Annotated in this window: 83 protein-coding genes and 1 tRNA gene (2 of these 84 cut by a window edge); 40 read left to right on the top strand and 44 right to left on the bottom strand. The window is 42.5% G+C overall.

The window, feature by feature from the left end; genetic code table 11:
* The 7 genes from aroC to CLV32_RS04430 form a co-directional block, all read right to left on the bottom strand.
* Nucleotides 1–313 carry the 5' end (the start) of a chorismate synthase gene (aroC, locus tag CLV32_RS04460; protein WP_133552790.1) on the bottom strand. The gene continues 776 nt to the left of window position 1, outside the view, so the window shows 313 of its 1,089 coding nt (coding positions 1–313); it begins with the start codon at nucleotides 311–313; its stop codon lies beyond the left edge, outside the window.
* Between the two features lie 12 nt (nucleotides 314–325).
* A complete protein-coding gene (aroA, locus tag CLV32_RS04455) occupies nucleotides 326–1,579 on the bottom strand; it encodes a 3-phosphoshikimate 1-carboxyvinyltransferase (protein ID WP_133552788.1) in 1,254 nt (417 codons plus the stop codon).
* Nucleotides 1,579–2,730, bottom strand: coding sequence for a chorismate mutase (locus CLV32_RS04450; protein WP_133552786.1), 1,152 nt, complete (start codon nucleotides 2,728–2,730; stop codon nucleotides 1,579–1,581). Before CLV32_RS04450 ends, aroA begins: the two co-directional genes overlap by 1 nt.
* Before the next feature lie 34 nt (nucleotides 2,731–2,764).
* Nucleotides 2,765–3,598 (bottom strand): prephenate dehydratase, encoded by an 834-nt coding sequence (locus CLV32_RS04445; RefSeq protein WP_133552784.1) that lies wholly within the window; start codon nucleotides 3,596–3,598, stop codon nucleotides 2,765–2,767.
* Nucleotides 3,599–3,808: 210 nt separating this feature from the next.
* Nucleotides 3,809–4,705 carry a sterol desaturase family protein gene (locus CLV32_RS04440; protein ID WP_133552782.1) on the bottom strand — a complete coding sequence of 299 codons (897 nt, stop codon included), beginning with the start codon at nucleotides 4,703–4,705 and terminating at the stop codon, nucleotides 3,809–3,811.
* Nucleotides 4,695–5,762 carry a 3-dehydroquinate synthase gene (aroB, locus tag CLV32_RS04435; protein WP_133552780.1) on the bottom strand — a complete coding sequence of 356 codons (1,068 nt, stop codon included), beginning with the start codon at nucleotides 5,760–5,762 and terminating at the stop codon, nucleotides 4,695–4,697. Before aroB ends, CLV32_RS04440 begins: the two co-directional genes overlap by 11 nt.
* Complete coding sequence (locus CLV32_RS04430; protein ID WP_133552778.1) at nucleotides 5,762–5,968, bottom strand: RNA-binding S4 domain-containing protein; 207 nt, start codon at nucleotides 5,966–5,968, stop codon at nucleotides 5,762–5,764. Before CLV32_RS04430 ends, aroB begins: the two co-directional genes overlap by 1 nt.
* 111 nt (nucleotides 5,969–6,079) lie before the next feature.
* On the opposite strand from CLV32_RS04430, the gene CLV32_RS04425 reads away from it, so the two are divergent.
* Nucleotides 6,080–7,249, top strand: a complete 1,170-nt coding sequence (locus tag CLV32_RS04425; protein ID WP_243732232.1) for a proline dehydrogenase family protein — start codon at nucleotides 6,080–6,082, stop codon at nucleotides 7,247–7,249.
* A 26-nt stretch (nucleotides 7,250–7,275) separates the two neighbouring features.
* On the opposite strand, the gene CLV32_RS04420 is transcribed toward CLV32_RS04425, so the two are convergent.
* From CLV32_RS04420 to CLV32_RS04405, 4 genes are read right to left on the bottom strand one after another with little or no spacing between them, the layout of a single operon-like run.
* Nucleotides 7,276–9,639 (bottom strand): hypothetical protein, encoded by a 2,364-nt coding sequence (locus CLV32_RS04420; RefSeq protein ID WP_133552774.1) that lies wholly within the window; start codon nucleotides 9,637–9,639, stop codon nucleotides 7,276–7,278.
* A gap of 57 nt (nucleotides 9,640–9,696) precedes the next feature.
* Nucleotides 9,697–11,238, bottom strand: coding sequence for a M61 family metallopeptidase (locus tag CLV32_RS04415; RefSeq protein ID WP_133552772.1), 1,542 nt, complete (start codon nucleotides 11,236–11,238; stop codon nucleotides 9,697–9,699).
* Nucleotides 11,239–11,251: 13 nt separating this feature from the next.
* Nucleotides 11,252–11,566 carry a DUF962 domain-containing protein gene (locus CLV32_RS04410; RefSeq protein WP_133552770.1) on the bottom strand — a complete coding sequence of 105 codons (315 nt, stop codon included), beginning with the start codon at nucleotides 11,564–11,566 and terminating at the stop codon, nucleotides 11,252–11,254.
* A complete protein-coding gene (locus tag CLV32_RS04405; protein ID WP_133552768.1) occupies nucleotides 11,563–12,198 on the bottom strand; it encodes an HAD family hydrolase in 636 nt (211 codons plus the stop codon). Before CLV32_RS04405 ends, CLV32_RS04410 begins: the two co-directional genes overlap by 4 nt.
* 69 nt (nucleotides 12,199–12,267) lie before the next feature.
* On the opposite strand from CLV32_RS04405, the gene CLV32_RS04400 reads away from it, so the two are divergent.
* From CLV32_RS04400 to CLV32_RS04335, 14 genes are all read left to right on the top strand, one after another.
* Nucleotides 12,268–12,341 (top strand) — tRNA-Ile (locus CLV32_RS04400).
* Between the two features lie 415 nt (nucleotides 12,342–12,756).
* Nucleotides 12,757–13,224, top strand: a complete 468-nt coding sequence (locus CLV32_RS04395; protein ID WP_133552766.1) for a DinB family protein — start codon at nucleotides 12,757–12,759, stop codon at nucleotides 13,222–13,224.
* Between the two features lie 88 nt (nucleotides 13,225–13,312).
* On the top strand, nucleotides 13,313–13,825 hold the full coding sequence (locus tag CLV32_RS04390) for a MepB family protein (protein WP_133552764.1): 513 nt from the start codon (nucleotides 13,313–13,315) through the stop codon (nucleotides 13,823–13,825).
* A 75-nt stretch (nucleotides 13,826–13,900) separates the two neighbouring features.
* Nucleotides 13,901–14,488 (top strand): Crp/Fnr family transcriptional regulator, encoded by a 588-nt coding sequence (locus CLV32_RS04385; protein ID WP_133552762.1) that lies wholly within the window; start codon nucleotides 13,901–13,903, stop codon nucleotides 14,486–14,488.
* A 256-nt stretch (nucleotides 14,489–14,744) separates the two neighbouring features.
* Nucleotides 14,745–15,503, top strand: a complete 759-nt coding sequence (locus CLV32_RS04380) for an SDR family NAD(P)-dependent oxidoreductase (protein ID WP_133552760.1) — start codon at nucleotides 14,745–14,747, stop codon at nucleotides 15,501–15,503.
* A gap of 442 nt (nucleotides 15,504–15,945) precedes the next feature.
* Nucleotides 15,946–19,122: a SusC/RagA family TonB-linked outer membrane protein gene (locus tag CLV32_RS04375; RefSeq protein ID WP_243732231.1), complete on the top strand. Its 3,177-nt coding sequence runs from the start codon at nucleotides 15,946–15,948 to the stop codon at nucleotides 19,120–19,122.
* Nucleotides 19,123–19,133: 11 nt separating this feature from the next.
* Complete coding sequence (locus CLV32_RS04370; RefSeq protein ID WP_133552758.1) at nucleotides 19,134–21,023, top strand: RagB/SusD family nutrient uptake outer membrane protein; 1,890 nt, start codon at nucleotides 19,134–19,136, stop codon at nucleotides 21,021–21,023.
* Nucleotides 21,024–21,059: 36 nt separating this feature from the next.
* Nucleotides 21,060–24,101, top strand: coding sequence for a SusC/RagA family TonB-linked outer membrane protein (locus CLV32_RS04365; RefSeq protein WP_208110949.1), 3,042 nt, complete (start codon nucleotides 21,060–21,062; stop codon nucleotides 24,099–24,101).
* Between the two features lie 21 nt (nucleotides 24,102–24,122).
* Complete coding sequence (locus CLV32_RS04360; RefSeq protein WP_133552756.1) at nucleotides 24,123–25,883, top strand: RagB/SusD family nutrient uptake outer membrane protein; 1,761 nt, start codon at nucleotides 24,123–24,125, stop codon at nucleotides 25,881–25,883.
* Between the two features lie 52 nt (nucleotides 25,884–25,935).
* On the top strand, nucleotides 25,936–26,907 hold the full coding sequence (locus tag CLV32_RS04355) for a DUF5627 domain-containing protein (protein WP_133552754.1): 972 nt from the start codon (nucleotides 25,936–25,938) through the stop codon (nucleotides 26,905–26,907).
* Between the two features lie 27 nt (nucleotides 26,908–26,934).
* Nucleotides 26,935–28,620 (top strand): endo-1,4-beta-xylanase, encoded by a 1,686-nt coding sequence (locus CLV32_RS04350; RefSeq protein WP_133552752.1) that lies wholly within the window; start codon nucleotides 26,935–26,937, stop codon nucleotides 28,618–28,620.
* Nucleotides 28,621–28,948: 328 nt separating this feature from the next.
* The gene (locus CLV32_RS04345; protein WP_166641878.1) at nucleotides 28,949–33,097 is read left to right on the top strand and encodes a hybrid sensor histidine kinase/response regulator transcription factor; all 4,149 of its coding nucleotides are present in this window, start codon (nucleotides 28,949–28,951) and stop codon (nucleotides 33,095–33,097) included.
* A gap of 169 nt (nucleotides 33,098–33,266) precedes the next feature.
* Nucleotides 33,267–34,919: a glycoside hydrolase family 43 protein gene (locus tag CLV32_RS04340; protein WP_133552748.1), complete on the top strand. Its 1,653-nt coding sequence runs from the start codon at nucleotides 33,267–33,269 to the stop codon at nucleotides 34,917–34,919.
* A 40-nt stretch (nucleotides 34,920–34,959) separates the two neighbouring features.
* Nucleotides 34,960–36,642 (top strand): sodium:solute symporter family transporter, encoded by a 1,683-nt coding sequence (locus CLV32_RS04335; RefSeq protein WP_133552746.1) that lies wholly within the window; start codon nucleotides 34,960–34,962, stop codon nucleotides 36,640–36,642.
* Nucleotides 36,643–36,706: 64 nt separating this feature from the next.
* On the opposite strand, the gene CLV32_RS04330 is transcribed toward CLV32_RS04335, so the two are convergent.
* From CLV32_RS04330 to CLV32_RS04315, 4 genes are read right to left on the bottom strand one after another with little or no spacing between them, the layout of a single operon-like run.
* Complete coding sequence (locus tag CLV32_RS04330) at nucleotides 36,707–38,638, bottom strand: glycoside hydrolase family 97 protein (protein ID WP_133552743.1); 1,932 nt, start codon at nucleotides 38,636–38,638, stop codon at nucleotides 36,707–36,709.
* A 35-nt stretch (nucleotides 38,639–38,673) separates the two neighbouring features.
* Nucleotides 38,674–41,079: a glycoside hydrolase family 127 protein gene (locus tag CLV32_RS04325; protein ID WP_133553529.1), complete on the bottom strand. Its 2,406-nt coding sequence runs from the start codon at nucleotides 41,077–41,079 to the stop codon at nucleotides 38,674–38,676.
* 34 nt (nucleotides 41,080–41,113) lie between these two features.
* Nucleotides 41,114–42,475 carry a glycoside hydrolase family 43 protein gene (locus CLV32_RS04320; protein ID WP_133552741.1) on the bottom strand — a complete coding sequence of 454 codons (1,362 nt, stop codon included), beginning with the start codon at nucleotides 42,473–42,475 and terminating at the stop codon, nucleotides 41,114–41,116.
* A gap of 27 nt (nucleotides 42,476–42,502) precedes the next feature.
* Nucleotides 42,503–43,870 (bottom strand): glycoside hydrolase family 43 protein, encoded by a 1,368-nt coding sequence (locus tag CLV32_RS04315; protein ID WP_133552739.1) that lies wholly within the window; start codon nucleotides 43,868–43,870, stop codon nucleotides 42,503–42,505.
* A gap of 240 nt (nucleotides 43,871–44,110) precedes the next feature.
* Between CLV32_RS04315 and CLV32_RS04310 the strand changes: the two genes are divergently transcribed.
* A complete protein-coding gene (locus CLV32_RS04310; RefSeq protein WP_133552737.1) occupies nucleotides 44,111–45,667 on the top strand; it encodes a glycoside hydrolase family 43 protein in 1,557 nt (518 codons plus the stop codon).
* Between the two features lie 13 nt (nucleotides 45,668–45,680).
* Nucleotides 45,681–46,523, top strand: coding sequence for an alpha/beta hydrolase (locus tag CLV32_RS04305; RefSeq protein ID WP_133552735.1), 843 nt, complete (start codon nucleotides 45,681–45,683; stop codon nucleotides 46,521–46,523).
* A gap of 9 nt (nucleotides 46,524–46,532) precedes the next feature.
* Here the strand turns inward: CLV32_RS04305 and CLV32_RS04300 are convergent, their stop codons facing one another.
* From CLV32_RS04300 to CLV32_RS04250, 11 genes are all read right to left on the bottom strand, one after another.
* Nucleotides 46,533–47,486 (bottom strand): glycoside hydrolase family 43 protein, encoded by a 954-nt coding sequence (locus tag CLV32_RS04300; protein ID WP_133552733.1) that lies wholly within the window; start codon nucleotides 47,484–47,486, stop codon nucleotides 46,533–46,535.
* A gap of 16 nt (nucleotides 47,487–47,502) precedes the next feature.
* A complete protein-coding gene (locus CLV32_RS04295; RefSeq protein WP_133552731.1) occupies nucleotides 47,503–48,354 on the bottom strand; it encodes a sialate O-acetylesterase in 852 nt (283 codons plus the stop codon).
* Nucleotides 48,355–48,390: 36 nt separating this feature from the next.
* The gene (locus CLV32_RS04290; protein ID WP_133552729.1) at nucleotides 48,391–49,482 is read right to left on the bottom strand and encodes an endo-1,4-beta-xylanase; all 1,092 of its coding nucleotides are present in this window, start codon (nucleotides 49,480–49,482) and stop codon (nucleotides 48,391–48,393) included.
* Nucleotides 49,483–49,599: 117 nt separating this feature from the next.
* Entirely contained in the window at nucleotides 49,600–51,561 is a 1,962-nt protein-coding gene (locus tag CLV32_RS04285) for a family 43 glycosylhydrolase (RefSeq protein ID WP_208110948.1), read from the bottom strand.
* A 43-nt stretch (nucleotides 51,562–51,604) separates the two neighbouring features.
* Entirely contained in the window at nucleotides 51,605–52,945 is a 1,341-nt protein-coding gene (locus CLV32_RS04280; RefSeq protein ID WP_133552725.1) for a family 43 glycosylhydrolase, read from the bottom strand.
* 15 nt (nucleotides 52,946–52,960) lie between these two features.
* Entirely contained in the window at nucleotides 52,961–54,100 is a 1,140-nt protein-coding gene (locus tag CLV32_RS04275) for an alpha/beta hydrolase-fold protein (RefSeq protein ID WP_133552723.1), read from the bottom strand.
* Nucleotides 54,101–54,333: 233 nt separating this feature from the next.
* Nucleotides 54,334–55,650, bottom strand: coding sequence for a gluconate:H+ symporter (locus CLV32_RS04270; protein ID WP_133552721.1), 1,317 nt, complete (start codon nucleotides 55,648–55,650; stop codon nucleotides 54,334–54,336).
* 5 nt (nucleotides 55,651–55,655) lie between these two features.
* Nucleotides 55,656–57,371 carry an IlvD/Edd family dehydratase gene (locus CLV32_RS04265; protein ID WP_133552719.1) on the bottom strand — a complete coding sequence of 572 codons (1,716 nt, stop codon included), beginning with the start codon at nucleotides 57,369–57,371 and terminating at the stop codon, nucleotides 55,656–55,658.
* Between the two features lie 23 nt (nucleotides 57,372–57,394).
* Entirely contained in the window at nucleotides 57,395–58,975 is a 1,581-nt protein-coding gene (locus CLV32_RS04260; protein WP_133552717.1) for an aldehyde dehydrogenase (NADP(+)), read from the bottom strand.
* On the bottom strand, nucleotides 58,972–59,814 hold the full coding sequence (locus tag CLV32_RS04255) for a fumarylacetoacetate hydrolase family protein (protein ID WP_208110947.1): 843 nt from the start codon (nucleotides 59,812–59,814) through the stop codon (nucleotides 58,972–58,974). Before CLV32_RS04255 ends, CLV32_RS04260 begins: the two co-directional genes overlap by 4 nt.
* Before the next feature lie 149 nt (nucleotides 59,815–59,963).
* Nucleotides 59,964–60,854 (bottom strand): AraC family transcriptional regulator, encoded by an 891-nt coding sequence (locus tag CLV32_RS04250; protein ID WP_133552715.1) that lies wholly within the window; start codon nucleotides 60,852–60,854, stop codon nucleotides 59,964–59,966.
* 451 nt (nucleotides 60,855–61,305) lie between these two features.
* On the opposite strand from CLV32_RS04250, the gene CLV32_RS04245 reads away from it, so the two are divergent.
* The 4 genes from CLV32_RS04245 (at nucleotide 61,306) to CLV32_RS04230 (ending at nucleotide 67,484) form a co-directional block, all read left to right on the top strand.
* Nucleotides 61,306–64,434: a SusC/RagA family TonB-linked outer membrane protein gene (locus tag CLV32_RS04245; protein ID WP_133552712.1), complete on the top strand. Its 3,129-nt coding sequence runs from the start codon at nucleotides 61,306–61,308 to the stop codon at nucleotides 64,432–64,434.
* Nucleotides 64,435–64,445: 11 nt separating this feature from the next.
* Nucleotides 64,446–65,996 (top strand): SusD/RagB family nutrient-binding outer membrane lipoprotein, encoded by a 1,551-nt coding sequence (locus CLV32_RS04240; protein ID WP_133552710.1) that lies wholly within the window; start codon nucleotides 64,446–64,448, stop codon nucleotides 65,994–65,996.
* A gap of 123 nt (nucleotides 65,997–66,119) precedes the next feature.
* Complete coding sequence (locus CLV32_RS04235; protein ID WP_133553525.1) at nucleotides 66,120–66,791, top strand: HAD family hydrolase; 672 nt, start codon at nucleotides 66,120–66,122, stop codon at nucleotides 66,789–66,791.
* A complete protein-coding gene (locus tag CLV32_RS04230) occupies nucleotides 66,792–67,484 on the top strand; it encodes an NUDIX hydrolase (protein ID WP_133552708.1) in 693 nt (230 codons plus the stop codon).
* A gap of 99 nt (nucleotides 67,485–67,583) precedes the next feature.
* Here CLV32_RS04230 and CLV32_RS04225 read toward each other — a convergent pair whose 3' ends face one another.
* From CLV32_RS04225 to CLV32_RS04210, 4 genes are all read right to left on the bottom strand, one after another.
* Nucleotides 67,584–68,735 (bottom strand): aldose epimerase family protein, encoded by a 1,152-nt coding sequence (locus CLV32_RS04225; RefSeq protein WP_133552706.1) that lies wholly within the window; start codon nucleotides 68,733–68,735, stop codon nucleotides 67,584–67,586.
* A gap of 63 nt (nucleotides 68,736–68,798) precedes the next feature.
* The gene (gene araA, locus CLV32_RS04220) at nucleotides 68,799–70,289 is read right to left on the bottom strand and encodes an L-arabinose isomerase (protein WP_133552704.1); all 1,491 of its coding nucleotides are present in this window, start codon (nucleotides 70,287–70,289) and stop codon (nucleotides 68,799–68,801) included.
* 36 nt (nucleotides 70,290–70,325) lie between these two features.
* On the bottom strand, nucleotides 70,326–71,027 hold the full coding sequence (locus tag CLV32_RS04215) for an L-ribulose-5-phosphate 4-epimerase (RefSeq protein ID WP_133552702.1): 702 nt from the start codon (nucleotides 71,025–71,027) through the stop codon (nucleotides 70,326–70,328).
* Nucleotides 71,024–72,724: a ribulokinase gene (locus CLV32_RS04210; protein WP_133552700.1), complete on the bottom strand. Its 1,701-nt coding sequence runs from the start codon at nucleotides 72,722–72,724 to the stop codon at nucleotides 71,024–71,026. Before CLV32_RS04210 ends, CLV32_RS04215 begins: the two co-directional genes overlap by 4 nt.
* Before the next feature lie 325 nt (nucleotides 72,725–73,049).
* Between CLV32_RS04210 and CLV32_RS04205 the strand changes: the two genes are divergently transcribed.
* Complete coding sequence (locus CLV32_RS04205; RefSeq protein WP_133552698.1) at nucleotides 73,050–75,536, top strand: glycoside hydrolase family 95 protein; 2,487 nt, start codon at nucleotides 73,050–73,052, stop codon at nucleotides 75,534–75,536.
* Between the two features lie 22 nt (nucleotides 75,537–75,558).
* Here CLV32_RS04205 and CLV32_RS04200 read toward each other — a convergent pair whose 3' ends face one another.
* Nucleotides 75,559–78,360 carry a substrate-binding domain-containing protein gene (locus tag CLV32_RS04200; protein WP_243732229.1) on the bottom strand — a complete coding sequence of 934 codons (2,802 nt, stop codon included), beginning with the start codon at nucleotides 78,358–78,360 and terminating at the stop codon, nucleotides 75,559–75,561.
* A 296-nt stretch (nucleotides 78,361–78,656) separates the two neighbouring features.
* Between CLV32_RS04200 and CLV32_RS04195 the strand changes: the two genes are divergently transcribed.
* Genes CLV32_RS04195 through CLV32_RS04175 form a run of 5 tightly spaced genes read left to right on the top strand, consistent with a single transcriptional unit; the run spans nucleotide 78,657 to nucleotide 87,290 of the window.
* Entirely contained in the window at nucleotides 78,657–79,988 is a 1,332-nt protein-coding gene (locus tag CLV32_RS04195; RefSeq protein ID WP_133552695.1) for a sugar porter family MFS transporter, read from the top strand.
* Nucleotides 79,989–80,017: 29 nt separating this feature from the next.
* Nucleotides 80,018–80,908 (top strand): carbohydrate kinase family protein, encoded by an 891-nt coding sequence (locus tag CLV32_RS04190; protein WP_133552693.1) that lies wholly within the window; start codon nucleotides 80,018–80,020, stop codon nucleotides 80,906–80,908.
* A 28-nt stretch (nucleotides 80,909–80,936) separates the two neighbouring features.
* Nucleotides 80,937–84,017 carry a SusC/RagA family TonB-linked outer membrane protein gene (locus tag CLV32_RS04185; RefSeq protein WP_133552691.1) on the top strand — a complete coding sequence of 1,027 codons (3,081 nt, stop codon included), beginning with the start codon at nucleotides 80,937–80,939 and terminating at the stop codon, nucleotides 84,015–84,017.
* Between the two features lie 11 nt (nucleotides 84,018–84,028).
* The gene (locus CLV32_RS04180) at nucleotides 84,029–85,747 is read left to right on the top strand and encodes a RagB/SusD family nutrient uptake outer membrane protein (protein ID WP_133552689.1); all 1,719 of its coding nucleotides are present in this window, start codon (nucleotides 84,029–84,031) and stop codon (nucleotides 85,745–85,747) included.
* A 28-nt stretch (nucleotides 85,748–85,775) separates the two neighbouring features.
* Complete coding sequence (locus CLV32_RS04175; protein ID WP_133552687.1) at nucleotides 85,776–87,290, top strand: glycoside hydrolase family 32 protein; 1,515 nt, start codon at nucleotides 85,776–85,778, stop codon at nucleotides 87,288–87,290.
* Nucleotides 87,291–87,364: 74 nt separating this feature from the next.
* On the opposite strand, the gene CLV32_RS04170 is transcribed toward CLV32_RS04175, so the two are convergent.
* Nucleotides 87,365–88,108 carry an SDR family oxidoreductase gene (locus tag CLV32_RS04170; RefSeq protein ID WP_133552685.1) on the bottom strand — a complete coding sequence of 248 codons (744 nt, stop codon included), beginning with the start codon at nucleotides 88,106–88,108 and terminating at the stop codon, nucleotides 87,365–87,367.
* 104 nt (nucleotides 88,109–88,212) lie between these two features.
* Here CLV32_RS04170 and CLV32_RS04165 point away from each other — a divergent pair, with 104 nt between their 5' ends.
* A complete protein-coding gene (locus CLV32_RS04165) occupies nucleotides 88,213–88,563 on the top strand; it encodes a winged helix-turn-helix transcriptional regulator (RefSeq protein ID WP_133552683.1) in 351 nt (116 codons plus the stop codon).
* A 26-nt stretch (nucleotides 88,564–88,589) separates the two neighbouring features.
* Here the strand turns inward: CLV32_RS04165 and CLV32_RS04160 are convergent, their stop codons facing one another.
* The 5 genes from CLV32_RS04160 to CLV32_RS04140 all read right to left on the bottom strand — a co-directional run bounded on the left by CLV32_RS04160 (nucleotide 88,590) and on the right by CLV32_RS04140 (nucleotide 92,581).
* Complete coding sequence (locus CLV32_RS04160; RefSeq protein WP_133552681.1) at nucleotides 88,590–89,072, bottom strand: DUF6265 family protein; 483 nt, start codon at nucleotides 89,070–89,072, stop codon at nucleotides 88,590–88,592.
* A gap of 64 nt (nucleotides 89,073–89,136) precedes the next feature.
* Nucleotides 89,137–89,952 (bottom strand): helix-turn-helix domain-containing protein, encoded by an 816-nt coding sequence (locus tag CLV32_RS04155; RefSeq protein ID WP_133552679.1) that lies wholly within the window; start codon nucleotides 89,950–89,952, stop codon nucleotides 89,137–89,139.
* 30 nt (nucleotides 89,953–89,982) lie between these two features.
* On the bottom strand, nucleotides 89,983–90,432 hold the full coding sequence (locus CLV32_RS04150) for a VOC family protein (RefSeq protein WP_133552677.1): 450 nt from the start codon (nucleotides 90,430–90,432) through the stop codon (nucleotides 89,983–89,985).
* Between the two features lie 115 nt (nucleotides 90,433–90,547).
* Nucleotides 90,548–91,633: a sensor histidine kinase gene (locus tag CLV32_RS04145; RefSeq protein ID WP_133552675.1), complete on the bottom strand. Its 1,086-nt coding sequence runs from the start codon at nucleotides 91,631–91,633 to the stop codon at nucleotides 90,548–90,550.
* Nucleotides 91,634–91,840: 207 nt separating this feature from the next.
* Nucleotides 91,841–92,581, bottom strand: a complete 741-nt coding sequence (locus tag CLV32_RS04140) for a LytR/AlgR family response regulator transcription factor (RefSeq protein ID WP_133552673.1) — start codon at nucleotides 92,579–92,581, stop codon at nucleotides 91,841–91,843.
* A 387-nt stretch (nucleotides 92,582–92,968) separates the two neighbouring features.
* Here CLV32_RS04140 and CLV32_RS04135 point away from each other — a divergent pair, with 387 nt between their 5' ends.
* The 3 genes from CLV32_RS04135 to CLV32_RS04125 all read left to right on the top strand — a co-directional run bounded on the left by CLV32_RS04135 (nucleotide 92,969) and on the right by CLV32_RS04125 (nucleotide 96,769).
* Entirely contained in the window at nucleotides 92,969–93,244 is a 276-nt protein-coding gene (locus CLV32_RS04135) for a hypothetical protein (protein ID WP_133552671.1), read from the top strand.
* Nucleotides 93,245–93,327: 83 nt separating this feature from the next.
* The gene (locus CLV32_RS04130) at nucleotides 93,328–94,128 is read left to right on the top strand and encodes a GLPGLI family protein (RefSeq protein WP_133552669.1); all 801 of its coding nucleotides are present in this window, start codon (nucleotides 93,328–93,330) and stop codon (nucleotides 94,126–94,128) included.
* A complete protein-coding gene (locus CLV32_RS04125) occupies nucleotides 94,070–96,769 on the top strand; it encodes a peptidase associated/transthyretin-like domain-containing protein (RefSeq protein ID WP_166641877.1) in 2,700 nt (899 codons plus the stop codon). The genes CLV32_RS04130 and CLV32_RS04125 overlap by 59 nt, the downstream gene beginning before the upstream one ends.
* 19 nt (nucleotides 96,770–96,788) lie before the next feature.
* On the opposite strand, the gene CLV32_RS04120 is transcribed toward CLV32_RS04125, so the two are convergent.
* The gene (locus tag CLV32_RS04120) at nucleotides 96,789–98,024 is read right to left on the bottom strand and encodes a PQQ-dependent sugar dehydrogenase (protein ID WP_133552665.1); all 1,236 of its coding nucleotides are present in this window, start codon (nucleotides 98,022–98,024) and stop codon (nucleotides 96,789–96,791) included.
* A gap of 113 nt (nucleotides 98,025–98,137) precedes the next feature.
* Nucleotides 98,138–98,740, bottom strand: a complete 603-nt coding sequence (locus tag CLV32_RS04115; RefSeq protein WP_133552663.1) for an FMN-dependent NADH-azoreductase — start codon at nucleotides 98,738–98,740, stop codon at nucleotides 98,138–98,140.
* Between the two features lie 125 nt (nucleotides 98,741–98,865).
* Between CLV32_RS04115 and CLV32_RS04110 the strand changes: the two genes are divergently transcribed.
* On the top strand, nucleotides 98,866–99,267 hold the full coding sequence (locus tag CLV32_RS04110; RefSeq protein WP_133552661.1) for a winged helix-turn-helix transcriptional regulator: 402 nt from the start codon (nucleotides 98,866–98,868) through the stop codon (nucleotides 99,265–99,267).
* 446 nt (nucleotides 99,268–99,713) lie between these two features.
* Nucleotides 99,714–100,286 (top strand): hypothetical protein, encoded by a 573-nt coding sequence (locus CLV32_RS04105; RefSeq protein WP_133552659.1) that lies wholly within the window; start codon nucleotides 99,714–99,716, stop codon nucleotides 100,284–100,286.
* A gap of 96 nt (nucleotides 100,287–100,382) precedes the next feature.
* Here the strand turns inward: CLV32_RS04105 and CLV32_RS04100 are convergent, their stop codons facing one another.
* From CLV32_RS04100 to CLV32_RS04080, 5 genes are all read right to left on the bottom strand, one after another.
* Nucleotides 100,383–100,976 (bottom strand): porin family protein, encoded by a 594-nt coding sequence (locus tag CLV32_RS04100; protein WP_133552657.1) that lies wholly within the window; start codon nucleotides 100,974–100,976, stop codon nucleotides 100,383–100,385.
* 128 nt (nucleotides 100,977–101,104) lie between these two features.
* A complete protein-coding gene (locus tag CLV32_RS04095) occupies nucleotides 101,105–101,869 on the bottom strand; it encodes a LytR/AlgR family response regulator transcription factor (RefSeq protein WP_133552655.1) in 765 nt (254 codons plus the stop codon).
* Complete coding sequence (locus tag CLV32_RS04090; RefSeq protein WP_133552653.1) at nucleotides 101,850–102,887, bottom strand: sensor histidine kinase; 1,038 nt, start codon at nucleotides 102,885–102,887, stop codon at nucleotides 101,850–101,852. The genes CLV32_RS04095 and CLV32_RS04090 overlap by 20 nt, the downstream gene beginning before the upstream one ends.
* 126 nt (nucleotides 102,888–103,013) lie before the next feature.
* Entirely contained in the window at nucleotides 103,014–103,694 is a 681-nt protein-coding gene (locus CLV32_RS04085; protein WP_133552651.1) for a DUF4397 domain-containing protein, read from the bottom strand.
* A gap of 53 nt (nucleotides 103,695–103,747) precedes the next feature.
* Entirely contained in the window at nucleotides 103,748–104,194 is a 447-nt protein-coding gene (locus tag CLV32_RS04080) for a DUF2141 domain-containing protein (RefSeq protein WP_166641876.1), read from the bottom strand.
* Between the two features lie 174 nt (nucleotides 104,195–104,368).
* Here CLV32_RS04080 and CLV32_RS04075 point away from each other — a divergent pair, with 174 nt between their 5' ends.
* The 7 genes from CLV32_RS04075 to CLV32_RS04045 form a co-directional block, all read left to right on the top strand.
* Nucleotides 104,369–104,923 carry a cysteine hydrolase family protein gene (locus CLV32_RS04075; protein WP_133552647.1) on the top strand — a complete coding sequence of 185 codons (555 nt, stop codon included), beginning with the start codon at nucleotides 104,369–104,371 and terminating at the stop codon, nucleotides 104,921–104,923.
* A gap of 158 nt (nucleotides 104,924–105,081) precedes the next feature.
* Nucleotides 105,082–105,660 carry an RNA polymerase sigma factor gene (locus tag CLV32_RS04070; RefSeq protein WP_133552645.1) on the top strand — a complete coding sequence of 193 codons (579 nt, stop codon included), beginning with the start codon at nucleotides 105,082–105,084 and terminating at the stop codon, nucleotides 105,658–105,660.
* Nucleotides 105,661–105,794: 134 nt separating this feature from the next.
* A complete protein-coding gene (locus CLV32_RS04065) occupies nucleotides 105,795–106,982 on the top strand; it encodes a FecR family protein (protein WP_133552643.1) in 1,188 nt (395 codons plus the stop codon).
* A gap of 146 nt (nucleotides 106,983–107,128) precedes the next feature.
* Nucleotides 107,129–110,731: a SusC/RagA family TonB-linked outer membrane protein gene (locus CLV32_RS04060; protein WP_133552640.1), complete on the top strand. Its 3,603-nt coding sequence runs from the start codon at nucleotides 107,129–107,131 to the stop codon at nucleotides 110,729–110,731.
* A 5-nt stretch (nucleotides 110,732–110,736) separates the two neighbouring features.
* Complete coding sequence (locus tag CLV32_RS04055; protein ID WP_133552638.1) at nucleotides 110,737–112,113, top strand: RagB/SusD family nutrient uptake outer membrane protein; 1,377 nt, start codon at nucleotides 110,737–110,739, stop codon at nucleotides 112,111–112,113.
* A gap of 18 nt (nucleotides 112,114–112,131) precedes the next feature.
* Nucleotides 112,132–114,120 carry a TlpA family protein disulfide reductase gene (locus CLV32_RS04050; RefSeq protein WP_133552636.1) on the top strand — a complete coding sequence of 663 codons (1,989 nt, stop codon included), beginning with the start codon at nucleotides 112,132–112,134 and terminating at the stop codon, nucleotides 114,118–114,120.
* Between the two features lies 1 nt (nucleotide 114,121).
* A protein-coding gene (locus CLV32_RS04045; protein WP_166641875.1) for a S41 family peptidase crosses the window boundary here: on the top strand, nucleotides 114,122–115,343 show its 5' portion. 398 nt of this gene lie beyond the right edge of the window; only the first 1,222 of its 1,620 coding nucleotides appear in the window; it begins with the start codon at nucleotides 114,122–114,124; its stop codon lies beyond the right edge, outside the window.

Genomic DNA, 115,343 nt, shown 5'->3' with positions numbered 1-115,343 from the left:
AAGGGCGGTAAACATTTTTATTGTGCTCATAGTCCTTTGATCGATGGTCTTCGTTTGGAATCAACAGCGCAATCGGGGTGCCTGTACTTTGGCCCTCAAAAATTCCTGAAAGAATTTGTACGGTGTCGCTTTCCTTACGCTGAGTGGTAATCCTGGACTGCCCCGGTCTCCGCATATCCAGTTCTGCCTGAATAAAAGCCAGGTCAATCGGCAGGCCCGCCGGACAGCCATCTATGATCACACCTATAGCCACACCATGTGATTCCCCAAAAGTCGAGATTCTGAATAACTGACCAAATGAATTTCCTGCCATATCTATCGTTAATTAGCTTTTTATAATAAACCCTGCTTTTTCCAGGTCGCTCCAGAAATCAGGGTACGACTTTTCTACCACATCCATATCTTCCATCTCTATTTCCTTAATCAGGATACTTAATGGTGCAAACGCCATCGCCATCCTGTGGTCATCGTATGTTTTAAACACTACCTTTTCAGGGAAGTGGAGGTTATCACAAACCAATGTATAAATAAGGTTGTCTTCAACTAGTTCTACGCCAATCTTCGCCAGTTCGTTTTGTAATGCCTTAACGCGGTTGGTTTCCTTGATTTTTAGGGTTTCCAATCCTGTAAACTTTAGATGAAGTCCCTTGGCAGCAGCACAAACAATAATAGTCTGTGCCAGATCCGGGCAGTCCTGCAAATCCAGAATGTCGTCAATATCCGATGATGGCAACACTTTTTTAAGGCTGATGCCTTCAGCTGTTCTGCTGGTGCTTACGCCCAGTATTGTCATGATTGACTGGATGCGGCTGTCTCCCTGCAGACTCGCATGTTTGAGGTGAGGCAATGCAATGGTTGCATCATCAAGCAGTGCTACGATGCTATACCAGTAGGAAGCGGCCGACCAGTCGGGTTCTACAACAAGCGTAGAAGATTTATGATCTTGCTTATTAATCTGAATGATGTTATCGTTCCAGCTATGTGTTATACCTGTTTCTTCCAACATCTTTAACGTCATTTCTACATAAGGTCTCGAAGTAAGGTACCCCTCAATCGTTAGCGTTAACCCGAGTTCCAATACAGGAGCAATGATAAGTAAAGCGGATAAATATTGGCTGCTCACATCGCCTTTAATACTAATGCTGGCAGTTTTTTGAGTAAACCCACCATTAATTTCCAAGGGCGGATACCCTTCCTCTTCAGTGTAATTAATGGATGCCCCTAAAGTAGTGAGTGCTTCAACCAACAGTTTAATCGGTCTTTCCTTCATTCTTTTTGAACCGGTAAGCAAGAAACGACCCGGTGTGGTAGATAAAAAAGCAGTCAGGAAGCGCATTGCCGTTCCAGCATGACCAACGTCAACGGTTTGCACCGAGGTCGTATTTTTATCCAGCTTTTGCAGAATGCCATTCAGCGTAACGGTATCCGCGGCATCGGAGAGGTTTTTTACCTCAACAAGTCCATTGCTTAACGCAGCAATCACCAGGGCTCTGTTGCTTTCGCTTTTAGAGCCCGTCAGGTAAATTGTTGCGTTTACAGGTGATTTTCCAGAGAAACTGACGAATGCATTTTTTTTCATTATCCAGGAAGTGTTTCTACAGTAACTGGTGCACTTGCTTCAGCAACATTAGCTGCAGCTTTGCCTTCATTCATGATTAGGGTTTGTTTTCTGATAGATTCTCCATGAACAAGTTCAAGGAATTTCTCTGTAAATACAGGGTCTAACTTTAAAACTTTACCCATTGCACCGCGCTTCTGCATAATTTCGTCCCAACGGTTAACCTGTAGAATAGTAACCTGGTTATCTCTTTTGTAAATACCAATCTGTTCTACAATCGCCATGCGCTCACCAAGTTTCTGGATCATGAGGTCATCGATTTTATCAATTTGCTTACGCAGATCGGCTAATTTATCTACAAACTCTTCATTTTTAGATTCTGCTTTACGTAGGCTTAAGCGGTCTACCAACTCTTCCAATGCCGCAGGGCTAACCTGTTGCTTGGCATCTGTCCATGCTACAGAAGGATCAATATGTGATTCGATCATCAGCCCCTGAAGATCAAGATCTAATGCTTTTTGTGAAATATAAGGAATCAGTTCGCGGTTACCGCAGATATGACTTGGATCATTGATGATTGGCAATTCAGGGCATAAAGTTTTCAGCTGGATTGCCAGTTCCCACATTGGTTCATTGCGGAAAGCACTTTTCTCGTACGAAGAGAAGCCACGGTGAATAGCACCTAATTTAGTAATACCAGCATTGTTAATACGCTCTAATGCACCAACCCATAATGAAAGATCCGGGTTCACAGGGTTTTTAACCAACACAGGAATATCAACACCTTTTAAAGCGTCGGCAATTTCCTGAACAGTAAACGGATTCGCTGTTGAGCGGGCACCAATCCAAAGGATATCAACACCTGCAGCAAGTGCTTCTTCCACATGCTTTGCTGTAGCTACTTCAACTGCCGTAGGCAAACCAGTTTGTTCTTTTGCTTTTTTTAACCATTCCAGACCAATGCTACCAATACCTTCAAACTCGCCCGGACGGGTACGTGGTTTCCAGATCCCAGCTCTCAATACCGATACTTTTCCGGTAGCTGCCAGCAGGTGTGCTGTTGATAATAGTTGTTCTTCAGTTTCTGCGCTGCAGGGACCAGAGATAATAAGGGGCTCATTCTTGATGTTGATCCAGCTGTTTAATGGTTGGATGTTTAAACTTAATTTCATTTTTGTTGGGTTTGGGAGTAAATATTGTTGTGAATTATACTTTGTCGTTTTTGGCGTATTCGCCCATTATATTGAAGTTTACTGTGTATTTCAGTACTTTACGGATGGCGGTGTCATAGTTCTCTATGCTGCCCCATTCTATATCCACATAAAAATTATATTCGTTTCTTTTACCTAATACGGGCATAGACTGGATTTTTGTCAGATTGATGCCTAATTCAGAGAATATGTTGAGCACTTTCGATAAGGCACCAACATGGTTACCCACCTGAAAACAGATTGAGGCTTTGTTAATTGTTGTTTCTTCTTCATTTCTCTCACCTTTTAAGATCAGAAAACGGGTGTAGTTCTTTTTGTTTGATTCAATCCTGCGCTCAATAATATTGAGGTTGTAAAGTTCTGCTGCAAGCGTGTTGGCAATAGCAACGGTGTCTGTTAGCAGTTCTTCCCTGATCTTTTTAGCGCAAGCTGCAGTGTCGTTGCTTTCTATTACCTGAATATGAGGAAACTGATCAAAGAAATCGATACACTGACGGATTGCAATAGGGTGGGAGGTTACATATTTTACATCTTCAAACTTAACGCCTGGTAAAGCCATCAGGTGTAATTGAATTGGCAGGTATACCTCACCAACGATGTTGAAATTATACTCGCGCAGCAAGGTGTAGTTTGGTAACAAGCTGCCGGCGATAGAATTTTCTATGGCCATTACCACATAGTCTGCTTCTTTACGCTCCAGGCATTCGCAGGTAATTTTGAATGAGTTACACTCAACAGTTTGGATGTCCTTACCAAAATACTTAAAAGCAGCCTCCTCGTGAAACGATGCTTTTGTGCCCTGTATTGCAACTCTTGGTCCTTTTTTCATGTTAATTTTTGCTTTAAACAAAAAAAGTCCCGGCTTTAGGCCGGGACTTTTGTATACTGTGTTTTTATCTTCTAAGTATGCATATTAGTCCCGGCTCTTACTAAAATAGTAAAAGTAACCAAACCAATATGTAGTAACGTTTTTCATTTCTTTTTTCGTTGCTCCAAATGTAATAACAAAATTTAATTTGTCAAGAGTTATTTGAAAATATTATTTGCGGCCCTCAGCCTCCTTTAAATCCTGCTGCATCAGCTTTGCGATTTTGGTGCTGCCATCATAACTCCATCCCGGAGGATAAAAAACATATTTTATTTTGTCAGCTATGGTAGGTGCCTTCTTAATGTCGTTAGACATCGCTATAAATTCATGAAATACAATGTTGACTGCATCTGTTTTTTCTGGCTGTGTAGTCAATCCATATTTCACTTCATCTTCGGGTAATTCTGCCTGGAACGTACCAAACCATCTGTCCCATAAAATAAGTACCATACCCATGTTTTTATCCAGGTAACGTACATTACTGGCATGATGTACCCGGTGATGCGAAGGGGTCACAAAGATATATTCTATCACAGGATGTAATTTTCCAATTGTCTGTGTATGCACCAGGTTGCCGTAAATTTGCGTAATCAGATAAGCGAAAAGGATATCTATGGCGTTAAAACCCATAAATGCCAGGGGCAAATAAAAGAATACCCGGTATAAAGGTTCAAAAACTGTAGAACGGAATCCCGTGGTCAGATTGAAATGCGCAGAAGAGTGGTGGGTTACGTGCATGGCCCAGAAAAGGCGTACATAATGACCTGTCGTATGCAATAGCCAGTATAGGAAGTCCTGGCCAAGGATTAGCACAGTCCAATAAATCCAAACATTATGGATTTCAAAAAGGCGAAATTGATAGCAGTAATTCAGCAGAAAGAACGTAGCTGTTTTCATACCCAGATTGATAATTACCGCCACCGTCATCAGATAGAGGTTAGTCCAGGTATCACGTTTGGTGTATAACTTCCTGTCGTGCATATAGCTGAAGTACATCTCCACAAAAGAGATGACAATCACCATAGAAAATAAAGAGGTTACTGTTATCCCTCTGGAATCATATATCATAGACTGAATTGTAATAATTTAAACTTTCAATTACGTCCTGGTCAGAAACCTTGCAATTGTATTCGCATTGCCCAATGCTCTCTAAAAGGGAGAACAGAATCTGACCGTGTTCATTTTTCTTATCGCTCTTCAGCAACTCCTGGATGCCTTTAAAATCTTTGGATTTAATTGTGTATTGAGGATAAGTAACCTTAATAAAAGCAGTTAGATCTTCCAGTTCGGCGCGTGTAAGGTTGCTGTTTTTGTGCGATAGCCAGCCTTCGCAAATCATCCCGATGGCTATGGCTTCACCGTGCGTGAGTGGTTTTTTATCCTTGCTCAAAGAGTTACTCTCCACAGCATGACCGATAGTATGACCAAAATTCAGGATTTTACGCAAGCCCTTTTCTAAAGGGTCTTCGGTAACGACCTTGTTTTTTATTGCTACCGACTGGTATACCAACTCTGGCGAAATATTTTTATAATCGCTGGTTTTAAGCGCTTCGTAATAGTCTTTATCGATGATCAGGCCATGTTTGATCATCTCGGCAAACCCAGAAAGCAACTCGCGTTCAGGAACAGTTTTCAGAAATGCTGATTCAATAAATACAGCCTGTGGCAGGCTGAAAGTACCGATCATGTTTTTTATGTTGTCGATATCAATACCTGTTTTGCCGCCTACAGAAGCATCAACCTGAGCCAGTAGGGTAGTAGGTATATTGATGAAATCGATACCACGTTTGTAGGTCGAGGCCACAAATCCGCCCATGTCTGTAATAACACCACCGCCAAGGTTAATCATTAGCGCTTTGCGATCAGCCTCAAAATCCAATAATGTTTTCCAAATGCCAATGCAGAAATCAATATTCTTATTTTCTTCGCCGGGATCAGTCTCAATCACATCAAATGTGCTGAAATCGTCCAGCATCGCCTGAAAAACAGGTAGACAATGTGCTGAAGTGTTGATGTCTGCGAAGACAAAGATCTTGCTGTACTTCGCATCTTCCAGAAAAGTCTTAAGCGGCTGCAGCTCTGTTTCGAAGTGAATCGTATGTCCGGAATTAACTAATTCTGCCATTAGATTACGGTTATTTTATTACCCATAAAATCAATAACATCCCCAACGCGTACTTTTAAACGCTTGCGATAATCGACTGCACCATTATATTTAACAAGGCCGTCTTCCACAACCGTTTGAGCTTCGCCACCACTTTGTACAAGGCCTGTAGCCTTTAACAGTGATATCATGGGAATAAATTCGCCTTCTAACTTAAATTCTATCATCGTCCAGCAAAATTACAATTTATTACAACCTGTTTTATCTTTGCTAGCCGGGGAATTCATATTTTTGCATCCGTTTGACTAACTAACTTATTCCTGATGGAAATTTCCCCCATGAAAAAACTCAATTTCGAGGATACCGAAATTGCTTTTCGCAATAAATCGAATGGAGAACTCAATAGTGCCTACTTGTTGTTTAAAGTAATCAGCAGTAACTTCCTAACCAAAGTAGGGCCTCCGATCACCAATTTTTTTATGAATATTGGCCTGCCGATCAAGGGAGCTATTAAAGCGACGATCTTCAAGCAGTTCTGTGGTGGCGAAACGATCGCAGAATGCGAACATACTATAGAGCAGTTGTCTACGGCCAAGGTGGGTACTATCCTCGACTATTCTGTAGAAGGCGAAGATGATGAGGAGGTATTCGATTTCACCTGTGCGGAGATTATCAGAACCATCGAACGCGCTACCGGGGATCCAAGGGTGCCTATCACCGTTTTTAAAGTTACGGGCATTGGGCGTTTCGGATTATTGGAGAAACTTGATGCCGGTAAGGTGTTGACTGCCGAAGAAGAAAAGGAATTTTCGCGTGTCAAAACGCGCTGCACCAGAATCTGTAAAACAGCTTTTGAGAAAAATGTGCCCATTATGATTGATGCGGAGGAAACCTGGATTCAGAAAACTATTGATGATCTGGCTGCAGAAATGATGAGCTTATTCAATAAAAAGAAGGTATTAATTTATAATACTTATCAGATGTACCGCCATGACAAGCTCGCAGACCTCAAAGCAGATCACCTTATTTCTAAAGAGCGTGGATATTTGCTTGGTGTAAAAATGGTTCGTGGTGCCTATATGGAAAAGGAACGTAAACGCGCTGCAGAGATGGGCTATCCATCTCCAATCCAACCTGATAAAGCGGCGTCGGATCGCGACTATGATGCCTCGTTAAAATACTGCGTCGAAAATATCAAGGAAATTGGTTTTGTTTGTGGTACACATAATGAAGAGAGTTGCAGGTTGTTGACCGAATTGATGAATCAACATGGTATTGTTGCTTCAGACAGGCACGTGTATTTTGCACAGTTGCTGGGAATGAGTGATAACCTGAGTTTCAATCTTTCAAATGCAGATTATAATGTAGCCAAATATGTCCCTTATGGACCAGTTAAAGCTGTTATGCCGTACCTGTTCAGAAGAGCTCAGGAAAATACATCTATCGCCGGACAAACGAGCAGGGAGCTTAATCTGATCGTCAAGGAAAAACAAAGAAGAAAATTATAATATGACGGAGCTATTCGGCTCCCTTTTTATTTGTTTTTTACCTCAAAATCATACTGCCCGTAAAGCACATCATTGTTACTAAGCCCTTGTACTACCACCCTGAACTTACCGGTGATATCACTGGTGAAAAAGGTGATTTCCTGCGGTTGAAGCTTTACTACCCTGGCATGGTCCCAGTAGATGGTAGATACGAAAGCAGACTCCTGCGGATCTGCAAAGTCATTCACATAATATGCTTTCTGAGTGTAAATAGGGTCAAGGTTGGTTATTTTTACTTTTTTGGTTACAATGGTGCAACCGTTATAGATACTAAAAGACTGTGTTTGTGGATTTCGATATTGTTTACCTGTTACGGGTTGTGTATTGCCTGAAGAACCAAAATGATTCGGACAATTTAGAATATTAGATGTACAAACGTAATCGCCACAGGCATTTGTTCCGCGTGCCCGCTCCTGGAAATTGATGCTCTGGTCATTCGATTTTTTAATAACCACCTCCTGCAGTCTATTTACCTTTTCTTTGCTGTTAATTGCCAGCACACTGTTGTTCTGCACGGCTGTCGGTATCAATCGTTGTTCTACATTATACAATTTAGCATACCGCCCGTTGTTAGCTACATATGGATCTTTGATTTCTATTTGATAATCGGGGTCGGCGGCATTTCCCGCAAGTAAACTGAACTTTTTTCCAAATTCCGTTAATAGTGCATCTGTCGTTAAAGTTACCTCGCCGTCACTGTTTGTAGACAGAATTCCAACTCCCTTATCATTGAAGTAGCTAATTGATACTGGTTTTTTAAGCTTTTTACCGGCGCGCTTGATTACAATTTTAAAATTCAGGGAGTCATCTTCTTTGACATCACTTTTGTTCTTTTCAAGCCAGAGATATTTTCGCCATCCGCGTGTTAACAATATATCTTCCATGTATTGACGGTCTTCAATACCCCGGCCATTCACCGCCAACGGCAAATTGGTAAGCTCACTGTTCAAATAAGTATAGCTTTCTATATCATTGGCCATCTTTGACGAAATCCTGTTGTCCTGTACACAAGCAATGGAAACCAGTCCTACAGTGTCAGCGCCAACCAGGTTTAGCTTAAGCGTCACTTTTTGTCGCGTTGCATAACTCTGTTTGTCTGTACGGATCTCCAGGTTTTTTACTGGATCATATTTTGCAAAAAACATCCTTTCTGCTAGTGGGCGACCGAGACTATCCGAAAATGTAATTGTATGCAGGCCTTTGGGAACCCCATCCAGGGGGAATTTGATTAATTTACGTCCTTCATTTATCCTGATCTCCGTGGCCGGATAACTTTGGTTGGCATCGCCTATGTGAAGTCTTATTTGTTGCGGCATGCTGCTGCGAATAATAACCTGCAGGGTGTCTTTGACGGCCGCCTTAGCAATAGAAATGCCTAAGCCATTTTTAAGGATGGGTGGTAGCTGATAAATACTATCGGCAAACCCAGAGTGCATTAGTTTTACACTGTAGGTGCTATTTTTATTCGGTGTTAGGATAAACTTACCAATTCCGTAAGCATTTGTTTCAATGGTATCGATCACTTTGTGATCCTGGAATAGTTGTGCCTTAACTGTGACTGTGGCCGACTGCTGATCTTTAACTTCCCAGGCAATTCTGCCAGAGATCTGATCAACCAAATGACCACCTTCGGGATAAAAATTTACTTTGGCTTTTTTGATGGAAACAGGAAGAGGGATATTAACAAAACTGCTGTCTTTGCCGAAGCTGAGTTTAGCATATAAATTTGGGTCAGTTATGTCAGGTTGCTCCCGCACAGTAAATAATAATTCTCCAGAAACATTTGTCTTGGTTTTTTTCAATAGCTTACCGTACTTATAGGCAACATCAACGGGGCCAGGTAAAAACCGCGCATCTTTAGTGGTTACAGCAAGCAGAAGTTCATGTATGTTGGCCGACTTTTCCTGGTTCATAAATTTAATGCTGGCATTAAAAGGCGGGTCAAGATTTGTTTTGATTAGAATAGGTTGTATAAAAACTACATCAGGTATCCCTGCCTTCACCAAATTTGTCGTAGCCAAAAAATGGTAATTTCCGGCAATGAGCGAGTCCGGTAAAAGCATACATCCCATAGTGAGGCCGTTTTCCATCAAATACTTATCTTGCTTAATGACAACACTGTCAACATCCCTGATTAATGCTAGAGACAACACCTCGTGCCGAACAGCTCGATCTGCAGAAGCGCCTGTCAGATAACCGGTAAACCAGACGAGTTCCGTATTGGTATACGTGGTTTTGTCAAAATGTACAAATATCTTCTCCCTGGTAGTTTCTATTTGTGCAACAGTCTGTAGGGCAAATAGAAGCAGAAAGATAAATCCGATTGAAATACGCCGGGCATGTAGGCTCATCCTCTAAAGTTAAGAGAAACCTACACTTTTGCCAAAGTATAACGAGATAATAGCAAGCTATTTGGACGCCCCAAAAATAGAGACGTAAATTTTCTGTTGTAATGGAGTTGGTTTTAATACCCGCTTAATTTCGAATTTAGTAGACTTAACATCTATATCCAATCCAGCGTAGGCAAAATATTTAATGTAGTTGGGGGCAGTCGTAGTAGTCGCATAGCTGAAAAATTCGTTGAGATCAGTGCCGGCCACCTGTTCACATACTGTTCTGAATTCCTGTGAGGTGAAACCACGTCTCAACTTTTTGTAATATTGTTTGTATAAGGTGCGCATCACATCATCAAGGCTCTTTTTATTATTTGTTTCCTGTCTGATTTTCATATCTAACATCAGACCGAGAATTGGGCCTTTGTCATAGTAGGAAATCGTTTTGTCTGCATCTTCTTTCTTAACACTCGGTCCGTAAGTCCAGGTTTGGAAACTAGACTGGGTTACCGACTGATACAGGTGGCCTGGTTTGTTCTCGTACGCCATTAAATTGTCGCGCAGATGATCAATAAGTTCCTCTGGTGTGCTTAATCCTGCACGGTGTACCATCAGATATTCGTAATACACAGAAAAGCCTTCCGATACCCATAATAGCTCGGTAGGGTTTTCCTTGTCGTAGTCAAAGGGCCCGAGTTCAATAGGGCGGATCCGTTTTACATTATAATGGTGAAAATATTCGTGTGCAAGAAAATTATATACTTTCAATCTACCCCTAGAAGTTTCCAGCCCACTGCCTTTAAAAGTTACTGCAGTAGAATTGAGGTGTTCTATACCACCACCACCAGCACCTATTGAAAGGAAAGTATAATGTTTGTAAGGAATATCTCCAATTACAGCGATGCCGCTTTCGATGATTTTTTTAAGGTCGCCCATAAAACGGATCCGATCAAAGTTGCCCATATCATAACCTATAAAATTATGTGGAATTCCTTTGATTTTGAAGCCCGGTAGGGTTTCCAACTTACCCATCAAAATCGGGCTGTCATAGAGGATATCGAAATCAGGAGCAGTATACGTTGTCGTATCACTTTTGAGATAGTCCATGCCCGAGGCTAGTTTTGTCCAACCGGTATAGGGATTGATAGTTACAGTTACCGGTTGTTTGATTGTAGAACCATGCAAGAATATCCCCGCAGGCGATAGAAACATGTGATCCTGATCAATAAAATTTCCACCTACAAAATTGCGATCGGTTTTAACATCATAGTCTAAAGTTACGCCCGAATTCGAACTGTGATCAACAGTCCAGGCATTAGCATTTTGTTTCCACTCCAACATTTTTCCATTTCCATCCGTTGCCTTAAAATTAGATACGTTTTTCGCAAAATCCATGAGTTGGTAATAACCAGGAGTCCATACCGGCAACTTAAATAAAATGCTTTTTTCTGTTTCTCCACTCAATCTCAACTGCACGTGTACACCCTTTTTCTCTGGTTGTGGGGTAACAGTATACTGCCATTGCTGTTTAGGAGTTTGTCCTTGAGATGGGGAAACCGCAAAAAGAAGTAGGGCTAGAAATAATCCGAAGGTTTTGTGATTGTTGAGGTGGTTCATATGCTAGATAACGTTAAACTCTGAAGGGTTGTTTGCCGGAAAGTAGATCCCAGAATAATATAAAATCACTTGCAAGGCTAAACAAGGGATATTGGAAAGTAGCGGGTTTATTTTTCTCAAAAAAGAAATGCCCTACCCAGGCAAAGCCATAGCCCAAAAAAGGAACGGCGATGAGTATGCCAAATTCATGGAAAAGCATTGCCCCGATCAAACAAAGGACTACAAGTCCCGTGCCTATGAAGTGTAAGATTCTGCTGGTAAGGTTTCTATGTTCCGAGAGGTAGAAAGGGTAAAACTCGCTTAGCGTTTTGTATTTTTTATTACTCATAAAATACCATTCTTAATAAGAAATGCTTCCAGGTCTCTGGGATGCTGATCCATTAAAAGCGTATGTAAACCGGCCTTCTGTGCCCCGGCGATATGCTGCGGACTGTCGTCGATAAAAAGAGTTTCGTTGGGATCGAGATTATTCTCTTTAATCACCTGGTCAAAAATCTCGACATTAGGTTTGCGCAAATACATCTGCTGGGAATAATACGTTTTCTCGAAAAGTGAACTGTTATCATCCATACCAAATTCGTTTTTAAGGTAGTTCACAATATAGTCGTAATGAATTACATTATTATTGCTCAGCAGAAAGGTACGGTATTTAGCTTTTACTTTTAACAGCGTGTCATGTATTGTGGGCGGAACACCAATTAATAAACTATTCCAGGCCGCATCAATCTGCTCATCCGTTACCTCATCATTTCCCGTAGCCTTACGAATTCCTTTTCTAAACTCATCTGGTGTGATAGCAGCAGTTTCAAAATCATCAAATAAAGCATTATGATTTTTGTGTGCGAAAAAATCTTCTATGTTGGTGATACCTAGGTCTAAAAGCGCTTTTTGAGCCTTCTTAAAGTCGATCTCGAAGATCACGTTGCCGTAATCGAAAATGATATTTTTTAATAATTGCATAGAAACTGTTTTCAAAATTCAATGTAAATATGTAACATTGCACTCGCAAAATCAACATAGATTTTACAGGGGCCATTAGCTCAGTTGGTTAGAGTAGAAGACTCATAATCTTTTGGTCGATGGTTCGAGCCCATCATGGCCCACAAGCCTCTCAGGTACTCTGAGGGGCTTTTTTAATGTTTAAACCCGTTTTACGTCGTTTACTGGCTTTTTTTGCTTTCGAATTCTATCCCTCTTTCGTGTCAAGCTGGCCACGTTACCCATGCTGTGTCTTATACTGGTTTTACTTGACGTATTTAGCGTGGTATTTTTTTATTTTACTATTTTTACTTGTCATAGGTTTTTTAATTTTCTAATATCACTTGACCCTGTTCTACACTCTCCTGGGATTATTTTACAGTAAAAAAGCAAATTACTGATTAGCGTTTACGACAAGGTTGTCCTATCGGACCAACGGTAAACCTATGTTAATAGAAGACAATTTGATCTTTACCGGGAAAAACTTACTTTAGAGAATATGGAGGCTTCTTCAGCTATCAAGAACTTAGACCAACTTAAATGATTAATGAACGTTTCGAATGTGAAATCTTAAGAGCTAGCAGGACTAGGCTATTGCAATTATTGGAAACGAGTAATTATGAGATATTATTTAAAATTCCAGAGGGTTTTAACAACAATATAATTTGGCAAGTCGGGCATTGTATTACTTCTCAACAGAGGCATATGTATATGCGTAGCGGATTACCCATGTATATATCTGACGAATTCATGGAGTCCTTTAAAATCGGGTCGTTCCCGAGTTGTTGGAAAATTACTCCAGACGTTAATGAGGTAAAACATTTATTGATTCATACAGTTAACCAACTTGAATCAGATCTGGAATCAGGAATATTTGTCAACTATGAGCCCTTTGCGTTACCCATAGGATTTCAAGTGAAAAATCATATTGAGGCACTACAAGCCGCGAACTATCACGAAGCTGAGCACAGCGGGAGGATTTTTACGTACTTGAGACTGCTACTCTAAGAATTAAGTATATCAGTGAAATTTATAATAGGTGGGACATACCAGTCTTGCAGTAAAAATAAAAAAACGCTAACATTAGTAAAATATCTTGACAACAGCAAACATACTCCCAAACCAACTGAAAATTGCTAAAGAACTACTATATGATAATTGTGGCTTGGACTTTACAAACCTGAAATTAAATACTGAAAGTTTAGAATACGAAGCTTGTTCATTTGAACTCAATAACAAGAAAATTCAATACCGGTTGTCTAAAATTACGCCAAGAAAAACTGGCCAATTTGTGACAATATGGAGGAGAAATAAAGATGGAATAACTGAATCTTTTGATATGTCGGATGAGCTGGATTTTATAATTATCGCAGTGAAACGAGAAAATGACTTTGGGCAATTTATTTTTCCAAAACGTATTTTGGCAGAAAAGGGTATTATTACCAGAGATAATAAAGAGGGAAAACGTGGAATTAGAATTTACCCACCATGGGACAATGTAACAAATAAACAAGCGGAAAAAACTCAAATCTGGCAAACAAAATACTTTTTTATAATTGATGATGGAAACGCAACTAACTTTGATTCCATAAGAAAGTTGCTTAGTTAAGTCGTAACAGAGTATTGTATTTGTTTTTCTTTGTCAGGCAGCTTGAGTAGATTGCGAATAATTATATAATGAACTATGTCCAATTTTCAAGCCTTCTTCGATTACATCCAGGAAATATCGGGCAAACTTCTTTCTGAAGATGATAAGCATTTGTTGATGGCGCACTTCAGGCCTAAAAAACTACGAAAACGTCAATACTTTTTGCAGGAAGGCGATGTATGCAAATATATAGGTTTTGTTATTAAAGGATCTGCCAGAACCTTTACAGTAGATGAAAAAGGGAACGAACACATACTGAAATTATCTTTGGAAAATTGGTGGCTTGCAGATTTTGAAAGTTTCTACTTATTAACACCAAGCCGTTTTAATATTGAGGCGCTGGAGGATTTGGAGTTACTACAAGCAACAAATGCTCAAATTGAAGAGTTTCTCAAAAATATACCTGCGTTCTCCAAGATGGCAAGCGTAATTAGTCAGAATTACACCATTGCAAACCAAAAAAGAATGCAGGCCGCTATGAATTATACTGCTGAAGAGCGTTATGAGGATTTAATTAACAATTATCCACACTTTTTAAAGCGATTTCCGCAAAACATGATAGCTTCTTACCTGGGCTTATCCCGCGAAACTTTGAGCAGGATCAGGAAAAACTCGTTCAAATAGAATGACCCGGAAATCTCTGCCAATGCGGTTATAACCCTTCTTTGTTTTCAGTTTTATAGTTGCTGATTCCTATTTAAGATTCTTTTATACAGATAGTTGTTTGATGTTTGTGATTTAGGTCACAGTCATCAATTACCGTAAATCACAATCACTTTGTGACCCATGTCAACAAGCAGTTGCGTGCAACGCTGCATCTTTGATTATGCTCCAGAATAAAAAATACATCTGGAGAATTGAATATATAAGCTTAGGAATCATGAGTAAATTAGAAAACAAAGTAGCAGTAGTTACCGGTGCATCAAAAGGAATAGGTGCATCTATTGCAAAACACTTTGCAGCGGCAGGTGCAAGAGTAGTTGTGAATTATGCATCGAGTAAAGAAGGCGCGGATAGGGTGGTCAAGGAAATAACCGACAATGGAGGGCTGGCCATCGCTGTACAGGCCGATGTATCAAACGAAGCCGATGTGGTCAGACTATTTGAAGAAACCAATACCGCTTTTGGCCAATTGGATATCCTGGTAAATAACGCCGTGCATCAGGGATACTTGCCCATTGATGAGATATCAGTGGCGGCTTTTCATCAGCATTTTAATGTGAATGTTTTGGGATCTATATTGACTATCCAGGCATCGTTAAAAGCATTTGGCGATAAGGGAGGCAATATTATCAATATTAGCTCGGGTGCGAGTAAATACCCGCTTCCGGGAGCTTCGCTATACTCTGCAACTAAAGCAGCGCTAGACGCCATGACAATTGCACTATCGAAAGAATTGGGCGCGAAGAACGTTCGTATCAATTCTATTTTGCCAGGTGCCACGAATACGGAAGGTGCAGCTAGCGCAGGCGTAACGCCCGGAAGTGAATATGAAAAAATGTTTGTCGCAAAAACACCATTGGGTCGCAGAGGTCAACCTGAAGACATTGCGAAAGCTGTCGTCTTTCTAGCTTCCGATGATGCATCCTGGATTACAGGTGAACAAATAGGCGTTTCGGGTGGTATGTATGGTTTTTAAAGTAAATCAAGTTCATTTATGATGAGCCGTTCTTCTAAAAGAGGAACGGCTTTTTTTGTATAGGTGGTTGTTATTGAGCAGGCATCTTATTTTATTTTCAGTAGAAAACGTCATTTAAACATGCTTGAATAGCTTATTTTCCACATTAAACAAAGAATGTATCAATTTGCACAATCGTGCTATTATCAGAGTTGGCGCTATGCTAGCTTCGGTAAACCAAATGTATAAACACAATATCTTTTCTTGACAGAACATAGATAGCATTTAACTACAACCAAAAATATAAACCAAATCGTATGACAAAAAACTACTATCTCAACCTGGGACAAATTCGTCCTTATCTTATCCCGACAGGATTAAAATTTCTTTTTACACGAGACGATCTCAGGATGTCCCGTACAACTGATCAACGTTTATTTTCTCTCTAAATGATTTAAAAATAATGGAAAAAAACACCAAAGGGAGTAACACCACAAATCCCAAACTTCGGGGATGGAGGCAGCTGTTACTCGTATTGCATGTACTAATAATGGGCTTCGTACTGCTGATTGATACCGCTTATGCACAACAGCGCAGAATCATTTCAGGAACGGTAATGGACGATCAGCAGAAGCCAATCAGCGGAGCTAACATCACAGTAAAAGGTACCAATATTAAGACCCAGACGGGTTCCAGGGGAGAATTCTCAATGGATGTCCCCGCTGATAAGCAGATATTGACAGTAGCCTATGTGGGTATGAAAGCACAGGAAGTTAACATCTCCGGTAAAACTTCAGTTAGAGTTACAATGAGAGATAATACCGACGAATTGGAGGAAGTTGTCATCGTCGGCTATGGCGTTCAAAAGAAACAAAGTGTTGTAGGTGCAATCAGTCAAACCACCAGTGAAACACTCGAAAGAACAGGCGGAGTATCCAGTCTCGGTGCTGCCCTGACAGGAAACCTACCCGGGGTGATCACAACAGCCAGTACAGGGATGCCCGGAGAAGAAGATCCCCAGATCCTCATCCGCGGCCGTAGTACCTGGAACAATGCAAGCCCACTGATTCTGGTGGATGGGGTGGAGCGATCCATGAATAACATTGATATCAGCTCTGTGGCCTCAGTGTCAGTTTTAAAAGATGCTTCGGCCACAGCGGTTTTTGGGGTTAAAGGTGCTAATGGCGTAATACTAATCACCACCAAAAGAGGTCGCGAAGGCAAAGCAGAAATTAGAGCTTCTGCCAATAGTGCACTGAAATCTGCATCTAAACTGCCTGGTAAATTGGATTCCTACGATATGTTTCAGGTGCGTAACCGTACCATAGAATATGAACTTGGCTTGGCGCCAGGAGCGTGGAGTTCCTATTTACCGGAAGATATCATGCTCAAATATCGATCGCCGGCCAATCTGGAAGAGGCTGAGCGCTATCCAAACGTAGACTGGGTAAATACTTTATTTCGAGATTATGCCATGTCTTATAATGCAAACCTCAATGTGAGCGGTGGAACATCATTTGTGAAATACTTTTCTTCAGTAGATTACCTCGATGAAGCCGACCTTTTTAGACGGTTTGAGAATAACCGTGGTTATAGTGGAGGTTACAGCTTCAAAAGATTAAATGTCCGTAGTAATCTGGATTTTCAGCTCACACCTTCTACGGTATTCAGAGCCAACATCGCAGGTTCCAGAGGGCTTTCAGACAGACCTTGGATTGATGTTAACCCCTATAATACATGGACCGCCGCATATTCTGCAGCGCCAAATCTTTACTTGCCGAAGTATGCTGACGGAAGTTGGGGGTTTTATAAACCCAATGAACAGCAAAGTCTCAATTCAGCGAGAATTGTGGCAACCAGCGGACTTCAGCAAACTACGACTTCCCGTATTACGACCGACTTTACCTTAGATCAGAATTTAAATTTCCTTCTTAACGGACTGAATTTTAAGGGTACATTGTCTGTTGACAATACATTTATTGAAGCCGGACGGGGAATTAATGATGGGAACAACGGGACATTAAGCAAATACATAGACCCAGAAACAGGAATTGTAAGCTATTCGCAAACAAAAGATGCCGCCACAGAGCTTGAGTGGAGAGAAAGTGTAAGGTGGGCAACTGCCGCAGGGATCGTAAACAATGGCGCTACCTTTCGGAGAATGTTTTCCCAATTTCAGCTGAATTACGCCAAGACAATTGCAGACAAGCATAATTTTACTGGAATGGCACTCTGGAGCCGCGATAAAAGTGCTACCGGTAGTATCATTCCTTCTTATCGTGAAGATTGGGTGTTCCGTACCACCTATAATTATGCTGGAAAGTATAGCCTGGAATATAACGGAGCATACAACGGCTCCGAAAAGTTCGGCCCTGAATATCGATTCGATTTCTTCTCATCTGGAGGAGTAGGCTGGATGATCTCGGAAGAAAAGTTTATGAAGCGGTTTAAATTTATCAATTCTCTAAAACTCCGTGGGTCATACGGCGAAATTGGTGATGATGGTGGATCACCCAGATTCGCATTTCTAACCAACTGGGCTTTCGGTGGCACCACGCCATTGGGTATCACTGGAGAAGCTGCAGAGCAAAGTCCTTACAACTGGTATCGTGAAGCTAGTGTGGGTAACCCGAATGTACGTTGGGAAAAAGTGGTGAAAAAGAACATAGCTGTCGACTTTGGAATCTTCGATAACATGCTTACAGGAAGCGTTGATGTTTTCCAGGACGACAGAAGTGATATCTTAACAGGATCAGCCAGGGCGGTGCCAAGTTATTACGGTGCACAGCCACCAACGTTCAACGTTGGGCGAGTGAAATCCAAAGGCTATGAAGTTGATCTTCGTTTCAATAAACGGCTGAATAAAAATCTGACCTTATGGACAAATATTAATTTTACGCATGCTAAGAACAAAGTTATTGATGCAGACGTGGCCGAGCTACTTCCACTGTACTCAAAACCGATCGATAAGCAGATTGGCCAGGCCTATTCTTATGTAAGTAAGGGATATTACAATACCTGGGATGAACTCTACGCAAGCACGATGCACAATGCGAATGATAACCAAAAACTTCCTGGTAACTATCATATCATCGATTATAATGGTGACGGTATTATCGATGCAAACGATAACATTCCTTTTGGCTACTCTGGGGCACCTCAAAACACATATAACGCAACAGTTGGATTTGACTGGAAAGGCTTCAGCGTTTTTGCACAGTTCTATGCGGTAAATAATGTAACGCGTCAGGTTGTGCTTGGATCTTTCTCAGGGAAGAATACTGTTGCTTATGATGAAGGCACATACTGGTCGCAAAATAATACGAATCCTGATGGACCGATGCCGCGTTGGGAATCTACACCGGCAGATTATTTCAGGGCCGATCGTTTCATGTTTGACGGCTCTTACATCCGTTTAAAAAATGCAGAAATCGCTTATACATTTCGTGATGGCTGGATTAAAAAGGCTGGGGCTGCAAGTCTGAGGATTTTTATAAACGGGAATAACCTGCATGTCTGGACTAAAATGCCCGACGATAGAGAGGCCAATTATCAAGGTTCTGGGGGTCAGGGCTGGGCCTCCCAGGGCGCCTACCCAACTGTTAAACGCTATAATCTAGGTGCAAACTTCACCTTCTAATTAAGACCGTTATGAAAAAATATATCAAACACATATTCCTGATCGGAATTATTTGGACTGGCACTGGACTTCTGTCCTGCAAAAAGTATCTGGATAGGGATCCAGAAGCAATAGTGTCTGCTGAATCAGCATTTAAAGACTTTCGGAGCTTTCAGGGATTTACTGAAGAACTCTATAATTGTATCCCTGATTTTACAAACAGATATTGGACTAACAGCTTCAATTGGGGCGAAGACGAGATCCAGTCCACAGTCCAAAACTTTCATTTTGTTGTGAAAGTAGACAATGGCGATTTCTGGGGATGGCAAAGGGAATTTGACGGATGGGGAGCTGGATTTTTAGACAATGCTTCGGCAAGTACGAACAATGACAGATTCACGAAAGGCTTATACCCTTTAGCCTGGTACGGCATTCGCAAAGCCAATCTTGGCCTTGCCAACATGGACTTGCTCGTAAATGCAACTCCTGAAGAACGCAATATAATTAAAGGTCAGCTCTTGTTCTTTAGAGGATGGTTTCATTTTATGCTGATTCAGTATTTTGGTGGTCTCCCGTATATTGATAAGGTTTTGCCTTCGGATGAAGAATTTAAGCTGCCTAGATTAAAATATCAACAGGCGGCAGCAAAAGCTGCGCAGGATTTACGCGAAGCGGCAGATCTGTTACCAATAAACTGGGACAATACATCTGCTGGTATACAGACCCTGGGTAAAAACCAACTTCGTATCAATAAGATTATGGCACTAGGATATCTTGGCAAAAACTACCTCTGGGCAGCAAGTCCCTTGATGAATTTTGAGTCTACCGGTAGTCTGACCTACAATGTTGAGCTAAGCAAAAAAGCTGCGTCAGCATTCGCTGAGCTTTTGCGTTATACTGAAAGCGGCGCAGCACCTCATAAATTACTGCCTTTCTCGCAATACAGCACTAACTTCTATACTACCGGCCAGAACTTCCTGATTCCCGGAGGTACCGAAGCCATATTTACAGGTCCTTACTGGGGAGCACATGGGTCTACCTATGGAACGGCAAAGCAGTATACACCAGCAATTGTTGGAGCAGATGCACTTGTTTTTGCACCTACAGCAAACTATGTCAATTACTATGGAATGAAAAATGGTTTGCCAATAGCCAGCTCATCTACGGCAGATCCAACAGGGTCAGGTTACGATCCTCAATCGCCCTGGCGTGATCGTGATCCTAGATTTTATAATGATATCGTTTATGATGGTGTAAAGGTAGTGCAGGGAACGCTAGCTGCTAATATGGAAGCACACCGTTATGCAAATCTATTTACAAATGGTAGTTACAGAGATGACCGATCGGGAAGCCGCACCGGATACATGCTGTTTAAGTTTGTTCCGAGAACGGCCAATAACTTTGACCAGGGATGGAACTATGGCCAGAACTTAAATATTAAGGTGCCATATATGCGCCTGGCAGATATTTATCTGATGTATGCCGAATCTGTTGCAGCCGGGTACGAATCGCCTACCGCTACGGCCGAAGGTTTTGGGAAAACTGCCGTTGATGCCATCAACGTAATCAGAGACCGCGCCGGTGTGGGACATGTTGCCCCACAGTTTACTTCATCAACGGTTGAGTTCATGAAAGAGGTTAGACGCGAACGCGCCGTTGAGTTGGCCTTTGAAGGACACCGTTTTAATGATTTACGTCGCTGGCACTTGCTTGCAGAGCTTCCTTACACACTCAAAACAGCAGCAGAATTTGATCGCGCTGCACCGTTAAATCCGTCAGCGGATACAAAATTGAACAAGGTTGCAAATTATCGCGAGCGTACCATCCTTCAGCGTCCATTTACGGAGAAACATTATTGGCTGCCCTTGAAGCGTGCAGATGTAAATATGTACAAGGAGTTTTCGCAGAATCCTGGATGGTAATTAGATCATGGTCATAAATCATAATTAAATATAAGAATGATGAAATTTTTAAGAAAAGGAATGGCACTGTGCATCTTGTTTACACTTTTTGTTAGTGTGCTCAGGGCTCAGGAAGCTGTTAAAATACCGATAAAGGCAGTGGTGCGTGCAGCCAATGGCAGCCCCATTAAGGGCGCAACAATAACGACAGAGTTGGGGGAGGTGCTTACAAGCTCAAATCAGTTGGGAGAAGCTCTAGTACAAATCCCATTAAATACTGTAGTTAAGGTGAATGCGCCAGGTTACAAAACCGTTAGTGTAACGCTAACTAACGCATTAAACCAGGTAACATTAACTCAGCAAGATCGATTAGTTGATGCAGGTTTCAAACAGGTGGAAGAGCAGCAGCTCCCTGCCGGTGTTTCCACTGTTAATCTTGCGCAGATTTTTGAGAAAAACTACACGACTTATGGGCTGGAGGGAATGGAAGCCTTCGCTCCAGGGTTTAATGGCAATAACCTCTGGGGAATGAACACTTCTTTAATTCTAATCGATGGCGTGCCAAGGGATGTTGTTAGCATTACCCCTAACGAAATTGAGCAGATCACATTCCTGAAAAGTGCATCTGCAGTTGCACTCTATGGTAGCCGCGGTGCCAAGGGCGTGATTCTAATATCAACCAAAAGAGGGAGCCTGGGAAAGCAGAAAATTGATTTCAGAAGCAATTTTGGTTTGAACGTTCCTAAAGGATATCCGAAATACCTGGGCTCTTCAGAATATATGACGCTATACAATGAAGCGTTGTCAAATGATGGCCTTGCAGCAGCTTACACACCAGAAATGATCTACAACCATTCTGGTGTAAACCCTTATCGCTATCCAAGTGTAGACTACTACTCGTCAGACTACCTTAAAAGTAGCTATGCCCGCTACAATGCAGTTGCCGAAATTTCTGGAGGTAATGAGCGTGCCCGCTATTACACCAATCTTGGATTCGTTTCTACAGGATCACTCCTGAATTTTGGAGAAGCAAAGAAAAATAATACTACAGATCGATTTAACGTCCGTGGAAATGTTGATATGCAGCTTACCAAAGTCATCAAAGCAAAGGTGGATGCAAGCGCAGTTTTTTCAAGTGGCGGAGGCGTAAACACAGATTACTGGGCTAGTGCAGCTACTTTGCGTCCGCAGTTATTTACACCATTGATTCCAATCAATTTAATTGAAGCGAATGATGAGGTTAGTAAAGCAATGATTAGAAACGCGACCATAATTGACGGGCAATACATATTGGGAGGAACTCAGATAGACCAAACAAATCCTTTTGCAGCAGTCTACGCTGGTGGTAACAACAGTTTCGTTCAGCGGGAATTCCAATTTACTACAGGTGTTGAAGCCGATTTAAAAGGAATAACCCCCGGCTTAACTTTTAGTACAAGTTTGGGGGTAGATTACCTCAACAGGTACAACCAAGGGTACCGTAATGGTTATGCTACCTACCAGCCCAACTGGACAACATATTCTGGTAGTACCCTTATCGGGGGATTGACCAGATGGGGAGAAGATACCAAAACAGGTGTTCAAAATATCGCAGATAGCTGGTACAGACAAACGATTTCATTTTCCGGACAATTCAACTACCGTACAACTGTTAACGATCAGCACAACATTTCTGCGGTATTGATGGCAGCCGCCTATCGCCAGTCGCTGTCTGGGGTTTATCAGCCAACAACAAATTCTAATCTCGGGCTACAGTTAAATTATGATTTTAGCCGGAAATATTTTGCCGAACTTACCGGTGCAGTTGTGCGGTCGCCTAAAATGCCGTCAAATAACAGAATTGCTTTCTCCCCGGCAGCAACAATAGGTTGGAGAATGACGGAGGAGTCTTTCCTGAAAAATACATCATTTCTGAACGACTTAACCCTTACTGCATCAGCAGGAATATTGCATACAGATCTTGACTTTGATGAGTACTTTGCTTACGAAAGTATTTACACAGCCACAGGAGGAAACTGGTTTGGCTGGAATGATGGAGCAGGTACACAGTCCACAGATTCTCGCAGAGGAAACAACCCGAATCTCAATTTTGCTAAAAGAGAAGAAATCAGCCTCGGCATAAAGGGTGCGATGTTTAAAAACCAACTGGGCTTTGGCGGTAATGTCTTCAGAAATAGAATCACCGGAATCATCGGGCAAATTAATGTGCTCTATCCGAACTATTTTACTACTGGATTCCCCAGCTCTTCCTTTGTGCCCTACAGCAATTACAATAGCGACCAAAGAACAGGCGTAGATTTTTATCTGAATTTTAACAAACGCATTGGTGCTGTTGACTGGACTTTGGGTGCTTCCGGGACTTATTATACAACTAAAGCAATTAAACGTGCTGATGCCCTAACTTACGAAAATAGTTATCAATACCGTGCAGGTAAACCACTTGATGCCATTTGGGGCTTAAAGAGCAATGGATTCTATGCGGATGCAAATGAAGTGGCGGCAGCCAATGGAGTTAACGGACCGAAACCAGCATTTGGATCAACATTGGCACCTGGCGATATCAAATATATTGATCAGAATGGCGATAAAATCATAGATGATAAAGATCAGGTATACCTCGGTCGCGGTGGTTGGTTTGGTGCGCCATTCACAACTGGATTGAACCTTACTGCTAAATGGAAAAACCTTACGTTTTTTGTATTGGGTACGGGTCGTTTTGGTGCTAGCGCCATGAAAAGTGATAATTATTTCTGGGTAAATGGCAGTGACAAATACTCTGAAGTGGTACGTGATCGCTGGACACCACAAACTAAAAACACAGCAACTTTTCCAAGGCTTACTACTTTGAATGGTGATAATAATTTTCGGTCATCGGATTTCTGGTTGTACAGCACGGATAGATTCGATCTTTCCAAAGTACAGGTCTCTTACTCACTTTCTGAAAAAGTGCTGAAAAGTAAACTATTTAAAGAATTAGGCTTCTATGTGGCAGGCTTTAACCTGCTTACAGTAGCTAAGGAAAGAGAGATACTTGAGTTAAATTTCGGTAGCGCCCCGCAAACCAGACTGTACAATCTGGGTGTAAAAGCGGTGTTTTAATTGATGATAATACTAGACAACATGAACAGAATAATAATGCAATTTTTACTGGCAGCTGTACTGCTTTCAGGTTGCAAAAAGTTTACCGACCCGGCTCCCCAGAATAATGGAGACTTTGAGAATATCTATAACGAGCCCTCGCTGGCACAAGGTATTTTACTCAATGGATATACCCGCCTGCCAACTAATGGATGGTCCTTTAGTGATGTAGCCACAGATGATGCCGTGAGTAACGACATCAATAACAATTTCAGGAGAATCGCAACTGGACAATGGTCTTCCGCAGTAAACCCACTGGATCAGTGGACTAACTCCCGCGCAGGAATCCAATACCTCAATATATTCCTTGCAGAAAGTGACAAGGTGATCTGGGATACGAAGGATCCAATGTTAAATACGATGTTTAACGACAGGCATAAAGGTGAGGCTTACGGCCTCCGTGCTTATCTGATGTTCTACATGCTTCAGGCACATGCCGGTAAGATAGGTAACGTGCTGTATGGTTTCCCATTAGTATTGGAACCTGAAAGTCCATCTTCTAATTTCAACCAGCCCAGAGCTACATTTGATGCATGTATCAAACAAATTTACAGCGACCTTGATAAGGCCGAACAGCTCTTGCCCTTAGATTATGTGGATATTTCGGGTACTTCCCAGATTCCAGCAAAATATAATGGAATTAAAGTAGAAACGTTCAACAGGGTTTTTGGTAAGTTCTTTAATGGTCGCGTAACAGGGCGTATTGCCAAGGCCATCCGCGCCAAAACTGCATTCATGGCTGCAAGTCCGGCTTATGCAGGGGGAAGTGCAACAACATGGACAGATGCAGCGAATTATACGGGTCAGGTTTTAGCACTCAATGGATGGTTAACCAACCTGGACCCAAATGGCGTAACCTGGTACGACAACAGAGCGGAAATCGACGGATTAGCTTCAGGTGCAACACCTAGAGAAGTGCTTTGGCGTACAAATATAGGCTCCAATAGTGATTTGGAAGCCGCCAATTATCCGCCAACATTGTCAGGACAGGGCCGCTTAAATCCTACACAAAACCTGGTTAACGCATTTCCTATGGCAAATGGTTATCCGATCAGTAATACCACTCAGAGTGGATACAATCCTGCTAACCCATATACCGGACGTGACCCTCGATTGGCCAAATATATCGTCTATAATGGAAACACAATAGGACCAACAAACAAGGTGATCAATACTACGGTGGATCTGACAACTAATGATGATGGTCTGAATAGGAGAGAGGTCTCTACTAGAACAGGTTTTTACATGAAGAAACTTTTAAGACAGGATGTAAGTCGCACACCTTCAGTAAACAATCAGAAGCACTACAGACCGCATATCCGGTATACAGAATTATTTTTGAATTATGCTGAAGCAGCCAACGAAGCTTTTGGACCAATGTCTAATGGTGGAAATGCAAGGTCTGCATATGAGATTATCAAGGCCCTCCGTGCCCGCGCAGGTGTTGGAAGTACTAATGGAGACGCTTATCTGGAGTCTATAAAAGGCGATCAGGATGCGATGAGAACGCTCATAAGAAATGAACGACGAATAGAGCTCGCCTTTGAAGGCTTTCGCTTCTGGGACTTGCGCAGGTGGAATGCAAATATGAACGAACCTGTACAAGGTGTCAGCATTTCGCAGGGAAGATATCAGGATATCGCTGTAGAAACGCGCAACTATCAGGACTACATGCGTTATGGTCCTGTCCCTTATAGTGAAATTCTAAAATATGGTGCTTTACAACAAAATACGGGCTGGTAAGTACTCTAATATACAAACACCCATAAAACCGATGACTCATAGATATACCAACATGAAAATTAAACTTAATATACTTCTAGGGCTGCTATTGGCACTAAGCTCCTGTAAGAATGATAAATGGTACTTTCCGGATAATGACGTACAAACCGTGTATTTCGCCTATCAGAGTCCGATAAGGACGATAACCCTGGGTGAGGATATTTTTGATACTTCCCTGGATAATCAACATAAACTTCAGATCATGGCTACCACTGCCGGTGTATATGATAACGGAAAAGACATCACTGTTGGTGTTACTGTCGATAATTCATTAACACAAGGCCTGAGCTTTTCGTCTCCCTACAGCGGAACTGTAAAACCTATGCCTGCAAACTACTACAAGCTTGCATCCAATCAAATTGTGATACCTAAAGGTAGCCTGATTGGTGGAGTAGAGGTTCAGCTAACTGATGCCTTTTTTGCAGATCCATTATCTGTGAATACTACTTATGTCATTCCGGTAACCATGAATAGTGTCAATCAGGGAAAGACCATATTGGAAGGTAAAAAATATACGCTCTATGCAGTGAGATATATCAACCAATGGCAGGGCTTTTATCTGAGACGTGGAAAGGACGTATTCGTAGGTAAAAATGGTAATTCGGCATTGAACCAGACAGTTGTGCGCCATATGCAATACGTTGAGAAAGATGAAGTCAATAAACTGAATACACGGTCCTTGACTCAGACCGAGTTTCCTGTAACTTTTAAAGGCGCAAATGGGACAAATATCAACCGGACGTTATTATTGACCTTCGATGCGAATGGAAATTGTACCATCGCAGCTGCTGATGCAACGTTTACTGCTTCAGGAACTGGTAAATTTGTTAAGCGGGGTGAAAAGAATAGCTGGGGGAATACTGATCGTGATGCACTCTATCTCAACTATCAGGTTGACCTGAGTGATAGGACGGTTTCTGCACTGGATACCCTCGTTATGCGCGATCGCGGAGTTAAGGCGGAGACATTTACGCCGGTCAAATAAAGGACAGAAATCTAAAAATCGAGAAATATGAAACCACTATATAAATTAGCGATTGGCATCATTACAACCATGGCAGTTGCTTCCTGCCAAAAATATGAGTCGCTCGAATACACAGTTAACAAACCGGCAAGTTTTGGCTCACAGGAGTTAATTGACGGTTACCAACCTCTAAAAACTTATATCGATAGAACAGCAAACCCAAAGTTTAAACTCGGCGCAGGTATCGGCCTGCAACCTTATCTGTCTAAAGGTGTGTTGTATAGACTTGCCAACAGTAATTTTGATGAGATCACCCTGGGCTACGAAATGAAACATGGAGCGGTGGTGCAGGCGGATGGCAGCTTAGCGCTAACAAATGTTAAAAGTTTACTTGAAGCTGCTTCGAAGGCTGGAATGTCCGTATTTGGGCACACCTTGATCTGGCATTCAAATCAAAACGCGAATTACCTTAAAGGGTTGATTGCACCCATTGTTACTCCCTCAACGGGAGGCCCAACCTGGGATCTGGTTACTGGTGCTGATTTTGAGTCGGCAACCGCTACTAATTACCAAACAAATACGAATGCAGTAACGTCTTTTACACAGGCAGGCGAAGGTTTTAACAATACGGGAAGGGCACTCAAGATTAACAATGCGGCTGTTCGTACCAACGATTATGATGCACAGCTATTTCTGTCATTTCCAGCGGTAGTGTTAGGGGAGAAATATGAACTCAAAATGAATGTACGATCTGACGCTGCGGCTTCTTATTCTACACAGGCGCACGTTACGCCAGGGGCCTACAAACATTATGAATTTTTCGGTACAATTTCTTCAACACCCACCTGGACAACGTACACCAAAGAAGTTACTATTACAGCAGAGATGGCTACAAGTGGCACTATTGCATTCAATCTTGGTAAAACTGCGACAAACTACTACTTCGATAACATCACCTTAAAGAAATATAATCCCAATGGCGGAACTACCATTGTAGAGAAAACAGCCGAACAGAAGAAAACGCTTTTGACAAATGCGCTTGATAAGTGGATCAACGGGATCGTCACAACATCAAAAGATTACGTTAAAGCCTGGGACGTGGTTAATGAACCAATGGACGATGCTAAACCTTATGAACTTAAAACTGCTGCAGGACGGACAAACATTCCTGCGGATGAGTTTTACTGGCAGGATTACCTGGGTAAAGATTATGCGTTAAAAGCATTTCAGTTGGCCAGACAGTACGGCAACGCTACTGATCTTCACTTTATCAACGATTATAATCTGGAGTCCAACATCGACAAGTGTAAAGGACTTATCGCATATGTCAAATATCTTGAGGAGCGCGGGGCGAAGATAGATGGTATCGGTACGCAGATGCATATCGTTGCTACGTCAGATAAATCAAAAATTGATGAAATGCTGGTCTTACTGGCTGCAACAGGTAAGCAGATTAAAATATCGGAATTGGATATGGGCTTTGCAGGGAATATTAAGACGGCACAGGCTACTGCTCAGCAATATGCCTTACAGGCCGACATGTACAAGTATGTGATCAAAAAATACTTTGAGTTGATTCCTGCTGCACAACGTTACGGAATCACAATTTGGTCGCCTCAGGATAGCCCTGAAGGCTCAAGCTGGAGAGCAGGAGAACCTATCGGTTTATGGTCGGAATCACTGATCCGTAAGCCGGCTTATGTTGGCGTAGCAGACGGTTTGAAAAACAAGTAAAATTTGGTTGAATATGCATGTTTAGGAGCTGCCGTTTACGGTGGCTCCTTTTTTACTATGGGATTGTTACAAAGCTGAACATTTCTGTTATCTTTTTACTGAAATCTGTTAGCACTGATTAGCAAACTTTTACAACTTTGAGGAGTGTATTGTTGGGTTGTAACTTATGCCAATGGCCATTCGTTAGTATACCCAATTCATGCAGTAAATATAGTCGATTGTCTATATTTACACCTAACCAAATATAAAAACTGTAATGCCTCAATCGAACGTGTTTCGGATGCTTAATCCGTTAGTTCTTTTCAGGCTGCGCAAAACGGGTGTCGCTATGATAGAAAAAATCTCAAGCCTTTGTACAAGACTATTTTTTGTAGTGTTGATATCAACATTAACATTTCAACTGGCAAAAGGGCAGAACGATCTTAACTTCATTAACCTCAATACCAAAAACGGCATGTCTTCCAATGCTGTAAATACGATTCTGCAAGATCACAATGGACTGGTCTGGTTTGGTACAAGTGACGGACTTAATAAGTTCGATGGCACCAACTTTACAGTCTACACCAATAAAAGCAACGACAGTACTAGTATTTCTTCCAATAAGATTTCCGCACTGCTGGAAGATCGCAACGGGCGACTTTGGGTAGGTACAAACGGCGGAGGATTGTTATATTATGATCCCAAACAAAATACGTTTATTTCATTTGTAGGGAACGGGATTCCAAACCGTAATGTTGACTTTAATGTTTTAACGCTTTATCAGGATAAGAAAGGAAATATCTGGGTAGGTACTTTTGGTGGCTACCGGATCATCAATACAAAAACATACGAGGTGAGAAATGAGGGAATCAACGCCTTAATGGGCAATGGATCCAGCGTAGTTTCTTTTATTGAAGATAACAATAAAATGTGGATTGGTACAAGTATGGGGCTATTGTTACTAGATCTCAATACCCACGTTACTGAAAAGTTTACACATCACACAGGTGATCCATCAAGTCTAAGCAACAATTACATTGGATCAAGCATCAGAGATGAAAAAGGTCGGATATTCTTCGGTACCAACAATGGCTTGAATATGTTACTCGGTGATGGCAAGCACTTCAAATCCTTTTTGCGGGCAGATGATGCCATGCGCTCAGATGATATTATTTATGCGGCAAGCAGACAAAAAGATGGTAAGATATGGCTGGGAACGGAGGATGGGGTCAGTGTATTCAATACGCGCACTGAAACATTTACGACCATCCGTCCAGATAGTCGCCAGGCATTCGGACTCAGTGATAAATCTGTAAGAAGCATTTGTATGGGCAGAAATGGCATCATCTGGCTTGGAACTTATCAGGGCGGTGTAAATAAGCTTGATCCTAATCTGGCTTTGTTCAATCTGAAACGCAGCAGCCCTTTTGATCCCCAGGGACTATCCTCCCCAATAGTTACCTCTTTTGCTGAATTGTCGAAAAAGAAAATATTTGTAGGTACCGATGGCGGGGGACTTCATCTGTTTAATCGGAATACAGGAATTTTCGAGCATCTCGGCATAAGAAGCAAAATCGATTTGTCGAAAAATCCGATATCCATACTTGCACTGGAATTAGACTCGCATGATGAGCTCTGGGTTGGCACCTACCGAAACGGCCTTTTTAAGTACAATTTTAAAAACAGAAGTTATCGGCAATATCTTGCTGGATCGTCTCCTACTGATTTAAGCCAAAATGATATATTCTTTGTCAAGGAAGATAGCAAGGGTCTAATATGGATTGGGACAAATGGCAACGGTGTTAATGTGTACGACTACAAAAGCGATAAATTTACCCGTTATGGCACGCATCAGATTGCCCCAATGCTGCTTCCGAGTAACGGCTTTATGCGTGCGATTGCAGAAGATGCCAATGGAGATATCTGGCTGGCTTCGAGCGGAACCGGAATTGCTGTTTTTCAACGTAATACCGGAAAGTTCAGGTCGTATACAAAGCGAAATAGCGGCTTGTCAAACGATGTGGTATTAAGTCTGCTGAACGATAGCAAAGGCAACCTATGGGCAGGCACTGATGGGGGTGGACTTGATCTTTTTAATCGTAAAACAGGTAAGTTTGTCAATTTTAATGAAACGAACGGACTCCCAAATGGGATTGTCTACAAAATTCTTGAAGGTAAAGATGGATTGATCTGGTTTAGCACTGATAAGGGCATAAGCGCACTTAATCCGGCAACCAGAAAGATCAAAAATTTCGGTCGCCCTAACGGTGTGCAGGATAGTCCGTTTATTTTAGGCTCCGGAATAAAAACCTCCGATGGTGAGCTCTATTTTGGCGGCCAGGATGGCTTTAACTACTTTGATCCCCTCACTTTACCTTCTAATGGCATTGTACCTGGTGTATTGTTGACCGAGTTAAAGGTTGCCAATACCATTGTGCTCCCGGGGGCAAAATCACCGATAGCAGAACAAATTGGTTTTGCTCAAGAAATAAAATTGAGCTATGGACAGAATTTCTCCATCAGTTATGTTGCACTTAACTACACCGCCCCACAGCAAAATCATTATGCTTATCGATTGGTAGGTTTGGAAAAAGACTGGAACGAAGTGGGCAGGGAAAAAACGGCTTACTACACAAATTTGGATCCTGGAGATTACATATTTCAGGTGCGTGCAAGTAATAACGAAGGCACATGGAGTGATAAAATCACCTCCATAAAAGTGCATATCCAGCCTCCACTATGGCGTACCACCTATGCTTATGTTTTTTATATCGCACTGATTGGCGCGTCGCTTCTTGCAATCAGGCATCGCGGTATTCAACGTATCAAACGTGAACTTGCACTTGAGCAGGCACAGATTAATGCACAAGAAAGGGTACTGCAACAAAAAAGGGATGCCGAACGTGCGCATGCACTGGACATTCAGAAAATTAAATTCCTGACTAACTTAAGTCATGAGTTTAGAACGCCGATTGCGCTCATTCTGGCTCCTGTTGATAAGTTGCTCTCGGTAAAACAGGAACAATCAGTGGCTGGTCAGGTAAAGATGATCAGGAGAAATGCCAGAAGATTGCTCAACCTTGTTAATCAGCTGCTCGACTTCCGTAAGATGGAAGAACATGAGCTTAAGCTGAACCTCAACAAGGCCGACCTTATTGCTTTTATCAGCGAAGCTGCAGAAGCCTTTCAGGATCTCTCTGACCGGAAAAAGATATCGCTCTGCGTAACAAGTGACCTGTCAACATTCACCACCTTTTTTGACCAGGACAAAATGGAACGAATTATCTTCAATCTGCTATCCAACGCATTTAAATTCACAAAAGAGGGTGGTGCAGTAAGCCTCAACATGGCTTTGCGAACAGTAAGCGGACAGCCTCGACCCTTAATTGAAATATCGGTATCAGACACAGGGATAGGTATAGCGCCCGAGAGTCAGGACAAGGTGTTTGACCGTTTCTTTATGGATAACAATGTGAGTGCAATACTGAATCAGGGTAGTGGAATCGGCTTGTCAATAGTCAAGGAATTTGTGGAACTCCACGGAGGTGAACTCAGCCTGGAAAGTGAACTTGGAAAGGGAAGCAAATTTGTAGTGTCTATACCCGTTGATTTTGTGCCCATGCAAAGGACATTGGATGTGAATCAGGATGAAGCTAAACCCGAAAAATCAGTTGAATTAGATACCGAGCAATACCAGATCACATCGTCGTCTGAAGAAAAAGTTGCAACAGTACTCTTAGTAGAAGATAATGACGAGTTCAGATTTCACTTAAGGGAAACATTGCAGCCTTTTTATCACATTATTGAAGCAGCCAATGGTAAGGAGGGCTGGCAAAAAACACTCTCCGGACACCCCCAACTGGTGGTGAGTGACATTAGTATGCCTGAAATGAGCGGCATTGAACTGAGTCAGAAAATAAAGTCAGATAAGCGAACAAGTCATATTCCTGTGATTCTGCTGACGGCCATTAATGGTGAAGAGAACCAGATTAAAGGTCTTAAATCTGGTGCTAACGACTATCTGAATAAACCTTTTAACTTTAGCATTCTCCAGGCAAAAATTGAGAATCTATTGCAATTTAAACGTTCTGTAAAAGATACCTATGCCAAGCAGGTTCAGGTAATTCCGAAGGAGCTGGAAATTGAAACAAGTGAAGAAAGGCTGATGAATAAAATTGTTAAATATGTGGACGAAAATCTCAACAATCCGGAGCTGTCTGTGGAAGAGCTGAGTAAGCATGTCTACATGAGCCGGGGATCCCTATATCATAAAGTGATAGAATATACCGGCCTTACCCCGATTGAGTACATCCGTTCTGTTAAATTAAAGAGAGCCATAGAACTGCTGGAAAAAAGTGATTATAACGTAGCGCAGATCGCCTACATGACCGGATTCGGGACACCAAGCTATTTTTCAAAACTATTTAAGATCGAATTTAATATGCTTCCGTCAGAATATATTACCGCGCACAGGAAACTTAAAAGGGAGCGCGTGTAGTCGATTTCTTACGTATTTCATAACTAAACAAACATCCTAAGCCTATTATTGAACAAACGGTCTATCTGGGTACGCTACTATCTGCTAGTTTTGATAAGACAAATTAAAATGTATGAACCTAGATAGGATGGAATTCCGTGCGAAAGCATGCCTATCACATGTATTATTTATGAGAAAAATTATCTTAGTCTTAATTGGCCTGTACGCAGGCTACTGCCAGTCACAAATTAAATTTACCAACCCAATTTTATCCGGGTTTTACCCCGATCCAAGTATAACACGGGTGGGGACCGACTACTACCTCGTTAACTCCACCTTTGCCTATTTTCCAGGAATTCCTGTCTTCCATAGCAAGGATTTGAAAAATTGGAAACAGATAGGAAATGTAATCGATCGCCCATCTCAGATGACGTTTTTTGGTGACCAAACCTCCAGAGGCCTTTTTGCACCTTCAATCAACTTTAATAAAGGCATTTATTACATGACCTGCACGAATATTGATAAGAAGGGGAATTTTGTGATGACAGCAAAAAATCCCGCTGGGCCATGGAGTGATCCAGTCTGGCTTCCTGAGGTGCGCGGCATTGATCCATCGCTATTTTTTGATCAGGATAAAGCTTATATCGTTTACAATAGTGACGCGCCTGACAACAAACCATTGTATTCTGGCCATCGTACCATACGTACAATAGAATTTGATCCCATTAAACTCAAGGTGGTCGGATCGGAAACCCAATTGGTGAATGGTGGGGTAGATCTGAGTAAAAAACCAGTGTGGATTGAAGGACCGCATATTTTTAAACGTGGACAATGGTATTACCTGTGTGCCGCTGAAGGGGGTACCTCAGTAAACCATTCTCAGGTAGTTTTGAGAAGTAACAAAGCTATGGGACCATATGTGCCCTATGAGCACAACCCGATACTTACGCAACGTGACCTGGATCCTGCCAGAAAAGACCCGATAACCTCTACAGGACATGCAGAGCTTGTTGATGGACCTGACGGGAAAACTTATGCGATCTTTTTAGCGGTAAGGCCTTACGAAGGGAACTACTACAATACGGGCAGGGAAACATTTATTGCGCCTGTGGAATGGAAAAATGAGTGGCCAATTATCAACCCCGGTCATAAAGAAGTACAATACAGTTACACTGCTAACTTTAAGGAAGTTAAACAATCAGCACCTCCGCAGAGCGGTAACTTCTCCTACAGAACCACATTTGATAAAAAGCTGGATCAGTCCTTATTATTTTTGCGCACAAACGATACAAGCTGGTACAAACTAGATAAATCCAGGGGACTTACAATGAAACTCCTTCCTGAGACATGTATGGGATTGGGAAATCCGGCATTCATTGGCAAACGTCAGCAGCACATGTTCAGTAGTGCGACCACTGAGATGACTTTTGAAGCACGGCAGCAAAATGAAAAAGCCGGTATGCTTATTTTCCAAAATGAAACGCACTTCTATTACCTTTGTAAGTCTGAAAAAGAAGGCAAGCAGTTCGTACAGCTCTACGTTGGTAATCCCAAAACCAAAGCTATGGACCTGATCACCGAATCTCCTGTTGCTGCTAAAAAGCTGCAGATTAAGATTGAAGCCCAGGGTGGACTTTACAATTTTCTGTATGCAGAATCACCCGGCCAGTGGACGGTGCTGAAAGAACACCTGGATGGAAAAATTTTGAGTACGCAAGCCGCTGGTGGTTTTATAGGTGCACTCTTTGCACTGTATGCTACTTCTTCAGGTGCTGAATCAAATAACCAGGCAAGTTTTAAATGGCTGGATTATGCTGGCAATGATGCTGTTCATACTAAATAGAATGCTATTACAAAAAAAACCAACCAAATAAAACCCAAATATGAACAGTTTAGACTTCAAGGATTACATCGTATTTCTAGTTTACTTTTTAATCGTTGCCATGTACGGATGGTGGATCTACCGTAAAAAGAAAAAGGCAGTTTCTGCCTCCCATGATTATTTTTTAGCTGAAGGATCTTTAACGTGGTGGGCAATAGGTACTTCACTGATCGCCTCGAATATATCTTCAGAGCAATTTATTGCCATGAGCGGAAACGGGTTTAAAATGGGACTCGCCATAGCAACTTACGAATGGATGGCCGCGCTCACGCTAATTATCGTAGCTGTATTTTTTATACCTGTATATCTTAAAAATAAGATCTATACCATGCCGCAGTTTTTACAGCAGCGGTATAACGAAACCGTGGCTATGATTATGGCCGTTTTCTGGCTGATGTTATACGTTATTGTAAACCTCACGTCTATCTTATACCTCGGTGCCCTGGCGATTAACGGCATTTCGGGTATCGATACCACGTTATGCATGTACGGGCTCGCTGTGTTCTCTATTATTATCGCACTGGGCGGAATGAAGGTTATCGGTTACACCGATGTTATTCAGGTAATGTTCCTGATTCTCGGTGGCTTGGTTACAACTTATCTCGCTCTGGGTAGAGTAGCTGAACTGAACGGACAGGACGGCGTGGTTAATGGCTTCAATTATATGATGAGCCAGTCTAATGACCACTTTCATATGATCCTCAAAAAGGAGAACTCAAACTTTCCAAGTTTACCTGGGCTAACGGTGTTACTTGGCGGTATGTGGATTGTTAACTTAAATTATTGGGGCTGTAACCAATACATCACCCAGCGTGCCCTTGGCGCCGATCTAAAAACCGCGCGTAGTGGAATATTGTTCGCCGCATTTTTGAAATTACTGATGCCAGTTATTGTTGTACTGCCAGGGATTGCCGCTTATGTAATTTACATGAAAGGTGGACTGAGAACTGAAATGCTTCAAAATGGAGAGCTCAATCCCGATAAAGCTTATCCTGTACTTCTCAATTTGCTGCCTGCCGGACTAAAAGGGCTGTCTTTTGCGGCTTTAACTGCAGCTGTCGTAGCGTCTTTAGCTGGTAAGGTAAATAGTATCGCCACCATCTTTACACTTGATATTTTTAAAAAGAAAATTGATATCAACGCCAGTGAACAGAAATTGGTTAAAGTTGGTAAAATAGTGGTTGTTGTAGCCATGGTTCTGGCTGTTATCATCGCTCCATTTCTTGGAATAGATAAGAAAGGAGGGTTTGAGTTTATCCAGGAGTATACCGGTTTTGTAAGTCCGGGGATCTTTGCCATGTTTATTCTAGGCTTTTTCTGGAAAAAGACGAGCTCAAACGCTGCGATGTTTGCTACGGTTGGCGGATTTGCGCTTTCGGTATTCTTTAAGTTTTTACCCAGGTTTGCGGACCTTAAATTTTTAGCTTCTTCAGGATTCTCCTCTCTTGTAGCGCAAAAGGACGGAAGTTTATTGTATGAAATACCTTTCTTAGACCGTATGGGCTTTGTGTTCGTGATAGCGGTAATTGGAATGGTAATCATTAGTTTGATAGATCATGCCAGAGGTAAACAAACGAACGGATTGGAAATCGATAGCAGCATGTTCAAGGTTAACAATCGTTTTGCTTTCGGAGCAGCCCTTGTCATCGTTATGCTAACAGCACTTTATGCTTACTTCTGGTAATTCCTAATTACCAGGATAACCCTGTCATCACCTCTAAATATTTAGGGGTGATGACAGGTTAATATTATTTGTCAAACACGATTACAAATCCGTCATTCCCATGTACATCGATTGACACCGCTTTACTTCCTTTAATACGCCCAACAGCAAAATCAGGATCTTTAGTACTACCGCTTACAGAGGTAATCAGGCTGCCGGTATGGCCCTTAAGGAAAGAAAGGTCGAGCTTAAAGTTCTTATCCTTGTTCTCTGCATTCAATCCTGCTACGTACCATTTATTTCCAGATTGTCTGGCTAATATAAACGATTTTCCTGGGTCAGCATCAATGAACCTAACATCGTCCCAGCTATCAGGCAGCGTTCTTAAAAAGTCTTTTACCGGTTCTGAAACATGGCTCATTCCTTCCGGACTTTCTGCATAATGTTGGATGCCGGATAAAAATACGACTGCTGTAGCGAGTTCGAAAGCCGGGGTTGTAGCCCTTTTAATATTAGGAATTCTGTAGAGATTCATGGGAGTGAAATCCATAGGATCGAAATTATTGCGGATCAGTGCATTGAGTGCCATATGCTCTGGTGCCCGGTTTGCCGCACCCTGAGAAAAGGTGATCATCTCGTAGCCGTGAACAGCTTCCGTGGTCATAAGGTTGGGATAGGTACGCTGCAAGCCACGTGGCAGGGTAGCTCCATGGAAGTTAACCATTAATTGATTACTTGCTGCGTCTTCCAGTATATCGTGATAATAGTTCATCATCGACTGTCCATCTCCGGCAAAGAAGTCTATCTTTAATCCCTTAATACCCATAGCACGCAATCTGGCAAACTCAGCCATTCTATCGGCATGCGTGAGCAGTTTATCTTTTGGTGTGAATTTGACCGTGTTCCAGCTTCCAGCCGAATTATACCATAATAATAACCCAACATCCTTTTTTTTGGCATAGTCAGCCAATATTTTTACAGAATCGTAACCGATTAACTGATCCCAATTGGCGTCGAGTAAACAATAGTTCCATTTCATATTAGCAGCCAGATCAATATATTTTTTCTGAACATGGTAGACTGTTGAATCATCCTTTTTTAAGATCCAGCTCCAGGATGCTTTGCCGGGCTTTACAAAAGAAAAGTCCATTTTTTTCTGAGGCAACGCAAGGTCTGTTCCAAGTGTAGACTCTGCTATAGTCTTTAGGTCGCCGAGAGCAATGATACGCCATGGAGATTTCCAGGGAAGTATAGATTCTGGCATCAACGTAGCCTTGCCATTTGTAAATACCTCGGCAGGCTGTGGGAAGTTGATCTTATATTCACTATCCGGAGCATGCTGTTGTAATGAGGTGCCACTGTATCCGGTGCCCAGTGCAGCCTCGGTGATCATTATCCAGATGTCGCCACTCTTAAATAAAGCGGGGTAGACCCAGCCGTTAGAGCCAGGCGACGGCGTGCCGGTAGGGATATTACTCTGGTAATAATCTTCATAAGAAGGATTGGTATGCTCAAATCCGGTTTGGGCCTGTGCCTTAGGCTGCAGCCATGCCCGGGTACCATCCAAGAAGTGAAAGGTTGTAGCCTCCGCAGTAATTTTTTTAATGTCTGAACTGTGCTCGGGAAATTCGTACTGCAAGGCAACACCATCATCCGAAACTCTGAAAATGATGTTCATTCTTTTTCCACTGCTTGCCTCAGTTTCAATGATCCTTTGCGTGGCACGATAGGTAATATGGCTGCGCTTAGCATTAACCATTGTATAGCTGTCTGTAATTGGTGAAGGATTGGAGACCTTCACTACCTTTAATGTTTTGGAGAAATCCTGGTCTGCCCTGATCAGGCCCAGCCTTGAGTTGCGCAGTACTGTTTTGGCATCATAAGCAACAGTGTAGCTCATGGAATTCATATCGCAAGTCAGGACAATTTTTTTGTTTGGACTCGCAACGGTGTAAACAGATTGTGCGCGACTAAACAGAGATATCAGGATTAGTGCTATTGTAAAAAAGGGTTTCATAGGTTTGTTTTTGTCATGAGGTGTACATTTGTAATTTATGGCTTAAGCAGGCGGATATGGTAGACCGGACCGGCAACATTTCCCTGGCTGCCCTGAAATTTCACGCGGATAGTAGCTTTGCCTTTTAAAAATGCCTCCGGAATAGGGAACGAAACCTGCATCAATTGCTTTGAGGTAGCAGGCATCTGCGTTACTGTGGTCAACTTATCCTCATCGATATAGATATCGAATTTAGTATCTCCAGATTCTGGCCTGCGATAGCGCAGCAACAACGTCAATTGCTGTTCGTTTTTTGTTGCAAGCTGATAGCTAAAGTAACCTGTGCCTGAGGCAGACCGCCAAAAATCACCGAATGAATTGCCGCTATTGGAGTTGCTTTGTTGAATGAAGTGGTCAGCTTCTGGTTGTTGCTCTCCAGGAGCTACATAGTCTACGGTTCTTTTTTGTAAGGCTATGTTTTCTTTTTCAGCCGCTGCTATAGAGTCCATCCGGCTTTGGTATTGGCCACTGCTCAATGATAACCAGTACATTTGGTACCGGCTATCATGAATTTTGTAAAACGGTTCTAACTCTAATCCATTGTTATTCTTTAGGTTCATCGCTGGCGTAAAGTGCATCGGCCGTCCAGCTACAGGTTGTAATTTTTCAGGCAAATCGGAGATCTGATCTTCCACGATAATCGGAGCCTGGTTTAACGCTAACTTCGGTCCTGAAGCGATGTGACCCCATCTGCTATCCCCGGCAACTAATCCATCTAGGTTCTCAGCACCCGTTTTTGCGGCCAACAAAATCGGTCCACGCATAAATGCCACGTATTCAGCTTCGTTAGGAAGATACTCGATGTGGTTTTGCATAGGTAGTGATACATGCACCACATCTCCTTTTTTCCATAATCTGTTGATCGCAATATAAGAAGAGGGCTGATTGGTGTAGGCTACGTTCTTTCCATTAACCGTGATTTTGAGCGCTCCCTTAGCTACCCAGGATGGATACCGGATCATCAGATTAAGACGGGCGGATCCGGCGGTAACAACAAACGAGGTCTTTTCTTCTTCGGGAAAATTAGTTTGCTGTCTCCATGTTATTCCTTTTTCTTTCCAGTTAAGTTCTGAGGCAACAAACAGGTTTACAAATAACGAATCGCCAACATGGGTATAAATAAATTGGTTGTACTTACTGTGATTTTCCATTCCACTGCCTACACAACACCACATCGCCTGATTAGGTGCAGAATATACACGGTAATGTCGTGGTCTTGCCGGGGTAAAATAAACGTATCCTCCATGTGTTGGATGCTGGGTGGATAGGATATGGTTAAACATGGTGCGTTCGTAGAAGTCTGCATACTTTGCCGAGGGGTGCATCCTGAAAAGATCCTCGGTAAGCTTTAGCATGTTATAAGAATTGCAGGTCTCCGGGCCTTCCACATCATTTATGAAATCCATACCGGCAGATTTTGATGGGAAAAATTCTCTTCTGCTATTGCCGCCAAAGGCGAGGCTACGGTTATTAGCCACAGTTTCCCAAAAGAAACTTCCTGCTTTCAGATAACTTGAGTCATTACTCAACTCGCCGATACGTTCAAAACCTATTGCCTTAGGTACTTGCGTGTTTGCATGTTTGTTATCTAAATTATCCTTTCCTGCCACCAATGGAATCAGCAGCGCCTGATGTGAAAATCTTTTGGCAGCTGTTAGATATTTCGGATCCTTCTTAATTTGGTAGGCATCAGCAAAGAGCTCGTTCATGCCACCATGTTCCTGATTCAGCATAGCTTGCATCTGCTGGTCGGAAAGCGACGCAGTAATTTGAATAGCCCAGTCGCAGAAGTTCAGGAATATCTTCCTGGCCTCCTCATTTTGTGTGTAGGTCCAGGCATCTCTCAATCCCGCAAACATTTTATGTACGTTATACCATGGTACCCAAGCCGAGTTGTAAGCTTTTAAATCGCCATGCTTCAAGGTGCTCCAAATTTCAGCACTGTTAGGAACAGCACCTACATAGCCGGTGCCCCAGTCGGGATGGTTAACTCCATTTGCCTCCTGACAGGCGCGTAGTTCAGCAACTACATAATCTATCCGCTTTTTGCATTCAGCATTGTGCGTTGCAGCGTAATTTAGCGCTAATGCAGAGAGATAATGGCCGCCAATATGCCCATCAAGTCCATCCCAATTGGGATAAGATTTCGCTTTTTCCGGAAGGCCGGCTTGTTTACGGTAGCCGGCGAGCAGCCTGTCTGCATCATAAGCTAATACGGTATTGATGTTCAGGTCTCTTGCGTGTTGAAAGGGGCCTTTCAACATCACCACATTATTCAACGGGAAAGTGTTTGGATACAAACTACTTTGGGCATAGGTAGCAGCGCTTGATAGAAGCAGTCCCGCAAGGATCGCCAGTCTGGCGATTTCTGTTACCCGTTTAAAATTAATCGGTACATACATAGATATTTGGCTATTTTTATTCACACGAGTATAGTTATTTATTGAACCTCCACCAATCAAAATTGAATAATTGGTCTGTATCGCCCTTAAATACCAGGAACAGATCGTGTACACCTGTTGCTTTATGTCGTATTTTAACAAGCTGCGTTGTCCATTGCCCCTCACTTGAACCGGGTTTTACAATCAGTTTACTCAGTAGTCTTCCTTGCAGACTGTCTAGCCGAACCTCAATTGCTCCCGGACTCATGCCCGCCACACGTGCTTCGAACGAATTTGGTCCTTTACCCAGATCCACACTACGGATCTTAATATAATCTCCGTTACTGATCTGGGTTACATAAATACCAATGTCATCTGCCTGCGCAGTTTCTACACCTGATTGCCATGCAATGGTTTCCGCCTGCGTAATTTGATAAGGATTAAGATGCTTAACCGGCTTTACACCCGCGACCGTATTTGCAATTCTGGGAATCGAACCATCGGGAAGGTAGTTAAATTCCTCCACGGCAACAGACCTGTTAAAACCGCCACCTCCTGGCAGCGCACCGTTGTGGTAGAAGAAATAGGACTTGCCATTGTAATCTATTACACCTGGATGATTGGTAAATGCGCCACCTTTTTTAATGATGGTCATGATCGTATCCCGGTATTGCCATGGGCCGGCTGCAGACTTGCTGGTCGAATAAGCTAGGTGCTCCGGTACGCCACCAGCTGCATACAGCAGGTAGTATAAATCTTTACGTTTATAAATCCAGGGTGCTTCTTCGTAGGCTGACGGCCGCTTATCGGCATCCTTATAACGTACATGAAATCCATCCCGGTTTAAAGGAACCTCTATCACTTGCCCTGAATAGGAGACCATGTCTGGATTTAGCTTCACATATTTGAGATAGGGATTTCCCCAGTATAAATATGCCTGCCCGTCGTCGTCAATAAATACCGAAGGGTCAATGTCGCCATTGCCGCTATGCACCAAAGGTTTGCCTAGTGCATCTTTAAACGGCCCTGTAGGAGTATCTGAAACAGCAACACCGAGGGCCATTCCTTGTCCGTTCGACTGGTTCATCGGAACATACCAGTAGAATTTTCCATTGCGAAAAATACATTGGCCAGCCCAGGCGTCCTTTTTAGCCCAACTAAAGTTCGCCAGGGATAAGGGACTTCCCCGGTCTGTCCAGTTCACCATGTCGACTGTAGAATAGGCGTGCCAGTCCTTCATCACAAACCAGGTAGATTTATCTTCATCATGACCGGTATAAAGGAAAACAGTGTCTTTATAAACCATTGGAGCAGGATCTGCTGTATAGATCGTCTGGACGATTGGATTTTGTGCATGGGTCAGCTGATGAACGCAAGTCGTTAAAATAATCAGCGCCAGGCGGAGGAACTTATTCATATAATGTGTTTAAGGTTTGAGTTACGGCTAATGTGAAAACTTCCACCAATCTAGTTTAAGGCCTGGATCTGCTGCACCTTTGACAACGATAAATAGATCCTGTTGTCCTGTAGCGCCATTTACCTTGCAGCTCAATTCTTTCCAGCGCTGTTGATCTCCTGAAGCGGGAATGCTGACTGTTGCCAACAGTTTTCCTTCAACACTACCCAGGCGGAGTTCTAAATTTGTTTCTTTGCCAGCGTTGATAGCGGCTATTGTAAATTTCTTTGCGCCATTTTTCTTAAAGTCCACACCCTGGATCTTAATCCAATCTCCATTTTTGATGCCCGTTACAGCCAATCCTCCGTTTGTGGAAGATTCAGTCTTTACACCCTGCTGTGCGCTCATGGTTTCGGCTTCCACCCGTACATATGGATCCAAGCCGCCAACCTGCGCTACGCCATCGGCAGTATAGGCAACCTGTTGTATCGTTCCATCGGCATTATACTCCAGATTTTCGATCGCAAGATTTCTTTTGAATTCTGTGGGAATTTTGGACTGATAGGCAATTACCCGGTTATGGTAAGTATGATACCATTTACCATTAAATTCAAAAATACCCTGGTGGTTGTTGTTATTATTGTTTGGTGGCTGCGCAGCTACTACGCCTCCATAAGTAAAGCCAGTAGTTGGGCTCTTACTCATCATATAATCAATGCGCATTTGTGCGCGTGGATTGGTAGAATAAGAGAAATAATAGATGCCGTTGCGTTTATGCATCCAGGAAGCCTCAAAAAATGCTGGTGCAGTAATTGACGTTGCCGGTCCATCTACACTGATCATATCCCTGTTGAGTTTAATCACACGCACATTGTTATCGCCGTTACCGCCGAAATACATGTAGGCCTGACCATCGTCATCAACAAAAGTCATCGGATCAAAGAGCCACATATTTGGCGCAGGCAATACGCCAGGAGTTTGAGTTTCCACTAGTTTTTTGCCGATAGGATCTTTAAAAGGGGCTGTAGGGCTACTTGAAGTTGCAACCCCTATGCCGTTTCCCCCATTACCAAAATACAGAAAGATTTTGCCATCTCTTGCCACTGCTGCCGGAGCCCAGGTCCTGCCTGCCCAATCTACATCCCGTGGTGCTTCAAATACAACCCCATGGTCAGTCCAGTTTTTCATATCGCTACTCGAAACACATACAATGGATTTCATCTTATAGCCGCTATTCTTTTCCATAGTATTGTCATCGTCGTTGGATGCATAGAGGTAAACACGGCCGTTATAGACCAGCGTTCCGGGATCTGCAAGGTGGCGATAGCCAACAATAACCTGATCGGCATAAATCAATTTTGCTGAACAAATCAGCAGAGTTAAAAGACAGATTGTAAAGGAAAATCTTTTGTTCATAAAAGTATATTTGGTGCTCGCTTATTTTATACTAAAGTATCGAGCCTGCCCGCTTACCACTAGTAGATATCGTTATTTTACTAATACATTTGAATATTTTAGGGTCAAATAGCTATAAATTGTCTGAAGACTAACATCCCTGCCATCTATTTGATCAAAACTTACCTTTCCGACTAAAATTTCTAGATAGCTTTGAGTAGCTAATCTCTTTATCTAACGGCTTCAACGACCTAGACTGCTATGAACTGCTTGAAACTTATAACTGTAATCCTGACTGCTTTTTTGCTTAGTACAACACATGCATCTGCTCAAAAAGCGTCTAACCCAATCATTTTTGCCGATGTGCCTGATTTATCAATCATCAGGGTTGGTAAGGTCTATTATATGAGCAGTACCACTATGCACATGAATCCTGGTTTGCCCATCATGAAGTCTACAGACCTGGTCAATTGGAAGATTGTCAGTTATGCTTATGACACCCTTGGCAATTCAGATGCGCTCACCTTATCAAATGGTAAAAGTGATTATGGCAGAGGATCCTGGGCCAGCAGCCTCAGGTACTTCAAGGGTATCTACTATGTAAGTACATTTTCTGGCACCACGGGGAAAACTTATGTTTACAGCACAAAAAACATTGAAAAAGGGCCATGGAAAGCAGTCTCATTCAGCCCAGCTTTGCATGATCACTCCTTGTTTTTTGATGATGATGGAAAGGCATACATGATCTACGGGGCGGGGAAAATTTTGATGGTCGAATTAACGGATGATTTATCGGGAATCAAACCGGGCAGCACTCCGCAGGTCCTCATAGAAAATGCCAGCCTTGTGGCAGGGCCATCCGTTGGTTTGCCTGCCGAGGGCTCACAGTTATTCAAAATCAATGGGACATATTACCTTTTCAATATATGCTGGCCTAAAAATGGCATGAGGACTGTGCTTGTGCACCGTTCAGACAAACTTGTTGGTCCTTATGAGGGTAGCGTAGCACTTCAGGATAAGGGGGTTGCGCAGGGAGGGCTTATCAGCAACCCGAAGGGCGAATGGTTTGCTTACCTGTTCAGAGATTTTGGAGCTGTTGGACGCATCCCATATTTTGTCCCTGTAAAATGGGAAGCGGGTTGGCCGGTACTCGGCGTTGATCATAAAGTTCCAGATTCCCTGGAGCTGCCGCTAAGTAATGGGCTGATTCCTGGAATTGTTGCTTCAGATGAGTTTAATCGTAAAAAAGCTGAACCAAAGTTGCCCTTGGTATGGCAATGGAACCACAACCCGGATCAGACACATTGGTCTGTAGATGAGCGTCCCGGATTTCTACGTCTAACCACTTCCAGAGTAGATACAAATGTTTTGTTTGTGCGAAATATGCTCACACAGAGAACCTTCGGGCCAGTATCTACCGGCGTTACTGCAATAGATCTGTCGGGCATGAAAACAGGAGATCACGCGGGCCTGATGCTGCTGCAAAGAAATTTTGGTTGGGTAGGTGTTCGCAATACCGCTGGAAAGAAAACGGTTGTCATGGTAACAGCAAAAAACGGCACTGTAACTGGAGAGGAGCTTCCAGCAAGTCAGCAAACATTATTTCTTAAAGCAAGCTGCGATTTCAGAAACAGAGCAGATAAGGGATACTTTTTTTATAGTATGGATGGTAAAACATGGAAGCCGATAGGAGGAGCGCTGCAAATGTCGTATACCCTTCCACACTTTATGGGCTATCGATTCGGATTATTCAACTACGCAACAGAAAACGTTGGCGGCCATGTTGATTTTGACTATTTTCATATTGAACCTAACTAAATATATAAGAATAATGAAAAAGCAACTATTTGTTGTCCTCTGTCTGCTAATTGCTACGGGTAGTACAAAAGCGCAAACCGGACAGGCTCCGGTTGGATTTGACGAATTTAATAATGGTATTGCACATGGCAAATTGGATACGATTACCTACGACTCAAAAACAGTTGGTGTAAAACGACATGCCGTGGTTTATCTTCCTCCCACTTTTAAAAAGAATAAAAAGTACCCGGTATTGTATCTGCTGCATGGTATTGGGGGAGATGAATTTGAATGGTTGAACCAGGGCCATCCGGATCGGATTCTTGACAATCTGTATGCAAAAAAAGAAATAAAGGATATGATTGTAGTATTGCCTAACGGACGGGCGATGGCAAACGATCGTGCTACCGGAGATATTATGGCAAAGGACAAAGTTGCGGCTTTTGCGAATTTTGAGGGCGATCTGCTCAACGACCTGATACCCTACATCGAAAAGAGTTATCCCGTACTAAGCAACAGGTCAAATCGTGCACTTGCAGGCCTCTCAATGGGTGGAGGACAATCACTTAATTTTGGTTTAGGCAACTTGAATACATTTGCCTGGATAGGTGGTTTTTCATCCGCGCCAAATACAAAAATGCCGGAACAGTTGCTGCCAGACCCAGCAAAGGCGAAAGATCAAATCGAGCTGCTCTGGATCTCGTGCGGCGATGAAGATGGATTACTCAGCATCAGCGAACGTACCCGCGATTATATGATCAAAAATCAGGTTCCTCATATTTTCTTTAAGGAGCCAGGTAAGCATGATTTTAAGGTCTGGAAAAATGATCTGTATCATTTCTCCAAACTCTTATTTGTTAAAAACGCTAAATCATAGGGATCAGCTTTACTTTACAGCAACGCCGGTAGCCGTCTGAATTATTTTTTGGATGGTGCCGTCGGCGTTGTAGTGCATCTCGTCAATGCAGATCGACCGTCTGTAGCTTCCACCGGTGGGCAAGGCGCCGTTATGGTAAAAGAAATAGCTTTTTCCTTTATAGTCCAGTATACCTGGATGGGTAGTAAAGCTGTTTGGAACGTTATCTTGGATGATGCCCTGATAGGTCCACGGACCGGTAGCACTTTTAGCTGTACAGTACTCAATCATTTCAGGCTTTGTACCTTTGCTGGCATAGATCAGGTAATACAAGTCTTTGCGCTTATACACCCAGGGTCCTTCAATGTAATTCTTCGGCGTGAAAGTGGTGATCTCTCCCTCTTTTTCAATCATGTTCGACTTAAGTTTTACCCACTTGCAGCTGCCATTTCCCCAAAAAAGATAGGCCTGCCCGTCATCATCTATCAGTATAGTAGGGTCAATGTCGTCCCAGCCATATTTCATGTCTGTTGTCATTTCGTTGGTGATCAAAGCTTTTCCAATAGCATCCTTATACGGCCCTGCCGGATGGTCTGCAACCGCAACACCTATTGCAGCACCTCCACCGCTGTTTGCATCCTTTTTATGAAAGGTGGAAACATACCAGTAGAATTTCCCGTCGCGCTCAATACATTGTGCAGCGTAGGCATCACCTGTGGCCCAGGAAAAAACTTTCGGGGCAAGTACAGCACCATAATCCCGCCAGTTTACCAGGTCAGTAGAAGAAAACACATGCCAGTCGGGCATCTTATAATTTGTTGCAGAAACGGAGGCGGTGTCATGACCGGTAAATAAAAACACGGTATCCTTATATACGATAGGCGCTGGATCTGCAGTGAAAATATGTTTAATGATGGGATTCTGTGCACGGGCCAAAAAGCTTCCGGCTACAAGAAATAATGCCAATGAAATAATTCTGTTCATCTTAGATCAATTTATATTATAATTTCTGTTTTATGCCAAGCAGGTCAAGCATCGCAGTGCCATAACGTTTGCCTAGCATACGGTAGCCTTCGGCCGAGAAGTGCAAATTATCTGGCCCGTCAGGGCAGCCGGCTGAGGAAATGATATGAGCTGTCGGAATAGTTTGTGGAAGTGTGGCAATAATGGCATTCATCGAAGCACATACACCGCCCTGATCTGCATTAACAACCTCTCCTGCAAGTAGCGGCGTAGCTTTAGCATCCAGTTTAAGATCGCTGAGTAGGTTTTCATATACCCCTTTAACTTTTGAAGGCCAAGTTTTATCGCCGGTATTGGATTCTCCTTGATGCATTAATATCCCTTTGATGACGCCACTTTTTTGAGCAATTTTAGCCATTTCTATCAAGCGTCCGTAAGGGTTGCCATCATATTCAGCCAGCATGCTCTTCATCCAGTCGGGCGCAGTCGCAGTATAAGACTGATAGTTATCCTTGTCAAATAATTCAATTTTACAACCGCCTACAGCTACATTGATAATGCCAACCCTAATGTTCTTTGGCAGGTTTTCCACCAAAGTACGCCCAAAGTAGTCAACAGGGCCAAGTCCGGTTTTACACCTTGCCAATGGGGGAGCCGCGGTATACCACTCGCCCATACTGCGGTTTAAGTTACTGCAATTTACAGCCTCCAATACGCGGAAGCGGCCGTCTACAGCTGTGGTGTCGCGCGCTTCAAAAGCTGCACTACCTTCCATGTTCGATTGTCCGAAAGCGAGGAAAATGTAGAAATTAGGATCCTGAGAAAAGGCACTGGATGAAGTGATCAGCAATGCGGCACAGGTTAACAGAAATAATCGTAGTCTTCTCATTTTGTTCTTGTTTATTTGGTTGTTGCAATCTTGCCCTTAAAATTTTACCACCTCGTAATATGCTTTTTTAGGTTCCAGTTTCGCATCAAAAAGTAGCGGAAAGTTCTTCCTGCCCCGGCCGTCGAGCCAGCTATACTTGTCAGACAAATTCCAAAAAGTTACTCCGGTGATCTGCTTTTTATATTTTCTGAATACATCGAAAATCATTTTGTATTGCTCAAGCTGTAGCCGTTCCATCTCAGGAGTAAACTCAGCAGCCGAAAGGGCTTTTTCTCCGGTGATCATTTGGCCTCCCTGTCTTCCTGTATAAACAGAAATGTCAAGTTCGGTAAACTGGATTTGTAAGCCTAAACTCGAGAACATGGTGATCGACTTTTCAAGCTCATCTTTACTGGGATTGTTGATAGACCAATGTGCCTGCAAGCCAACGCCATGTATCGGAACTCCCTTGGCCAATAATTTTTTGAGCATCTGATAGATCTTTTCTCTTTTTGCAGGGTTCTCCGTATTGTAATCATTATAGAAAAGCACAGCCTTAGGATCAGCTTTATGAGCAGCCCTGAATGCCTGCTCAATAAAGTCTTCGCCGGTAATCGTGTAGAGCGGCGATTTCCTGTAGAAGCTGGTGTCATCTGCAATCACTTCATTAACCACGTCCCACGCGTATATTTTGCCACGGTAACGGGATACAACAGTGTTGATATGAGATTTTATACGATCCAGTAACACCGTTTTAGAAACTGTTTGCCCTTCCTGGTCCTTAAAAAGCCATCTCGGAGTTTGTGTGTGCCATACCAGGCAATGTCCTCTTACTTTGATGTGATTGTCTAATCCGAACTTTACAATCGTATCGGCTACATTCCAGAAATAACGGTCTTCAGCCGGATGTATTGGACCCATTTTCATGGCATTTTCTGCCGTGATACTCGCAAACTGTTTGATGATCAGCGCTTTTTCAGCTCCTTGAAGATCGCTTGGCTTAACAGCTACACCGATCGGAAAGTAGCTCTTGTAATAGTCCTTGAGCCCTTTATCTTCTGCAATACCGCTGGTATAACCACTCAATAAATAAGTCCCGGTAGTCAAGATTGAAAGTAGCAGATAAAGAAGGCTTCGTTTCGTGTTCATAATTAAAAAGACTTGATTTAGGATACGAAAGTATTGAGATTATAAACCCTGCAATCGTATGAATTAACATTTTTACTAGTACAAATGGTCATTTAACCGCGATCTGACCTGCATAACTCATTTATTAAAACGGATACTTTTAACCAGTGTTGATTGCTTGGAACCGGCTTTGAACTTAACAAAAACATCGTGATGCCCGGATGTTCCTGTTAACTTGGAAGTAAATGTCTTCCAGCTCTTGCCTTGCATTTTCGTAATGGACACAGTTGCTATTTTGCGTCCGCTTCCAAGGTCGTCCAGCCAGATCTCCAGTTGATTGTCTGTTGATGAAGCAGCAACAATTTCTATTTGTGCAGGATGGTCTTTGTCGCCGAGGTCGACCCCCGAAATCATAAACCAGCCGCCCTTCAATGAAGTGTTTGTTACTACTTTCTGTCCATCTTTAAGTAGGGTTACAATACCAAACTGATTACTGAAACCTTGCGCTGGTAGTTCAGTAAAGCCGTCTTTACCAATAAAGAAGTCGAAATCGGCAGTTTTACCTTCGGCAAATAAACCTACGCTTGTGCCAACCCACGAGTTATAGTTGGGCTGTACTTTGTCAAGGTTTACAGCAGATATCGGCGCACCTAAACTAGTCCAGGTTTTTCCATTAGCACTTGCATAGGCGGTAAGCATATGTGCCTTTCGTTGCACCTTGAGCCATACCAGGTTGCCAAAGGTATTGGCAATCATGCGTACGGCGGTATCCATCTTAAAGACTATTTTTTTGTTTCGATCAAAACCAGTGTATAGCTGTACAAATACTTGCTGATTGCCATTGGTAAGATAAATGCCGGCTTTGTCGCCTGCCTTCATCGCATTTAAATCAACTTTTGTAACCGCCGTATAAAAATGATCAGTCTCTTTTTGCAGTATATGTGCACGTTCCTCGCTTGGCTTAAGCCTTAACCAGCCGTTGCGCTCCTGGAGCGAATAGTTAGCCGTAGCTTTTCTGTTTAAGAAATGCCACCACAACCCCAGAGTCCCGGATGTAAAATAATCTGAATTTACACTACGCCATAAAATCCCGGAGCGTGGAAGCCCAGGTGATTTGATAGGGGCGCTTGAAGGAGCCATTCCCCAGGGCCGGTCTCCCTCCCAGGTGATCGGGAAGAGTGAAGTCTGACGGCCAGTTCCATACCAGTCATCCTTTCCATCAATTTCATAACTCTGTGCTACCGTCCACCAACTTCCATCGGCCAGCTGTAAGGGCGCAGAGATGTGGTTAGGTCTTCTAAAGCGTGCACTGGCATCTGTAATAGGTTTGAAGAAGTTACCCAGGCGCTCCCATTTTGTTGAATCGCTGGTGATTGTTTTCGTGCGCAAAACATATTGCCCACCGGTTACGTCTCCCGCCGGGAAATAATAATAATAGCCATTGCGCTTGCTCATCACCGGCCCTTCGGCCCAGCTGTACTGCATTTTCGCATTGATCCAATCCAGGTTGATTACCGAATCTGTTAACTGCCCGTCTTTGCCCAATGCTTGCAGCCTGTTAACTGTTTTGCCGTTTTTAATTACGATGTAGGGCTTGCCATCATCATCAACGAAGATTGAATTGTCGTTCCCCAGTGAGCCGGTCTTCGGATTTGTCGTTAACTGAACAGGGGTTGTCCAGGGGCCTTTTGGCGACTGCGCTTTTGAAAACCACTGCCCGTTGGCCGAGAAGTAGATCCAGTACGAGCCATAGAAGTAGGTAATGGCTCCCTGCCATATTCCTTCCGAAGGTTTGTCTGTGACAAAACCTGCCCGCTCTGGGAATACTACGCGACTGATAATTTCCCAGTGCACAAGATCCTTGGAATGGTAGATCGGTAGGTAAGGGTTAAAATGGAAGCTGGACCCACAAAGATAAAAGTCGTTGCCTGTTTTTAGTACCGTGGGATCTGGGTGATCTCCGGGCAACACAGGGTTAAGATAGGTGTTAACATGGTCGTAATAGGCAGATGAGTCCTGTTTTAGCTGTCCCATCACCTGAAAGGTGGAGATAGAAAATAGCACTGTGATTACTGTGATCAGTGAATTGATTTTTTTCATATACATAATTGCCTGATTCGTTTACAGGATTTTATAGCTGTTTTTAATTGAACTTTAGCCAGTCCACACTAATCTGACCAGCATCCTTTAATAAAATAAAAAGATCATGTTTGCCAGTTGGCTTCTTCAATAAATTTGATGTGGTAATCTTCCAGCCGGTGCCTTTTGATATGTTCGCTGTGCCAATTAAAGTACCTCCGATATTGTCTAGTCGTATTTCTACACTACTGTTTTCCGGCGACGAAGCCATCAGGCTAAAGCTCTTGAGCGGCTTTGCGCCAAAGTCTACAGCATTATAGCGAACCCACGCACCCTGTTTGCTGAGCTCTATTTTCCAGCCTTTCATCCGGTTGGAGGTGTCGATAGCGTTAACAACTGCCCCATCCTTGCTGATGTTACTATACCTGTCTACCTCAATTTGGCTTTTTGCAGGCGTAATGCCCACACCACGTAAGGTCGGGATCACCTCCCTGATTGTTCCATCAGCATTAAAAAATAAACTGTCTGCCCGGATAGACCGGTTTTTGTCAAAGTTTGGAGAGAGGTCATTGCTATGATAAAATAAGTACCATTGTCCCTTAAATTCAAGCATAGAATGGTGATTAGTCCAGCAATTTGGTGTTTCTTTCATAATCACCCCAGCAAATTTGAATGGCCCCATTGGGCTGTTTGACATGCCGTATTCTAAGCGTTCAGTTTTATTTTCTACATGCGGATAAGTCAGGTAATAGATGCCCTTACGCTCAAAAAGATAAGGACCTTCTTTTAATCCCTTATCGGGAAGATTCCCTAAAATCTTTGGCTCCGAAGCCAGATCCACCATATTCTCTTTTAATTTTGCTCCGTAGATGTTTCCTTGTGCATAGTAAATGTAAGCCTGGCCATCTTTATCGATAAAGACATTCGGGTCTATGCCAGATACACCTTTAATTGGCTCCGTCCTGGCAACAAATGGCCCGTAGGGATGATCGGCTACTGCTACGCCGATGCCAAACCCTTTTCCAGTACCAGGTTTTAAAACGGCAGGGAAATAGAAGTAATATTTACCATTCCGTTCGATACAGTCTGGTGCCCACATGGCATAGGCAGTTGAATCTGCCCAATTCACTTTATTCTGGTTTACAATCACACCATGATCCGTCCAGTTGGTTAGGTTGCCCGAAGAAAATACGTGGTAGTCGGCCATATTAAACCAGCCCGCACGTCCTTTTCCCGGGGTGGCAATAATGTCGTGTGAGGGGTAAATGTACACCTTGTCGCCAAAAACACGGGCCGAAGGGTCAGCCGTAAACTGATCCATAATCAGTGGATTTTGAGCAAATGCAGAAATAGCCACTCCAGTTATTAAACCCACAATTAGTAAAGCGTTCTTAAAATATTTCATGAAACTTGTCTTCAGTTATTTAAAAAGTAATGGAGCCAATTCTTTCAGGCTTCGGCGCCAGGTCAAGAATTCGTGCGCTGTGCCTTCCGAAATATAGGCGACGGTATTGTAGCCTGCCGACTTCAATTCAACGGCTGCACTGTTCACACCAGCAGGATTCTCTTTGCTTCCGCAACTCATAAACACCAGCTTTGGTTTGATCTTGCCGAGCTCTGATGGGGTATAAACGCCACCACTCAGCAATCCGTAATAATCGAATACCTCAGGTTTAGCCAGTGTAATCACATGTGTCTCCATGCCCCCCATAGAAAGTCCGGCCATTGCACGGTGTGCTTTATCACCATAGGTCCGGAAATGTGAATCAACATAGGGAATAAGCTCGTCAACGAGTACGGTCTGAAAACCATTTTCAAGGATCATTTTGGTTAAACCACCAGGAGTACGGGGACCACCGGCGCCCGGCCGTACATTATTGGTCAGCCCATAGGTCATAACGATAATAAATGGCTTCGCCTTGCCGTCCGCAATCAAATTGTCCATGATTAAGTTTGCATGCCCCTGAACGCTCCAGGCAGTTTCATCTTCGCCCCAGCCGTGTTGCAGATATAACACAGGGTAGCGTGTATTGCCCTTTTCATACCCCGGTGGCGTGTACACAAAAGCTCTCCTTCCAGGTGTGTTGGTGCTCTTTGAAGGGAAAAGTATTTGTTGTACGTTGCCGTGGGGAACATCCTTCATCGCATAAAAGTCTTTGTCGTGCGCAGGAATTTCGATACCGCTTTCCCATCGTGTAGATCCATAAAAATTGCCAGTACCGGGATCGTTAAAGACCCCGCCATCTACAGTAAGGTGGTAGTAGTGAAATCCTTCATCCATAGGGCCTTCGGTGGTGCCTGTAAAATATCCCTCAGCATCTTTTGTTAGCTTGGTGCCACCTCTGCCTCCAAGTCCCAGGCTCACCCTGATACTGTCTGCCTTAAGTGCTTTGATTTTGAAACGCGCATATCCCTGCGAGTTTACCTGAGGATAAGCCTGCCCGGGCTGGTTAAATGTCGAGGGTTGGAAATCTTCTTTTATTGGGGAATTGGTTTGAGCTTGACAAATACTACTAGTCAATACTGCCATCAACGCGATAAAAAGACGTTTGTAATTCATTTTCTGTAATTTAATTTAATGGATGTTATATTTGGTTGCTTGTTTTTTACAGAGGAAGGGAAAAGTTGATTTGACTAATCCTTGAATGCTGCGCTAAATTCTGCAGTTTAATGCGCAAACGATGCGAGATTTCGTTTAAATACATCAACAAATGTTCGTTGCGGAGTTAGATCTGCGTTTAAGGGTAGTTTGAGCGTCAGCTGCTATTAGTAGCAATGGTTAGATATATCATGTTATTTAATGATTAGGTTCAATAGTAAGATGCCGATCAATCCAATAATGGATACCAAAGTTTCCATTAAAGACCACGACAAAAATGTCTGTTTCATTGATAGACCGAAGTACTCTTTAAACAGCCAAAATGATGTGTCATTTACATGGGAGCAAAACAGGCTGCCAGCTCCCACAGCGAGCACCATCAAACTCGGATTTACACTACCGTGGGTAAGTAATGGATATACAATTCCTGCGGCTGTAAGTCCGGCTACAGTGGCCGAGCCCAGGCATAAGCGCAATACCGCAGTAATGAGCCAGGCCAGAAGTAGAGGAGGAAGGTTTAACCCCTGTAAGTTTGCTGCCAGCGTTGTACTCACGCCCGTTTCCAGAAATACCTGTTTCATAATCCCTGCACTCCCAATAATCAACAAGATCATCGCGATATCCTTCACGGCATCTGCGTAAATCGTCATGACTGTACTCAGCCGCTTGCCCATAGCAATGCCCAATGTGTAAGTCGCAATACAAATGGTGAACACCATAGCAATAATAGGCTCTGCAATAAAACTGGTCATAGTCTGCAATGGACTACCAACAGCACATAGTCCAGCTACAATATGTGCAGTACCAATAATGAGCACTGGCAATAGGGCGGAGAAAAGGCTGATTCCTATTCCAGGCGGTTCTCCATCAGCCACCTGAGCATCTGGAAAAACCAGCGTTGGTTTGCCCTGCATCCTGCGCAGTGTCAAAGCGAATATAGGACCAGCGAGCACAATTGCAGGAATGGCTACCAGTATTCCATAAAGAAACGTCCTGACCAGATCAGCGTGAAATTGGATGGCAAGGGCCATAGCCGAAGGGTGGGGTGGGACAAATCCATGCATCACAGATAAGGAAGCAAGCATAGGTAAACCTACGTAGACCAACGGTAATTTGTAATTGGCCGCCACAGAAAAGATGATCGGAATCAGCAATACAAAGCCAACATTGTAAAATAGCGGAATACCAACAATAAACCCGGTGATAGACATGGCCCAGGTAACATACTTATAGCCGAAGGTATGCTTCAGCACGCCAGCGATCTTTTGTGCTGCGCCGCTAAAGGCTACAAGTTTGCCCAGCATGGCACCCAGCACAATAATGATCACCAGAGATCCCAGTGTGTCGCCTAAACCTTTACTGATTGCTTTTGGCAGATCATGCATCGGCATGCCCAGCAGTAGAGCAGCTACTATCGAAACCAATAAAAAAGCCAAAAAAGTGCTTACCTTTCCCCAGGTAATCAGGAGGATAAGGGTAACAATGCAAGCAAATAAAATCAGGATTGACATGGTTGTTAATGTGAATCTCTAGTAACTTTTGATCCTGATCCGCCAACCAGAAAATCTAAGTCGGCACCTTTATCGGCCTGCTGCACATGGTTAATGTACATGTTAACATAGCCACGTGCGGCAACGGCAGCTGGTGCTACCCAGTTACTTCTTCTCAGCGCAAGCTCTTCATCGCTAACCTCCAGATGGATGCTTTTATTAGCCACATCTAGCGCTATAAAATCCCCGTTTTGTACCAGCCCCAGGTTGCCACCAATGGCGGATTCTGGCGATACGTGGAGCACTACAGTCCCATAAGCCGTGCCGCTCATCCGCCCGTCAGAAATCCGGACCATATCGGTAACTCCCTGATCAAGCAGTTTTTTTGGCAGCGTCATATTACCTACTTCCGGCATTCCCGGGTATCCCACTGGTCCCACAGTTTTCAGAACCATCACGCAACTTTCATCAATGTCAAGATCGGGATCATCAATCCGTAAGTGGTAGTCCTCGATATCCTCAAATACGACTGCACGACCGCGATGTTGCATGAGGCTGGGCGTTGCTGCAGATGGTTTGATCACTGCTCCATTTATGGCGAGATTCCCTTTGAGTACAGTAATACCCGCTTCAACAATGATGGGATTTTCTAATGCATAAATCACCTCTTCGTTATAATTAACGCCCCCATTTGATATGTTTTCGGCATGGGTTTTTCCACTTACCGTAATGGTGTCCGTTTTTAAGATGGACTGCATCTGTTTGATTACAGCCGGCACGCCTCCAGCATAATAGAAGTCTTCCATGAGAAATTTTCCTGAAGGCATCAGATTTACCAATAAGGGGATTTTACTGCCTATGTCATCGAAATCGTCTAAATTCAACGGAACACCAATTCTTCCGGCGATCGCTGTCAGGTGGATAATGAAGTTGGATGATCCGCCAATGGCCGCATTTATTTTAATCGCATTCTCGAAGGCGTTGCGTGTTAATATTTTTGACATCCGCAGATCTTCTTTTACCATTTCTACGATCCTCCGGCCAGATAATTGCGCAAGTCGCTTCCTCCGCGCATCAACCGCGGGTATTGCAGCCCCACCAGTAAGCGTCATGCCCAACGACTCTGCCATGCAGGCCATTGTTGATGCAGTTCCCATGGTCATGCAGTGTCCCGGACTGCGCGACATGCAGCTCTCCACCTCTTCATATTCTTCATAGGTGATATTACCCTTCTTCAATTCTTCGGTAAACTTCCAGGCGCTTGTGCCAGACCCAATATCCTGACCTTTGTATTTCCCGTTCAACATTGGCCCTCCGGGCACAACAATTGTCGGAAGATCAACACTTGCAGCGCCCATCAAGGTAGAGGGCGTTGTTTTATCACAACCCGTTAACAAAACCACGCCGTCTATGGGGTTGCCACGTATGGATTCTTCGGCATCCATACTCGCCAGATTCCTGAAAAGCATAGCTGTAGGCTTCAGGAGTGTTTCTCCTAAAGACATGATGGGGAATTCTAAGGGAAAGCCACCGGCTTCAAGTACCCCACGACGCACACTTTCTGCGATATCTCGCAAGTGGGCGTTGCATGGCGTGAGCTCAGACCAGGTATTGCAAATGCCAATAACCGGTCGGCCGTCAAACATATCTTCGGGCATTCCCTGGTTTTTCATCCAGCTTCTGTAAACAAGACCCATTTTATCCTTTTTTCCAAACCAGTCGGAACTTCTATATGTACCCATTGTGTAGCTGTGCTATTGTATTTTTAAATGATTTCTTTGCTTTGCGATCCATTAATCAACCGCCAGATGTGCAGTGGATTTGCATCCTTGAGTGCTTCGGGAAGCAGGGCGTCAGGCATGTTCTGGTAACAAACAGGCCTGGTAAAGCGTTCTATGGCTGCGGTACCAACAGATGTGCTTCTGGAATCTGTTGTAGCAGGATAGGGCCCGCCATGCACCATCGCTGAACAAACCTCTACGCCCGTAGGATATCCGTTAATCAGGATCCGCCCAACTTTCTGCTCTAAAATCTCCAGCAGCAACTTATATTCCTCCAGATCGACCGGCGTTCCGTGTACGGTTGCTGTCAAGTTTCCACTCAGACCCCTGGCGATGTTTAACAGTTCTTCTTTCGACTTAGCTTCCACAGCAACGCTCGTTGGACCGAACACTTCCTCTGCCAGCTCGGGCTGTGCCTCGAATGTTTCTCCGCTAATTTTGAAGAGCATAGGTTCTGCAGTATTTTTATGATCAGTAGCCGCTCCCCGTGTGAATAACTCTACTCCATGCAAGCCGGTACGGCTTTCCACACCTCTGGTGTAAGCATCGTATATATTGGACGTCAGCATTACACCGCCACTAGTTTGACTAAATTCTGATGCCAAATGGTCTAAAAATACAACTGCACTTTCATCATCCTCATAAATCAGCAATCCGGGGTTGGTACAGAACTGGCCTACGCCCAGGGTTACGGATGCTGAAAATCCTTTTGCAAGATGATCTGCCTGATGTTTTAAGGCCTCGGGAAGTATAAAAACCGGGTTCGTGCTTCCCATTTCTGCATAAACAGGAATAGGGATCGGGCGCCGTGCGGCCAGATCAAAGATGGCTTTACCAGCGGCAAAAGAGCCTGTAAATGCGATAGCTTTGACCTCGGGTTGCTGCACCAGCTGACCGCCTAAAACGGGACCGTCACCAAATAAAAGTGAAAATACGCCATCTGGCATGTCTGTTGACTTAGCTGCTTTTTGTATCGCCCTGCCAATTAACCAGCTCGTTTCCGGATGTGCGGGATGCGCCTTTACAATTACACTGCAGCCCGCTGCCAACGCCGAAGAAGTATCACCCCCAGCTACTGAAAAAGCCAGCGGGAAGTTACTTGCACCAAAAACCACTACCGGGCCTAAGGCAATCTGCATAGATCGGATATCTGGTTTGGGCAGGGGCAGGCGTCCTGGATCTGCGGTTTCTATACGGGCACCCAGCCACGAACCTTCTTTCAAAAGCGCTGCAAACATCCGTAATTGCCCCGTAGTGCGCCCACGTTCTCCTGTTATCCGCCCGCCAGGAAGCCCGGATTCACGACTACAAACAATGATCAACTCATCGCCGATGGCAATAATTTCGTCCGCAATAGCCTCTAGGAAGCGTGCTTTTTCCAGACCTGTTTTTTTACGGTATACCTGAAACGCTTCAGATGCCTTTTGTCCAGCCTGATCTACTTCGGCCTGTGTGGCAACAAAAAAATCGCCCGACTGATTGCCGGTTGTGGGATCGACAGATCTGATTACATCAGTTCCGCAACCTGAGCCGCTAAAACCGATTATATTTTCTCCAAAATTCATGATGCAACGGTATTTGTAAGTGTGCCGATTCCGGCAATGTTAATGTTGATGATGTCGCCACCAAGCAGCGTAAAGTCGTCGGCGGGAATAATACCGGTACCCGTCATTAAATATACGCCGTGTGGAAAATCCAATTCTCTGAACAGGTAATCGACAAGTTCAGTATGGCTACGCTTCATTTGATTGATAGAAATGACTTCAGAGAACAATACTGCTGTATCCCGGATAATTTCAATGCCGATATTGGTGTTTGGATCTATTGGCTCTTTCTGCACCAACAGGCAGGGCCCCAATGCCGCGGCACCTGTGTATGATTTCGCCTGGGGCAGGTACAGCGGATTTTCACCTTCGATATCCCTGGAAGACATGTCGTTTCCTACGGTATATCCCTCGATCGTACCAGCCGAACAAATGAACAGGGTTAACTCTGGCTCTGGTACGTTCCAGTTCGAGTCCTTACGGATGCGAACATGGCCACCCGGGCCAACAGTTCGATGGGCAATAGCTTTGAAAAAAAGCTCGGGCCTCTCGGCATCATAAACTTTATTGTAGAAGTCGCCGCCCTGGGCATCCTGAGATTCTTTAACCCGTGCCTCACGACTCCGGTAATAGGTAACCCCGGATGCCCATATTTCCTGGTGCTGTATCGGTGCTAATAAAGATGAATCAATCAGTTCTTCCAGATGGCGGTCTGCCGATAATTCCTGTAGGTCATCAACAATAGCGTCAAAAAGATTTTTACGGTTAATAAAGGTGGCCCAGTCCGCTGTCTGAGCTAAGAAATACTGGTGCTCATGGTGTATAACAATTCCTTGCAACGTGTTGTAAATTCTCATCATAAATGGTTAGTCTTCGTTGGATGAAGTTATGATTTATTGATTCATTTTAACACGAGCTCATCCTTGTAAAGCTCTGGAAATGTACTTGAAGGCGTTTTTTGGATATATCTTGTTAAGATAGTACAAAAAAATGCGTCGATACTAAAATGCTAAATTGCCACTTTCAGCGCTTCTGTTTTAAGGTAGCTCTGTCTGTAGTCGAGTGGATTTTTCTTGGTCAGCGCTTTAAACTGATGGTAAAAATGGGAGATATTATTATACCCGCATGCATAGCCAATTTCTGCCATGTTATATTCTTCTTCAACCAACAAGCGGCAGGCATGGCCAATACGCACTTCCATGAGAAACTGGATATAGGTTTTCTTGGTCTTAGATTTAAAGTACCTGCAAAAAGAATGCTTACCCATATTAATAAGTCCTGCCACATCTTCCAACACCACTTTACGGTGGTAGTTGGTGAAAGTAAATTCAAAAATAGCATTGATACGGCTGTGGTCTACACGATTAACTTCAGGGTTAAAACCACTGGATGAAATAAATTCATATTCCTTCGAATTTGCGATCTCTTCCAATGCGGATAAAAGGTTGATGAGCTTCCTGGAAGGAGAGTCCAGCAGCATTTCTTCGGCAATCTTTGCTACCTTTTTTTTTGTCGCTCCCCTAAGCCTTAGGCCTAGTTTGCTGGAGTGCAGAAGTTTTACGATAGGACTCATCTCAGGAAGACTTAAAAAGGCCTCACCCCAGATGGCATTCTGAAATAATACTACGATCGTTTCTCCAACCTTTTCGTCCGCCCTGTCCAGGTATTTCTGTTCGCACCTAAAAGTATGCGGTAAATTTGGGCCAAATAAAAATACATCGCCCTTTTTAAAAGAGCCCACATGATCGCCGATCAGGCAGGTGCCTGAGGTACGTTTGATTACCAGAAGTTCACACTCCGGATGATAATGCCAGGCACTGGCTATTGCATGTCCAATATCTTTATGGATATTAAAAGAATGCTCCGGATTGGGAGTAGCCTTCTTTAAGGTAGCCTTCATGTTTATATTTGGTTAAATACAATTTGAATTTATAAAAAATGCAGCGATAATCTGTTATTTGTTTTTGAGTTGTTCAACATCAAAAATCCGTTTTTAACACCCTTGAAATGTTGGTTTTGTTAGTGGTTTTTGAATTAATAATCTGAATATTAGTTATTTGTAGCTAAACTTTCAGTGATGTGTTGCTAACAGGCCTGTCGCAACTATGTTAATATGTTACAATTTTTTGCGGAGATACTGAAACTGCCTTTCATGAAAGTTCTTTTTATTTGTTTCGGCGACTAACCAGTTTTTAAACCAAATATAAGCAGAGGATGCGGCGGCAATTATTACTTCCACATAGCGTGTAACACGCTGTTCTCTTCAATTTATGCCACAGTGCAAGAAACTACTTTAACCAGTGGTATGGGGACCCTTTATACAATTTTAAACCAAATAAACTGAATTAATTATGAAAAAAAACTCACTCAAACTATTGTCTGTGTGTACTGTTTTAACGGTAGTCATGCTTTTGCAATTCGCACGCAGTGCCACTGCAGCAACAAAATTGCAGTCCACGGTAATTACAGGTAAAGTAAAAGATGAAAAAGGAACCGGCCTGAACGGTGTTACCGTTACTGAAAAGGGCACCCGTACCGTAACAAAAACCAACAGTGCTGGCGAGTATAGATTAAACGTCTCGAACGCCAACGCAGTGCTCGTCTTTACCTTTGTTGGATACAATCCTGTTGAAATTAAAGTAGGCAGCCAGACCACAATAAACGCTACATTGGCCACCGCCGAAAATGCGTTAAACGAAGTCATCGTAACGGCATTGGGTATTAAACGGGAAGCGCGAAGCCTGGGTTATTCTGCTCAGAAAGCAGATGTTCAATCGCTTCAAACAAACCGCACTACCAATTTAGCAGCTTCCCTTGAGGGCAAAGTTGCCGGTCTGGATGTATCTCCTCCTTCAGCAGGTCCTGGAGGCAGTACTAAGATCCGGCTTAGGGGCCAATCTTCTTTTACTGCCGATAACTCTCCTTTAATTGTTATTGATGGCCTGCCAATGTCGCAAGGTGCAAGCAGTAGCAATGGTTACACGCAAACATTGGATCAGGGCGATAATTTACAAGCCATCAATCAGGATGATATTGAATCAATGACGGTGCTAAAAGGATCTACAGCGGCTGCGCTTTACGGATCACGTGCAGTTAATGGCGCTATCATCATAACGACGAAAACTGGTGCCAAAAACACTGGAATAGGAATCGAGTTCAATTCAAATTTTACCCTCAACCAGGCATTGGACTTCACAGATTTCCAATATGAATATGGGCAGGGTGAAAACAACATCCGGCCATCCTCTCAAGGTACAGCGCAAAGTTCTGGTGCCTGGAGTTTTGGTGTCCCTTTCGATGATGTGCCTACTTTTCAGTTTGATGGCGTTCAACGTCCATATGCACCTGTAAAAAATAGGATCAGCGCGTTTTTCAGAGTTGCTCCGTCATGGAGCAATACCGTTGCCATGTCTGGCGGAAATGATAAAGGCAGTTTCAGGGTGTCGGTTTCCAACCATGACGCCGCAGGTATCGTACCGAACAATCACTTCAATAAAAAGATATTCAACGTTGGCGTAAACTATAAGTTGACGGATAAATTTACCGCGCAGTTCAACATTAATTATGCCTATGAGTTTAATAAAAATCCGCCTATAGTAGGGGTACAGGCGGGATCTATACCAACAGCAATGTACAGGCTTGCCAATTCTATTCCTTTTGACGTACTGGAGGCAGCCGCTATTGATGCCCGGGGTAATGAAACGCCAACTTCGCGCTTCTCTACAGTGACCAATCCGTATTGGGTAATGGCTAAACAGTTCCAAAGGCAAACAAAAGATCATTTATTAGGAACTGCAACTTTGCGCTACCAGTTTTTTGACTGGCTATACCTTCAGGCCCGTGCCAGTACAGATCTCCTGCAGAGTACTTATGAGTCTAACACGCCTACAGGCGCTTTAAGTGTTAGTGCTGCTCCAAATAACTTGTTTAACGGTTCGTATGGAATCAATACATCCAGAACCCGCCAGAACAACTTCGATTTCCTGTTGGGAGCCGACCATAAATTTGGGGACTTCGGGTTTAGTGCTACAGTTGGTGGTAATAACTTTCCGCTGGCAACGTCAACGTTTAATGAAACCGCAACAAATTTTTACATCAGGGATCTATATACCATAGGTAATGGCGCTACAGTAAATTCTACATACAACTTATCCAGACAAACGGTTAATTCCCTTTATGGCACCACAGAGTTCTCTTATAAAAGTTTACTATACTTAAACGTTACAGGACGTAATGACTGGTACTCAGTTCTGGCCCCGGATATTAACCATTACTTCTATCCCTCTGCTACAACGAGTTTTGTTTTTTCTGAACTGCTACCAGATGCAAAATGGTTGAAGTTCGGGAAAATAAGATTTGCCATAGCCGAGACAGGAAGTGCCCAGGGAGTAGCCCCATACAATGCCCTCACATTTACGCTCGGTCAGAATGCATTTAATGGATTACCACTCGGAAATATCAATAACACCGCGTCGCCAAACCCCCAGATCAAGCCTTTCGGCGTGAATGAGAAGGAGATTGGTCTGGAACTGCACATGTTTAACAACCGTGTTAATCTTGACGTAGCGGCCTACGATAAGAAAACCACCAATCAGGCAGTACCAATAGGCCTCTCAGCTGCCAGTGGATACGCCACCACCTTAGTAAACCTTGGCGGACTTGATAATAAAGGACTGGAACTCAATCTGGAACTTGTTCCTATTGAGCGCGAAAACTTCGTATGGAGAACAGCGTTCAACAGTGCGTTTAATTCATCAAAGGTCTTGTCACTGGCCAATAATCAAACGCAACTCGTAGTAGGTAGCCCGGAGTTTTTTGGAACCATCGTTGACGTGGTAGGCCTGCCGCTTAACCAGATCCAGGGCGCAACCTATAAAAGAGATGCGGCAGGAAATATATTGTTATCGGGTGGAAAGCCGGTCGCAAGCACCCTGCCGGTTAATTTTGGTAGCGGACTCCCTACAGCTACCGGAGGCTGGGTAAATACATTGATGTTTAAGGGTTTTACCTTTGTTACGCATATCGACTACAAAGCTGGAGGCAAGGTGCTCTCTAGTACAAACCTGAACTTGTTGAGAGAAGGACTTTCTAAAGAGTCTCTTCCTGGCCGGGTTGGCGGCGTGGTTTATCCAGGTGTAAATACCACCGATGGACTGCCTAATACCACTGCCGTAAATGCGGAAGATTTTTATGCAAACTACCGCTCAACAAATATCCTCGATCCATTTGTTTACAGCTCCAGCTTTGTGAAACTGCGAAATCTATCCCTCGGGTACGACCTTTCCAGGTTCATCAACAAAAAATATATTAAAAGTCTGATGCTTTCCGCAGTATGTCACAACGTCCTGATCATCAAGAAATATACACCAAATATTGATCCTGAGGCAATTGCTTCGAGCGGCGACAACCTCACTGGTTATGAACAAGCCGCACTGCCTACAACCCGTACTTATGGATTCAACCTCAATATCAAATTCTAACTATACAGCATATGAAAACTAAAGTTATCATTATCATATCTGCAGTATTCTTCACTTTCGCAAGTGGCTGCAAGAAAGGGTTCGACACCCTGAATGTCGATCCAAATAACCCGACATCGCTTGATCCTGCATTTTTGTTTACCAATGCCGAATTTAGTACCTACTCTCCAACGATGGAAACCGAGCCAACAGTGGTACAGCAGTTTGTTAATCCCTTTACGGGAGTTACGGCGGCTTTTAACTTTAACCAGGTTAACCAAACTTATACGGCACAGACCTGGAATGCCGAGTACACAGGCACCAATACAGGCGCAACAAGCTCTGCCGGACCAGTGAAACTGCTTGTACAGATCTTAGCACAACTGAAAGGAAACACGGCAAGAACAAATTTGTACAATCAATCCCGGATATGGAAAGCATACCAGTTCATGCTACTGGTAGATACTTATGGCAATGTTCCCTACAGCGAGGCTGGTCAGGCTTACTTAAATAACATCCAGACACCTAAGTATGACAATCAACAGGCTATCTATACTGATCTGATTAATGAGGTTACCTCGGCCACAGCTGCGCTGGATGCAAGCAAGGATATTGTAACTGCCGATCTATTTTACGCAGGGAATATAGCGCAATGGAAAAAACTGGGATACTCACTACTCCTGCGCTTAGGTATGCGGTACAGCAAGTTTGATGTGGCTAAGGCACAAACAATTGTCCAGGCTGCTTTTGCTGGTGGCGTGATGACATCGAATGCCGATAACTGCTACGTTAAATACACCACGAACTATGTTAACCCGGTAAGCCAAGCCATCAGTGTGATCTCCAATACCTATTACCTTGCCGCTCCCTTTGTAAATCAGCTAAAGAACAGTGGTGATCCGCGACTGAAGTTTATCGCCGGAAAATATGCAAATCCAGCTACCGCTCCAACAACTGTACCCGACACCACATCGGCCAATCAGTTTGGTATGCCCATAGGTTATAACAGTGCCACGCTTTCCACAGCACCAGGTTTTCGTGGGGCAAACGGCTCTGGTTTCAATTACTCACAAATAAACTACAGCATATTTGGTAGTTTAACTGCTCCACAGTTTTTTGTTACCTATGCACAAACCCAGTTGCTGTTAGCAGAAGCCGCATTTAGAGGCTGGCTCCCAACAGGAAGCACGCCGGACGTGTATTATGCAAATGGCATCAGAGGAGCAATGGATCAATGGACAACCTATAATGCAGCGGCGGTTATTCCTTTAGCTACCCAGAATGCATTTATCAATAACCCTGTAAACGCCTATAATACCGCAAATGCGCTAAACCTCATCAATACCCAGTACTGGGTGGCATCCTGGGGCAATGGGGCAGAAGCCTGGGCCAATTTTAGAAGAAGTGGCTTCCCAGCACTTACGCCAAATCCAATCGCCGGCCAAAGTATCACTGGAGGATTTGTCAGACGTTACGTGTATCCCACACTCGAGCTCTCAGCAAACCTAAGTAATTATAAGGCTGCGGTTGCAGATATCGGTGGAACGGATAATATGGATACGCGTATTTTTTGGGATAAGTAACCGTTTAAGTACAACAAACGCTCAGGGAAAGAAGTGCAAGCTTCTTTCCCTTTTTTGTTAAAATAGTTGGTTTATTTAGCCTTAAATAGCTCAGGCATAAAAAAAATGGATAATTTAGTGCCTATGAATATGTTGAATTTTGCACCCACCGGATTTATTTTCGACTTAAACGGCACGATGATAAATGATATGGAGTATCATACCCGTGCCTGGCACGCCATTATCAATGTTGATTTGAATAAAGAACTGTCATACGAAGCTGTTAAGCAGGAAATGTACGGTAAAAATCAGGAAGTCCTGGAGCGCGTTTTCGGGAAAGAAAGATTCACCAGAGCAGAAATGGACGACTTATCACTGGACAAGGAAAAAAGATACCAGGAAGCTTACCGCCCTGAATTGGCGTTGATCGCTGGTCTGGACAAATTTTTAGCACAAGCAAAACAAAAAGAAATAGGAATGGCGATAGGTTCGGCGGCTATAAATTTCAATATTGATTTTGTACTCGACGGCCTACACATCCGACACTACTTTAATGCCATCGTAAGCGCAGACGACGTTGTTGCCAGTAAGCCTGATCCGGAAACTTTTTTGAAATGTGCCGAAAAACTAGGTTTGTCGCCTTCAGCATGCATAGTCTTTGAAGATGCACCTAAAGGAGTGGAGTCGGCATTGAATGCGGGCATGAAATGTATTGTCCTTACCACTACCCACGATGTTCATGAATTTTCAGCTTATCCAAATATTCTGGGTTTTATTAAAGATTATAATGATCCCATACTAAAAGAACTGTTTTAGATGCCGCATTATCAAAATCAAAACCCTGTCCTTGTAGCAGTCGACTGCATAATTTTTGGATATGATGGCGAAAGCCTCAAACTCCTGTTGATCAAACGGGCCATTGAACCAATTAAGGATCAGTGGAGCCTCATGGGTGGATTTATTGGAAAAAACGAAGACTTAGATGGAGCTGCTCAGCGTATCCTGCTGGAATTAACCGGTTTGCATGATGTTTACCTGGAGCAGTTTCATGCTTATGGCAGCCCGGATCGTGATCCCGTGGAACGGACAATCTCCATTGCCTACTTAGCACTCATAGACATCAATAAATATAGCAGGCAAATCAACGACCAGTACCATGCCGAATGGTTTAAAGTTAAAGAGGTTCCCCAACTGATTTTTGACCACGATACCATGGTTTCTGCGGCAATGGATAAGATTAGGCATCAGGCAGCACTCAATCCTATTCTATTTGAATTGTTGCCCGAAAAATTTACCATACCGCAGCTCCAGAATTTATATGAGCAGGTTTATGACCTCCCTATAGATAACCGTAATTTTGTGCGTAAGATCAATGCCAGCGGTATGCTGATCAAGCATTCCGAGAAAGATAAGTCGGGCTCCAGAAGAGGTGCATTTTACTATAGCCTGGATAAAGCAAAACATAACGCACAGTTCAAGTCTTTTTTGAGTTTGATCTCTAATTCTTAACTATCAGTAGATAACAAAGTAAAACGCCATTGCTATCAAATAACAATGGCGTCGAGCGGAATTTATTACAAATGCTAAGCCTGTAAACTGATTATTCAGCTATTTCAGGAACTTATAGGTAGTCGTAGTCTGATACGTCATTCCTGGTTTGAGTACTGTTGAACCAAAATTCGTATGGTTTGGTGCATCAGGGAAATGCTGTGTTTCTAAGCAAAATGCAGATCTGTAGGGATATGATTTACCTGCTTTTCCGTCTTTATCTTTGCCTGTTAAAAAGTTGCCGCTATAGAACTGTAAGCCGGGCTCTGTGGTATATACTTCCAGTCCAATACCAGTAGCTTTACTTTTTACAACTGCAACGGGTTTTGATGAATCGTGGGTGTTTAACACAAAGTTATGATCGTAACCTTTTCCGAGCTTAAGCTGCTGATCGTCGGCATTGATGTTCTTGCCAATAACTGTAGGCTTGGTAAAGTCAAAAACACCGCCAGCCACCGCTTGCAATTTTCCGGTTGGAATTAACGTCGAATCTACTGGTGTAAAAGAATCAGCAGCTATAGACAATTCATGATCCAGGATTGTAGGACTTCCGGCACCATTTAAATTGAAATAAGCATGGTTGGTTAAATTTACGATCGTCGTTTTATCAGTCTTTGCGCTATACTCAATTTTTAACGCATTGTCATCCAAAAGGGTATATGTTACGGCTACATCCAGTTTGCCAGGATAACCGGCTTCACCGTCTTTTGAGGAATACGTTAATTGAAGTGTTTTTTGATCAACTTGTTTAGCATCCCAAACTTTTGAAAAGAAACCATCATCTCCTCCGTGTAAGCTATTTTGACCATCGTTCAGTTGTAGTTGATACGCCTTACCATCTAAAGTAAACTTTCCTTTAGCAATTCTGTTTCCATACCTGCCAATTAATGCACCGAAAAATGGCTCACCTTTTTTTTGATAGGAACCTATTTTCGCATAACCCAACACAATGTCCGTTAACGCGTTATTTTTATCAGGCACTAATAAGGATACAATTCGCCCGCCATAGTTTGTGATGGAAGCAGTAACTCCAGTACTGTTTTTTAGCGTATAAAGTTTAACTGTTTTGCCGTCTATAGTAGCATTAAAGCTGGCCGAATCAACTTGCACTTGTTCGGTGTTACTTTCTTTAGCCTTCGGATTACAGGAGTATAATGCTGCTGATAACAATATAGATGCAAGACTCGGAATGAGTATGTGGTATTTTTTCATGAGTTATTTAGTTAAAATGTACATGCAGGATGGTATTCGTTAACGATCGATGTTAGATACCTTTTATTTATAGAACACTTCGTTCCAGGCTAATTCATTTCTAAATTGATTAATTTTTGTGTCAGGACCAATATTTATATATTCAATTCCTGCGATGTTGGCAAAATCCAGCAGATGTTCTGTTGTTAGATTTTGACTGTAGGCAGTATGGTGTGCGCCACCAGCGTAAATCCATGCTGCGCAGGCAGTTTTCATATCCGGAAGTGGTTTCCACAGTACCCTTGCGACAGGCAATTTAGGCATTTCCTGTTCCAGTGCTACCGCTTTGACCTCATTAACCAACAGTCTGAAGCGATTACCCATATCGATAATTGAGGCATTTAAAGCGTCGCCTCCAGCAACACCGAAAACAAGGCGGGCAGGGTCGGCTTTTCCACCAATACCAAGCGGGTGAACTTCCAGTCGCGATTTTCCTTGTGCAAGGGAAGCGTCCACCTCGAGCATGTGCGAGCCTAAAACCATCGCATTTGCGGGATCGAAATGGTAGGTATAATCTTCCATAAATGCATTTCCGCCAGCCAGCCCTGACCCCATAACTTTACAAGCCCGCACTAAGGCTGTAGTCTTCCAGTCACCTTCCCCGGCAAAGCCATACCCATCCGCCATGAGGCGTTGTGCAGCAATTCCGGGTAGCTGTACCATACCATGTAAGTCTTCAAAAGTATCCGTAAAACCTTTGAAATTTCCTTCTTCAAGGAATTTTCTCAGGCCCAATTCAATCTTAGCCGCCTCATATACAGAGGAGCTCCGGGCACCGTCAGCACGCAGGTCATCCGCCAGTTCATAAGTGTCTTCATAAACCGCTAGAAGTACCTTAATATCCTCATCACTAACAGAATTGATCTTCTCCACCAAATCGCCGATACCGTAGGTGTTTACAGAGAAACCGAATTTCATTTCTGCCTCCACTTTGTCGCCCTCCGTAACTGCCACATAACGCATATTATCGCCAAAACGCGCAAATTTTGCACCCTGCCAATCGTGCCATCCCGCAGCGGCCCTGCACCAGGTATCAATCTGAGCAACAACTTCCTCATCCTGCCAATGCCCAACAACAACCTTCCTGTCTTTGCGCATACGCGACATCATGAAGCCAAACTCTCTGTCGCCATGCGCACTTTGATTCAGGTTCATAAAGTCCATGTCTATCGTTGCCCAGGGGATATCCCTGTTAAACTGCGTGTGTAAATGCAGCAGCGGTTTGCGTAACTCAGTTAATCCTCTGATCCACATCTTTGCAGGCGAAAAAGTATGCATCCAGGTCATAACGCCGATACAGGCCTCATCACTATTTGCACTTTGAAGGGTTTTGAAAATTTCTTCGCTATTTTTTACAATAGGCTTCATCACAATTGATACAGAAATTTTGGCATGTTCATGTAATGCCTTCGCTACTTGCTCAGCATGTACTGCTACTTGTTTTAAAGTCTCTTCGCCGTATAAGTCTTGTGTGCCGGTAATAAACCAGACCTCTAATTTTTTTAAATCGATCATTATTTTGATATTAAAATTAATTTTGTGGGTTAAATTTTAGGATTGACCATAATAGGCACCTGCTCCGTGCTTACGCTGATAATGCTTTTCGATCAGCGATGCTTGTAGTCTGGGTGCCGCGGGATTGATCTGTTCTGTGAGCAATGCCATTTGCGCTACTGCTTCCAGTACCGCGCTGTTATACACCGCTTTTTCGGCTGTTTTACCCCAGGTAAACGGCGCATGATTGCCTACAAGGATCATTTCTACTTCGCGCTGGTTCAGCCCCAAGTTTTTAAAATGATTGATGATCTGAAATCCGGTTTGATACTCATAATCACCTTTGATCATTTCATCTTCCATAGGCGGCGCACAAGGGATGTCTGCGGTTAAATGGTCGGCATGTGTTGTCCCAAAAATTGGAATCGCGCGTTGCGCCTGGGCCCAGGCCGTGGCATAAGTGGAATGGGTATGTACAATGCCGCCAATTTCTGGCCAGTTCTTGTACAAGACAGCATGGGTCTTCGTGTCAGATGAAGGCCGTAAATCGCCTTCAACTGTTATTCCGTCAAAGTCTACCACTACCATTTTTTCAACAGAGAGCTCTTCGTAGGGTACACCACTTGGTTTGATAGCAAACACACCACGTTGTTGATCTGCCGCACTCACATTCCCGAAAGTGAAAAGTACAAGGTTAAGCTTGGGCAGCTGCATATTGGCTAAATAAGCCTGCTCCTTTAGGTCTTGATAACTACTCATGATAGATAAGGGATTACATCTTTTTTACCAAATTTCTCGACATATCTGCCCAGCCCGAGATACTGCTGGTAGTGTTGTCTGTACATTTTTCTCTTAGTAACTTGTGGGTGGTATTCTTTTTCAAATGTCGTTCCCATAACTGCCATTGCCGATTCTATATCCGGATGAATGCCCGATGCTACCGAAGCAAACATCGCTGCACCAAGAGCACAGGTGTGTTCGAAACGATGGATACGGATCGGCATCTCTAATACGTCGGCCATCATCTGCATGATATATGGCGATTTCTTTGCAACGCCTCCAATGCCGATTATGCCCTTTACAGGTACGCCCTGTTCTCTAAACCTTTCCACAATGCTCTTGGCGCCAAAGCAGGTTGCCGCTGCCAGGGCCCTGAAAAATCTTGGAGCATCTGTACCTAGATTGAGCCCAATGATAGCGCCTTTTAATTCTTGATTTGCGTCGGGTGTTCTTCTGCCATTAAGCCAATCTAATGCAAGTTCGGGATAGTCTTCATCAGGAAGCTCCGAAGCTTGTTTACTTAAACGGGCTATGATCTTATGTTCCATTTCATCTATTAAAGCATGGGCGGTAGCCTCGTCTATGAGTGATGATTCAGCTAATAAATTTTCTGCCGGCCAGTTGATCAGATTTTTGAACCAGGCATAAACATCTCCAAAAGCAGATTGTCCAGCCTCAAGGCCCGCCATTCCTGGAATTACAGAACCATTTACCTGTCCGCAGATACCCTGAATCAGTTTTCCTTCCATGTCTTCATTTGGAGCAACAAGAATGTCGCAGGTACTGGTACCCATCACTTTGCTCAGGTAATAAGGTTCTATTTGTCCGCCAACAGCCCCCATATGCGCATCAAATGCGCCAACACCAACTATAACATCAGTGCTCAGGCCTAATTCTGTAGCCCATTCAGTGCTTAATTTTCCCGCTGCCACATCAGAGGTATAAGTATCAGTAAAGAGACGATCTCTGAAACCTGTTAACAAAGGATCTAAAGTTTTAAAAAATGATTCTGGCGGAAGCCCGTTAAATTCCTCAGCCCAAAGTGCTTTATGCCCCGCAGCACAGCGACTGCGTTTCATCTCCTTGATGTCTGTACCGCCAGTTAATAAAAATGGTATCCAGTCACAATGTTCCACCCAGGAAGTTGTTCTTTTTTGTACCGACCGGTCAACCCGCAGTACATGAAGCAACTTAGCCCAAAACCATTCTGAGGAATAAATTCCGCCTACATATTTAAGATAATTGGTTGTAAATTGCTTAGCATGCGTATTAATTTCAGCCGCTTCACGTACCGCAGTATGATCCTTCCACAATACAAACATGGCATTCGGGTTATCCATAAAATCCGGCAACATAGCCAATGGAGTTCCGGTTTCATCAACCGCCACCGGGCTCGATCCGGTAGTGTCTACAGATATCCCTTTAACTTGAGCTGCAATGTCGGAACCGCCAGCTTTTGCAATACATTCTTTAATGGTAAAAATCAATCCCTCCGTGTAGTCTAGCGGGTGCTGCCTGAACTGATTAGTTGCAGGATCGCAATACAGACCTTTTTGCCACCTGGGATAAAGAAATACAGCTGAAGAAATCTCGTTACCGGTACTGGCATCAACCAACACAGACCGAACTGAGTCTGTGCCATAATCTACTCCAATTACATATTCTGGGCTATTCATATCAAATAAATGTGTTTTTAACGGTTATTAAATAAACGTCTAATTAACGCTTATTTATTTGAAATAAAAAAAACTTTTTATTTTTAATGTAAGGTGTATGTAGACAGGTAGTTAAATTGATTGTAAATTATTGCCGGGTTGCATGTGAAATGACGGTTAGAATATGTGAATCGCCAGTTGTCAATGATAAATCTGTGTATTTTAATAGCATTTTTGTTTCCAGCAATGGTCGCAGTGTTGATCAAATCTCTTTTTGTTATATCTTGGGCCGACCAAAGTAATGAGGCTGCTAAATGTACTTGCGGTCTGCCAAGAAATAGAAGAAATGACTAAGCAAAGTATACGAATAGTTCTTAGCGCAATAGGTGTATTTGCCGCTGCTTGCGTTTATTCACCAACAATAAGTGCACAATCCAAATTAAAGCTTGAGTATACTAAGCCAGCTGCCAATTGGAACGAAGCCCTTCCAATGGGTAATGGACGCTTAGGTTTAATGTTATTTGGTAAACCTGAGCAGGAACACCTGCAGCTCAACGAAGAAACAGTCTGGGCTGGCGAACCTGGCAATAACATCCCGAAGCAGGTAAGTGGAAAAATTGATTCAATCAGACAGCTTTTATTTGCAGGTAAAAACAAAGAGGCGCAAAACCTCTCCAATGCAACATTTCCAAGGCAAGCGCCTGAAGGTCTCAACTACGGGATGCCGTATCAGACAGTGGGAGATGTATGGTTAAACTTTCCGGGACAAGAGAATTTTACCGCTTATAAAAGGGAATTGGATATTGCCAATGCGCTGTCCAAGATCTCCTATCAGGTTAATGGTACAAACTATCAACGAACTGTATTTGCATCTTTTACAGACGATGTAATTATTATGAAGCTTTCGGCAGATCGCCCAAAATCAATCTCATTCGATATAGAGATGACCAGCCCTCATAAAAATCAGCAGATTGAAGTAAAAAATGGGATCTTGCAGTTATCCGGAAATGGTGAAAATGTGCAGAACAAGATAGGCCGGATTGTATTCGTCTCCCAGGTGGCACCGGTGCTTAAAGGGGGCAAACTGACGAACTCGGGTAAGTCGCTAAAAATAGTCGGCGCAGATGAAGTGCTCCTATATATCTCTATCGGCACAAACTTTAAAAACTACAAAGACCTATCCATTGATCCTTATAAAAAGACCGCAGATATCCTTACTAAAGCTAAAACCGTAGCTTATCAAATTGCAATTGCGGCACACATCAATACCTATAAAAAGTATTTTGACCGTGTTTCTCTTGATTTTGGTAGTTCAGCCCAGGCTGCTAAAACTACAGATTTACGGGTAAAGGAATTTGCTGTTAAGCCAGACCCTGAACTGGTATCGCTTTATTTTCAGTTTGGCCGGTACCTCTTGATTTCTTGTTCTCAGCCTGGTGGGCAGCCCGCTAACTTGCAAGGAATCTGGAATGACAAAAATTCCCCACCCTGGGACAGCAAATACACCGTTAATATCAACACTGAGATGAATTATTGGCCCGCAGAGATTACCAACCTGACCGAAATGCATCAGCCTTTGTTTGCCATGCTGAAAGACCTCTCCGAGACAGGGAAAATAAGCGCTAAAGAAATGTATGGAGCAAGAGGCTGGAACCTCCACCATAACACAGATTTGTGGCGAATAACAGGTGTGGTCGATGGTGGCTTTTATGGAACATGGCCTATGGGGGGTGCATGGCTCACACAGCACATCTGGCAACATTATTTATATACCGGCGATCAGGACTTTCTCAAAACAAATTATCCGGTTTTAAAGGGTGCTGCATTGTTTTTTCTTGATGCAATAAAAGCTGAACCTTCACATAATTGGCTCGTTATGGCACCATCGATGTCGCCAGAAAATACCTACGAACAGAATGTGGCCATATCAGCAGGTACAACCATGGATAATCAGTTGATAGCTGATGTTTTCAATAACGTCATTCACGCTTCCAAACTATTTGGGATAGATAAGCCCTTGAGGGATTCGGTGCAGGTAGCTTTGAAAAGATTGCCCCCGATGCAGATCGGGCAGTATAGCCAGCTACAGGAATGGCTAAAGGATATGGACAATCCTAAAGACCAGCACCGTCACATTTCTCATCTATATGGCTTGTACCCCTCGGGTCAGATCTCACCCTTCCGCACACCAGAACTTCTGGAGGCCGCTAAGAATTCATTAATTTACCGTGGTGATAAATCTACGGGCTGGTCTATGGGCTGGAAAGTAAATTGGTGGGCCAGGCTTCTGGATGGTAACAGAGCCTTTAAACTCATCTCTGATCAGCTTAGTCCCGCCCCGGAAGATAATAAAGGACAAAATGGAGGTACCTATCCAAATCTGCTGGATGCGCATCCACCTTTTCAAATTGATGGTAATTTTGGTTGTACTGCCGGAATTGCAGAAATGCTGCTCCAAAGCTACGATGGGAACATCTTTGTACTCCCTGCATTGCCCGATGCATTGCCAAATGGTAAAGTAACGGGCCTTAAAGCCAGGGGAGGTTTCGAGTTTGATATGGAATGGGCTAATGGCAAATTGAAAAGGCTGAAAATTAAAGCTCAGCTTGGTGGAAATTGCAGGTTACGGATTGCGGCAAATGTTAAGTTAAAAGGTGATGCACAACTGCAGACCGCAAAAGGGGAGAATACGAACAAATTTTATCAGGTTAACGCTATTGCCAGCCCTTTAATCTCGCAAAAGGCAACGTTAAAAGGCGTAACTATACCTGGAACACAGCTATATGATTTCAGTACCAAAGCAGGAAATACTTACGTATTTGTTGCGCTGTAACTTATAGGCATGGTATCCTTTCTTAACTTTTGTTTTTCTTAAAGTCGCTGGGTTTAACGCCATATTTCGACTTAAAAACTGTCGAAAAATAGTTTGGTGAGGAGAAGCCAACCATATAGGTGATTTCAGCTATACTATGGCGTTCGTTAATTAACAAATAACGGGCTTTTTTGAGTCTCCTGCTCAGGATGTAATCGGTTACAGAACATTCCAGCAGTGCCTTCACTTTTCTGTACAACTGCACCCGTGAAACACCCAAAGCCTTACTGATTTCATCTACGCTGAAGTTTTCATTCGAGAGATTCTGCTCAACAAGGCCGGAGAAATCATTGACAAATTTCTTGTCAAGTGTCTTAGATATAGGTTGCTTGGAAGATGAACTGATATCACTGGTGTAGTGAGATTTTAATAACAGCCTGTTATTCAGTAAATTTTTAACCGTCGCCAAGAGATGGTCATAGTTAAATGGTTTCACGATGTAAGCATCTGCCATACTATCCATGCCATCTATTTGCTGTTCCAGGCTACCTTGTGCAGTTAGCAGGACGATCGGAATATGAGAAGTTCTAATATCAGATTTAAGCTTTTTGGAAATCACTTTTCCAGAAAAATCAGGCAACACAACATCACTGATGATCAGATCGGGAACCTGCTCGTAAGCTGCGTGAATCCCTACATCACCCGTGTTTGCTACAAATACCTCGTAATCATCTTTAAATTTGTTCTCCAGATAATGGAGCAGGTCTATATTATCTTCAACAATCAGTATTGAGTGTTCTTTAATTGGGCGCAGGGCATCTGCGCTATCCTGGTTAAGGTCTTCATCGAGATCAGTGGTGTAAATTCTGGCATGCTCGTAAAGTTCAGCCTTATCGATTTTTGTGTCCGACTTCTCTACGTCAGTAAAATGTGCTTCACCGGATAATATTTTGATGGTAAAGGTAGTGCCCTGCCACTTGATACTGTTTACCATTAAATCTCCATGGTGAAGTTTCATTAACTCCTTAGAAAGCGACAAGCCCAGACCTGAACCTTTTGAAGAGCCCGATGCTGCCTGGTAGAAGTGTTCAAATACATGCGCTGCCTCATCGGGATCCATACCCGGTCCGTTGTCTATACAATCTATATAAATGTAAGGTGCTTCCTGCCGTATTCTGATGTGGATAAAGCCATTCACAGGGCTAAACTTTAAAGCATTTGATAAAAGATTAAATATTACTTTATCAAACATGTTTACATCAAACCATGCAACTACATCTTCTGATTGTGGCAATATCCGAAGATCGATATTGCGTTTTCGGGCGTTGTGCTGAAAGCTGTCTACAATGTCATTAGTAAACTGAAGAAGACTATTTGCAGATACCTGCAATTTCATCATTTGATGGTCTATTTTTCTGTATTCTATCAGTTGATTAATCAATCTTAGTAACCGGAACACATTTTTATGGATCAGTTTAAGATTCTTTTGATCACCGCTATTCATTTTATGGCTCTTGAGCAAATCTTCCAGCGGTGAAAGGATCAGGGTCAGTGGCGTCCGGAATTCATGTGAGATATTTGTAAAGAAGTTGAGTTTAGCCTCGGTTGCGGCCTCTGCCTTTTCCGACATCTCTACCAACAGGTTTCGCTGCTGCAAAATCTCGATATTATTTGCCTCCAGGTTTTTATTTATTTTTCTGTTTTCCAACAAAGAAAAGAAAGCAAGTCCGCCAAAAACAACTGAAAGTACCAAGGTTACCACAGTAATGTTTAAAATAACCTGCTGGTTATTAAAAAGTGCTTTTTGTTCTTGTAAAACGGTTTGCTGACGTTCAATGTCTTTCTGTTGACTGCTTACTTTGTCCCATTGGATTTTCATCAATTTAACATTGGAAGAATCAATGACTACTGATTGAAGGATATTCTCTTTGTTAAAAGGTGCCTTAGTTAAAATTTGAAATGCTGTTGCTATCGCTTCTTTTCCTCCAGTGGGATACAAGATACTCGCATTGATAATTTTGCTGTCTATCATTTCTAGTCCGCCGCCTTGCCCAGGTAAAGCGTCTACACCAATAATTTTAATCTTGTTGCTAATTCCAAGTGTTTTAAGCACCTGTTTTGCGGCAGAAGCCATTTGGTCATTGTGAGCGAAGATGAGGTCTGTTCCAGACAATCTGTCCCTGAATTTCAGGAGTGCTTCTGTTGCCCGCGGTTTTAACCAATCTCCATAGATTTGGGTTGGAACATGTATTCCAGGAAATTTTTCAAGTTCCTGGGCAAAACCCTTTTGTCGCTCAATGGTAGGAGAAGATCCTGGAAGCCCCAAAATTTCAATAATACTTCCCTGTCCCTTTAATAAATTGGCTACATACTCACCAGCCATCCTTCCAATCTGATTGTTATCTGCCCCTACATAAGCTGTGTATAATGATGATGATGTTTTGCGATCAGTCACAATAACAGGTATCCCCCGGTTGTAAGCCTGTTCTACAATTGGGGTAAGCGGACTTGCTTCATTTGGCGAAATAATTAACAAATCAATGTCCTGAGCTAACAACTCCTTTACTTGGGCGATTTGTTTATTGCTGCTGTTATTTGCATCGCGGTAAACCAGGCGTGTCCCAGGATGGAGCGAAAGCTCCATTTTCATCTCCTCCAGCATTGTTCTTCGCCAAAGGTCAGATCCCACACATTGCGAAAAAGCGATCACATACTCTACCTCCTTTTTCTTTTTACTGCATCCCGAAAAAAACATGCAGATAAGCATCAGAGCCAATATATTGATAGGTCTAAAAAATATGCTGTTCATCGCTGTCCTTCGATGGAATGAAATTTCCTCGTTCATTGATATCTGGTTAGCAATTGTTTTGATTATATATTCTAAAGATAAATAAATTTCTACCAGCACAGAAAATGACCCACGTGACATTCAATTCTAATCATCACATCTATGTATCAAAACCTAACTATTTATGTTTTAAAATTAGAGATCGGAGAATTCAATGTCAACTTATAAATTTTAAATTACTATAAATGAAGTTGTTGAGTGATGTCTGTAATTTATAGGTTATTGACACAGAATTAAAGCTTTTCTGATATGGTTTTCTACAACTTGCGACTGTTAACCAATATAGACCCTTTATGAAAAAACATTCCGTCCTGGCTTGGTCCATGGTCGTAGCCCTCGGAGGCTTTTTGTTTGGATTCGATACTGCTGTAATATCTGGAGCAGAGAAATCTATACAACAATTCTGGCAGCTCTCTGCTTTCTCACATGGATTAACGATTTCAATTGCGCTTATCGGTACTGTAGTAGGCTCTTTGGTCGGATCTCGTCCTTCAGATTATTTTGGAAGAAAAAACACCTTGTATTTTGTGGCAGCTGCCTACCTGCTTTCATCTTTGGGCACCGCTATGGCCGACAATTGGTATGTTTTTCTGGTATTTCGTTTCTTAGGCGGACTCGGTGTGGGCATCTCGTCAGTTACAGCCCCAATATATATATCAGAAGTTTCCCCGGCTCATAGAAGGGGTAGATTAGTTGGTTTGTTTCAGTTTAATGTAGTTCTTGGAATATTGATCTCTTACTTGTCCAATTATCTGTTAAGTCAGGGGGGAGAAGCCTCATGGAGATGGATGCTGGGTGTTCAGGCCTTTCCTTCCTTTATTTTTATGGTATTGATTTATTTTATACCAGAAAGTCCGCGCTGGCTGATACTGAAAAGAGGTGCCATAGAGAAGGCGCTCGAAATTCTTAGAATTATCAATCCACTAAACTGCGAACAGGAGCTGGCATCTATTCAAAAATCTGGTTTAGCTATGCAGGACGACAAAACAGCTGACGGTCTTTTTTCCGGTAAGTACAATAAACCTGTTATGCTGGCCGTATTGTTTGCGTTTTTTAATCAGGTATCAGGAATTAATGCCATCATTTACTATGCACCCAGAATATTTGAAATGGCTGGTTTAGGTGCACATTCATCTCTGCTGTCGACGGTAGGGATCGGTATGGTCAACTTTATTTTCACGCTGTTAGCTATCAATATCATCGATAAAGTAGGCCGTCGCACACTGATGGTCATTGGATCTGTCGGACTGATTTTGTCGTTGGGCCTTGTAGCATTTGCATTTCTTGCCGAAACACCCGGCGGCTTTCAAATTCCGCTTTACGTGATGCTGTTTATCGCCTTTTTCGCTTTTTCGCAGGGGGCGGTGATCTGGGTATTCATTTCAGAGATTTTTCCTAATCAGGTGAGGGCAAAAGGTCAAACCCTTGGAAGCTCCACCCATTGGGTGATGGCAGCGGTAATCGCATTCTGCTTTCCATATCTGGCAGAATCCTTTGGTGGTGCCAATATATTTTTCTTTTTCTGCGCGATGATGATCCTACAGCTAATCTTTGTTTGGAAGATGATGCCCGAAACAAAAGGACAATCGCTAGAGCAGATTGAAAGTGGAATCGTTATGCATTAACCCCCAGCCCCATATTTTAATTCAATACTATGACTATACCAGCTATCTGTTTCGGAGAAATTTTGTGGGATGTGCTACCAGACGGTGCTCAGCCTGGTGGTGCCCCGTTAAATGTGGCTTATCACCTCAACAAATTAGGGCTGCCTGCCAGCATCTATAGCAAAATCGGAGATGACTACAATGGAGAAAAATTGTCAGACCTTTTAGACCAATGGGGGATCGATAGAACCCTGCTTCAGCGAGACCAGACTTACCACACAAGCGAGGTTATTGCTACCGTTGGTACAAATAATGAGGTTTCTTATGAAATCGTTTTTCCTGTGGCCTGGGATTTTATAAGTTATCAAAACGAGACTTTCAACGCCTTAAACGGAAATTCGTATTTCGTATATGGCAGTCTGGCAGCCCGGAACAACGTAACCAGAGCTACTTTATTCAAGTATCTGGAAAGCGATGCTATTAAAGTTTTTGATATCAACCTTCGCCCGCCATTTTTTAACAAAAGTCTTTTAGAAGAACTATTGTCGTACGCAGATATTGTTAAATTGAATGAATCTGAACTTCATATGGCACAAATCCTGTTTGGAGGAACACAAGAGAACGAAGCTGAACAGGTTAAGTTTATTCAGGAAAAATTCAATATCAAAGAAGTGATCATCACCAAGGGCGAATTCGGTGCGTCATACTATAAAGGTAGAGCTTCTTTTAACGCCTGGGGATCGGAAGTAAAAGTAAACGACACCATAGGTAGTGGAGATTCCTTCCTCGCGGCATTTATTGCTAATCATCAGCTTGGTGTAGATCCGAAAATCTTAATCCGGAATGCAGTTGGAATGGGTGCATTTATAGCGACTAAGAAAGGAGGATGCCCCGACTACCAGATAGCGGAATACAAAAGTTTTGTCGCACAAATATTTTAATACTAACCAAAAAACCAAATATAATCATATGAGAAAAATTTTACTAACCTGGCTCATTGCCCTGGTGGCAATGGGAGCTGCGTTTGCGCAATCCAGGACTATTAATGGGATCGTTACAGACAGCGAGTCCATTCCGCTGGAAGCCGTTACAGTAGCGGTTGTAGGCACAAATAAAGCTGTGACAACCGATACCAAAGGCGCATTTTCTATTGCGGTAGCTACCGGGCAATCTTTGCGCTTCATGTATATCGGAACTGATCCACTTACTTACCCAATAACCTCAGAATCTGCAAACCTCAGGATTAAACTGGATGTTGCAGTTAATAAATTGAATGAGATCGTTGTAACCGGTTATCAGAAGGAGCGAAAAAAAGACATTACCGGCGCCGTAAATGTTGTTGATGTGGCTAAGATCAAAGACATTCCCTCGGGTAATGCCGTGAAGTCCCTTCAAGGACGTGTTCCGGGAGTGCTGATCACTACTGATGGCTCCCCAACAGGACAGGCAACCGTTCGGATTCGGGGAATTGGTACTTTAGGTAATAACGATCCGCTCTACGTAATTGATGGTGTGCCTACGAAAAATGGCCTGGAACAACTCAATCAAAACGATATCGAATCCATACAAGTCCTTAAAGATGCCTCATCAGCAACTATATATGGGTCAAGAGCCGCAAATGGGGTCATCATCATCACAACAAAAAAGGCGAAGAAAGGATATTCAAAGATTGATCTCAATGCCTCAACATCTGTTCAAAATTACGCTACGAAATTAAAAACTCTAAATACAGAAGAACGTGGCAGAGCGTATTGGCAAGCGGCTGTAAATGATAAAGCCAACCCGAATAACAATCAGATCTATCAGTACGACTGGAACAATAATTTCAACAACCCAGTCCTTAATCGTGTAATCTTACCAGAATATATTGATGCAGCTAAAACGATGAGACCTGCTGATACCTATTGGTTTGATGAAATCTCACAAAATTCAATTATCCAGTCTTATGATTTATCCCTTTCAAATGGTGGAGAAAGAGGAAATAGCCTGTTTTCATTTGGGTATTATGACAACAAAGGTATCGTTAGGGATTCAAGAAGTCAGAAATACACAGGAAGATTCAATTCTGATTATAACTATTTAGATAATAAACTGAAAATAGGAGAGAACTTCTCTGTCAGCTACATCAAAAACGCATTAATCCCATCTAGTGACGTTCTTTTTGCCTCCCTGGTTCAACAACCAATCGTACCTGTACATACAGTAAATGGTGGTTGGGGTGGGCCAGCTGCGGGTATGACCGACAGACAAAATCCTGTTCGCTTAATTGAGGATAATACTCAAAATAAATTCAATTTCTTCAGGTTGTTTGGAAATGCCTATGCCGATTACCAAATTATTCCTGGCTTAAACTTCCGGACTAATTTTGGTGTGGATTATAATGGAACCTATCAGCGCTTACTAAAGAAATCATACACCTCAGGATTTCTTGCAGATCCCGCCAACCAGGTGAGCAACTCACAAGCCTATCAGGGTAACATCATTTTGCAAAACACGTTAAACTACAAGGTTACAAAGGATAAACATAACTTTGAAGTGTTGCTGGGGCAGGAATACATTAAAAATCTAAACCAGGAGTTTTCGGCAAGCAGACAAGGTCTGGCCATCGAAAATATTGATTATGCATACCTCAATGCCGGGACAACAAATACATTAAACGGTGGAAGTGGTGCTGGAAACCGCTTGTTATCTTATTTTGGCAAGGTTAACTATAGCTATAACGACAGGTATATTGCTTCGGTTACTTTGCGTAGGGATGGATCTTCGCGTTTTGGTAAAGAGAACCGTTACGGAACGTTTCCAGCATTCTCCTTGGGATGGAGACTAAGCGAAGAAAAGTTTATCAAGGATCTATCCTTATTCTCAGATCTTAAACTCAGATACGGTTGGGGAAGATCTGGTAATCAGGAAATTCCTAACAATGCAACGCGATCACTGTATTCTGCAATTTATGGTACTGATCCAACCTGGGATTTCGATCGTGGAACAGCGTATGATATCACTGGCGCAGGCACAGGCCAATTGCCATCCGGCTTTGCCTCAATCCAACAGGGAAACGATTTGCTGAAATGGGAATCGCTGCAGGAATCGAATTTCGGACTTGACTTTGGTCTTTGGAATAATACACTTACCGGATCCCTCGATTACTTCATCAAAAAAACCTCAGATATTTTAATCAGTCCGGCATACCTTGCTGTGCTCGGCGATGGAGGTAATAGCTATAGCAACGGTGCTTCTTTACAAAATAAAGGTTTGGATGCAATTCTTACCTATGAGCATAGAGTGAATAGCGACTTCGGGTTTAGCTTAACCGGTAACTTTTCTTTGTATAGAAATAAGGTAACCTACCTCCCTAAAGATGTACTCGCTTCGTATCCTGGAAATGGTACTGACAAAAACGTGTTGGGCAGGCCAATAAATTCTTACTTCGGATATGTGGCTGATGGCTTGTTTACTTCTCAGTCGGAAGTTGATAACTATGCCAATCAACCGGGCAAAGGATTAGGACGCATCAGGTATAAAGACTTAAACAATGATGGTGTTATCAACGATCTAGACAGAGATTTTATTGGTAACAACAGCCCTAAATTCACCTACGGACTAAACGTGTCGATCAACTACAAAAATTTCGACATGAGCTTCTTCTTACAGGCAATTCATGTAGATGTAGTCAATGATTTTAAAACATATACTGATTTCTCGTCCCTATGGACTGGTACCAACTGGGGCAGCAGAACATTGGATGCATGGACACCGGCAAATCCGGGCTCAACGATTCCGGCATTGACCTTGGTAGATCGCAATAACGAGGGCAGGTTCTCGACCTATTTCATAGAAAATGGTTCTTACCTCAAGCTGCGTAATCTGCAAATTGGCTACGACCTGAAAAAAGCATTTAATATGAAAGTCCAGGGTTTCAGAGTATATGCCCAGGGCAGTAACCTGTTTACCATTAAAAGCAAAGCCTTTACCGGGACGGACCCCGAAATTCCTAATTATGGATTCCCTGTGCCTGTTGTAGGCACCCTGGGTATAAATATCACCCTTTAATTCTACAGACGATGAAAAAATTAATATATATACTGATCGTATTATCAGCATTCCTGGGTTCATGCGAAAAAGCACTGGATGAACCCGCTCAAGGTGTAGTTTCGGGCGAAGACCTGAATACCCCCGAGAATATCGACAAAATGGTCATTGCTGCGTATTCGGCGTTAGGCAATGATCACTATACCTCGCCTTACTCCAGCATGTGGCCGTACGGAAGCGTTCGTGGTGGCGATACTTATAAAGGTGGAGATGGTCCTGGCGACCTTTCTGAGTTCCATTTATTTGAGACCTTCTCGTTAAACAGACCTGATAATGCACTGCTGGATCAATTATGGTTCCGACTGTACATCGGAGTTGGAAGGGCAAATGATGCACTTAAAAGAGTTGACGCTTTAACCGAAGCGGCTTATCCTGCCAAAGCACAGCGCATTGGAGAGCTCAGGTTTTTAAGGGGCCATTTTTATTTTTTATTAAAAATCTTGTATAAATATGTCCCTTACATCGATCAGAATTTAGCAAAAGCAGATTATCCAACGATTTCAAATAAAGCGCTCAGCAATGATGCGCTATGGACTAAGATTGCGGATGATTTTAGAGCCGCTGCAACAAGTTTACCTGCGGATCAGTCTGATAAGGGTAGAGTAACTAAGGCAGCAGCCAAAGCTTATCTGGCAAAAGTGCTATTGTATCAAGCCTATACCCAAAATGAAAATAATGCTGTGGGTACAATCGATCTTGCCAAACTAAATGAAGTGAATGCACTCTGCGATGAAGTAATTGGATCGGGTAAATTCAGTTTAAGTGCAGACTATGCCAATAACTTTTTGGCAGCATCCGATAATGGTCCCGAATCCGTATTCGCCATTCAGTATTCTAAAGACGATGGTACTCCTAAGGGAAGGGTTGATTATGGCCATGCCTTAAACTATCCAATGAACCAGGAATACGGATGTTGCGGTTTTAATATTCCGAGTCATGATTTAATCAATGCTTTTAAAACAGGTTCCGACGGACTGCCACTGTTCAATACCTACAACACAACAGACGTTGCTGCATCTCTCAATTTTCAAAGCAGTTCTTTTGATCCTCGTCTTGACCATACTGTTGCCAAACCTGGTGCTCCGTTTAAATACAAACCTACTTTCGTATTTCAACGTTCATGGGCACGCGCACCAGCTATCTACGATGCCTTTGCCAGCATGAAGGAAGCTGTGTTGCCAGATGATCCATCCTTTCAAAAGATTCCTCCATTTATTGGTAGTTCCAAGAATTGGGAGATTATCAGGTACGCTGATGTGCTACTCTGGAAGGCAGAAGCTCTTATCGAACTTGGAAAGCCTTTAGAGGCACTAACGCTGATTAATCAGGTTAGAAGCAGATCAAATGCTAGTAAAAACCTCTTGAAAAATGCAAGCGGAAATCCTACTTCAAACTATAATGTGCAGTTGTATCAACCCGGTGTAAACTGTAACTGGACACAGGACTATGCCCGCCAGGCGTTGAGGTTTGAACGTCGCTTAGAGTTTGCTACCGAGGGGTACCACTTCTTTGATTTAGTAAGATGGGGAGTTGCGGCGCAAACAATGAACGCCTACTTTACCACTGAGAAATCTAGGGTGTCACACCTTAATGATGCAAAGTTTACTGCTGGAAGAGATGAATATTTCCCTATCCCTTTAAATCAAATTAATTTTAGCGGTGGTGTTTATAAACAAAATACAGGCTGGTAGGTAATATTGACAATCAAATCGTACGCATATGAAACTTAAATATATTGTACCCATACTACTTTTTTCTATGGTGATCAACCTGGCTGAAACAGAAGCACAGCAACCAGCAGCAGAAAAATACAGGCCAGAATTCCATTTTACCCCTAAAGCGCACTGGATGAATGATCCCAATGGGATGGTTTATGATAACGGAGTATATCACCTGTTTTACCAGTATTATCCCAACGGACTTACCTGGGGGCCTATGCACTGGGGGCATGCAACAACACGCGATTTTTTTAACTGGCAGGAGCAGCCTATTGCGCTTTATCCAGATAGTTTGGGGATGATTTTTTCCGGAAGTATAGTCCTGGATAAGAATAATACCGCTGGCTTTGGTGCGAATGCCATGGTAGCCATCTTTACGCATCACAATCAAAAAATTGAGGAAGCTAAAACTGGGCGCCATCAATATCAGAGTATTGCCTACAGTACCGATCAGGGTGCAACATGGACGAAATATAAAGGCAATCCAGTACTTCCAAATCCAGGGATAACAGATTTCAGAGATCCGAAAGTCATGTGGTATGAGCCCGAAAAAAAATGGATCATGACGCTGGCAACAAAAGATCGAATCACTTTCTATTCGTCTGCAGACTTGAAAAGCTGGAAGAGAGAAAGTGACTTCGGGTCAGACCTGGGCGCACATGGCGGAGTATGGGAATGTCCGGATCTATTTCCATTGCAATACCGGGGAAAAACGATCTGGGTACTGCTGGTTAGTATAAATCCTGGCGGCCCCAACGGAGGATCAGCAACACAGTATTTTACCGGCAGCTTTGATGGGCATCAATTTATCCCCATGTCAAAAACACAAAAATGGCTGGACTACGGTGCCGATAACTATGCGGGGGTAACCTGGTCTAATACTGGCGACCGTAAAATATTTATCGGCTGGATGAATAATTGGCAGTATGCCAATGTGGTGCCAACTAAAACCTGGCGTGGTGCCACAACACTCCCTAGAAACTTGACAATTGACAACGTTAAAGGAGAATTCCTTGTACGTGCTATGCCAGTTAAAGAGTTGATTCCTTTCTGGAAAGCTGTCTATACCAAGCCCACAGTATCTATAGGAAGAGAACTAAACCTATCATCAGCTATTGCGAAATTAAACGGGAAACTTAAGTTGGATTTTACTTTAAGCCACGCCCAAAGTTTTAAAATCGCCTTTACAAATAAGACAGGAAACAAATTGTTTGTGGGCTACAACAAAGCAGATAACAGTTATTTCATAGATAGAACGGCAGCGGGAGTTGCCGACTTCGAACCTGGCTTTGCCAAAAAGCATGCTGCACCCAGATTAACAGATAAAAAACTCATTAAAATCAGCGTAATTCTAGACGCTGCCTCAGTTGAACTTTTTGCTGATGATGGATTAACGGTGATGACCGATGTGTTTTTTCCGGAAACTGGACTTAGCGGACTGACCATATCTTCAGAAGCAGTCAAGTTAAATAACTTGTCGGTCTCAAAGCCGTTAAATGCGGATAGAAAGTACTGATAGACATGGATAGACAAAAAAACAAAAGGCGGCATCAGCCGCTTTTTGTTTTTTGAAGCCACAATCAGCAAACGCTATTTCGTCGCGTAGTTCAAATAACCGCCGTCCACAACGATCTCTGTTCCCGTAATAAAACTTGCCGCATCAGACGCCAGAAATAACACTGTCTTTGCAATTTCATCAGGATCACCAATCCGCTGCAAAGCTGTAGCACCAGCCAAAAAATCTTTCGCTTCTACGGGTACAGCATTTTCTAAACCAGGGGTTAAAATAGGTCCTGGGCTAACAATGTTTACTCGGATTTTTCTTTCCGCCAATTCATTTGCTGCAATCTGCGCAATTTTATTCAGTGCCCCTTTGGTTGCAGAGTATACGCTGGCACCCGAGTTAGCTGCAGTAGCAACCGTCGAAGAAGTGAACACCACTGCTGCTCCATCTGCCAAGTGGAGTAATAACTTCTGTAGTGTGAAGAAATGCCCCTTTACATTTGTGTTGAACTGTGCATCAAAATTTGCTTCAGTTACATTTGCTATTGGCTCAAACGTAGCAATCCCAGCATTCAGGAAAAGTACATCTAACTTGTTCCCGCTTTCCGCAACTGCTTGTTCAAGGATAGTAATGTCTTCTAGTTTTGAGGTGTCAGAAACTACTGTAAACAAGTTAGGGCTGTTTATCTCTGCTGTAGCTTTCTGAAGATTCACCGCACTTCTACCTGTAATCCAAACTTTTGCACCTGCGCTAATAAATGCTTTTGCTGTTGCCAGGCCTATGCCAGTAGTTCCTCCTGTGATAACGACGTTTTTATTTGTAAAGTCCATGATTATATTTCTAAATTTTTATGTCACAAATGTAGGATACCGAAAGTTATTTAGGTTACTTTGTAACTAAAAGTAACAGTAACTTTCGGGTAACAAAGTAACTTATGACTGAAAATGAATGCCAATTAGGCCACAAAAAAGAGATTATGGCCGTCCACGATGCCATGGACGTATTGAACGGAAAATGGAAGGTTTCCATCATTTCTTCAATTTGCTATTATAACAAAAGAAGGTTCTCTGACATTTTGAATGATGTCGAAGGAATATCCAATAAAATGCTGAGTAAAGAGTTAAAAGAACTGGAGATCAACAGGCTTATCAAACGTACCGTCCTGGATACCCAGCCTATCTCCGTTCAATATCAGTTAACGGAATATGGGATGACACTGAAGACCATTATCAATAATTTGGCAGAGTGGGGGACAGCACACCGTAAAATGATTGTAGGTAAATAACGCTGAAATAATAGAAACGATATCGGTTACTTTTTTCTAACGTTTACATTGCGCACAAAGATATAATCGAAGCTTTTCCCATCCCCAGAAATCACGGCTTTTACATTATTTCCACTGCGACTGTAACTGATTTTTTTTGGAAAATCGTGCTCCGGATTTTCACAAGTAAAGCCATTATCTTCTACCGAAGTCAGCTTAAAGTAAACAGGCTTCTTGTCATCACTAAGAACTACCGTGTAGAAAATATCGTTTCCTTTCACAATGAATTCCAGGTTTTCGATAAAAATAACGGCTTTTCCCTTCATAGTAATTCCCTTACCCTTTAACTTTAATTCGGAGATTTTATCCCAGATCTCGTAGCCGGATTGCCCGGCTTTCGCATTTGTACGAGTCCATTTGCCGACCAGCCATTCCAGCTTTTTGAATTTTTGTTTGTTGCTTTCCTGGGCGTTACTCAAATACGCTATGAATAACAAGAAGATTATAGGTAGTAGTTTTTTTGTGCTCATAAATTTTTTTATCAAAAATAAATCACCTCATCGTTCTGGTATTGTACAAATCCGACATACCCCATTATTTGTTTAAAAAGAAGTTTGCGATGTTTTTTTCTTCAAAAAAGTAGGATGAAGGATCTTCACCTGTAAAGGCTTTGAAATTGCGGATAAAATGAGATTGATCATAATATCCGGACTGATAAACAACCTCTGCCCAACTGCTTTTTTTTCCTTGGATTAACTGAAAAATATAGTTGAAACGGATGATCCGGGCGTAGTATTTTGGAGAAAGACCAATATGTTTTTTGAACAGACGTTCTAGTTGCCTTTCGCTAACGCCTGCAGCCAAGGCCATTTCTGAAACTGGAACCATCCCGTTGGAACTGAAAATGAGCTCCAGAGGCGCCCTTAACGGATTTTCTGTTTCGGGTTTTATAACCCCACTAAAAAATTCGTCCAGAACCTGTTTGACAAATGGCTTTTTTTTACTGTAGTCGATGCTGTAGAGAAAACGTATCTTTTCCTTGAGCTCACCGAGCTCTGGATTCGGAAAAGTATCGAGGTCGACAATTTTATCCAGATATTCCTCCATATTCAAACCGAAAATCTGAGTTAATGCTGCTGGCTTCAGCTTGATCGCAATAGATCCTGTGGTACCCGTGTTTTGAAGATAAAAGAATGTTCTTAGCTGACCGGCAAGTAAGTTTGGCGATTGCAACTGCCATGCTCCGCTGATTTTCGATCTGTAAACATCCCTGTAATTAAAAATGATTTCTGTAAAGCCATCTGGAATGATTTTTTCAACCACGGGAATTGGGTCGTCACTATACATCATCCAGTAACATTCAATAAAATCTGCTAAGTCCGGATGTGGCTTAATTTTGGTGAATTCCATTTTACTGGTGTTAAAAATGCAATATACTAATCAACTCAAATTCTTCCACTCCTCATAAGAAATGACGCCAAGTTCAGGTCTTGCCTTACCCTCCAATACTGAGATAAATTCTAGCTGGTGGCCATCCGGATCAAGGAAATAAATCGCTACCGCCGGCATCCATGCGAAAACCATGGGTTGCTCAGATCCGTCCTTTAAAAAATTATAGGGCTTAAGCCCGTTTAACTTCAAGAAGTCTACAGATCTATTCAATATATCTGCTGTATCGCTGCGAAAAGCAAAATGCCTGATGTCGATTTCATCTTTCGGCTTCTCCCAGAGTCCAAGCATAGCCTCTTTTGGTTGCCCTATCCAGAAGAATGCAATCTTACGTTCAGCATCATAATGGCATTGCTCGAGACCAAGAATTGTTGTGTAAAACTCGATAGATTTTTGTAGATTTTCAACGTAGATATGTGTTTCGTAAAGGCCCTTGATCATATTGTAAGATAATATTAGCGATGCCTACAAAGATAGAACCCCGACTCGGACTGCCGTCGGTTTTAGGTAAAACTTATAAAAAGCTTTAAAAAAACTAATCAGCAAATGTATAAGCTTAAACAGGGATAGTCAGTCTGGTTGTAAAATGGGTTTCATCAGTTAATCCATATACAAAAGTTGCAGTTTCTCCATAGGTGTAATTGAGCCTTTTTCTGATGTTCTCTAAACCGGATTTTAGCGTACCCGGCCTCGTATAAAATGAAACCGGATTTCTCGTTTCAACAACTAAAGTTGACTCAACAATCGTTAAGCGAATCGTACCGGGTGATGCTGCTTGCAATAGATCGCCATGCTTAAACATGTTTTCAACAAGTGTGATCAGCATCAATGGAATGATTTTTACATTTAAAATATCGTCGTCATACCAAAGTCTGATATTTAACAGGTAATCTGCCTTCAGCTGGTGGATGTTGATTAATAGTTCAGCCTGACTTATTTCATCGCTCAGTTTAACGGTCTCTGCCTCACAAGAACTTTCAACTGCGTAGCGCATGATGCCCGAAAGTAAACTGATTCCCTCAGCCGCTGCAGGTGCCTTGTCAAGCGCATTATGGTAAATGAAATCCAAGGTGTTAAAAAGAAAGTGTGGATTAATCTGAGACCTCAGGTGTGCATTTTCAGAGCGAGCCAAACTAACGAGATTTTTTAAGCGGTTGTTTTCCAGTTCTTCAGTTTTTTTTCTTTCCTCGAGATAGGTCTTCAAAAAATAATAGCCAGTCGAAAATACAATAAAGTAGCAGGACCGGAATACCGCTGCGAGATAAAACTGATCATCAAACTTGATAGGCCCCTCTTCAAGGATTTTACTGTAGTTGAACATCAGCCACTGGGAGCTAAAGGCAAGGAGTAGATAACAGAAAATTTCGGTCGCAAGCAGCCCGGGTACCTTCCAAATTGCTCCGTTGGGATCCCTCAGGCCGTAACCAAGTGCAACATGTGCATGAAAATAAAACAACGAAATATTTAAGCCATAATTAATCAAATACCTTACAGGGTGACCAAAATGGCCACTATAAAGACCAACTACAATGATTTCATAAAAAAGAAAAACACTCCAGCCGTAGAAATGGAATCTTTTTTTAAAGATCCAATCTTTTAGGGTGATTTTTGTAGTATTCTCGTCTTTTAAAGCGGTAATCATAGCGTCTATATAAATTCCTTTCAATTATTGTATTGTCGACCGATGTTTAGGTAAAAAAGCTATGAAACATTCAGTCAAAATTGTTAAAAGAACATTATTTGTGTTCAAAAGCAAAACATCTAAATCGGATTCGTCAACAGTGCCTACGGATCAGTCAACAGTAACGATAACAATGACTGGCACAGGTTTGTTAAGATGAGCAAGCGATTACAAACGATTTGTTTTAATTGTATGCTGTCTTAAATACTCCATCATCTGCTCACGGTAGAGTTTTCCTATCGTGAGCTCCATGCCGTCTACCATGAAGAGTGTATTACCGTCCACTTTACTGATATGTTCCTGTGAGACGATAAAAGATCTGTGCACCTGCGTAAAGTTCGGTTGATCTTTTAGTACTTCTTTAATCTCAGTAAGACTCATATAAGTGATGACCTGACCACTTATCGTAAAGATTCTGATGTAGTTCTGAAGGCTTTCAACGGCAATTATATCTTTGTATCTGACCTTAGTCATTCCATTGTTGTCATTCTTATTGCGCACAAAAAAATGATCCTCTATTTTTCCTTGTCCGTGGCCAACATCCAGGTCTTTCCGCGGAAAAAGCCTGTTTATACATTCCGCAAATCTCGCGATTGTAAATGGCTTCAGCAGGAAATCATTCGCATGTAATTCAAAAGCCTCGTAGGCAAATTTAGTATGTGAGGTAGTGAAAATAAGTTTGTCAGTTTTATGGCGTATTGCCCTGGCAAGTTCGATACCCGATATAACCGGCATATCTACGTCCATAAAAATAATATCAACCTGGTGTATAGCCGCGATTTCTTCCATCGCCCGTAACGGGTCTGTGTAAATCTGTATGATCTCCAGTCGGGATAGGTTATTGATATAGGATTTGAGTCCGTTAATCGAATGCAAATCGTCATCTACAATTATACATCTGAGTTTCATTGAGGGCATTTATTTATTCTACGCCCTACAATTTAAGGTTTAAGTAGCAAACTAGGAAAAAAAGAATTCCTCTGAGTAAAAATTTTCCTCATTAATGGCGTAATCGTGTTACGAAAATGCTGGGATACGGATATCCGTGTAGGTATCCGCTCCACATGCACCCTAAAAGTACGCAACTTCTGTCCCGTTGCTCAACGTATTCGTCACGGTAAATCATCCGTGTATATAGAATATTAGATTTTGCCGGCTTTCTGATCCCGGGACAGAAACAACTAATTCGTAACACTTTTAAATTAGTGTCTGTAAGTGCTTGATATAAAGCAGATTTAAACAAAGGAAATAAGGTTGTTTCGACTCATATTTTATTAACTACTAAAAACCAAAATCATGAAAAAAATTTTATTGTTCTTAATGTTCGGGTTGTTCTTGACTACAGCAGCTGTAGCAAAAGACCCATCGGTATCAGGTAAAGCCATTGTAAAAACAGAGAAAATGGCAATACCGGTCAACGTTCTTAATGTCAACACCAAACCAAATACAGATTGCGGATTTCCAGTTTACTATCAGGATGATTACACTGTTGGTTACGGATATTTGGACTGTAATGGCTATACAGGAAGTAATACAGATTTCTGGAACTGGTTCCTGAGCATATTTTTCTAAAACCTATAAAACCCTAAATTAACCAGGTTGGAGCAACTTTATTTCATTATATTTAATAACGATCTAATACTTATCATATCAACATGAAAAAATATACTTTATTGATTCTTGTGCTGCTGAGTTTTACACTGAACATTTGCAGCGCGCAGACTCAGGGTTATGTGGAATACGAATATTATCACCCAAGAGCAACACCCGTTCAAAGGCTCGCTACATTGAATTTTGATGGACAACGCTCACTCTTTGTATTTGCCAGGGATGGATACGAACAACTTGCCAACAAAGTGGGGAGGCAAGAAGGCAATACGGCATCTGCAGTAGTATTTGGCAGCGACCCGATCGGTAGCGTCTACTACCGGGATTTTGAGAAAAAACAAATGATCTACAGAACAGTGCCAACAAAGCTGATCCAGTCCTACCTTGTCAATGATACATGGACAACAATACCCTGGCAAATTGCTGGCGATCGCAAAAAAATAGGGAAATTTAACTGCCGTAAGGCAACAGCCAATTTCCGCGGACGCGCTTATACCGCCTGGTTTACTGAAGAGATACCCGTAAGTGCCGGACCATGGAAATTATTCGGATTGCCCGGCTTGATCCTGGAAGCTACCGATAGCGAAAACATGTTCCGTGCCTATGCAAAAAAAATCGTATACCCCGCAGCTAATCCAATCAGCATTGTACCCCCAGATGAAGGCAAAAAAATGAGTATTAAAGAATATGCAGCTTTTATGGATAACGCCGCACGCGAAGCCATGGAAAAGATGAAGTCTAAAATGCCCAGAGAAATAGCCTCAAGTTTTGTCATCATGGAAAATAAGGATGATCCGAAAAACAGGAAGTTCAGGGATGAAAAAGCCTATGAATGGGAGGTTAATTAGTGCCTGTTTGCTGATTTTTACCTGTGGATATGCATCCGCACAGGTTGCTGTGGATGGAAAAGTCAGGAACAGTTCAGGCGCCCCCATACCTTTTGCTACCCTCATGGTCATTGATACGCTTCGGAATAATATTGCAGCCTATACATCGGCTTCTAAAATCGGCGACTATAATTTTACGATAAGCAACCCTGGGATTTATTATTTGATTGGTCGGGCTTTAGGCCATAAAGCAGATACTACACTACTCAGGATTACGGATCAGCATAAACGCTTAACAAAAGATCTTACCCTGCGCGAAGATGTACAGAACCTCAAGGAAGTGATTGTCTCCTCGGCACAGCCAGTGATAGTTAAGCGGGATACAATCATCATCGATGCCAAATCCTTTGCACTCGGTAATGAACAGGTTGCAGAAGATCTGTTGAAAAGGATTCCAGGGCTCGAGGTTACTGCCGACGGTACTATTAAAGTGGGTAACAGGGAAGTGGAACGCGTTATGGTTGATGGCGACGACTTCTTTGAAAAGGGCTATAAGCTACTCACTAAAAACCTGAGTGCGGGAACGATAGATAAGGTGGAGATCTATGATAAATATTCTAAAAACCGGCTGCTCCATAATATTGAGAACAGTGATAAAGTTGCACTAAACCTAAAACTCAAAGCCGATAGCAAGCAGCAATGGTTCGGTAATATTAGCGCAGGCTACGGCATTGGCGCAAAACATGAACTCCGAACTAACCTGATGGCCTACCGTCCAAAAGCAAAATATTACTTGCTAGCCAATATTAACAACACCGGATATGATGCTTCAGGTGATATCAGGAGCCTCGTTAGTCCTGAGAATAGTGGCGGGCCAAATGCCATTGAAGACAAGCAGACACTGGATCCCATGAGTAACCTCAATGTGAAACAGCCACAACTCAGGCGTAGCCGCATTAATTTTAATAATGTGGTTATGCCTGCCCTTAATGGCATCTGGACGCTGACCGATAAAATGAAACTTAAAGTGATGTCACTCCTGAATCTGGATAAAAATGACTTCGTTACCAGTGGATCACAGACATTTTTTACAACAGCACAGCCTATCAATGTTCGGGAAAGTAGTCAGACCAATAAGAAAACATTTTCAGCAATAAGCAGGCTGAACTACCTGTACGATATAAACCCCCGTTCTTCGTTTGAGTACACAGGCGTGTTTAATAGTTCGAAAAATACTGATACCGCAAATTCGTTCCTGAATTCCAACCAGATCCGTGAGCGTCTGACTAAGCGTGATAACGTTTATGATCATAAATTTATATACACCAATAAGATAAGCGAGAAAACGGTATTGCTCCTGTCGGCGAGATATCTTAATGAACGGCAACCGGAAAACTACTTAATTGACTCTGTCAGGTATCCTATATTGGCTTCCGGAGCAGCAAAGTTACATGTTGATCAGGAAACGGTACAGCAAATGAAATATGCTGCACTCGAAGGCAGGCTCCTTACTAAACAGTCTAATGGGAGTTTGTTGGAATTTCAAGCCGGTTATGTAAATAGAATGAATACCTTCGATTCGCATCTTGCGACCGCAAGAATGAGCAATTTCCAATACCTTGAGCCTTTTTCAAATCAAATTAGCTATCGCGCGGCAGAGGTATATGGAAAAGCAAATTATAGATACAAAATTGGTAATTGTCATCTTGTTGCCGGCGTAGAAGGTCATCAGCTGCTCAACAAAGTAAAACAAGCCGATAGTTTGGATTATCTAAAGCAAAGTCCTTTTTTCCTGGTGCCAGCCTTGGGTTTCGAATGGCAGATGAACAAGACCAGTAAATTCACGGTTACGTATAGGTACTCCTTCAATAACACGCAGGTCAGCGATATTTACAAAGGTTACATCCTGACAGATTATCGTACATTTTCAAGAGGAATGGCCGATTTTAACCAGATGAACACCTCCGCTGTATTACTCAATTACAGACTCGGCAATTGGGGAGATAACTTTTTCATGAACTCTACCATTGCTTACAAAAAAGACAGCCATTTTATAAGTACAGATAACTTGATTCAGCAGGATTATATCGCAAAATCTAAGATAGTGCTAGGGAGCAGAAATCAGTTCAATGCCATGCTGAGCACAGATCGGTACATCAGCCCCATATCATCTAATATTAAAGCGAAATTTAGCTTCGAGAATTCCGATTATAAAAACAGAATTGGAGGGATCGACGTAAATACCAGATCCAGCACCTATAACTATGGCCTCGAAATGCGTTCGGCATTCCATGGATTCTTTAACTTCAATGTAGGCAGATCATGGACTTACAGCCGCATAAAATCTAGTTTTGATAACACTTTTAACAATAATATGAGTTTCCTCGATCTTGATTTTATTTTTAAAAACAACCTGAGCCTCCGTACTCAAGGTGAACTATACCATTTTGAAAATCTGAACGCAAAGAACAATCAGCTGTTTATTGATGCCGAATTGCGTTATGCATATCCCCGCAGTAAGTTTACTTTTTTTGTCTCCGGCAGAAATCTGTTGAATAGAAAAGAATATACCGAGCAAACAAATCAGGATATTTCAGTCTCTGTTTGGCAATACCGTCTTGTACCAAGGATAATTAATTTAAAGATCGACTATCGTTTTTAATAACCAGTATTGATGGCAGTTACAACTTATCAATACGATACAGTCTTCCCCCATCTGTAACAGCATATAAAGCATTGTCTGTACCCTGGGTGATATCTCTGAATCGCTGATTTTCGCCTGCCAACAGTCTTTCTTCACCAACCACCCGGTTATTTTCAATAACAAGCCGGTCGATGTGCATCCCGCTCAAGGCACCTATGAAAAGATTGTTCTGCCATTCCGGAACGCGACTGCCTTTATAAAAGGTCATTCCGCTTGGCGAGATCACAGGATCCCAGTAATAAACAGGTTGTTCCAGCCCACTCTGCTGCTGTATTCCGGCGCCAACACGCTCTCCACTATATTCTATGCCGTAAGTTATGGTTGGCCATCCATAATTTAAGCCAGGCAGTACACGGTTGATCTCGTCGCCTCCACGTGGACCGTGTTCGCTTTGCCAAAGCTCTCCGGTTACAGGATGTAATGCAAGTCCTTGTGGATTCCTGTGGCCCATACTGTAGAGCTCGCTTAAAGAACCTGCCTGTTGGAATGTTGGGTTTCCAGAGGCCGGCTGCCCACTTGTTGTTATCCTGACGATTTTTCCCAGCGCTGCGCCGACCGACTGCGCCAGTGGCAGTGTTGCCAGATCAGACCGCTCTCCCGTGCTAACCAAAAGATTTCCCGTACGGTCAAACAGAATCCTGCCGCCGTAATGTAAAGTGCCGTTGTAAGCCGGATTGGCCCTGTAAATAACAGTTGCACCTTCAATAGTACGCTCGTTATCTGCAAGCCGCCCTTTTGCCACTGAGGTTTGATTTCCAGCAGCCACACTTTCAGAAAATACCCAATATACCATCCTGTTGGTAGAAAATTGTGGGTCGATACACAAGCCAAGCAACCCGCCCTGGCCGGCCGAATTTACAGCTGGAAGCCCTGTAATAGCTGCACTCAGCGTTCCGGTAGTAGTCGATATACGCATCGTCCCTGTTTTCTGAGTAATCAGAAGTCTGCCGTCGGGTAAGCTGGTTATGCCCCATGGGGAGGAGAGGCTAGTGGCTATAGCGGTTCCTGAAATCGCTGTAGTAGTGCGCACCGCGCCAACTCTGGTTTGACCAGTAAAAGCAGGTTTATAACTTGTATTGGCTGGGGTTGTTTCTACGCTTGGCCCAACTGTCGGATTTGTGTTTTCGTCAGTACCGTCATTGTTCTCTTTTGAACAGGCAGCGAGCACCAGCATCGCGCATGTTATTAGTGTAAGATAAAATCTGGATTTCATAGGGGGGCATATTAAAAGTTTCAGGGCCCTGATCTACTATTTGCAGTTCAAGACCCTTTACCTTTCTAAACCTTCCGTACTGGATAAATGTTTGGTGATCAGGGTTTTTTGTTTTAATCAATCTCTATACTATCGATTGCTTTTTCCATTGCAGACGCCTTTAACTCCAATACTTTTAATCCTTCAGCACGAAATACCGTCAGATCTGTCATACCCAGGAAACCAAGAAAAGCCTTTAGGTAAGGCGCAACAAAATCGTTTTCTTTACCCGGACCTTCAGAAAAAACACCACCTGATGTCATCGCCACATAGACCTTTTTACCCCTTACCAAGCCTACAGGCCCACTTTCCCCATAGCCAAAAGTCATCCCAGGCCTGGTGATGTGATCGATCCATGCCTTCAGCGAACTTGAAATGGTGAAATTATACAATGGTGCCCCAATAACAATGATGTCAGAACCCAGTAACTGCTTGATAGCGTCGTCTGAAAAACGGATGGATTCTTTTTCTGCTGCGGTAAGCTGATCTCCGGGAATAAATAGACTGCGTAAAGTTGTGGGATTGAGATGCGGGATTTCAATGTCTACCAAATTCAGTTCTTCAACTGCACTCACAGGGTACTTTTCCTGGATTTTTTCCACGATAGCATGACCAAGCTTAATGCTGTGCGAATCTTTACCTTGCAAGCTTGATATTAAATGAAGGATACGTTTCATAATGAAATTAATAATGTTTTATAGCTTAATTATCAAGTTCAAAGGTATCGCTGTCTGGTGATAAAAGGTTAGTAGTTACCCAAAGGTAAGCGCTTACCTTTGGGAAAGTCGGTACCTTTGTCACTATGAATAATCAGTTGAATAACGCCCTGCCAAGCACCGAGGAATGCGCACACTCCCTAAAAAATGTAATTGATGCGTTATATGTACTCAATGGAAAATGGAAGCTCCCCCTGATTCTAAGCCTGGTTCAGTTAGCTAAGCGCTTCAACGAAATTCAAAATGAAATTACTGGAATATCCTCCAAAGTACTTGCCAAGGAACTGAAAGATCTGGAATTGAATGGTTTTATTACCAGAAAGGTATACCCGACAACGCCGGTAGCTATTATTTATGAGGCTACTGATTATAGTAAAACATTGAAAAATGTATTACGGGAGTTGAGTTTATGGGGTGGCCAACACCGCGAAAAGGTCAAACAGAGTATGAGGCTGACAAGTTATAGTCTAACCCGAGATAGCAAGTAAATAATCGAGTTCTAAGGTACTTCCTAAACCATGCGTCGCAGATCTATATTGATCAGTAGCATGTGTTTTAATAGTTGATCCCTGATGTAGATTCTCTAAAAATATTCCGAAATGTTCTTTTTTTAACAAACCATTCTCATGAGTTGGAGAATTGCCTGTTATCATTTGACACAGTGGGAAACGTATTTGAGGTTCCTGAGAAAGTGATAGGTTGTTCGTATTTTTCATGTTCATACTTTAATAGACGACTCAAATCTGAAAACATTTTATCAATGATGATCTTTTCTCTGGCCTTTGATTTAGAGCGATCAAAATAGATCCCTTTTCGATAGTTTGATTTGTAGAAATACTAAGTAGGAAATAGTATACGATTTTAACCCAGGTTAAAAAAGTCATGCTTGGAAGTAGAGATCTTTGAATCATCAAAACACTTAAAAATTAAAGTCATGACTTCAACATCTCTAAAAAGCACTACACAAGCTGGCCAGGCCGCTGATACTGCAAACTCATTACGTACCCTTTATTTTGTTAGAGCTGCGTTTTCCATCATCTGGGTAATCCTGGTTGCTTTACTCGCCAAGACTTCTTCCGGTGTCGCCTCGGTGTTACTCATTATTTATCCGGCCTGGGATGTATTCGGGACAATTCTTGATATCCGTGCACAAAGTACCGGAACGTCCAAAATGCCTCAATACATCAACGCTGCCATCAGCACAATTACCACTATAGCGGTTGCGCTGGCTCTGCAAAAAGGCGTTCCAGAAGCGCTTATGGTATTCGGAGCATGGGCCATCCTTACAGGTCTGATCCAGTTGATCCTCGCCATAAAACGCAGGAAAACTTTAGGCGGTCAGTGGCCAATGATCATCAGTGGAGGGCAGTCCATCCTGGGTGGAAGTTCTTTTATCGTATTGGCACATGATCCAACAATGGGCATCACCAGTCTGGCAGGCTATGCGGCTTTTGGTGCCTTCTATTATTTGCTTGCGGCTTACCGCTTAGGGAAAATGAGAAATTAAGCGATCTGAAGGCTGAGTTTTATGCTCATCTTACCTTCTAATCAAATAACGCCGGCAACTGTTGACTACTACAGCGGCCGGCGTTGTTTGAGTTTTTTAGAACACAAAAAACAGACTGCCTTGAATGCTGTTGTTTTTAATATCATTATTGATATTGGAGATGTTTAGATCAGATAGTTTACCCAACCCGTAAACATATCGCGCCCCGATACCAAGCCCAATCTTCGTTTGATAACCGATACCTCCAACTGCTGCAAAGTCTATTTTTTTCGCGAAATCTGTTCCGTTGAAGTTAGCAACATCCTCTTTAACTTTGATGCCTACCTGGCTGCCTCCTTCAATATAAACACCGAAACTCGTTCTGTATTTCAGTAGAATGGGTACATTAAAATACGAGAGCTTTAATTCCTGCGTGCCTAAAGGACCATCAAGCACTTTGGTCCCTTGGGTTGAAAAAAGAAACTCTTCCTGGATCATAAAGTGATCAGTAAACTTATATGCTACCGTAAATCCCCCATGGAAGCCTACCAGCGGATCTGTCGAGAAATTTGCATCGGTAAAATCACTGTAATTGGCCCCGCCTTTAATACCAAACTCCATACGGCTGAATATTTTCTTTGCTATTCCCTGACTGAAACTGTTAATGGATACAAGCACAAAACAGATTAACATTAATGTCGACTTTTTCATAAATTCCTTTTTTAAATTTGCTTTTTTTTGACGCTACGTCTTTTTTTATTTATTCAAAGATGTAGCTCAAAAGCGCGTCTGAAAAATGATTTCTACCCGAAGCGGGCAAAGTCGAACTTAAACTGGATTTAACCCATGGAGAGCCATTCCAGAAACTGGGAAGACTTAGCTTTGCTAACGATGACTTTTTCGTCAATCGGGATTTTTAGGTTTAATGATAGTTTTCTGGAAAAAAAATTAGAAACATCAATGATTGTATTTCTACAGACAAGCACCTGCCGGTTTGCCCTGAAATATGCAGTCCCAAGTGATCTTTCTAACTCATCCAGGTTTTTATTGGGGTAAAAGCAAGCGCCTGAAAATGTGACCATATGTACGATCTCATTTTTTAGATAGCATATGGCGATGTCCTCAGTTTTTACAGGAATAATTTTATCCTTATGGTGAACAAGTATGGAAGACGTTTTTTTCTCCTCGTGGATATTCAGCAGGTGTAGTAAAGCATCGTACTGCGGAGTTTGATCAGTCGAAAACATCTGCTTCAAAGCTTTATACTTATTCAAGGCTGCATCCAACATCTGCATGGTGAAAGGTTTCAAAATATAGTCTATTCCGTTGGTTTTAAATGCATCAAGTGCATACTCATCATAAGCGGTACAAAAGATAACTGGAACAGCTATCTGTGTTTCCACAAAGATCTCGAAACTTAAACCGTCTCCTAGCTGTATGTCGCTGAAAATGAGATCCGGTAAATCTGAATGTTCGAAATATTGGATGGACTCTTTCACCGATCTCAGATGTACAATCGTTAATGGTATATCCATTAGCTTCCTGATGTTTTGTTCTAACTCAAGCGCTACCAGTTCTTCGTCTTCAATAATTATTAGCTTCATTTTTTAACATTTTAATACTGACCGAAAACATTTTGCCATCTTCCTCAATGCGTATTTCTTCTCCTGAACAGAGCCTGGACCGGTCAGAAAGATTGGCCAATCCGTAATTCGTAGATTCAGTTCTGATCTTTTTCTGCTGTATATTATTCCTGAAAATCAGCCAATCTCCTTCCTGAAAAACAGTAATAATCAACGGATCCTGTTGGGTGAAATTGTTGTGCTTGATCGCATTCTCTAGTAAAGGCTGCAGGGAAAAAGTGGGCAAGGTGTACTTTTTTTTCATTTGTGTGGTTATCGTTACCCGACAATCTAAGGCCACGCCAAATCTAATTTGCTGCATCACTAAATAGTCATTCAGCAATTCAAGTTCGTCCTCCAGACTTGAAATATTTGTCGATCTTCTGAATACCGACGCACGCAGAAAGGCAGCCATATGCACCAGATAGGTGTCACCGGCCTGCGTGTCGCTATTGTAAAGTGCCTTAAGGGTGTTTAAAGCATTGAAAAGAAAATGAGGTTGAATTTGTTGTTTGAGCAATTGATTAGTCGCCTCTGCATTAGCGATCTGTAGTCTGGATAATTCCAGTTCGCTGTGCAGTTTATGTTCATATAACATGACTGAATCGTGCAGAATCATGATCATCGTGTTAATAACAAGTCCCGAACCAAAGAATGCAAGAAACAATTCAATATCATCGTATGACCATTTCTTTCCGGCAAGTAGTGCGATAACAGGCCATACCAGTAAATAGATCAGTACACTAACCGGGTAGGTAATCACATTTCTATAAATTCTGAATTTTAGGGACTGCGGTTTATACAGCTTTGCAAGCTGTACCATGGTAATCACATCAGAAAATCCAACTAGAATTACCCCAAGTACTGTAAAGAGCGTAAAATAATAATTACTCTGTGCACTGGAGTTGTGAGATATAATGATATGAAAGATGATGCCAATAATGGCTGCAAGCAATAAGCTTAGACGATTTAGACGTTTTGTTGGTAGATTGTGTGGCATCTTACCAAATGTAGCTAATGCAAGATCAATTTAGGTCATTTTGTTCGCCGAAGCGGACAAAATGTAACCTGAAGAAAAATATATATTACCGTAAGTGATATGTCGAAAATGAACGATCAAATTTCATTAGTTATGTTGTACCGTATTTACAACCATGCCACCATCAGCCGCGTCAGTAAAGTAAATTGTGTAAATTTTTCCGGCCTGAAGATTTGGTACGACAAAGGTGTTGGCATTATTAGTACCAGTTAGACCTTTAATCTGAACTGTAAAGGTGCCTGCTGCTACATATTTATAGCCACTGTCTTCGTTTCTCGCCAAACTGCTCACCAGATCGTCGCCAGTTCCATTTTCTATTTTCACAACTGAGGGGCCATTGTCGCTGAAATCAATAAATTTCACCTTTACTTGATTGTTGTTTGGGGCGGCAAGATCGTCTGTAAAAACTTTAACCCTCGCTTTTGAACCCTGACCAGCCAGATATACTGTTTGATTGATATTGTTGGCTGTCCAGATTTCTCCCGAAGCATAAATGCTGTTCGTCCCCTGATTTTTAAATTCAGCTACGAGCCTTGTGCCAGATGCACTCGTGATATATGCTGAAGATTCCTTATAATTTAAGCCATTACTAACTAATACATTGCCTGCCAATGTGAAGGTCTGTGCACCAGCAGTTGGTGATGCGTTTACTATTTTAAGATGGAACTGACCCGAGTTATCGATGTCGTTTTTTTCACACGACGAAAATAGGACAGAAGTTAGCAAAGCGATGCCAGCAAAGAAGTTGTTGTTTGATGAAATTGTCATGATAAATGATTTTTAGTTTTTATTGTAATTATTGAATTAGGCAAGCTATAGCCTTATAGGTATTTGACTTTCATGATGATTTCAGCATGTTTTTTTAAATCTGTTTTGAAATCATCGAATGTTGGTTTTTTCATTTTTTCCATAAAGAAGTTTGAGAAACCAAACCCTTCTTTTGGAATTCCGATCAAATTTTTGTCGATTTTCCCATTTCCATTTTCGTCGTCTATCATTGTAAATCCATAAACTCCGGCTTCCAGTTGGATCTGAACGTTTAATATGCCTTTGGTAAGACCAGTTTTTTGAAACGTGATTTTTTTGTAGGGTATCTGCTCCTGATAACTCGTCTCATCCCTGAAAATTTGTACAATTATTTTACCGGCATTGCCTTTAATGCCAGTTATTATGATCGATGTTTGCTGTTGTCCCTGTGCTTCACAATTAATTAAAAGCAGCAATAAGCTTATTAATAAGCTAAAACTTGATACGTGTGTTTTTTTCATATTGGTGGCTTTAAAAATGATTTTGTGATACAAAGATCCATAGATCAGTCGCATCCTTGTTATAAAAGATACCTGAACCGGGCATATCGGCATTTGAAGTTTCTGATTGCTTAAACCTCGGCTGCCATACTTTATCAGTACCTTCATACATCATAAGTCTTTAATCATTTTGACATGCAAAAAAACACAGCACTATTAATAATGGACATGCAGGTCGCCGTTCTGGCGGGTCTCGGTAACGCGCAAGAATTACTCAGAAATGCAGCTGCAGCGATAACATATGCAAGATCTGTAGGTATTCAGGTTATTTTTGTGAAAGTAGGTTTCCGACCAGGAGCGCCCGAAATTCACCCCGCAAACAAAATGTTTGGCGGTAATAAAGACAGGTATGCTGCACCCAATATGGAAGAGCTGATGAGCATTCATTCAGAGTTGGAGCCTGCCGCTAATGATATTGTAATCGTTAAACGACGAATTAGTGCCTTTTCTGGTAGCGATCTGGAAATCGTTTTAAGGTCTCAGCATATCGAACATCTCATCCTTGCCGGTATGGCAGCAAGCGGTGTAGTATTATCTACATTACGGGAAGCTGCTGATAAAGATTTTCTGATCACGGTACTTTCTGATTGTTGTGGAGATCGTGATGCTGAAGTTCAGAAGGTTTTAACAGAAAAGATTTTTCCTATGCAGGCTGATGTAGTAACGCTCTCAGAATGGAAAAATGAATAATCCAGTAGCTGAATTATCGTGCAATAATTTACCTTTTTTAATAATTTCTCTCGCCTATATAACTGAAATGAGTTTTTTCAGGTATACTGTCAAATTATTTCGATTATAATTAGAATCTTCTCTCAGGAATTTTAAATTTACTGTAATATTGTTGTGGGATGGATGCTGATTGTGCTAAATTAAATGATGAATCACTGCTTTTAAAACTTAGAAGCGGCGATAGTGCGTCCTTTGCCGAAATTTATCAGCGGTATTGGCCTATCCTTTTTCGTCATGCGTTCAGAATGCTGAAAAATGACAACGAGGCAGAAGACGTTGTACAGGATACCTTTACCAAATTATGGAAAGCTGCACCTGAATTACCAACCGATACTATTCTGGCTGCATACCTGTATACCATAGTCAGGAACCAGGTGTTAAATATCATTGCAAGAAGCTCTGTACAGGCATCATACCGAACAGATTTGAAAAAATTTATGGTTGATGGCTATGAACTCACTGATCATCTGACCAGAGAACGAATCCTCTCTAAACTCATTGAGGATGAAATCCAGAATCTCCCGTCAAGAATGCGCGAAGTCTTTGAGTTAAAACGAAAGCAACACCTCTCTTATAAAGAAATTGCCGATGTAATGGAGATTTCTGAGCTAACCGTTAAAACGCAGATGAATAAAGCGATCACTATCCTTCGCAAAAAACTCGGCAACCACATAGCGCTCTTCTTTACTATTTTATAAAACAAGAGATGCGATTTACCCAAACTCGAAAACAAAATACGATCCATTAACAAAAAGATAACTTTTTTTTAATATCGCATACAACATCGTGTTGAGCAAACTGTCATCTTAATATATCAGCGTATTAAGCAGCTATGAAATACCTTAAACCCGAAGAAATTATCGACGCCTATCTGGAGGGAAAAGTCTCAGTGGAGCAATCCGACCGATTGGAAACCTGGTACTTACTTAAGGGCGAACAATCCGACTATCCAGAAGCAGACCACAATTATGAAGCGCTAGGTAACCGAATGTGGGAGAATATTCAACAGGACATTTCCGATAAAACTATACTTAATCCATATACGACAGTCAAGACGGTACGCCTCAGCTGGTTTAAAAAGGTCGCCATAGCAGCATCCATCACCTTGGTTTCTGCACTTGCTATTTTATATTATACACAGAAAAAGACTACTCCAGAAAGATTTACAATCAGTAAGGAAAAAGACATTGCTCCAGGTACCAATAGCGCCTTCTTGATTTTAGCCGATGGAAAGCGTGTTGATCTGAGCAAAACTAATAATGGCTTGCTCACCACTGAATCAGGGATAGAGATTATCAAAAAGAAAAACGGAGAACTAATCTATCAAGCTGTATCAGCACATACTAAATCTAACTTCACAAACACAATTGAAACCCCAAAGGGAGGGCAATATGCTATTGTCCTTCCCGATGGATCTAAAGTCTGGCTCAATGCGGCCTCTTCTCTAACCTATCCAACAACATTCAGTGATACCGAACGTAGAGTTACCTTGAAAGGGGAAGGCTATTTCGAGATTGCTCATGTTATGGATAAAAGTGGTAAATCAAGACTGCCGTTTGTAGTGGCTACAACCGATGGTAGAAATGCTGGACAGGAAATAAAAGTCCTCGGAACGCATTTCAACATTAATAGTTATCCAGATGAGCCCCTTGTCCGTACTACGCTCCTCGAAGGAAGCATAGCGGTTAGCACCTCGGCGGGCAAATCGGTCACACTCAAACCCGGACAGCAATCTGCATTCAATGGAACAAACTTACAGGTCTCTGATGCCGATACGGATATGGCTGTGGCCTGGAAAAATGGCGACTTCGTTTTTCGTGAAGACTTAAACAGCGCTATGCGCAAAGTAGCACGGTGGTACGACGTCGATGTCATCTATACAGATTCGGCGCCAAAAAAATTAATGCTCGGCGGCTGGATGTCCAGAGAAACAAATATTTCGGATGTACTTGACCATATTCAAGCCACAGGAAAAGTACATTTTACGATAGTAGGAAGGAGGGTAATCGTTTCAGAATAAACTAATTACCCCGCAAAAAAGAATAACCAGAAGTGCTTCGAACACCTCTGGCTATCAGGACGGCGGATATCATTTAAAATCAACTAACCCTGCAGTTGCTCTGCCTTCGAAAACCGGGCAACATGCATAAACCAAACCCTTAACAAATGTATAAAAATTTTACCTTAAAATTTGAGGTGCTTAACCCGCACGTCCATAGATTTCTCCTTGTTATGCGATTGACTGCCTTCTTTTTATTAGTAGCTTTCATGCAATTGAGCGCATCAACCATGGCTCAGAGAATCACGCTTGTACAAAAAAATGCGCCACTAGAAAATGTACTCAAAGAGATTCGTAAACAAAGTGGATATTCTATCATCTATGACCTTGATGTTGTATTAAACGCAAAGCCCGTAACAGTAAATCTTAATGCTGTATCTGTCGCGGAGGCCATACAAAAGTCACTGGCTTCGCAGTCACTCAACTTCTCCCTTGATGGGCGGACTATCGTGATTAAAGAGGCTACTTTAGCTGATAAAGTTGCGGAAGCTGTTGTAGACAAAGAAATAAAAATACTAGTGAGGGATTCCCTGAACCAACCACTCCCCGGTGCAAACGTGTACAACAAGACACTGAATAAAATGTATGTTTCCAATGCTAAAGGCGAGGTTGTAATCAACAATATCCCTGCAAACGGACTGGTACTTCAATTTACTTTTGTGGGATTCAAACCGGAAGAAGCGTTTGTAGACCGTTCCACAGGAACACCCTTCATGATGATCATGAGGGCGGCTTCGGCCGACCTTACCGAAGTAAATGTGATCTCTACGGGCTATCAGAAGCTCAGCAGTGAGCGTGCTGCAGGTGCATACGTTACCGTTACGCGTGAAGAATTGGAGAAAACTCCTACCGTAAATCTCCTGGAACGACTGGAAGGAAAAGTTCCCGGGGTAAAATTTGACGTCAGAAGAAATACGATTCAGATCAGAGGTGTAAATAACTATTCTGGTGGTGGTGGTCTGCCACTGATTGTACTCGATGGATTCCCATTGATGAATCCAAGTGATCTTCCGGCGCTTACCAGATTGGTTGGTACTGGTTTTGGGAATTCTGTGATCAGTAATGTGAATATTGCAGATATAGAAAACATCACCTTCCTGAAGGATGCTTCCGCAATATCAATCTGGGGCTCACGGGCGGCAAATGGAGTCATCGTAATCGATACAAAAAAAGGCAAAAGAAATGATCCTTCACTTAACTTCAGTTATACCTTTGGAGCTTCTAAAAACCCCTCTCTTTCTAAATTAAAGTGGATGAATAGTGCTCAGTACGTTGATATGGAGCAGGAGATGGTCAATAAAGGCTTTCTGGTTGATCCAGCGTCGGCATCTCCAGGCAATGAACTCTATACGCCAAATAACAGTGAAGCTACAGAGTGGATGTACCGTGTAAAACGCGGAACAGCAACAGCTGCCCAGCGCGATGCAGCCCTGGCAGAGATTTCTTCCAGGAATGCCTACAAGCAAATTGAAGACAACCTCTTGCAAAATGCGGTTAACCACCAATACAATCTCTCTTATTCCGGAAGCAACGAGAATAGTAGTTATTACGTATCGGGCGGTTACGTTAAAGATGTGCCCATCTTCAAAAGTAATATGGCCGAGAACATGTTTGTGAACGCAAACACCTCTACAAGCTTTTTTAAAAAAAGAATCACACTGCGTGCGTTAATCAATTATCAATTTTCTAAATCAATTTACAATGCTGCAGCAATCAACGCCCTTTCAATTAGTACCACTGCGCTCAGACCTTATGATTTGTTGGTAGATGCAGCTGGGAACAACATTTCACGTACCTCGGTATTCAGGGAATCAATTGCGTCAGGCTTTGTTGCACAAGGTTATCTGCCATTCGGCTACAGTGCAATGGATGAATTGAATTATTCAAATTATACCAGTAAAAGCAATGTGTTCAGAATTAATACCGGACTCAATGGAAAGATCGCCAAATGGCTTAATGCGGATGTCTCTTTTTCAAGTCAGCGACAATTAGGCAGTAATGTTACGGTAGATGAACTGAACAGCTATAACTCCAGGATCTTCGTGAATACTGGTACGGTGGTTACCAATGGAAAACTGGTGTATAATGTGCCCTATGGAGGTCGATATATCATGGCAAACGACAACAACTATGATACAGGTGTTCGTGGACAGCTAAATGCAGATTTTACGATCAAGGAAGCACATCACGTAAATATAATTGCCGGTGCAGAGATCAGGGAGACCGGGGTATCCAATACCAATGAAACCAGATATGGTTATAACGAAGATACAGGTACAATAATCGCTGCTAACCCTACAACATCTTACTTGACCCTATACGGTTACTCAACAACGATTGGTAATAACCTGAGCAATGTAGGTACAAGTAAAAAAAGATACCTTTCCTATTATAGCAATGGATCTTACGCTTTCAACGATAAATATATTGCTACCGGCAGCATCAGGTTTGATGACTACACTTTGTTAGGAATAGATAGAAGCAAACGTGCATTGCCATTCTGGTCTGCCGGAATCCGTTGGAATGCTGACAGAGAAAATTTTCTTACCGACATGAAGTGGTTGAGCCGACTTGCAATACGTGCAACCATCGGTACGAGTGGGTCGGTACCGCAAAATGGATCAAACATTACACTATTATCACTTTCAGGTGCGGATCCCAGAACAGGACAACCAGTAGCAAACATCACCTCACCGGCAAACTCGGATCTGGGTTGGGAAACAACACGCTCTGTAAATCTTGGTCTCGATTTTAGCATGCTCAATAATAGATTGTCAGGGACTTTTGATGTCTACTCCAAACGCACACACGGTCTGCTTGCAAACTTTGCTTTTAACGGTACTTACGGTTGGTCTTCCCTGCAGTTTAATAGTGGTACACTAAGCGGACATGGTTATGAGTTTATGCTTAGCGGTGAACCGATACGCGCCGGGGCATTCAGTTGGAGATCCTCAGTTAATTTAAGTTATACCACCAATATAGTTACTGATGCCAGATATCAAAATAATGCCTCATCTATCGCCGGAACAGCAGCAACAGTTGAAGGAATGCCCTTAGGATCCTTGTATGCATATCGTTGGGCAGGCCTTGATAATAAAGGGCAATCACAGATTTACGACCGCAACAATAACGTGATCTCCAACACAACAAATTTAACCAGTGCCTTTACAAAAGATGATCTTAAGTATGTGGGTAGGGCGTATGCACCTTACAGTGGTGGATTTATGAACAATTTCAAATACGGACAATTTGATGTCGCAGTTCAGATTACTGGTTATTTTGGACATGTATTCTCGAAAAGTTCGGTTGATAACTACCCTACATTTGAAGGAAGCTATACAGGAGTCTTGGGTAGGCAGGAAGACCTGGCTTACCGCTGGAGAAATCCTGGGGATGAAGCTAACACGAATGTACCGGGACTTACCGGAGTTAATTTTAACAGCATAAACAGGTATAGATTTTCGGATGCGCTGATTCGCAAAGCCGATAATATTCGCTTGCAGCAGGTTTCTTTTGGATATACGGTGCCAAGACGGTTCTTGCCCAATGGCTTTGTCAAATCACTAACGGTGTCTGCCAACGTAAGAAATCTGGGCGTGATTTGGAAGGCTAACAAAGATGGAATTGATCCAGAGTATGTAAATACAGGCAACTTCACTGGCATTCCACCAACAACAAGTTATGTTTTCGGATTAAACGCTTCATTTTAAACATCATGAAAAGACAATATTTAATATTATTAGGCGTAGCACTTGCAATCATCGCAACAGGTTGCAGGAAGTATGTGGAAATTGAACAACCAAACCAACGTACATTAAAATATACGACCGACTACCGGTATACCATGAATAATAATTCGGTACTGGAGGGCACTTTCAGCTATCCGATTTTATCTGGTGATGATACGGAAATAACCGACCCGACGCGGCAGAATACATTGGGCGATATACTTGGTAATGTGTATACCTGGGCTGCCAAATACACTAGTGAAACACAAGGTGACGCAGATTGGGAAAAATTGTATAAAACAATATATACCTGCAATGAGGTAATTGCAGGAGTGCGCAGCTCACTTGGCGGAACTACTGCTGAAAAGGAGAAAATCTATGCCGAGGCATTGGTTCATCGTGCGTATGCGTATTTAATTCTGGTAAATATGTACGGTAAGCAGTATACTGATGCTACAGCAACTATAGATCCCGCTGTACCGTTACTTACCACGCCTAACCTATATACAAGTTTAAAGCGTGCTTCAGTTTCAGAAGTATATACTCAGATTGTTAAAGATTTGAGCGAATCAGTATCAAGATTGCCTGCTTTGCCAGACTACAACGTTAGGCCAGCTAAAGTTTCTGCTTACGCGATCCTGGCAAGAACTTACCTGAATATGCGTGACTTTAATAAAGCAAGCGTGTATGCAGATAGTGCTTTAACTTTGCAAAATACCCTGCTTGATCTTAAAACCTTTGCCGCTGCACCAGGTACAGTCCCAGTGAGATTGAAGGATCCTGAGATTATGCTTTCAAAACTGTCGGGAGTAACTTATACTGCTATCTCTGTTAGTAATGACCTCTTGACGGCCATGGGCGTGAATGATCTCCGTTACCGGATATTTACAAATACCCGGTCTGCATTCGGTGGTGGATTTAGCGCCGCCTTTACCGGTCGTGCAAATTCCAGATATCTGCTCAATGGTGAATTTTCAATTGTTAATGGGCCTTCTGTTCCAGAAATGATGTTAACTAAAGCAGAATGTCTGGCGCGTGCTGGAAATACAGCAGGCGCATTGACTCTGGTAAACGATCTGCGCAAAAAACGGTTTACCGATGCCAACTATGTCGCACTCACTGCAAATTCGGCCGATGAAGCGCTAAAGATTGTGGTAGACGAGAAAAGGAAAGAGCTTTTCGGAACAGGCTTAAGGTGGTTTGATCAAAAACGCTTAAATCTTGATCAGTCATTTGCAGTTAGTAAAACAAGGGTATTTAAAGAGACATCCTATACGCTATCACCAAATAGTAACAGGTATTTATATCCTATTGGCGATAAATACATTTTGCTAAATCCTGAATTGGCGCAAAACCCCCGATAACATAAAAACACACACAATATGAAACATATTTTTAATTTATGTATGCTACTGCTTTGCCTTTTATCAGGCAAAGCAGGGTATGCCCAACGCGTAGCATGGTTGCCTAAGCAGCCAATTGCCGGAGAAAAAGTGGTGCTCAGTTTTAACCCAAAAGGCGGAGATCTGGAGTTTAGTGATCAGATTACTGCAGAGCTGGCACTTTATGAAAACTTTAAATGGAAATCAGACCAGTTAACACTCAAGAAAGTTGAGGACGTATGGACCGCAGGTTACACTATTCCTGAAAATGTAGTTTTTGCCGCAGTAAAGTTTTTCCAGGGTACCCGCGAGAAAATTGAAGCCCTGGATAATAACAACGGGAAAGGATTTTTTACTACCGTGCTTGCGAAAAATAAGAAGCTGGCTCCAGGGGGATATTTAGCAGAGGCCTTACTTACCTCTCCAGGTCAACATACCTATACCCTGAAAGGATTTTCTACCCCTTCAAATAATGTCGGTAAGATCGATTCCTTGTTAAAAAAGGAAACAAGCATACGCGGCTCCGTTACCAGTGCCTATCTGGTAGATTATCTCAATCTGAAGAAAAATACAATGGATGCTACGGCATTCAGCACTTTCGCTGATCAAGTGTTGCAAAAACAACTTTCAGTTAAGACTACAGATGAAAACACACTTACCGCTATCCAACGTTACTATGCTATAGACCTCAAAAATGCTGCTGGAGCGGATAAAGCGGAAAAAGTAATCATGCAAAAGTTCCCTACAGGAAATACGGCAAGGTTTTTAACCTATCAGCGGGTAAATTCAACGACTAATCCGGCGCAATACAGACTTGCTGCAGAACAGTTTCTTAAAGCTTTCCCCGATCTGCAAGCAGGGGATAAAAACCGCAATCAGGATTTCCTGTATTACACAACCTACCGTACCCTGGAAGCATCCTACTTTGAAAGTCAGCAGTATGATAAATTCTCAGCAATGTTTAAGGATTTTGATTTTAAGACGGCAAATGAAGTGTACCGATGGAATATCACCAAAGCAGAGATGTCTAATGCATTGGACAAGAAAACGTACTTTATGTTGAGTCAACAGATCATCCCAATGCTGATCGCTAAAAGAACTGATGGATCCTACTATGCTGATTTTGGCGGTGACAAGCAGAAAGAACAGGCCAATGCCGATCAGCAATTGGATGATAGATTAACGTCGCACATTAAACTTGCTTATGCACTCAAGAACTACGAGGAAGGTTTGAACAGCTATAAATTTTTACAGGTTGAAAAACAATATGCCTATGCTGATCTGAATGAGTTGCGCATGGATATGTATAAACAGACAGGAAAAGTAAATCTCGTTCAGGCACTATTGGAAAAAAGTGTCAAATCAAACGCCGTTACGCCTGCAATGTTTGACGAGTTAAAGCAGATTTATACTACCCAGCATAAAGGAAATGCCGGAGGTTATGAAGAATACCTCTCTAAGCTAGTGCCCGATGATATCAAAGCGGAAATGCAAACGCACGTGATGGCCAATATGGTACACTATCCGCTTACGCCTTTTACCTTAGAAAATGCAAATGGAAATTCTGTGAGTTCATCAGAATGGAAAGATAAAATTGTAGTGATTGATTTCTGGGCAACCTGGTGCCGTCCATGTATCGAAGCATTTCCAGGCATGCAGTTGCTAATTGATCAGTACGCGAAAGATCCGAAGATCGCTGTCTATATGATTGGCACCATGCAGTTTGGTGATTATAAAACGAAGTCAGTTAATTATGTGAAGTCTAAAGGCTTTCGCTTCAATTTATTACATGACGGAATCGGCGCCAATGGGGAGCAAAACGAGGTGTTCCGCAGTCTCGTGCCACTTTTCAAATCGTCAGGAATTCCAAGAAAAATAATCGTTAAAAATGGAGAGGTGCGTTACAGCTCTGAAGGATATTCGGGAAGCCCGAGTCAGCTTAAAGACGAACTTTCCATGGCCATTGAAATCTTACGCAAAGAAAAATAGAATGAAGAACTTAAATAAAGGCTTACTGATTATCGCGATTACATTTTTCGCACTATCGGCCGATGCACAAATGAATCCAAAAGTGAAATTGCAGGATGCGCTAAAGCTAATTCAGCAAAACTATGTAGATCCGGTTAATGATGAGTCATTAGTTGACGCATCTATAAAGGCCATGTTAAGTAGCCTGGATCCGCATTCCAGCTACCTAAGCCGGGAGGAAGCAGATGCAATGAACCAGTCAATGAGCGGAAGTTTTGCTGGTATTGGCATCCAGTTCGCCATGGTGAATGACAGTACATTTGTAACCGGTGTAAATCCCGACGGACCGGCAGCGAGAGCAGGGCTGAGGCTTGGCGATCGCATCTTAGCTATAGATGGCAAATCTATTTTTGGAAAATCGCTGAAGAATCAGGAAATCATGAAGATGATTCGTGGCGAAAAGGGCAAAGCTGTGGCTTTGGAAATTGCCCGGACACAGCAACCTGAAATTGTAAAACTTGATGTTATGCGTGAACAGATAGCTGACTTATCCGTCAATACCAGTTATATGGTAGATAGTAAAATTGGATACATATCCCTATCGATATTCAGCCAGTCTACCCGGCGCGAAATGGATGCAGCGCTGAAGCAGCTCAAGGCGCAGGGAATGACTAAGCTGATTCTGGATTTACAGGGAAATGGTGGCGGTTACGTAGAAGCTGCGATAGGTGTGGCAGATGAATTTCTTGAAAAGGGACAGCAGGTTTTTTATGCAGTTACCAATACGGGGGTGCACGACAACTATATGACGGGCGGATTTGGCCAGTTTATGCATGGAAATCTCGTGGTGCTAATCGACGAGTCAACGGCCTCTTCCGCAGAAATTGTAACTGGAGCATTACAGGATTGGGATCGTGCTGTTGTATTAGGGAGACGAAGTTTTGGAAAGGGACTGATGCAGAAAGGGCTCGAACTGGCAGATGGATCGATCATTAGACTCACTGGAGCGCGATATTACACCCCATCAGGAAGATCAATCCAAAAGCCGTATGAAAAGGGTAAGACCGACTACTTCCAGGATTTTAGTCGCAGAATGGCTTCTGGAGAACTGATTGAGGAAGGTCATTTTAAATTTCCGGATTCATTAAGATATATGACCATGATGAATAAACGTGTGGTGTACGGCGGCGGAGGCATTATGCCTGATAAGTTTATCCCAATCGATACTTCTTTGTACAGTGCCT

This window comes from Pedobacter duraquae, from assembly GCF_004362245.1.
In the GTDB taxonomy this organism is placed as follows: Bacteria; Bacteroidota; Bacteroidia; order Sphingobacteriales; family Sphingobacteriaceae; genus Pedobacter; species Pedobacter duraquae.
The sequence above is the reverse complement of the archived record's forward strand: the minus strand, read 5'-3'. Positions and strand labels throughout refer to the sequence as shown.

Bases quoted from the DNA above. Each gene is read 5' to 3' on its own strand.
- CLV32_RS04195 (WP_133552695.1), top strand. From the start codon at position 78,657: ATGAAAAAACATTCCGTCCTGGCTTGGTCCATGGTCGTAGCCCTCGGA.
- CLV32_RS04165 (WP_133552683.1), top strand. From the start codon at position 88,213: ATGACTGAAAATGAATGCCAATTAGGCCACAAAAAAGAGATTATGGCC.
- CLV32_RS04255 (WP_208110947.1), bottom strand. From the start codon at position 59,814: ATGATGAGAATTTACAACACGTTGCAAGGAATTGTTATACACCATGAG.
- CLV32_RS04105 (WP_133552659.1), top strand. From the start codon at position 99,714: ATGACTTCAACATCTCTAAAAAGCACTACACAAGCTGGCCAGGCCGCT.
- CLV32_RS04310 (WP_133552737.1), top strand. From the start codon at position 44,111: ATGAACTGCTTGAAACTTATAACTGTAATCCTGACTGCTTTTTTGCTT.
- CLV32_RS04370 (WP_133552758.1), top strand. From the start codon at position 19,134: ATGAAAAAATATATCAAACACATATTCCTGATCGGAATTATTTGGACT.
- aroA (WP_133552788.1), bottom strand. From the start codon at position 1,579: ATGAAAAAAAATGCATTCGTCAGTTTCTCTGGAAAATCACCTGTAAAC.
- CLV32_RS04150 (WP_133552677.1), bottom strand. From the start codon at position 90,432: ATGATCAAGGGCCTTTACGAAACACATATCTACGTTGAAAATCTACAA.
- CLV32_RS04345 (WP_166641878.1), top strand. From the start codon at position 28,949: ATGATAGAAAAAATCTCAAGCCTTTGTACAAGACTATTTTTTGTAGTG.
- CLV32_RS04365 (WP_208110949.1), top strand. From the start codon at position 21,060: ATGATGAAATTTTTAAGAAAAGGAATGGCACTGTGCATCTTGTTTACA.
- CLV32_RS04305 (WP_133552735.1), top strand. From the start codon at position 45,681: ATGAAAAAGCAACTATTTGTTGTCCTCTGTCTGCTAATTGCTACGGGT.
- CLV32_RS04445 (WP_133552784.1), bottom strand. From the start codon at position 3,598: ATGAAAAAAGGACCAAGAGTTGCAATACAGGGCACAAAAGCATCGTTT.
- CLV32_RS04230 (WP_133552708.1), top strand. From the start codon at position 66,792: ATGCCGCATTATCAAAATCAAAACCCTGTCCTTGTAGCAGTCGACTGC.
- CLV32_RS04235 (WP_133553525.1), top strand. From the start codon at position 66,120: ATGAATATGTTGAATTTTGCACCCACCGGATTTATTTTCGACTTAAAC.
- CLV32_RS04300 (WP_133552733.1), bottom strand. From the start codon at position 47,486: ATGAACAGAATTATTTCATTGGCATTATTTCTTGTAGCCGGAAGCTTT.
- CLV32_RS04065 (WP_133552643.1), top strand. From the start codon at position 105,795: ATGAAATACCTTAAACCCGAAGAAATTATCGACGCCTATCTGGAGGGA.
- CLV32_RS04340 (WP_133552748.1), top strand. From the start codon at position 33,267: ATGAGAAAAATTATCTTAGTCTTAATTGGCCTGTACGCAGGCTACTGC.
- CLV32_RS04375 (WP_243732231.1), top strand. From the start codon at position 15,946: ATGGAAAAAAACACCAAAGGGAGTAACACCACAAATCCCAAACTTCGG.
- CLV32_RS04240 (WP_133552710.1), top strand. From the start codon at position 64,446: ATGAAAACTAAAGTTATCATTATCATATCTGCAGTATTCTTCACTTTC.
- CLV32_RS04425 (WP_243732232.1), top strand. From the start codon at position 6,080: ATGAAAAAACTCAATTTCGAGGATACCGAAATTGCTTTTCGCAATAAA.
- CLV32_RS04285 (WP_208110948.1), bottom strand. From the start codon at position 51,561: ATGAAAAAAATCAATTCACTGATCACAGTAATCACAGTGCTATTTTCT.
- CLV32_RS04095 (WP_133552655.1), bottom strand. From the start codon at position 101,869: ATGAAGCTAATAATTATTGAAGACGAAGAACTGGTAGCGCTTGAGTTA.
- CLV32_RS04175 (WP_133552687.1), top strand. From the start codon at position 85,776: ATGAAACTTAAATATATTGTACCCATACTACTTTTTTCTATGGTGATC.
- CLV32_RS04275 (WP_133552723.1), bottom strand. From the start codon at position 54,100: ATGAATTACAAACGTCTTTTTATCGCGTTGATGGCAGTATTGACTAGT.
- CLV32_RS04115 (WP_133552663.1), bottom strand. From the start codon at position 98,740: ATGAAACGTATCCTTCATTTAATATCAAGCTTGCAAGGTAAAGATTCG.
- CLV32_RS04130 (WP_133552669.1), top strand. From the start codon at position 93,328: ATGAAAAAATATACTTTATTGATTCTTGTGCTGCTGAGTTTTACACTG.
- CLV32_RS04155 (WP_133552679.1), bottom strand. From the start codon at position 89,952: ATGGAATTCACCAAAATTAAGCCACATCCGGACTTAGCAGATTTTATT.
- CLV32_RS04265 (WP_133552719.1), bottom strand. From the start codon at position 57,371: ATGGGTACATATAGAAGTTCCGACTGGTTTGGAAAAAAGGATAAAATG.
- CLV32_RS04320 (WP_133552741.1), bottom strand. From the start codon at position 42,475: ATGAATAAGTTCCTCCGCCTGGCGCTGATTATTTTAACGACTTGCGTT.
- CLV32_RS04200 (WP_243732229.1), bottom strand. From the start codon at position 78,360: ATGAACGAGGAAATTTCATTCCATCGAAGGACAGCGATGAACAGCATA.
- CLV32_RS04055 (WP_133552638.1), top strand. From the start codon at position 110,737: ATGAAAAGACAATATTTAATATTATTAGGCGTAGCACTTGCAATCATC.
- CLV32_RS04280 (WP_133552725.1), bottom strand. From the start codon at position 52,945: ATGAAATATTTTAAGAACGCTTTACTAATTGTGGGTTTAATAACTGGA.
- CLV32_RS04190 (WP_133552693.1), top strand. From the start codon at position 80,018: ATGACTATACCAGCTATCTGTTTCGGAGAAATTTTGTGGGATGTGCTA.
- CLV32_RS04450 (WP_133552786.1), bottom strand. From the start codon at position 2,730: ATGAAATTAAGTTTAAACATCCAACCATTAAACAGCTGGATCAACATC.
- CLV32_RS04245 (WP_133552712.1), top strand. From the start codon at position 61,306: ATGAAAAAAAACTCACTCAAACTATTGTCTGTGTGTACTGTTTTAACG.
- CLV32_RS04205 (WP_133552698.1), top strand. From the start codon at position 73,050: ATGACTAAGCAAAGTATACGAATAGTTCTTAGCGCAATAGGTGTATTT.
- CLV32_RS04100 (WP_133552657.1), bottom strand. From the start codon at position 100,976: ATGAAAAAGTCGACATTAATGTTAATCTGTTTTGTGCTTGTATCCATT.
- aroB (WP_133552780.1), bottom strand. From the start codon at position 5,762: ATGGCAGAATTAGTTAATTCCGGACATACGATTCACTTCGAAACAGAG.
- CLV32_RS04145 (WP_133552675.1), bottom strand. From the start codon at position 91,633: ATGATTACCGCTTTAAAAGACGAGAATACTACAAAAATCACCCTAAAA.
- CLV32_RS04380 (WP_133552760.1), top strand. From the start codon at position 14,745: ATGAGTAAATTAGAAAACAAAGTAGCAGTAGTTACCGGTGCATCAAAA.
- CLV32_RS04210 (WP_133552700.1), bottom strand. From the start codon at position 72,724: ATGAATAGCCCAGAATATGTAATTGGAGTAGATTATGGCACAGACTCA.
- CLV32_RS04070 (WP_133552645.1), top strand. From the start codon at position 105,082: ATGGATGCTGATTGTGCTAAATTAAATGATGAATCACTGCTTTTAAAA.
- CLV32_RS04405 (WP_133552768.1), bottom strand. From the start codon at position 12,198: ATGCAATTATTAAAAAATATCATTTTCGATTACGGCAACGTGATCTTC.
- CLV32_RS04355 (WP_133552754.1), top strand. From the start codon at position 25,936: ATGAAAATTAAACTTAATATACTTCTAGGGCTGCTATTGGCACTAAGC.
- CLV32_RS04360 (WP_133552756.1), top strand. From the start codon at position 24,123: ATGAACAGAATAATAATGCAATTTTTACTGGCAGCTGTACTGCTTTCA.
- CLV32_RS04290 (WP_133552729.1), bottom strand. From the start codon at position 49,482: ATGAACACGAAACGAAGCCTTCTTTATCTGCTACTTTCAATCTTGACT.
- CLV32_RS04325 (WP_133553529.1), bottom strand. From the start codon at position 41,079: ATGTATGTACCGATTAATTTTAAACGGGTAACAGAAATCGCCAGACTG.
- CLV32_RS04415 (WP_133552772.1), bottom strand. From the start codon at position 11,238: ATGAACCACCTCAACAATCACAAAACCTTCGGATTATTTCTAGCCCTA.
- araA (WP_133552704.1), bottom strand. From the start codon at position 70,289: ATGATCGATTTAAAAAAATTAGAGGTCTGGTTTATTACCGGCACACAA.
- CLV32_RS04180 (WP_133552689.1), top strand. From the start codon at position 84,029: ATGAAAAAATTAATATATATACTGATCGTATTATCAGCATTCCTGGGT.
- CLV32_RS04090 (WP_133552653.1), bottom strand. From the start codon at position 102,887: ATGCCACACAATCTACCAACAAAACGTCTAAATCGTCTAAGCTTATTG.
- CLV32_RS04330 (WP_133552743.1), bottom strand. From the start codon at position 38,638: ATGAAACCCTTTTTTACAATAGCACTAATCCTGATATCTCTGTTTAGT.
- CLV32_RS04140 (WP_133552673.1), bottom strand. From the start codon at position 92,581: ATGAAACTCAGATGTATAATTGTAGATGACGATTTGCATTCGATTAAC.
- CLV32_RS04225 (WP_133552706.1), bottom strand. From the start codon at position 68,735: ATGAAAAAATACCACATACTCATTCCGAGTCTTGCATCTATATTGTTA.
- CLV32_RS04125 (WP_166641877.1), top strand. From the start codon at position 94,070: ATGATCCGAAAAACAGGAAGTTCAGGGATGAAAAAGCCTATGAATGGG.
- CLV32_RS04270 (WP_133552721.1), bottom strand. From the start codon at position 55,650: ATGTCAATCCTGATTTTATTTGCTTGCATTGTTACCCTTATCCTCCTG.
- CLV32_RS04135 (WP_133552671.1), top strand. From the start codon at position 92,969: ATGAAAAAAATTTTATTGTTCTTAATGTTCGGGTTGTTCTTGACTACA.
- CLV32_RS04250 (WP_133552715.1), bottom strand. From the start codon at position 60,854: ATGAAGGCTACCTTAAAGAAGGCTACTCCCAATCCGGAGCATTCTTTT.
- CLV32_RS04295 (WP_133552731.1), bottom strand. From the start codon at position 48,354: ATGAGAAGACTACGATTATTTCTGTTAACCTGTGCCGCATTGCTGATC.
- CLV32_RS04260 (WP_133552717.1), bottom strand. From the start codon at position 58,975: ATGAATTTTGGAGAAAATATAATCGGTTTTAGCGGCTCAGGTTGCGGA.
- CLV32_RS04395 (WP_133552766.1), top strand. From the start codon at position 12,757: ATGATTAATGAACGTTTCGAATGTGAAATCTTAAGAGCTAGCAGGACT.
- CLV32_RS04080 (WP_166641876.1), bottom strand. From the start codon at position 104,194: ATGAAAAAAACACACGTATCAAGTTTTAGCTTATTAATAAGCTTATTG.
- CLV32_RS04410 (WP_133552770.1), bottom strand. From the start codon at position 11,566: ATGAGTAATAAAAAATACAAAACGCTAAGCGAGTTTTACCCTTTCTAC.
- CLV32_RS04160 (WP_133552681.1), bottom strand. From the start codon at position 89,072: ATGAGCACAAAAAAACTACTACCTATAATCTTCTTGTTATTCATAGCG.
- CLV32_RS04440 (WP_133552782.1), bottom strand. From the start codon at position 4,705: ATGATATATGATTCCAGAGGGATAACAGTAACCTCTTTATTTTCTATG.
- CLV32_RS04085 (WP_133552651.1), bottom strand. From the start codon at position 103,694: ATGACAATTTCATCAAACAACAACTTCTTTGCTGGCATCGCTTTGCTA.
- CLV32_RS04120 (WP_133552665.1), bottom strand. From the start codon at position 98,024: ATGAAATCCAGATTTTATCTTACACTAATAACATGCGCGATGCTGGTG.
- CLV32_RS04075 (WP_133552647.1), top strand. From the start codon at position 104,369: ATGCAAAAAAACACAGCACTATTAATAATGGACATGCAGGTCGCCGTT.
- CLV32_RS04315 (WP_133552739.1), bottom strand. From the start codon at position 43,870: ATGAACAAAAGATTTTCCTTTACAATCTGTCTTTTAACTCTGCTGATT.
- CLV32_RS04185 (WP_133552691.1), top strand. From the start codon at position 80,937: ATGAGAAAAATTTTACTAACCTGGCTCATTGCCCTGGTGGCAATGGGA.
- CLV32_RS04060 (WP_133552640.1), top strand. From the start codon at position 107,129: ATGTATAAAAATTTTACCTTAAAATTTGAGGTGCTTAACCCGCACGTC.
- CLV32_RS04050 (WP_133552636.1), top strand. From the start codon at position 112,132: ATGAAACATATTTTTAATTTATGTATGCTACTGCTTTGCCTTTTATCA.
- CLV32_RS04430 (WP_133552778.1), bottom strand. From the start codon at position 5,968: ATGATAGAATTTAAGTTAGAAGGCGAATTTATTCCCATGATATCACTG.
- CLV32_RS04170 (WP_133552685.1), bottom strand. From the start codon at position 88,108: ATGGACTTTACAAATAAAAACGTCGTTATCACAGGAGGAACTACTGGC.
- CLV32_RS04215 (WP_133552702.1), bottom strand. From the start codon at position 71,027: ATGAGTAGTTATCAAGACCTAAAGGAGCAGGCTTATTTAGCCAATATG.
- CLV32_RS04110 (WP_133552661.1), top strand. From the start codon at position 98,866: ATGAATAATCAGTTGAATAACGCCCTGCCAAGCACCGAGGAATGCGCA.
- CLV32_RS04385 (WP_133552762.1), top strand. From the start codon at position 13,901: ATGTCCAATTTTCAAGCCTTCTTCGATTACATCCAGGAAATATCGGGC.
- CLV32_RS04350 (WP_133552752.1), top strand. From the start codon at position 26,935: ATGAAACCACTATATAAATTAGCGATTGGCATCATTACAACCATGGCA.
- CLV32_RS04335 (WP_133552746.1), top strand. From the start codon at position 34,960: ATGAACAGTTTAGACTTCAAGGATTACATCGTATTTCTAGTTTACTTT.
- CLV32_RS04420 (WP_133552774.1), bottom strand. From the start codon at position 9,639: ATGAGCCTACATGCCCGGCGTATTTCAATCGGATTTATCTTTCTGCTT.